Here is a 115343-nt window from a genome sequence, read left to right as displayed (position 1 = left end):
GCTCTTTTTAAAGCCTTACCTGCACTATTTCCTAATACTACTCCACTATCCATTACCATTCCCATGGCTCTTCCATCCTCACCTCCAATTATTCTACCTGCCTGTGCAAAAGTACAGCTAATACAACTAAAAGCAATAATTGTTGTTAATAACAAAACTTTAAATTTAGATTTCATAATAATTCTCTCCTTTTTTACAGTAATCAATTTTCTTTTATTTTCAATAGTATATTAACATATATTATTTATAATGTCAATACCATTTTATAAAAAAGTTTTGAAAAACTTTTATTTTAATATAGTATTTAATTTACCGTATAAATATTGGCTTTTTTTATTTTATTTGTTATAATTATATAAATAGCAGAATATTTTTAAATTATATAATAATTAGTTTGTCGCAATATATTATACAATCTATGGTATTCAAATAAGGGATTTTTATTTAAATTTTGAAAAATTACTTGTTGTTAATAAATATTTTTTCATAATTATATGTTTTCCCTTTTTGTATAAGCAAGGAAAATCAATCGCCATTTCCCTTGCAACCCTGGCTCGTCTAAGCATTTTTTTGAAATAAAAACGAAACTCGCTAACGCTCAGACAATCGTTTTCATTCCAAAAAAATCACGACATTATACATTAACTTATAAAAATTATATATTTAAGTTCTTAAATTTGGAAAATATTAAATGCAAAGATACAAAATAATAAAAAAAATATAAGGAGTGATATTTTATGAAAAACATTTTTAAAATTCTGATTTTAATTTTAGTTGGGGTAAGTGTAGCTAGTTGCGAACTTTTTAGTCCTTCACGATGGGAAGAATATAATCGGAGCAGAGAAGAAAGAGGGAGAGAATGTTACAGAGATCGTTATGGTAATTTTTACTGTGAAGATACAAAATAATAAAAAAACAATACAAAAGAGTGATATTTTACAAAAAATATTTTTAAATTCTAATTTTAATTAAGTTAAATATGGCTAATTGTGAATTATTTATACTAATCCTCATTTAAATATCGATTTTATTACAAACTATTCCAACAAATAATAAAAATCTGATATTTCTAAATAATTTAAAAAGTAATTTTTATTTTAAACAGAATCTAGTATAAATAACCCGTCGGAGCATTTTTATGTGCTGGAAAAACTGTCTGAGCATAGCGAGTTTTTTGTCAGTGCAGAAAAATGTCGTAGACTAGCCATAGGTTATTGCGTAGCAATCTTGCCGCAATTTTAATTATTAGGATAAATCTTTATTGCAAGATAAGGTTTTGCGGCAATGAGCAATCCTACGAAAAAAAAATATAAGGAGTGATATTTTATGAAAAATATTTTTAAAATTCTAATTTTAATTTTAGTTGGATTAAGTATGATTGGATGTAGCCTACTAGATGAAGTAAACAGAGAAGACCAAGAAAGAGGGAGAACTTGTTATAAAGACCAATATGGAAATGTTTTTTGTGAAGATACAAAATAACAAAAAACAATACAAAGAAGTGATATTTTACGAAAAATATTTTTAAATTCTAATTTTAATTAGGTTAAATATGGCTAATTGTGAATTATTTATACTAACACCCTTTTAAATAACGATTTTATTACAAATTTTTCTAGTTAAGGAGTAAAACTTAATATTTTCAAATTATTAAAGTATAATTTTCACTTTTTAAATAGTTGCTAGTATAAATTAATCCGTCGGAGCATTTTTCTGTGCTGTCAAAACTGTCTGAGCATAGCGAGTTTTTTGTCAGTGCAGAAAAATGTCGTAGACTAGCCATAGGTGGTAGGATTTGCGGCAATGAGCAATCCTACGAAAAAAATATAAGGAGTGATATTTTATGAAAAACATTTTTAAAATTCTAATTTTAATTTTAGTTGGATTAAGTGTGGCTAGTTGTGAACTTTTTAGTCCAAATTATTGGAATGAAGTAAATAGGAGGAGAGAAGAAAGAGGGAGAACTTGTTATGAGAAATATAATGGCAATGTTTATTGTGAAGATACAAAATAATAAAAAATAATATAAGGAGTGATATTTTATGAAAAACATTTTTAAAATTCTGATTTTAATTTTAGTTGGGTTAAGTGTGGCTAGTTGTGAACTTTTTAGTCCGAATTATTGGAATGAGGTAAATAGACGTAGAGAAGAAAGAGGGAGAACATGTTATGAGAAATATAATGGAAATGTTTATTGTGAAGATACAAAATAATAAAAAATAATACAAGGAGTGATATTTTATGAAAAATATTTTTAAAATTCTAATTTTAATTTTAGTTGGATTAAGTGTAGCTAGTTGTGAACTTTTTAGTCCTTCACGATGGGAAGAATATAATCGGAGCCGAGAAGAAAGAGGTAGAGAATGTTATAGAACTAGCAGTGGATATTTTTATTGTGAAGATACAAAATAATTGAAAAAAGAAAAACTCCAGTCTAATAAACTAGAGTTTTTTTTATTATAAACCAAGTACATCTTTCATTGTGTACAGTCCTGCTTTTTTTCCAGCAAGAAATTCTACAGCTTTAACTGCACCGTCTGAAAACATTTTTCTTGATAATGCTTCGTGCTTTATTTCGATAATTTCGTCATTTTTTGCATAAATTACAGTATGTTCTCCGACTATATTTCCGCCACGTATAGCGTGAACTCCTATTTCTTTTTCTGCACGTTTGCTGTGTCCTTCTCTTCCATAAATTGTTCTATAATCTTTTCCATCATTATCCAGATTTTCCTTGACAACTTCAAGTAAAGTATTCGCTGTACCGCTTGGTGCGTCAATTTTTCTGTTGTGATGCTTTTCAATTATTTCAATATCAAAATCCTTTAATAATTTTGTCGCAAAGGCTACAATTTCATTTACGATATTTACTCCAACTGAAGTATTTGTCGCTTTAATTATAGGTATTTGCTTTGAAGCTTCCTGAATTTTTGCAATCTGTTCTTCTGAATGTCCAGTTGTAGCAATTAGAACTGGAACTTTTTTATCAATTCCCGCTTCAAGTACATCCTCTAGCAAACTGAAATGTGAAAAATCAATAATCGCATCAAAATCCACATCTTTTTCCTTCAGATTTTCAAAATCCCCATTTCCAAGCGGATCAACCAGCCCAGCAAATTCATTTCCAGAATTTATTACTGATTCTTTTACATACTGTGCCATAACTCCAGCACCATATACTATTATCTTCATATTTTCTCCTTGCACCTGTTAAAATTTTGTATAAATAGTTTTACTATAAAAGACCGAAAATCTCGGTCTTTTCTTATGATATTTCTATTATTTTCTTTAAATATGTTTTATTGCTAACTTTTATTCTGCACGAATTACTTCCATACGGTAACCATCTGGATCCGTTACGAAATAATAATGTCCAGGTTTACCAGGCAAGCCCATAAGATCTGTTGTCTTGTATCCCATTGCCTTATGTTTCTCATTATCTCCTTCCAAGTCGTCCGAAGCAATTGCCAGATGTGAAAAACCGTCACCAATTGTATATGGACCGTGACCGTAATTATAAGTCAGCTCAATTTCAAAACTTTCTTCTGGAAGAGTCAAATAAACAATAGTAAATTTATGTTCTGGAAAATCTTTACGTCGATCTTCCTTAAATCCAAATGCCTTTTCATAAAATTCAATAGATTTTTCTAAATTTTCTACACGTAAACAAGCGTGCAGCATATTTAACATTGCCATTTTAAATCTCCTTTAATTTTAATTTTTATAAAAACATTTATAAAAATGTTCTAACTGCTTCTTGAACCACCCATATCCAGTCTAAGATTTGGAAGTTTTCCTTTTATCACTTTTCTTTCGATTAATGATTCTGAAGCTCCTACTTTTGTCAATCTTTCTATAACTTCAATTATAAATTCATTATTTTCATCTACATCATAATCTTCAGGTATTCCTAAAAGATGTCTTCCTTCTGGTGTTGAAACTGGCGTATTTGTGTATTTTATAAGCTGATTTGTATTTTTATCAAGTTTTACAGTTCCCCACGATAAATCAATATTATCAGAAACTTTGTCATTTGGGGATATTGCTTCTACTGAGTGAGCTACTTCAGAGTAGTTCCCGTACTGGTCTTCATACCCGATAGAAGCTTCATAATGTTGCTGATCTACATCAATTTCAGTAATATAATGAGATCCTATTCTTTCATGTCTTATAATTTTTCTATATTCTTTGCCATCTTTGTAAAGTTTTATAACTACATTGTCAATAATTCCATTATTTGAAGCTAATCTTTCATAAGTATCATCACGAATTTCCCAATAAACGTATAATGTTGTAGGATTTTTTGGCATTAGAACGATTTCATCTACAAAATATGATGCTGGTAATGGAGCCTTATCGAAGTAAATATCATCATGGTCGGATTTTCCATCAAATTCTACACCTTTTGCATATTTTGAACGATTAATTTCAGTCTCAGTATATCTACGTCTTATCTGATCTGGCGAAATTTTTTCATAATTAAAGTCTATATTCTTGAAAAATTTTTTGTATCTTTTTCCTAGGCTTCCTACCAATTTTTTATTTACAAAATTTCTATAAAACGTTCTGCTTCTCTTTATTAAAAAGTACTTTATTAAAACTCTTTCAATAATTTCCTTTTCAATAACTTCAAGCGAAATAAATCTTTCCAGTCTATTCAAATTTCTTGTTATATTTCCAGTTAATTTTTCATTTACGTAATTTCTATAATGTGTTCTGCTTCTATTTTTTTTTATTTGCTCCATTCCCATACCACCTTTACGTCATTTATTTAAAATTATTACTAAATTAACTATATTTTATATTTATTATACCACATTTTTTAGAATTTCAAAATTTATTTCCTGCTCAAATTACTCTTAATACGTTTTTTCGTTCCTAAAATATCCTGATCTTCCTGTATTTTTTGTCTTTTTGCTCTTTCAATTGCTACTTCCCTTGCCATTCTTTCAGCTTCTGCTTTAGTTGCCTCAACAATATTTACTCCTAGAATAACAACTTTATCTTGTCTTACTTCCAAAAATCCACCTTCCAGATAGTATGTGACATCTTCCTTATCTTTTTCACGAACAAGCATTTCTCCCGCACCAATTGCCGTAATATAATTAATATGCTTTGCAAGTATTCCGATATCTCCATTTTCTGTACGTAATTTTACAAATTCAACAGGCTTTTCAAAAACTAGTCTTTCTGGAGTTACTGCTTCCAAAATAAATTCTGCTGCCATAAAGCCTCCTTCCGTTCCAAAGTATGCTTACTTTTAACTTTAAGTATTGGAAAACAGGGAGTTCATTATCCCTGTTTCTATTAAATATTATTTTAAAAATTATTCACTCATCAGTTCTCGTGCTTTTGCAACTGCATCGTCAATAGTTCCAACATATAGAAATGCCTGTTCTGGTAAATCATCGTGAAGACCGTCTAAAATTTCTTTAAATCCACGAATTGTTTCTCTTAAAGGCACATATTTACCTTTCATTCCTGTAAATTGTTCTGCTACTGAGAAAGGCTGTGAAAAGAATCTTTGTATTTTTCTAGCACGATTTACTGTTAATTTATCATTTTCATCCAGCTCATCCATTCCTAGAATTGCGATAATATCTTGTAATTCCTTATATCTTTGTAATACTTTCTGAGTTTCCCTTGCAATTTTATAATGCTCATTCCCAACAATTTCAGGCTCAAGTATTCTTGAAGTTGAATCAAGCGGGTCTACTGCTGGATAAATTCCAAGCGATGCAATTTGTCTTGACAATACTGTTGTTGCATCCAAATGGGCGAATGTTGTTGCTGGTGCCGGATCTGTCAAGTCATCTGCTGGCACGTATACAGCTTGTACTGATGTAATTGAACCTGTGCTTGTTGATGTTATTCTTTCCTGCAAGGCTCCCATTTCAGTTGCCAAGTTTGGCTGGTATCCTACGGCTGACGGCATTCTTCCAAGTAGAGCCGATACTTCAGATCCTGCCTGAGTAAATCTGAATATGTTATCAATAAATAAAAGTACATTTTGTCCTTCCTTATCTCTAAAATATTCCGCCATTGTAAGTGCTGTAAGCCCTACTCTTAGTCTTGCACCAGGCGGCTCATTCATTTGCCCATACACTAATGCTGTCTTGTCAATAACTCCACTTTCTGTCATTTCATTGTACAAATCACGTCCCTCACGTGTACGCTCTCCAACTCCTGCAAACACAGAAAGTCCTCCATGCCCTTTGGCAATATTGTTAATTAATTCCTGAATTAATACCGTTTTTCCAACTCCTGCTCCTCCAAACAGTCCAATTTTTCCACCTTTTAAGTATGGAGCAAGCAAATCTACTACTTTTATTCCCGTTTCCAGTATTTCAGAATCTGTTCCTTGCTGTTCAAATGATGGTGCATCCTTGTGGATAGACTCCCTTAACACATCTGCATCCAATTTTTCACCATCATCAACCGTTTCCCCTAGTACATTGAAAATTCTTCCCAATGTAGCTCTTCCAACGGGAACTTGAATTGGTTTACCAGTATCGATAACTTCCAGTCCACGTCTTAATCCTTCAGTTCCAGACATTGCAACTGCTCTTACAACATTGTTTCCGTTGTGGGCGTGAACTTCAGCTACTAATTTTTCTCCGTTTTCCTTATACACTTCAAGTGCATTATAAATATCAGGCAATTTTTTTTCAAATTTTACATCTATAACTGGCCCAATAATTTGCACTAATTTACCTTTATTCATCGGTTACCTTTAACCTCCTTCTTAATTTATGCTCAGATTCTTTAAGGTTGTAAAAATAATTACTGCACTCCTAAAGAACCACTTATAATTTCTGTCAATTCCTGTGTTATTTTTCCTTGTCTTTCACGGTTATACTGCACTTCCAAATTTCTTATCATTTCAGAAGCATTATCGTTAGCCTGTTTCATCGCCGACATTCTAGCTGAATGCTCACTTGCCGAATTTTCAAGTAACGACTGATATAATTTTATATTCAAAACTTGTGGAACAAATGAGTTCAACACTTCTTCCTCTGACGGATCAAACACATATTCCTTTGTTGGCAATCCTTCCTTTTTTTCTATTGGAAGTAATTTTTCCACCTGAATATTATACTCAACTGCTGATACAAATTTTGAATAAATCATATAGACTTCATCATAAAAATCGTTTAAATAAAACTGCACTACATCTTCACTGATTTTTTTACCAGTTTCAAACATTGTTTCTGGAATTATCTGTGTATACTCACTATCCACATTGATATCCCGATTTTTACAATATTCTTTTGCTTTTCTTCCAATTGTTACAACTGAAACATCTTTTCCTTCCTTCTCAAACTGCTTTCTCATGCTCTCAAGCCTTCTAAAAGTATTTGAGTTAAAGCTTCCACATAACCCACGATCTGATGTCATCACTATAATTCCGACTCTTCTAACTTCTGGCTTTCCATCAAAAATTACAAATTTATTTCCCTTAAGACTTGCAACTAAATTATCAAAAGCCTCATTTACAGCATATGCATAGTTTCTAGATTTTAGAGTTAAAACCTGAAATTTTTTAAATTTTGTAGAAGAAACAATATTCATTGCGTTTGTTATTTGGCTTGTATTTTTTACACTGTCAATACGTTCCTTTATTTCTTTCATATTTGCTGACATATCATTTCACCTGCTTTACCACACATATTCTTTTTTAAAGTTCGTTATAAATTCATCTAGTCTGCTTTTCATTTCATCGTCTAATTCTTTCTTCTCACGAATTTCAGTTAAAATTTCTGAATTATTTTTAAGTGATTCTATCAGATCTTTTTCAAATGTTCTGACTTTTTCAGTTGGAACATCATCAAAATATCCATTTGTTACACAGTAAAACGAAATTACTTGTTCCTGAACTCTAAATGGAGTATATTGTGGCTGCTTTAATACTTCCATAATTTTAGATCCACGGTTAAGCTGATCTCTAGTTGCTTTATCCAAATCTGATCCAAACTGCGTAAATGCTAATAATTCATTGTATTGGGCAAGTTCCAGTTTTACTTTCGAAGCAACTTGTTTCATAGCCTTAATTTGTGCTGCTCCTCCAACCCTTGATACAGAAACTCCTGCATTTATCGCTGGTCTGAATCCTGAATTAAATAAATCTGTTTCCAAGAATATTTGTCCATCTGTTATTGAAATAACATTTGTAGGAATGTATGCCGAAATATCTCCAGCCTGTGTTTCTACAATTGGAAGTGCTGTAATTGAACCTCCACCCAGTTTGTCGCTTAATTTTGCTGCTCTTTCAAGAAGTCTTGAGTGAAGATAGAAAACGTCTCCTGGATACGCTTCCCTTCCTGGCGGTCTTTTCAACAGTAATGACATTTCACGATAAGCTACCGCATGTTTTGACAAATCATCATAAACTATTAGCACATCTTTTCCTTGATCCATAAAATATTCACCCATAGCAACCCCTGAATATGGTGCTAAATATTGAAGTGGTGCTGATTCTGAAGCAGTAGCTGCAACAATAATCGTATATTCCAATGCACCTGCCTCTTCAAGTTTTTTATAAATTTGTGCAACTGTAGACCTTTTTTGTCCAATTGCAACATAAACACATATAACATCATTATTTTTTTGATTTATAATTGAGTCAATCGCAATCGCTGTTTTTCCAGTCTGTCTATCTCCAATTATCAATTCCCTTTGCCCTTTTCCAATCGGAAACATCCCATCTATTGCCTTTATTCCAGTCTGCATAGGCTGTGTAACAGGTTTTCTTGCGATAATTCCTGATGCCTGTCTCTCAATCGGCATATATTTATCAGCTGTTATCGATCCTTTTCCGTCAATCGGATTACCAAGTGCATCGACTACTCTTCCAAGCAGCTCATTTCCAGCTGGAACTTCAGCTACTTTTCCCAATCCTTTTACTATGCTTCCTTCTTTTATCCCTTGTGTCTTTCCAAAAATTACTGCTCCAATGTTACTTTCTTCCAAGTTTAGTGCCATTCCGATAGTTCCATTTTCAAACTCTAAAAGCTCTCCTGCCATAGCGTCACTTAATCCGTAGATTCTGGCAATTCCATCTCCTACTTCCAAGACTGTTCCAGTATTGGAAATATCCAGTGAACTTTTGTAATTTTCGATTTCGCTTCGGATTATTTTACTTATTTCTTCTGGCTTGATTCTCAAAGAAAAGCACCTCCGTTTCTAAAAATTTTTCTTCATTTCTTCAATCTGATTTTTTATTGAACCATTAATAACTTCATTCCCAATTTTTAAAATCCCTCCACCAATTATTTCTTTATCAACTTCGAGATTTAAAACAATTTTTTTACCGTATTTTTTTTCAAGTTTTTCTATTAGCAGTTCCCTTTGTTTCTCTGATAGCTCCTTTGCAAATATAGCAGTTATTGGAAGTTTATTATTTTCCTCATAATAAAGTTTTAAAAAATATTCCTTTATATCTCCAACTAACGATAGACGCTGTTTTCTTACAATATACTTAACTATCCCTAGCGATTCTTTTGTAAAATGGTCAAACGATTTTTCTAAAAACTTTTCTTTTTCTGAAAATTTTTTGAGAGGATCTTCCAAAATTTTTCTAAATTCCTCCTCTTCTTCATAATTTTCCATAAAAATATTTAGTACTTCCCTAACTTCATTTATACTGTCAGAAGATTTTGCTATATTGTAAATTGCTGATGCGTATCTTTTTGCAATCTCATCCCTAGCCATTTTAATCTCCTATCTCATCAATAAACTTATTTATAGTTTCATCCTGCTTTTCATCAATATTTTCCTTAATAATTTTTTCTGCAAGTTCAACTGCCATTTCTCCAACTTCCTTCTGAAGTTCAAATTTAGCATTTTGCCGCATTTTCTCAATATCAGCTTCAGCTTTCATCATCATTCTTTCACGATTACTCATAGCTTGTGATATAATCTGATCTTTTCTGTCATCTGCCTGTCTTTCGGCTTTTATTAGAATATCATTGGCACGTCTTTTGGATTCCTTTTTCAATTTTTCCATTGTTTTTTTCTGTTCTTCCAATTTTTCCTTTTCGTTTTCAACAATTTCCATTTCAGACAAAGCCAGTTTTTTTCTATCTTCTAGCACTTTATCAATCTTTTTTGCAAAAGTTCGTGAAAAAAAATAGACTAATACTATAAAGTTTATTATCTGAATAGCCATCGTAAAATCAATGTTTACTAATCTTGCTCCTTCATTCATATTTACTCCTTAATTTACATTATTAATCCTATTTTTGTTTCTCTAAAATTTATTATTTTCTTACCCTTTCAAGAAAATTAACAAGAAAGCTATTACTAACGCATAAATTGCTGATGACTCTGTAATTGCAAGTCCTGTGATTAATGTTTGCATAATATCCTGTTTTGCTTCAGGTTGTCTTGATACTGCCTCTACTGCATAACCAGTTGCAATCCCTTGACCTAATCCGGCTCCAATTCCTCCTATCGCTGCAATTCCTGCTCCTAATAAAGCTGCTGCTTGAACTATTCCTTCCATTCTCTAATCCTCCTAATTTTTATTAATTTATTTTTTATTAAACATAATTTTTATATCATAATGCTCTTATTTATACAAAATCCCTAAAATTAAAGACTTTGAACATATAAAAGAATTACAAAACTATAATTTTTAATTCTATTCTTCCTCACCTAATGCTTCACTTATATAAACTGAAGAAAGTATTGTAAATACAAAAGCCTGTACTATACCGATAAATAAATCTAAATATAGCTGTATAAGCATCGGCCATCCAACTGAAAACGAAAAACTTCCTTTCAGCATATTATTTGTCATGGACTGAAGCAATCCACGTCCAACAAGGCTATATAATAGTCCTACAATTACAAGTCCTGCCAGCATATTTCCAAATAGCCGCATTGAAGTATTCAGTACTTTTGAAAAAATATCCACAATATTTAACGGAAACATAAACCACATTGGCTCAAACAATGATTTTATATATCCTTTTAGACCTTTTTGCTTTATAGAGACTGCCAAGAAAACAACAATTACCACAAGTGATAGCCCAATTGTCGTATTTGGATCTGCTGTTGGCGTTCTAAAAAATGGTTTTACTGTTCTAATTCCATTCTCCTTAACTGACATCATGATAAATGGAAATAAGAAAGTACTTAAATTCGAAAACATTATAGATGCAAACAATGCTGCAAAAAATGGTATATAAGTTTTTTTATGTTTTCCAAAGGTAGTCAAAAAGGTATTTTCAATAAAATGATAGTATTCTTCCATAACAATTTGCATTTTACTAGGCTTTTCTACACTTATATTCTTTGTCCCTGCTCTTACGATAAATATAATTATCAGCATAACTGCCCAAGTATTAAGTACTGTCTGGCTAAGCGAAAATTTAAAGTTCCCAAAAACAAAATTAAAATAATGCGGTGCTTCAACAACTGAACTTGGTGATTCAAATTTTACTGGTAAAAATGTGGAAATAATTGATAAAATTATATTCACAACAATCATCATAAGAAATAAAAATCCCAAAAATTTTAAAATTTTATTTTTCATTATCTCCCTCCTTTCTCCCAACTTTGAGCAAAGATTCAATATTCTTTGTTACATATAATTATTATACTCCAATTGAATTTATTTTGCAAATTTTATTCTTATTCAATTTATTCCTTTATTTAAGCACTTTTCTCTGTATTTTCCCATACCAAATAGCAAATTAATTAAATCACTTTCTTTTTATTTTTCTCATTGCCTCCTTCAAACAGTACAATTAATTTATCATTTTTATTTAATTTGATTTTCTTATTCTTGTTTACATTTAAATGAACACCATAATCATTTTTCTTTTCCACTCTTTCATCCATATCTCTATATCCTAATAAAATAGTTCCTTCATTTGCTACAATTGTAGAAAGTTCTTTAAAAGTATATTCTCTGTCAAAATTTTCAATATAGTTATCTGCTGAAAACATATAAATTTCACAGCCTTCTCCACTAAATAATTCATCAAAAACATAATAAAGTCTTTTTTCTTCAGACAGCTGACTTGACTAATTACTGAACTTATTATAGTGTCACTTATTATATAATCAGATACTTCTGTTAATTCTACGATTTCTCTATTTTTTTCATCGTATATTTCGATAACAATACTTTTTTCCTTCAATGAAGATTTACTATTTTTTTCCAGCATTTTTTTTATTAATAACATTGTAAGCATTGATTTAGCATCCTTTTCTTGTGTTTCAAGATCGTCATAACCTAAAATTATAATACTTTCGTAACTTTCAAGATTGAATTTTTCTTCAATATACTCTTTTTCAGAAATTCTGTAATCTGTTATATCTTCATTTTTTACATTTTCGTACCCCAAATTATTCTTCAAATGTTTTTCCACTTCCTTATCCATCTTTGCAATTATATGAACTTCTGAATCTACACTCACATATTCGTAAAGTTCGTCAATTATTTTATATATTCTTTTATTATAGCCTAAAATTAATGTCTTGCTTTTAGGCAAAATTACATCTTCCGTACCACTTTTCCATTGAAATTTTTCTATTTTTAACTCTTCAAAATGGAATTCAGGATAACCATCGTCAGACTGAAAAAGAATAAGCTCATCTCCTTCCTCTATTACACATCCTATATTTTCACCATCTATTATATTATTATTAAATTTTTCGTAAGGATTTAAAATTATATTTTTTTGTATTCCTGATAACTTACCCTCTGCCATTTCTTTTTGATAAATTTCTTTCAAGTTATTTTTATCCAAATTTTTCTTACATATTCCTAATACAATACTTGTAACGCAATTTAACGAAATTTCCTTAAATGTTTTTCCTATTAGCTCCTTACCAACTTTAGAAAAATAAATTTCATCATTATCATAATTTAAAATTTCTGTTGCAATAACACTAAATCCTGGCTGTCTACTTGCTTGCGCTGTAATCCGTGATAACCACTTTTCACTTGGAATATAAAGTATATTCTGATTTTTTTCATTTTGGAAGCAAAAATCCATCAGTTCTTTATTATGTTCATCTTTTATTTCTGTAATTATCTTTTTAGCTTTTTTTCTTAACGCTAAAATACATTTTATAGTATTTATATCTTCTCTATCTTCTTCTGAGGAAAGTATAATTATTGATTCTGCGTTCTCAGGATGAACAATATTTAAGTCATCTATATCTATTATACTTCCTGAACGGCAATATATCTTAGTTTGATAAGTTTTATGACTTTTTCCATCTAGAGAATTATGAAAATTTTTCAAAAGTTCTTTTTGATTTATTCTTAAATTTATTTCGTCTTCCATTTTTATTTTATCATTTTTAGAAAGTATCACTATTTTTTTATTTTTATGATTTGCATTTGAAATCACCAGTTCACTTATTACCTTAAATATTGTCGGATTCCATCCCAAAATAAGCGTAAAATCTTTTTTTACAATCTCTGTTTTTCCTTTACGAATTTCAATAAATAAATTATCAAGCCCTGTTGTCAAAACTCCAACTAATGCACCAAAGATTAATACTCCAAGTAACGTAACTACAGCTGACACAATTCTATATCCCCATAATCTGTCATTTTGCAAACCACCTGGATCTATTACACGCAAGAAATTTTGCCAAATCGCTTCAATTAAACTTAAACTTCCAGTTTCATTATCAGGCCTCAAATTCATCAAAACTAATACAAATGAAAATACAACAACTGTAAGAATCATTGTTACAGCAAGCCATGCTATTATTGATACAGTTCCTTTGGATAGTGTGTCTTCTAACATTCCCTGTATTTTGTTTTTCAGTTTAATTCTGTTAAAAGAATCAGATTCTTTTTTCATAGTACTTTCCTCCTGTTTTTAATCAATTTCAAATATTTTAAGCTATATATAAATTTATTTAATAACAAACTATAAGATAAAATAAATATTTTTTCAAACAAGATTTTGATATTTTTTGAGTTTATAATTAAATTTTTCTATTCAATTTGAAAAACTGGCTTACAAAAAACACAAACTTATTTTTATATTTAGACTCTATATTATATCCAATTTTTTATATTTTTCAAATTTTATTCAAATTTTTTATAAATTATAAAAAAATCAGCACTACTGAAGTCATAACAACTTCAATATTACTGATTTCTCCTTTTCTTTAATCTTTTTTTCTGTAATTAGAATCCTTGATTTTCTCTATTAGCATAAGGCCCTTGTGCTAAACTGCTTGTTGCATTTTTAGGATTAGTTAATAATGATTTATAGCTAAAGAATATGCTTCCTTTTACTTCTGGATAATTTCTGTTGAAATTTACCTGATTTATTAATTCTTTTGCATTTTGCCAATCATTAACTTTGTATGCAGCTTGTCCTATATATAGATTTGTTTTTGTTTGACCTGCATATTTACTCCACCATTTTACAAGTGTATTGTACTCAGCAGCTTTATGCCCCTGATTCCAGTAAATTTGCGGTGCTACATAATCTATCCACCCTTTATTCATCCACAATAAAATATCTGCATATAAATCATCGTAGTTTTGAACTCCAGCTTTTGTTTCAGAACCTCTAGATGGATCAGTAGATGCATTTCTCCATACTCCAAAAGGACTTATTCCAAATTCTACATTTTCATTTTCTTTTTTTATAGAAGAATGCAATTTCTCAACTAATTTATTTACATTGTTTCTTCTCCAGTCACCAACTGATGAAAATTTGTGTCCATATTTCTGATACTGTGCAGAATCAGGATATTCTTGATTTTTAACTTTATATGGATAAAAATAGTCATCCATATGAACACCATCAACATCATAATTTTTTACAACTTCAACGATACTGTTCACAACATAATCATTAACTTCAGGAATACCTGGATTTAAGTACAATTGTCCTCCATAAGCTACTGTCCATTCTGGTTTTTTTCGTCCAATGTTATCTTTTGATAATTTATCTCTTGAACTGGATACTGAAAGTCTGTATGGATTAAACCACGCATGAAATTCAATTCCTCTCTTATGTGCTTCTTCTACCATGAATTTTAGTGGGTCGTATCCTGGATTTATTCCTTGAGTCCCTGTTAAGTACTCAGACCAAGGTCCATATTTAGATGGATAAAAAGCATCCCCTGATGGCTTAATTTGCACAAATACTGCATTCATATTCCATTTTTTCACATTATCAAGAATTGTCAAAAATTCTCTTTTTTGCTGCTCAACACTAAGTCCTTTTTTTGACGGCCAATCAATATTACTTACACTGGCTACCCACACTCCTCTTAATTCTTTGCTCTTTGTTACTTTTTGATTATCAATTTTTGATGCATTATGATTATTTCCCATAATAATATTAGAGGCATTTAATGTAGTTGCCATTAAAACCGTAATTGCTAATACTGATATTTTTTTTATAATTGATTTCACCAATATCTCCTTTCTGAATGTCAAATCTTCAATATCATTTTAGTACATTTTTTCCAAATTTTCAACATATTATTCTTATTTTTTTATATTTTTTTAGTTTGTCGTAATATATTATACAATCTATGTTATAAAAATATTTCTTATTTTATGCTTTAAATTTTTTTGATAAATTCAAATAATATAACAATTTCTCAATTATAAAATCTATGAATCTAAAAAGATTGAAAATTTATAATGTATCTGTTTAATTTTTATTTTTTATTTTAAAATACTCACTTAACACATTTTTTTCAATTTCCTTCAATTTTTGAATATTTTCATCAATTCTTTTATTCCCTATAATATATTGAATCAGTTTTTCATTCTCATCAAAATAGTATCTTTTTTCAGTAATTTTTGATTTTTTACTATTGAAAACCTCTCCAACTTTCAGATTGTTTTCTTTATACCAATTCGCATTTATATAATACGGAACATTATATTTTTGAGTTCTATCATAAATAAAATAAACTTTTCCATTTTTTATATAGTATTCTATTAAACTATTCCAGCTTTCACTATAATATTCCGTTATAATTTTTTTAATAGTTCCATTTTGAAAATAATATTTTATAGTACCACCGTCTGTACTCTTTTCACTATCCTCAATCTCCTTTACTACATAATTTTTTACAGCATTCGTACTTGTATAGTCTTTTCTAATCTGAGCAATTTTATTTTCAATATTTGATTCACCGAAAATTATACAGCTAATTAAAATAGCTGATATTACAATTTTTCTAAAAATTTTCATAAATCCCCCTCTTTAACTATGATTTTTTTATTCTTTCTATATAATTCTGTCTAACTAACTTATAATTTGTAATAATCATCTGTGGATGTACGTTCTTTTATATCTTCTACATTTTTTACAAAAAGTAAAAGACCAATAATCAATGCATAATTTCAAAATCAACTAATATTGGCAAATGATCTGAAAGCTGAGTTTGTATAACTTCATAACTTTTTACTTTTATTTCCTTTGAACAAAGTATAAAATCAAGTTCACGTTTGGGATTCCAGCTTGGAAAAGTCGGATCTTTTCTTGTATTTATATTTTTTAAATTAGAAGCCTGTAAAAACATCTCAATTTCCTCTTCTCCCCAGAACACATTAAAATCTCCAGCAACTATAACTGGCTTTTTGCAGTTTTTCACAAAATTGTAAAGCTGCACAATCTGTTTCTGTCTTGTTTTTCCACCAAGTGCCAAATGAACTAGAAACACTACTACATCTTTTGTTTCCACCTCAATAATCAATTTTTTCATTCCAATATCCAGATAATGAAATTCTTCCCGTAAAACAGGTTTTTTAGAAAGTAACGCATTTCCTTGCTTTCTTACCATTGGAAATTTCATATAGTTGGAATCTTCCTCATATTTGTACTGATAAACATTATTATTTCTAGTAATTCTTCCAAGAAGTGTAGCCTGATTTCTACTATACATTCTAAATGAACCAAGATCAACTTCTACAAGTCCCACAATATCAGGCTTATACTTATTTATAAATTTCCCAATCCGATAAATGTGTTTTACTGAATGCCCCAAATATCCCCGTATATGCTTAAATGGCTGATTCAGATACTTTCCTGTTCCATATCGAATATTATACAAAAGAAATTTCATTTCCTCTCACTTCTCTTTCCCCATATTTATAAAATTCTTTATAACAATTCCAGCTTAAAATAAAAGCGGTAAGTTATATGCAGCTATAAATACTCCACTACTTTTTACACATTTTTATTTTAATTTATAAAATAATAAACATTTATTTTTTTACTATCCCAACTCCATCTCCAAACGGAAGCAGTACAAAATTATACTCTTCATTCAATTTTTCTATAAACTCTTTAAGCCTTTTTACAATTGTCTTATATCTTTTTGGAATTTCTTCCTTATCTGTTGCAACCAGTCCACGAAACATTAGATTATCAATAAAAATAATTCCATTTTCATTGAGAAGTTCATAACTCATTTCAAAAAACTTCAAATACTGCCCTTTTGAAGCATCAATAAAAATAAAATCATATTTCACATTCTTATTAAGTTTTGGAATTTCTTCCAAAGCATCTCCCAAAATCATCTTATTCTTTTCGAATAATCCAAGTTTCTTGAAATTTTCCACAGCTTTTCCATAACGAATTTCATCAATTTCCATTGTTGTCAAAAACCCGCCATTTTCATTAGCAATTTGTGCCAAAAATAGCCCCGAGTATCCTGTTGCAGTTCCAATTTCCAAAATATTTTCAGCTTTAATATTTCTAGCTGTAAAAATCATATACTTTAGTACTTCATCCGTAATAATCGGCACATTTTTATCTAAACTTTCGTTTTTTATCTCCTGTATAATTTTATTCTTTATTTTAAATAAATTCTGTGCGTATTTCGATGATTCTATAAAATTTTCTATCATAAATTTTCCTTTTTTCTTTTATTGTATACTAACATTCCTTTAAAATTGAATCTATAAAGTTTGAACAGTATACTCATAACTTTTAATTTCAACTTTAAACTTTGCTTTAATCCAAATTATTTTAGATAAATCAGCAATTTATTCCATTTTATAAAACATATATTATATTTCTTTTATAAAGAATTTTACCTTCTCCTTATATTAAGAATGGTTAATAACAAATCCTACATTTACATTATTTGTGTTAAATCCAAAATTTTCATTTCTAACTTTAATTTTTTATATTTTTAATTTAATATTTAGAGCATTTCCCCCATTTTAAAAATAGGCAGCATAACTGAAAATACAATAATTCCGATAATTACTCCAATAAAAATTATAGAAAGTGGCTCAAACATTTTCAAGAACCATTTTATCTTTTCACTCACTTTTTCATAATAAATTTCATTTAAATTAAAAAAGAAATTTTCATTTCTCCAGTCTTTTCCCCAATAGTGAGAAAACTAATATATTCATTATCAAAAAAAGTTGTATTTTTAAAAGATTTTTGGATACTTTCTCCTTTTTCTATTTTCAAAATAATCTTTTTTACTTCTTCATTCAATATATGACTTTTGGAATTTGTACACATTTTTAAAGATTGAATCAATGGAACATTGGCATCTGTCAAAGAATACATATTTCTAGTAAAATTCAATATGCAAATATTTTTATACATTTGTCCAATCATTTTTGTTTTTAAAAAAAATTTTTCAAAATTCTTTTCATTTTTTTCTTTCCAATTCTTTAATCCAAAAATTAAAAAAATTATGGCAATTAAAATAAAGATACCATATTTATCAGTTATTTTACTAACATTTATCACAATTTGCGTAACTTTTGGCAATTCCTGCCCAATGTCAGAATAAATTAGGACAAATTTAGGTACAACAAACTTTAACAATATAAACACAATTACTAATGCTGTAACTATAACTGTTACTGGATAAATGCTCAAATTTTTCACATCTTTTTTTATTTTCTGATTAAACTCGTACTTTTCATACAGATTCTTAAAAACTATTTCCAAATTTCCAGTTTCTTCCCCAATTTTAATCATTTCCATAAATTCCTTATTTGCAGTAATCTTTGAAAAAGCCCTATGAAGAGAAACTCCCTTTTCAATCTGCTGTTTTGTACCAATTATCTTACTTTTCAAATCTCCACTATAATTCTGTGCAACAATTCCAAGTGTATCAATTAGTGAAATTTTACCATTTAATAAATAATACACACTTTTGGTAAATGATAACAATTCCTTTTCATTAATTCCACTTTTATTATTCTTTACAATATTTATCATTTTAATTAATCCCCCCTTGATTAATTACAAATCAATCATTATTTTTTACTGTTTTCCAACGCAATTTTTCCCAATGCAATCGATCCGATAAATCCAGCTTCATCCCCAAGCCCTGGATAAACGACATAATCTTCAATTTTTTCTAAAATTTCCTCTTTTTGAACATAACCGTTTAAAAATTCCAGTACATATTTTCTAATTAATGGGAACAATTGCTGCTGTTTCATAACTCCTCCACCCATAATTATTTTTTGTGGCGATAAAATTAAAGTATAATTCACAACAGCCTGAGCCAAGTAATATGCTTCCATGTCCCAAACTTCATCTCTATCAGCAAGTTCAAATCCCTTTTTACCCCATCTTTCTTCTATTGCAGGCCCTGCTGCCATTCCTTCCATACAGTCCTTATGGAAAGGGCATCTTCCTTCGAATTTATCATCTTTATGTCTTTTCAAGAATATGTGTCCCATTTCAGGGTGAGTCAAACCTTGAAGCATTTTCCCATCAACAACTGCTCCAGCCCCAATTCCAGTTCCAACAGTAATATACATAACATTTTTAAGATTTTCTCCAGCACCCCACCAGCTTTCCGCAAGCGCCGCTCCATTTACATCTGTATCAAATTCCATTGGAACATCATAATGTTTTTTCAACTCTCCAATTAAATTGTAATCACTCCAGTAAGGTTTTGGAGTTTTTGTAATATATCCGTAAGTTTTAGAGCCTTTTACAGGATCAATCGGTCCAAAGCTTCCAACTCCCATTACATCAAATTCCTTGTCTTTAAAGTATTCGATAACTTGTGCCATTGTTTCTTCAGGAGTTGTAGTTGGGATACTTACCCTGTCAATGATTTTTCCGTCTTCAGTTCCCAATCCACAGATAAATTTTGTTCCCCCAGCTTCAACTGCTGCAATAATTGCCATAATTTCACTTCCTTTTCTTTTTAAATTTTTATTTGTATTTTTTTATTTTAAAAAACCTTTAAAATAAAGGACATTTCATTTTTATATATTTTTTAATATACTATCATTATCCTTGTAAAATTCTATTATTTCATCTTGCGTTGCAGTAGCAGTTCCTATTTTTGCCACTACAATTCCAGATGCCATATTTGCAATTACCCCAGCCTCATACAAATCCGCTCCAGCACATATTGAAAGTAAAAATGTCGATATGAAGGTATCTCCAGCCCCTGTAACATCATAAACTTCCCTTGCCACAGTCGGTATCCTCTTATGTTTTGTTCTAAACAGCGAAACTCCCTCTTCACTTCGAGTAAGCACAACGCTGTCCAGTTTTAAATCATCCTTTAACTGAGCCATTTTTTCAGCAATTTCTTTCTCACTCGTAAATTTTTTCATTCCAAAATAATCCAAAATTTCTTTTCTGTTCGGAGTCATTGAAGTTGCTCCAACATAATTTTTAAAATTTTGCGGCTTTGGATCAACCATTACTTTTTTATTATGTTTCTTTGCTATCTCAATTACTTTTTCTGATAAATATTTTGTAAGAAGCCCTTTATTATAATCAGAAATCAGTACTGCATCAATATTTTCAATATTTTTTTCAAAGTTTTCCAAAAGTTGATTTTGAATATCTTCTGAAATATCAGTATCTTTTTCCCAATCCAATCTAAGCAGCTGTTGACCTTGTGACAAAACTCTGCTTTTAATAATTGTTGGACGGGTTTCATCCTTCACAATTCCAGCAGGATTAACGTTTTTATCTTCAAGTTCCTTTATAAATTTTTCTCCATTTGCATCATTACCAATTACTCCGTAAACAAAAACTTTTGCTTCAAGCGAAGTTAAGTTATTTGCTACATTTGAAGCTCCTCCCAATACAAATCTTTCCTCTTCAATATTCACAATCGGAACAGGTGCCTCTGGAGAAATCCTGTTAACTTTCCCAATTAGGTACTCATCCAGCATCATATCACCAATTACAGCAATCCTAACACTGTTAAATTTTTTTATTATTTCTTCAAGCCTTTGAATTGAAATCATCTTTATCCTTTCCTTAAATTCAAATTCATTAATTTACTGTTTTAAATTATAATTTTAATTTTAGTCTTTATTTAATATTATACTACATATTTTGGAAATTTTCAGTATAATTTGTAAAGTTTTTCATTTGAACTGAAAAAAGTTTAAAATGATTATTTTTTAATTAAGTTTTATCTTGAATTACTGCCTCAATTTCAATATAAATATCCCGCATTTCCCTATTAGTACGTCGATACTTAAACAATGGACCAATTATAGGAATTTTTGATAACACTGGCACTCTTCTTATTGTTTCCTTGCTCACATCCTGCTTTAATCCTCCGATGAAAGTCGAGCCACCATTATTCAACGTAATTGTTGTTTTAGTCTGATTCTTCTGTTTAGCTCCAGAAGATGCGTTATAGCTTGAAGTTAGCTTGAAGTTGCTTATTTCTGTATCAATTTTAAGCAGAATTTTTTTTATTCCGTTAATTTTTCTAATTTCAGGATTTATTCTAAAGACTATACCTGCTTCAGAAAAAATCGGCTCTACATATTCCGTATCTTTCTTTGTAGTCTTTTTTTCTCCAACAAGCACTTCCTCCGTAACCTTTAATTCTCCTTCCTCATTTTCCATAATCATAAGTGTCGGCATAGCCTCAATCCGTATATCTCCATTTTCCTTCAGCAAATTAAAATCTATTCCTAAAAATCGTCCTCCTTTTGAAAAAATTGACGCAATCGAAACTTCTCCATTTAAAAATTTTGCCACCAGATTATCTTTAGTCGCATTAGAATTATTACTATTTATGCTCCAGTCAATTCCAAGCCGCTCAAACAGATTTGAACTTGTATCAATTATAGTTCCCTTTATTATAATCTGCTCCTTTTCCTTATCCAGCGACTTTATAATCCTTTTCATCTCCTCAACTTTACTCTCATCTCCACTAAAAATTACTTTATTGTCAATTCCAATAACTTCAAATCCAAAAAATCCATTAAGTGCCTCGGTAATATCCTTTACATTTCTGTATTCCAAGTCAACTTCTCCAGTTTTCTTTTTAACTTCCTTTACAGTCTGCTGTACATTATTCTGATTCTGTCCCTGACTCTTATTTTCCTCTTTTTTAGTTACAGGATTATTATCTTTATTATCCTTTTTATTACTATTTTTCTTCTTATTATCACTATTTTCTTTTTTTTCAGCCTGTACTTTCTTCGGAACTTCATAAATAAATATTTTTTTAGCATTTTCCACATCACTCTTATTTACGTAATCAGCTGTTTTTGCTCCAAAAACATTACTCAAAGCAAGCAAAAAAGCCAAAAAGCAAACAATTAACAATCTGTAACTTCTCTTTTTTTTCAAAATTCTAATCCCCACTTTCAAATATGTGATTTATGCAATTTTTCCTTTATTTTCAACATTAATCTTCTTTTTATCCGTAACTTTCTCGATAAAGCCAAGCGAAATTTTAAATCCATCGCTCGTAAGTTCCATAAACATTTTGGAAGTATCAATATATTTTCTGCTTTTATTCACAAAATAAATAAACTTCCCAAAATCATTAAGACTTCCATACATCGTAAAATGAATATATTTGAGCCTATATCCATTGCGTTCCCACACATTTTCCGATTTTGAGATTTCCTTCATTTTAAGCCCGCTGTCATGTGAAAACACATAAATCATCTTTTTAAATTCAGATTCATTTTTTATTGACAAAAATGACAATCTTTGAGTCAATGCCAATATTTGATTGTATTCTCCCATAATTCTTTCACGTTCTGACTTTTTCTCCTCCACTACATCTACAATCTTACTTTCCAGATTCCTTTTATTCTCAATCAAAATCTTTCTATTATTCAAAACCTCTTTATATTTCCCATACTTTTTGTTAATACTTATCAGCATAAAAACAACTCCAGCCACAAGTATCAATATCTTCAAATTTAATTTTATCATCTTATTTCTTCCTATATATCTTTATTCTATTAAAAAGTTTAATTACGCACTAAAACTTAAAAATTTCTGACTATTTGGCTTAAACTATTTAATATTTATCAATTTAAAATGGTTCAAGTACATACTCAAAAACCGTTGCAGTATCATTATCCTTCAAATACCCCAATTCAGAGCTTGGATATTTTCTCAAAATATTATTCTCAAATTTTTCAAAATTACTAAAATTCTCCATCTCCCCCTGTACAGTCCACTTTGTATTCTCATAATTAATTTTCGTATAACCAATACCATTTTTACTATTTTCAACCAAAAATTTTATAACCGAATAATATTCTCTCCTTTTTATCGCTCCATCAATTTCACGAAGTGTAGCAAGCTCCTTTGAATAATCTGGAATTTCCTCAGCCTTTTTCTTCAAATAATCCTTTTCTAGCGATTTTATCTCCTTCTGAATAATCTCATTTTCAACAGTTTTTTTCTCAAGTGGAATTGAATTATAAATCCAAAAATATGCAATGATACAAATTCCACCAATAACAATATCAGAAAATTTTATATTTTTTACACTCTCTTTATCAAAAATTGCCGTTTTATTCACAAAATCAGGACTATCCGAAAGTTCAGCCCCTGTAAATATAACTTTTACATCATTTTCTCCACTTCCAACAACTATCATATCTCCAAAATCAAAGTTTTCAACATCATCCACATCCTCAGTTTTCAACTCAATTTTTTCCACTTCAACAATTTTCTCATCCACAATTAAAATTCTAAGGCTATTTTCTTCCCCAATCTGCAAAATCTCTATTCTATCACTTTTATTCCCTGACTTTACATCATTGACAAAAATTCCTCGATTATCGCTACTCTCTTCATTTATATCAATTTCCTCTATTTCACCAAAATTCCTATCGATATCTAATTTTTCAATAACTCCTGTTTCATGGACACTTTCAAAATTTCCTATTACATTATGAAAATTTTCTTCATTTCCAAAAAAATTATTTTCATTTTCAAAATTTTCATTCTGATTTATTTTAAAATTTCCGTCCCTATAGTAATTATAAACAGCCTCAAAATCTATTTTCAGCTCCGAAATCACCACAGAAGATTTTTTCAGGCAATTTTTTACTTTATTAATCTCCCTTTTATCCAAATAAATATCTAAAAATTGATTTTCAAAATGATTTATAACCAATTTTCTACTCACAAAACTAATCTTTTTCTTAAAAATTTCTGAAATATCTTCTAAATTTACAGACTTTTTCTCTAACTTTTCAACATTATTTTCTTTTTTATGAGATTTTTCCACATTTTCTCCAAAATTACTAAATAAGAAATATGAAAAATGTAAAATTACAGTCGCTTTCGTATTTTTTTCAATCTGATTTTCCTCAAAAAACGATTCTAAAGCCATTTCAAGCTCCTGATTTTCAAAAAAATATATTTCTTCGTTAAAATATATATAAATTTTATTTTTACTTCTTATATATATTTTTATTTTTTCTTCCATCATTCCCCCTTTAATATTTTATCTTATTTCTAAGTATTCCATTTTGAACAGTTCTATAAAAAACCTGATTCCAAAACCCTCATCTCCACTTCCAGCGAACTTAATCTCCTAAACTCTACTTTTTCCTGAAACAATATCTCTTCATTCAAAATTTTCCTTGCAAAAACAACTTTCAATTCACTATAAACCTTATTTTCTTCAAGTGGTAATGAATATTCATTATCATTGCTGTCCCTTATTGACTTAACCTTGTAATTCCCAACACTTTCAGTATCTTTTGCTAAAAAAATCAAATTTTTTATCTCAACAGCTTGCCCATCTTTTTTTAAAGCACTATCAAAATATCGCTCTCTCCTATCTAACAGAACTGTATTCCCATCAAATAAAATCCCTTTATTCAAAATTCGTTCTACATTCTGATTTTCCTTATGTATCAAATATTTCTTCTCGACATTATTTTCCTTTTGGCTTTTCAAAAACACCATTTCCTTTTTCTGTCGCACATAGTAAGCAAAATTAATTGAAAATGCTGAAATTATTGACAAAATTACCAAAACATAAACAAGGCTAGCCCCCTCATTTCTTTTTTTTATATTCTTATTTTTTCCCCCAAGATTTATATTTTTCAATAACCTAAAATATCTATTTCTCATTATCCAAAACCTCAATTTAAATTCTCACAGTTCTAATACTCTCATTTTTATTGCCTTTTAACTTAATAATGAGTAATTCTCCCACTTTCTCAAACTTTGCCTCACGAAATTTTCCAATTTCTGCTCTACTTCCAAACTTTTTTAAATTTTCTGCATCAGAAATATACAATTTTCCTTTATCAAATTCAATTTTGTAAAATAGCTCATTCAATTTAAAAACTATTTGATTTTCTTTGACAAAAATATTATTATTCTCTCCCTCATAAGAAAATCCCTGAATATCTCTATTCTTTATATCTAAAACAATTTTATCCATCGAAAAATACATTTTCTCATACATTTTCTGATTATCCTTCTTTGCCTTTTCTACAATAACTACACGTTTTAAGAACACAGAAATTACGAATACAAGAACAGAAAATATAAATATACTTATTAATATTTCGACTAATAAATATCCTTCTCTTTTTTCATTTATTTTCCTCCTACAAACTAATTTTTTAACTGCTTTCATCAATATTTGGAAAATAATAATCCTTTATTTTATCGATATTTATTTCAAAAATATATTCTTTCTGTCCAAACTCATTCATAAAATACCCTTCCGTCCTCTTTATTTCCACATTTATTTTATCTTCCTGAGACTTTCCTTTTTTATCTCGTTTTTGTTCCAATTTTTTCAAAAATTGATATTTTCTCAATTGCAAATCTATTATAAAAATCCTCTACTTTTGAAATCTCATATTTTCCAATAAAATTTACAATTTCATTATATTTTTTTGCCTTTAATATTTCAGCCATATTTTCAATATTTACATTTTTTCATTTAAATTATCGACTTTGATATCCGTTTTAAATGTCTGTAAAAATAAATTTGCAAATGGTACAATGATAACTGTTACAAAAAACATCGAAATTAAACTCTCAATTAACGTTTCTCCGCTATTCTTTCTCATATTTTCCCTATCTTTTATTTTCCAAAATCATAAAAATAACATAACTTATGATTATAAACGGTGCAAATGGAATATATTCATACTTTTTCCACTTTTTTAGAAATAAAAATAAAAAAGCAACTATTCCAGAAAAAATATACAAAATCATATAAAAATTTACAATCTTCTCCATTCCAAAATATCCCAAAATACCGCCAATCCCCATCATAAGTTTCACATCCCCAAAGCCTATCAGCGTTTTTCCAAAATAATCTTCTAAAATATAAAGCACTATCATCGGCATTGAATAAGCACAAATTCCCAAATAATAACCTTCTAAATTGGTATTTTGAATTGCTGATATAAATCCTAATGCAAGCAAAATAACAAAACTTTCTTCAGGAATAATCCTTTTTTTCAAATCAATCCAGATAATTCTAAAAAAAATACAATATTTCACAATTTCAAGCACAATATTCATTATTTCCTAATTTCTTCCCCCGCAAAAGCCTTACTTCCTGCAGATACTTTGGCAAAAACCTCTCCATTCTGATAAACTACATTTCCTTCAATATTACCAATCTTAAATTTTCCGTTGCTGTCCAGCCCAATTCCAAGTTTATTGAGATTTCCATGCTCTGTTAAAATATCTTGTAAGTTCTTAGGTGCATCTCCACCATGATCAATGCTCCAAGAAGTTGTTGTATTATTAAGCTCTGCAACTGCTCCAATTACCTTACTTCTATTAGCCTTATTTAAATATTTCCCAACTTGTGGCACTGCAATTGCCGATATTATCGTAATAATCGCTACTACCAGTATCACCTCTACGAGTGTAAACCCTTTTTCCCTATCCTTTAATTCTTTGATTTTCTCCCTTCTTTTCATTTTTTCAATTTTACTCTTTTCTTTTTTTAAAACCTTATCCATAATTACCCACCTCTTTTTATTAATTTTTATTTAATAATTTATACTATATTTTTAAATAAAAGTCAATATATAAATTAAATTATTTTAAAAATTAATTAATTTTTTATAAATTATAGTTTTTACAAAAAAAAGACTGTACCTAGAATTCATTTTCTAAGCCAGTCTTTTAACATTCATATATTACACTAATCTCTACCTATTATACTGATATCCTGAATATTCACAATGATTTCTTTCATCGCAAATTTTTCTATTCCCTACAGTATTTGGTAGCTCAACACATCCAACAATAAATAATACAAATATTAACGTCATAATTAAAAATTTAATAATATTTTTCATAAAAATTCTCCTTTTTTATTTATAATATAATTAATAAGGTTTTTCACTACATTCTACAATTTCTCCACTTGAATCTCTTATACAATGTGGTCTTTTATCATAGCATTTATAATTACCATATCTGTCATAATCACAAGTACGCCCTCTCAATTCTCTACCTCTATTGTATTTTGCCCATTCCTTTGGACTAAAAAGTTCACACGAAGCCACACTCAACATTAAAGAACCTAAGAACAACGCTCTGAGTACATTTTTCATACCAATTCCTCCTAAAGTTTATAAAATTTTTATATTTTTCTTTTATTATAGTGTAACTTATATTTTTGATATTCTGATTTTAATTTCCTTATTTTTTTTTTTTTTTTGATTAGAAGTTCATTATAAAAAAGACTGTACCTAGAAATTTACTTCCAAGTCAGTCTTTTTAACCCTTTTCTTATTTTTAAAATTTTAATTTTTTTATATTTACAAAACAAAGTTTTTCTAAAAGAAAAAGTATTTATTAATCTATTAAATCTGATAAATTTTCAACATTTTCAATATTAATAACTTCAATTTCTTTATTAATTTTCTTAATTAGTCCTGCCAATACCTTTCCAGGTCCAATTTCATAAATTTTTGTAACCCCATTTTCAGCGAGTTTATTTATTGTGTCTACCCATTTTACTGGTCCGAATGTTTGATTATATAGTTCATTTTGTATTTCATCAGCAGAATTTAAAATATTTGCTGTAGTATTTGCAATAATCGGAGTCGCTGGATTATTCCAAGTGTAATTTTCAAATTCTTTTTTCAAAATTTCTGCAACAGGTTTCATTAATGATGAATGGAAAGGTCCTGAAACTGCTAGTGGCAATGCTCTTCTTGCTCCTTTTTCCTTAAACAGTTCAAGATTTTTTTCAATTACTTCTTTCTCTCCAGCAATAACTGTCTGTTTTGGCTCGTTATAGTTTACTGCCTCCACAATTCCATCAATTTCACCACATATATTTTCTACATCTTCTGCACTAAGCCCCAATATTGCAGCCATTCCACCGTCAATATTGGCACCGCTCATTATTTCCCCTCTTTTTGAAATCAATTTTAATGTATCAATTTCATTTAAAACTCCAGCCGCATATAAGGAACTGTATTCTCCCAAACTATGTCCAGCCACAAAATCAGCGTTTATACCTTTTTCTTTCAATAATTTTGTTAAAACAACCGAAAATAGTGCGATTGCAGGCTGTGCATATTTTGTATTTTTTAACTCCTCATCTGTTCCCTCAAAAATAACTCTTTTTATATCTTCATTATTTTTAAAAATCTCATCAATTAATTTTTTATTATCATCATTCACTTCATCATACAACTTTTTTCCCATCCCAGCATACTGAGTCCCTTGTCCTGGGAATACAAAAGCAATTTTTGACATAAAGTTCTCCTCTTATTTTCATATTTTTTATAATAAAATTATTCATTTTAATTTTACTTAAATCTTAAAATTCACTAATTTATTATTTTAATTTTGAAAAAATTCAAGTGATTTTAAATAAATATTCATTGTATTTATTTTTTTACTTCTTCTGCATCTACTATTTCTTCATTTTTTGATTCTTTAATGTCTTTGCTGCTAAATTTAGTTAGTTTATTTTTATCAGTAATTTCTTTTATACCAAGTCCAAAGACAAGTAGCCCTAAAATTAATGGAACTATAAATAATGGCAAGTCTTCCCATACATATTGAGTAACATATAAATATATTCCTACAATCAAGAAAATCCAACCATGTTTTTTCTTCTTAATAAGAAAATAACCTCCCACAAGAATCATTACAACCTGATAGTTTACAATATATTTCATAATATCCTCAGGTATAAATTTAAATAAACTTAAAACAATTATTACCAATCCCCAAAATATTTTTGAATTCATAATTTTCCTCCTATAATTTTTTATTTTTATTCATTTCTAACAAAGTCCACAAAATCACATCAATTAATTTTTTAATTTTATCTTTCCGTATTATTCTAACTTTGGCTACAAAAAACTTAATTTCTAATTATTTTATAACTATTTTGAAATTTCTACCAAAATCGAACCATAAGTCAGTCCACCACCAAATCCAGTAGCAACAAACTTATCACCCTTCTTAAGTTTTCCTTCCTTTATTGCCTCATCAAGTGCTATCGGAATTGATCCAGCCGAGGTATTTCCATATTTGTCCAAATTTACAAAAAATTTATCAAGTGGCTGCTTAAATCTTTTTGCAATTGACTCAATAATTCTGATATTTGCCTGATGTGGAATAAATAAATCAACATCATCAGCAGTTATTCCAGCCTGATCCAATACATCTTCTACAGTTTCTGGGAAAACCCTTACTGCAAATTTAAATATTTCTCTTCCATTCATTTTCAGATAAATATCTTTATTATCAATTTTTTCTTTAGATACAGGCTCTTTAGTACCTCCTGCAGGCACTAATAATTCACATGCTCCAGAACCATCAGCTACAAGATGGCTCGCTAAATATCCTCCATTTTCCACTTCTCCAAGTACAACAGCTCCTGCACCATCTCCAAATAAAATACAAGTTCCCCTGTCAGTCCAGTCAATTACTCTTGACATTGCTTCTGCACCGATAACTAACACTTTCTTATAAATCCCAGCTTTAACAAAACTATGTCCAGCAGAGTAAGCGTAAACAAACCCAGTACAAGCTGCACTCAAGTCAAACGCTGCTGCATTTATTCCCAATTTATCCTGAACAAGTGCGGCAGTTGATGGAGTTCCATAATCAGATGTCATAGTTGCAACAATAATTAAGTCAATTTCATTTTTATCAATTCCTGCATCCTCAATTGCTTTTTGTGCAGCCCTAAACGCCAAATCTGATGTTCCTTCATTCTCATCTATAATTCTTCTTTCTTTGATACCAGTTCTAACTGTTATCCACTCATCATTTGTATCCACAATTTTTGCCAAATCATCGTTTGTCATTATCTTTTCAGGCACATAAGATCCTGTTCCTAAAATTCCAACTTTCATATCTCACCTCAGATTTTATTTTTTCTCTATCTTTTTTATTTCTTTATAATTTTATACCAATTCTCAGTTTAAAAATTATCTACTAAAGTCTATCATAATTCTATTAAAAATACAACTAAAAACATTCAAATTGAAAAATAATAAAATCAAAAAAAAGCAAGACATAAATCCTGCTTCAACAAACTATTCAGCATCAGCTGCTTCATTACCTGCTAACACTTGTCTACCTCTGTAGACTCCTGTTTCTAAGTTTAATCTGTGTGGTCTTCTTATTGATCCATCAGCTTCTACAACAATGTTTGGAGCTTTGATAGAATCATGTGATCTTCTCATATTTCTTTTTGCTTTAGAAGTTCTTTTCTTAGGTACTGCCATTATTTATCGACTCCTTTCTAATTTTTATATCATTAATATTTTAATTTAATATTGTAAAAATAATTATAAAAAATCATAATTTTTTCACATTTATACAAACTATTATAATAAATATAAAGCCATTTGTCAAGGCTTTAATCTATTTTTTCCATTTATTCACAAGATTTTTTATTTTTTTCTAACTTTTATTGAATTTCTGTTACTTTAATTTTTCAAAAATTTATTTTTGATTCTCTTCAGATAATGTATTAACTTTTTCTTGCTTATTTTTTTCAATAATAATTTGATATTTTTCTCAGTATCAAATTCAAGATTTTTTATTTTTTCAGAAATTTCATCTGTCATTGTTTCATTCCCAACAACTAAAACAACAAAGTTCTCATTATTATTTGCATCTATCAATTTTCCAATTTTAACTTCGCTAATATTATTTGAAAAATTTTTATATAAAATATTTTCAACAGTTTTTAAATCATTTTCCAAAATTTCTTGATTTTTATTTTCAATCGGTAATGAAACATCTTCAGCATTTTCTTTTATTTTTTCTTCGTTCAGATATTTTGATAAGTCCTGTGCTGTTAAATACTTTTCATTGGATAACTGCTGTATTTTTAATTTATAGTTTTTCAATTTATATTTTTCCAGTTTTTTTTCTAATTTCTCAATATCCTGTTTTTTAAAGGCATCTCCTACAATTTTTAAAGTAACAGTTTTATCTTTTTTATTAATAGAATTATCAAAAACATAATGATTTTTTAATTCCCCTGAAATAAATTTTTTTAATGAATTTTCTCTGGCTGTATCTTGAACTAAAGTTGTTGCTGTATATATACTTGGAATAATTATGATTAAACTTACTATATAAAATATTATTTGTTTTTTTATTGAAATTTTATTTCTTGCTTCAAAAATATTTCCAGAATAAACTATCAAACCAACTAATGTTGCTATCATTATAAAAAATACATTTATTATAAACAAATATCCTGCTCCAAGAAAAATTTTCGGATTCCCATGAGCAATCCCAAATCCTACTACACACAAAGGAGGCATTAATGCTGTTGCAATAGCTACTCCAGGAACTACATTTCCACCATCTTCTTCAGTTTTTGCAATTACTCCTGCAGTTCCACCAAAAATTGCGATTAAAACATCCCATAAAGTAGGATAAGTTCTTGCTAGTATCTGTGGTGTTGCATCATTTATAGGGCTTACTAAAAAATAAAAAGTGGAACTTACTACACTTATTAATATAAAAATTCCCAATCTAAAAAGTGATACATAAACTCTTTTTAAATTTCCATTTGATAATCCCAATCCTAGCGACTGAATTGGCGACATTAGTGGCGAAATCAACATTGCTCCAATAATTACTGCAACAGAATTTGTATTTAATCCTATTGAAGCTATAATCATTGCACAAATCAGAATAAACATTGTTTCCTTTGTAAAATCAGAATCTTCAATAATATTTCTTTTTAAAATCTTGTATTTCTCATGTTTTATTTTTTCTATCATTTTACTATATCTCCTTTATATTTTTATAAATTAGTAACTTATTTAATTTCTATTTCAAAAAATTTAATCATCTTCATAAACAGGCTCAATATGAATCAAAAGTCTTTTTATATTTTTATATTTGTGTTTAATTTTTTTTGAAATTTTATTTGTAATATCATGTGCTTCTTCAATCGTCTTATTTTTATCCATTCGTACATCCACAAACATATAAATGTCCTTTCCAGAAGTAGTCATGCGAAAATCGTGTGCATTTTCAATTTCTTCAAATTGTAATATTTCTGAACGAATTTTTTCAATCAGAGCATCATCTTGTGAATCCAGTAATATCAAAGAATTTTCCTTTATCAGTTCATAACCGCTCTTTATAATATAAAGTGATACAATAAATCCTACCACTGTATCAAATACAGGATGAATCTTTGATAGAGTAAGCCCAATCAAAACAGAAGTTGATATTACAATATCTGTCTTGTAATCTTCAAGAAGTGAATTTATCAAAGCATTATTATATTTTTTTGCTTTTTTTTGCATAAAAACCAATTGAAAAATTTTTATCAGTATTGCTAGAACGGTTATAATTATTGGAATAAATGTGGTATTTACATTATTTTCGCTGTTAAAGGAAATTAATTTTGAAAAATTATCTTTTATAAGCTCAAAAGCTGTTATCATTATAAATGTACCAATTATTACACTAAAAACAGACTCTATCTTTCCATGCCCAAATGGATGCTCCTTATCTTCAGGATTGCTTCCAACCTTTAATCCCACTATAACCAATACATTGGTAATCAAGTCAGAAAGTGAATTTAATCCATCAGAAAGCAACGACATACTGTAAAAAATTTTTCCAGCTATAATTTTTAATAAAGCCAAAACAATATTTATACAAATAGCAAACTTGGAAATAAATAACATATTTTTTTTCTGTCTTTTAGTTTCTGCCAGATTATTCAATATATATCCATCTTCTGTTTTTACAAATCGCTGTTTTTCAAGAAAATTGTTCATTTTTTTATGATTAGTCATGATTAGTGAGTCAAAATTTTTATTTGTAAGCCAATTAATTATATATTTTAAAAAAAATGTTCCATATCCGTTATTTCTCAATTTTGGCAAAATAAATATTTTTTTCAGTTCTGCAATATCATTCAAAGCTATAATTGCATAACCATACAATTCTTCATCGTTATATAAAAAAAATATATCCTCCTTTTCCTTGTCAAAAGAAAATTTCTGATCTATCTCTAATAAATCTATTAAAACTTTACTGATAGTCTCATTTTTATCCCATTCGACTACCTTCATTATGAAACCTCCATTCATAGCAAAAGAAACTATAACTTAAAAGAACTTTTATTAAAACACTCTCAACTTTTTAAAATTAAGCTAAATAAATCTAATTTTAAAATATTATTGTAATTATCTAAATAAAAAGTCATACATCAAATTCTCGAAAATATTTTACCGTCTGTTTCTTAAATCCAAAAGCTCAAAAACAGCTACCCTATAAACCTAGAGAAACTAACTTAGTGCTGCTTCGTTCCCGACCTGACACGTTTCGCTAACTCTCTACAATACAGGACTATTTTCTCAACACTTTTGAAATAAGGCGTTGACACTAAAACTTTCCTCAAATTTGACATCACCTCTACTAAAGCGGGTTGTAGATACAGGGCACCGCTAACTCCCCAGCTAGTATGACTAAATCAGTATATCATTTTTTTTAAATATTGTCAATGTTATAAAATTTCTTTTTAAGTTTGTACAAATAACTTCCCATTTTTTATAAACATATTTTTTACCTTAATTTTTTTCTTACCGTCTGGCTCATATTTATAAACTGGGTTTGTTTCTAAATAATTTGCTATTAATGACTTCATTGATCTTGCGACAGGCGTCGAAACCATATCTTTCCCATTTTTATCCAGTATTTTCTCCACTTGCATATCCACTAGATAAAGTTGGCTTGTTTTTTCATCAAACTTGATTTCGCTATTTATTTCAATAACTCCTTCTGACCTATCTGCCAAAAGTGAGGCATCGTAATCTGTCACAACATAAATTCTGTTATCCTTAAATGAAATCTTAGGATTTTTTACAGTAATTTTTCCTACCAGGAAATTTTTTGTAATTGGAAATTTTTCCTTAGCCTTTGACTCAATTATTGAATTTGGCACACGAAGCGTCTTATTTTCCAAAAAATCGCAGGAAATTACTCCAAACATCATTATCAACATTAATAATGCCGTTTTTAAAAATGAACTTTTACTTTTCATAACCAATCTTTTTCTCCTTTTCTTTGTTGCAATTTACTTGAACTTATAGTAAAACTAGTTTAAAACAGAACTCAAAAGTTACAACTATTTTACTCAAACCCTAAATTATATAATTTCTCGCAGTTCAATTTTAAATGGGATTGACTATATTTTAAAATAATTTTCAAGTATTTGCTTGACCTAATAATACAAAATATTATTTATTATTTCATATTTTTAAAATTAGTTTTATCTTTTATTACAAAATTTTACTTCAAATATTTTTTCAAAAATTTTGCTGTATGTGATTTTCGAGATTTTATTATTTCCTCTGGAGTCCCTTGTGCAATAATTTGTCCGCCTTTATGCCCTCCTTCAGGACCTATATCTATTATATAGTCAGCATATTTTATAACATCAAGGTTATGTTCAATTACAAGCACTGTATTCCCTTTTTCTACAAGTCGATTTAATACTTCCAGCAATTTTCTGATATCTTCAAAATGAAGTCCTGTTGTAGGCTCATCAAGTACATAAATTGTGTTACCACGTGAAATTTTAGAAAGTTCTGTGGCAAGTTTTATTCTTTGAGCTTCTCCTCCAGAAAGGGTAGTTGCAGGCTGTCCAAGTTGAATATAATTCATTCCTACATCAATTAATGTCTGCAATTTTCTCTCAAGAGTTGGAATATTCTTAAAAAATTCGTATGCTTCCTCAACCGTCATATCTAAAACATCCGAAATGCTTTTTCCTTTATAATGTACTTCCAATGTTTCTCTATTATAACGTTTTCCTTTACAAACTTCGCATTCCACATAAACATCAGGCAAGAAATTCATCTCAATTTTATTAATTCCAGCACCACCACAGGCTTCACATCGTCCACCTTTTACATTAAATGAAAATCTTCCTTTACTGTATCCTCTTACTTTCGCATCGTTTGTCTGAGCAAATAAATCTCTTATATCATCAAATATTTTCGTATAAGTTGCAGTATTTGAACGAGGAGTTCTTCCAATCGGCGATTGATTTATGTCAATTACCTTTTCTAAATGCTCAAGTCCTTCTATTCCACCATTTTCCAGCGGGTATAATTTTCCTTTATTAAGTCTATTATGAAGTTCTGGATAAAGTGTCTGATTTATCAATGTAGATTTTCCACTTCCAGAAACTCCTGTAACTACTGTAAATACTTCTAGCGGAATGTGTACTGTAACATTTTTCAGATTATTTCCCTTCGCATTTTTCAAAATAATTTCTTTAGTGGCTTTTCTTCTATTTTCAGGTACTTCTATTTTTATTTTTCCATTCAAATATTGTGCAGTCAATGATTTTTTATTTTTCATAACTTGCTTCGGAGTCCCTTCTGCAACGACTTCTCCACCATTAATTCCAGCTCCTGGTCCTATATCAATTAGATAATCAGCTTCTCTCATTGTATCCTCATCATGCTCAACGACAATCAGGCTATTTCCAATATCACGTAAATCCTTCAAAGTTGCAAGCAATTTATCATTATCTCTCTGGTGAAGTCCAATGCTTGGCTCATCCAGCACATAAATCACACCTGTAAGCCTGCTTCCAATCTGAGTTGCCAGTCTTATTCTCTGCGATTCCCCACCAGATAGAGTTTTTGTCATTCTGGAAAGACTCAAATAGTCAAGTCCTACATTTATCATAAATTTTAGCCGCTCTTTTATTTCTTTCAATATTTCAGCTGCAATTTGCATTTGCTTTTCAGTAAGTGTAATATTTTCATAAAATTTCAGTGCATCAACAACACTTACTTCTGTCAGATCAATAATGCTCTTATCATTTATAGTTATCGCTAGAACAACATCTTTCAATCTTTTCCCTTTACAAGTTTTACAAGTTTTCTCCGTCATATATTTTGCTTCCATTTCTTCCTTTGCCGATTCCGAAGCAGTTTCTCTATATCGACGTTCAATACTATTCACAATTCCTTCAAATTCTCTATTTCCATTATAACTAAAACTATCTCCGCTCCAAGAAAACTTAAACTTCTTATTACTTCCATAAAAAATTATATCTTTCTCTTTCCGAGTCAATTCAGACACCTTTTTATCCAAGTCGATTTTATGAGCTTTTGCCATTGCCGTGAATAAATCCCAGTTCCAACCCTTTTTCGTAGTTGCTCCTGGAAAAACAATTCCACCTTCATTAATTGATAAATTTTCATCTACAATTAATTTATTTTCATCCACTTCCAATCTTGAACCAAGCCCATTACAAACTTCACAAGCCCCATAAGGTGCATTAAACGAAAACAGTCTTGGCACAACATCTGGAAAAATCACATCAGGATGATTTGGACAAGAAAAATTTTCACTATATTTGTTATCTTCTCCATTCACATTTGCAATAATTTTTCCATTAGAAAGCTCACTCGCTGTTTCAATAGCTTCTGTAATTCTACTTAAAAATTCCTTGTCATCTTTTTTTACAACAAGTCTATCTACAACAACTTCAATATTATGTCTTTTATTCTTATCTAAGTCAATTATGTCATTTAAATCCAAAATATCTCCATTTACCCGAACTCTCTGAAATCCTTTTTTCTGCAAATTCAAGAACAAATTTTTATGAGTCCCTTTTTTATCAATAACAACAGGCGATAACACTATCAATTTATCCTTTTCATTCCGCCCATTCACAAGATTATCTACAATTTCCTGAATCGACTGTTTTTCCACCTTCTGATGACAAATTGGACAATGTGCCTCTCCAATATGTGCCCATAAAAGCCTCATATAATCATAAATTTCCGTAGTTGTCCCAACAGTTGAACGTGGATTCTTAGAAACACTTTTCTGCTCAATCGAAATCGCAGGCGAAAGCCCCTCAATACTATCCAGTTCAGGCTTCTGCATTTGACCAATAAACATTCTCGCATAAGCAGACAAACTCTCCACATACCTTCTTTGCCCTTCCGAATAAATCGTATCAAATGCAAGCGAAGATTTCCCACTCCCTGAAACTCCTGTAATTACCACAAGTTCATTCTTAGGAATCTCAATATCAATATTCTTCAAATTATGCTCTCTTGCTCCAATAATTTTTATCTTGTTGTCTTTCATTCTTTTTGATGTTCCTCTCTAATTTTTTTCCTCAATTAATTTAAATCCCTCTAAATCAGCTTTTTTAAATTCTTCAATCAATTTTTTTCCATATATCCAAACTTTTTGTTGCCATGGGTGTCCTAAATATCCAAAACGAAAATTAACATCAATAAAAAAATAATAATCCCCATTTGGACAATATGTTGGAAAATACGCAGTATACCCGCCACCCCAGTAACGTTCATCTTTAACTTCTATAAATTTAGGTTCATCTTTGACACGAGGATTATACCTAAAGCAAGAATGTTGCCAATCTAATGCATACAATTCCTCATTTTCCTTAGTACATTTCAAAAAGATTTCCGTTATTTTATCTCGAACTTCTTTTTTAAATCCCCAATTTACAAACCCTTTAATTTCTTCTAAATTTTCATAATGATAACTAATATCATAAACTATATACGGCTCTTTAAATTCAAACGCTATTTCTTTTTGATCAACACTAGGATTAAAATTAAATCTATCATAAACTATATCCCAAACTTTATCATATTCTTCATCATCTAATATTACCATTTTTTTATACTCCAGTCCATAAAAATTTTTTACACAAAAAAAGACTGCTTCATAAGTAAGTTATTTTTGAAAAACTTACAAAACAGCTTTTTCATTTTTATTCTTTTATTGCTCTTGTTGCCACAAAACTTGCAATATTAAGTTCATGCAGCCTTCCAAATCCATTTGTATCATCATAAATATCTGTTAGTCTAAATCCAGCTTTCAATTGTCCACCTATCTGTTCTGATATTGTGTGGGAAAATTGAATTCCACAGTCCTGTTCTTCCAACTGTTTTCTTTGCTCTTCGTTGACTAATGGATTGAATGGAAGACTATTAATGATTTTTTCTTCCTTTTCATCTACAGTATAATTTGTTCCAATATCAAGACCACACAATAAAATTCCACCTTTTTTCAGGATTCGGTAACATTCTTTAAAAACTGGTTCAACTTTTTCGATGTAGCAGTTGCTTACTGGATGAAAAATTATGTCAAAACTGTTATCTGCAAATGGCAATTTTTTTGTCATATCGGCTTTGATAACTTCTATTTCATATTTTTCACGTTCTGCAACCATTTTTTCAGCTTCCAGCTGTTTATCTGAGTAATCCAAAACAGTGCAGTTTCCTCCCAAAGCGTTAAATATAGGCATTTGCTGTCCACCACCAGAAGCCAGTCCTAATATTTTTTTATCTTTTAAGTTTCCAAACCATTCATGAGGTACAGGATTTGTTGGTGTTAAGAGGACATTCCAATTACCATTTTTAGCGTTTAAATAAGTTTCATGGCTAATTGGCTGTCCCCATTCCCAGCCTTCTTCAATCCAACGGTCAATTGTTTCTGCATTTATTTCCTGATAAGATTTTGACATTTTTATTCCTTTTTTAATTATCAAATTTTATTTTTCATACGGCAATCCTGATGCTTTCGGTGCTTTCGATTTCCCTACAAATCCAACTAATGCCAATAAAGTCAAAACGTATGGTATCATTGTCAAAAATTGCTGAGATATTGGTAACCCGATTGTTTTTGAGACATCTGCAAATGCTTGTCCAAAAGCAAATAATAAACTTGCCAAAATTGCTCCTAATGGATTCCATTTTCCAAAAATCATTGCAGCCATGGCAATATATCCACGTCCTGCTGACATATTGTTTGAAAAAGATGGAAGCAATACTGCTGTAAGATAAGCCCCTCCAAGCCCTCCTAATGCACCTGATATAAGCACAGCGATGTATCTTGTCTTATAAACACTTATTCCAACTGTATCGGCCGCTAACGGATGTTCTCCCACTGAACGAATTCTCAATCCTAAAACTGTTTTATATAAGAAAAAATACATTGCTATAGCGATTGCATAGATTATAATTATCATTAATGGACGATTTGCCAATGACTTTGCCAATGGAGTACTTCCAGCAGTTTTATAGATGGCTTTTATAGAATACGAAGTGATTGCAGCTGCAAATAAATTTATTGCAACTCCACTTATAATTTGATTTCCTTTAAGATTAATGCTTATTACTGCGTGAATTAGTGAGATTAAGACCCCCACTATCACTCCAAAAATTATTCCTAAATATGGATTTCCTGTAGCAATATTGACAACTGCTGTTGCAAATGCTGAACTTAGCATAATTCCTTCAAGTCCAATATTAACAACTCCACTTTTTTCAGAAATACACGCTCCTACAGCTGTTATTAAAATTGGAGGTGCTATTATTATTGTTTGTTGCAATAAATTAAATATTTGTTTTAATACAATCATTTTATTTTTCCTTTCTGACTCAATATTTTTTATTTGATAATTAAATTTATACCATTTTCTTTTTATTAAGCATAAATTTAAATAAATTTTCTGACGCTACGAAAATAATTATTAATGCTTGTATAATAAATACAATATCTTTATCAATCTGGTATCTTTGCTGCAACATTTGTCCCCCAACTTCAAGTGCCGCATAAAATATCGCTGCAACTAATATTCCAAATGGGTTATTTTTTCCAAGAAGTGCTACTGCAAGTCCTGTAAATCCATAATCTCCCATTATTAACTCAGTGTATGTGTACTGTGATGCTCCACCTAAAACACGTTCAGCTCCTCCAAGTCCAGCACATGCTCCAGCGATTCCCATTGCCAAAAACATAATATGTCTTGGATTGATTCCTGCATTTTCAGCAACTGTATCACTTTGTCCGACTGCTTTTATTTCATATCCTTTTTTAAAATATTTGAAAAAGAAAAATATTCCTATTGTCAGAAGAATTGCGATTATAAAACCAAAATTTAAGTTTTGTTTTGTAATTTTTGCAAAAAGTAGCGGTAATCTTGCTCCTTCAAAGATACGTGGAGATTGTGTATTTTGGGAAGCAGGATCTTTTAAAGGCCCATTTAACAAGAAATTTTGCACTTCAATCATAATATAGTTTAACATAATCGTACTGATTACTTCACTTACTCCAAATTTTGCACGCAACAGTCCAGCTATTCCAGCCCAAAGAAATCCAACAATTATAGCCACGATTATTACAACAATCACATTTCCAAAAACATAATTTCTAAATGTGATTGCCCAGAAAGTAGCCGCAAGTCCTCCTGCAATCATTTGTCCTTGCATTCCTATATTAAATAATCCCGCTTTAAAGGCTACCATTGTGGCAAGTGCTGAAAATATTAATGGTGTTGCAATAAATAATGTCTTTGCAAGTCCACTAAATAATGGAGATCTTGGCGAAGTTTGATAAAAAGCTGCTCGCATCATATCGGTATAGGCTGTAAATGGATTTACACCTTTTGTTATCATTATCATTCCACCAATAATTAATGCGATTAATACTGCAATTATAGATGGTAGAAAATCCTTTATCTTATTTTTAATCATCTATTTTCCCTCCTGCCATTAATATTCCTATTTTTTCTGTTGTTGCATCTTTTCTATCCAAAACCCCTACAATTCTTCCCGAATACATTACTGCAATTCTGTCACTTAATGCCATTATTTCTGATAACTCTGCCGAAACAAGCATTATGGCCTTTTTCTGAGTTTTTTCATTCAAAATCGTATTATGAATCATCTCAATTGCACCAATATCGACTCCTCTTGTAGGCTGTGCCGCAATAATAAATTTATTTTCACGTTCCAGCTCTCTTGCTACAACGACTTTTTGCTGATTTCCTCCAGACAGTCCGCCAAATTTTATTTTTCCATCTGTAGGTCTAATATCATACTTTTCTATGTATTCGTTAGTTTTTTTCTCAATTTCACTATAATCTAGCAATATTCCTTTAGAATATTGATCCTGAAGTCCTAAAGCCATATTCTCCTCTATAGTAAAATCATCAATAGTTGCTCTTTTATGTCTGTCTTCAGGTATATGGGAAAGTCCTTTTTCCTTAATAAGTTTTGGTGATTTATTTTCCAACTCATCGTTATCTATAAAATATGTTCCGCTATCAACTTTTATAAGTCCTGCAAGAGCTTCTATCAGTTCAGTTTGTCCATTACCTTCTACACCAGCAATTCCAAGAATTTCTCCTTCTCTTATTTCAAATGAAACACCTTTTAATTTTTCAATATTTCCACTTTTCACAGTTAAATTATCAACTTTTACAACTACATCTCCCAGTTTGACATCTGGACGTTTCACTTCAAACAGTACAACACGTCCGACCATAAGATTTGCAATTTTTTCTTTCGTTGCTTCCTCGGTCTTGAGTTCTCCAACATCGCTTCCACGTCTAATAACTGTTATATTATCTGATAAATCAAGTACTTCCTGTAATTTATGAGAAATAAAAATTATTGTTTTCCCTTCTTTTACAAGATTTCTCATAATTTCATAAAGTTCTTTTACTTCCTGAGGTGTAAGCACTGCACTCGGCTCATCAAACACCAATAGCTCCGCTCCTTTAAATAGCACCTTCAAAATCTCAATTCTCTGATGAATTCCAACTGATAAATCTGACACTTTTGCATCTGGATCAATATTCAGTCCATATCTTTCAGAAACTTCCCTAACCTTCTTTCTTGCAGTATTCAAATCAAAAAATACTCCACCCTTTTTAGGTTCAAATCCTAAAACCATATTTTCAGCAACTGTCAATGTATCAACTAGCATAAAATGCTGATAAACCATTCCAATTCCCAAGTTTGCCGCAGTCGTAGGACTTTCAATATCAATTTTTTCCCCTTTATAAAAAATCTCACCAGAAGTCGGAGAATACAATCCATTCAAAATCTTCATAAGCGTAGACTTACCTGCTCCATTTTCCCCAACAATTGCATGAATCTCCCCTTTTTTTACTTTTAGCGTAATATCATCATTTGCGACAATTTTTCCGCCCAAAAATTCTTTACGTATATTTTTCATTTCCAAAATATATCCGCTCATTTTTCCTCCTACTTCTCTAAGATTTATCCTTATTCAATATTTTTTCATCCATAAATCATTCATCCAAAAACTTTTTTAATTATTCTTAAATTAACAGAAATTTTTAAACAAACGATTTAAGATTTTATATTAAACAAATTTATTATTTCTATAAAAAATATAATTTTAAAAAAAGTCTGATATATAGTAGTTTGAACTTGTTTTTAACAAACTAAGTACTCCTATTGGCTTTTTCACGACATTTATCTTATAATCTTTGTAATAATAAAAAAGAGTGGTAGATGCGAAACAACTGTATTGTTTTCATTATAAGTATAGCCATGATATTCACTATTTTCAAGTAGTAATGGTGTTCTTTTTAATTTTAGCTGATTTTTTGCAAGTTCTTCTATGATTTCGTTAGGAAAACCTGTTAGATAAACATTTCTTTGAAGTTCCGGCAATACTGCCTGATCTTCTAGCTTATCAGAAATTAGAATATCTTTGTCAAATTTGTACACAGAATCATCTTTAAACTTGTTTAATCCTGAATTTTCATAAGTTTCTTTTATAAAAAATTCAACATTTGATTTTTCAAAATTTTCTACAACTTCTTTCCGATTGTTTCTCAACTCTTCAATCAAGAACTCCTTATCCAGTTCTGAATAAACGTTTTTGGGATTAAAATCAGTTTTATTTAAAAGTTCATAAAGTACATAAATCTGTCTATTCAAATATTCCTGATCTGTCCCAAGGTATTCTGTCAAATTAGCACCACTTGACATTGCAACCATCTGCTGTCTATAATATTCATCCAAAGAAGAAGCTGGTAATTCCAATATTTTTTCCTCTTCTGAAAGCTGATCAACTTTTATATCCTGCATTTCCTGATAAAATCTATTTTCCAGAAGCAAAGAATATTTCTTTCCTTTTTTTATATTTTTCAGAAAAGTATTAAATTCATTGTAAAATCTGTTCTTTCCAAACAAATCTGTCGGATAAGTAATTTCGAACAACTTTATCTCATAACGCCCCGGTATAACCTTTCGCATTTTCTCTTCTCCATTAATAGTCACTTTTACCTGATTAAATCGTGGCTGTTCTTCTTCCTTCCATTTTATCTCCTTTTTTATTTTATCAAAAAGAGCAAAACTCGTCATGCTGCATCCAAGCAACATCAAAACTATTAATTTTTTCAAGTTTTTCCTCCTAATATTTTATAAATTTTCTTTTATAGAAATCGCAATATTTTCTGGCACGACTTCCATCAATTCTTCCAATGTCGCATTTCGTATATTTTTTATCAATCCAAATTTTTTTATTAATTCTTTTTTACGTTTTGGACCAATTCCGGCAATATCATCTAATGCACTTTTTACATTTCGTTTACTTCTTAATTTTCTATGATGTGTAATTCCAAATCTGTGTGCTTCATCACGCAATCTTTGCAAAATTTTCAATGTTTCATCTGTTTTTTCAAATAAATATGGCTCACTTTCATAACTTTTAAAAATTTCCTCTTCCCTTTTTGCAATTCCAATCACATCGGTATACTCTATTTTTCCAAGTTTTTCCAGCACATCTACAGCTACACCTAGCTGTCCTTTTCCACCATCTATTAAAATTAAATTGGGCATTTGGTCATTTTCTATTTTGGAATATCTTCGTGTCAATGCTTCTCTCATCATTAAGAAGTCATCAGGTGTGTCTTTTACGGTAATCTTAAAATGTCTGTATTCCTTTGGCGTAGTTTCCCCATCCAGTGCTACCGTCATTGCTGCAACTGCATCTTTTCCCTGAATATTTGAAATATCAAAACATTCAATTCGATAAGGCAAACTTTTTAATCGTAGCTCTTTTTTCAAATTACGCAGTCCTTCCTGAACCATACGACGTTTTCTGTAGTATTTATCGACTTCTTCACGCAGATTTAAATATCCCATTTCTAACAGTTGCAATCTTCGGCTATTTATTTTTGGAAAATGAAATTTTATTTCCCTATGTTTTTCAATTTTTGCCCATTCTTTTATTAAAAGTTCGCTTGACATAAATCTCTCATCACAAATAATATGCTTTGGAATATTCCTTTTTTCATAGTACGAAGTAATTAACCGCTCGAACAGGTTTTCTTCCTGACTTCTCTCCATCGAAATTATTGTATGGTTTTTATTAATAACCTTCCCTTCCCGAATATTCAGCACACACAAAAACACATTTTCTCTTTTTTCCTCGAACACAAACACATCTTCGTCAATTTCCTTGCTGTATTCAATAATCTGTGTTTCAAGCATTTTTTTCAATACGCTCAACTTTTCACGTTCACTAATTGCACGCTCAAATTCCATTTCATCACTAAACTTTTTCATTCGGCTTTCAAGCATTTCAATAACTTTGTCAGAATGTCCCTTCAAAAAATTCTTGAAATTTTTGACATTTGTACTGTACTCATCTTCGATATCTTTGTATTTACAAGGTGCAGGACAAGTTTTCATATAATATTTTAAACAAGGTTTTGTTATTTTATCCATACTTCGATTGCAGTCCCTTACTGGAAATATTTTAATAAGCGACTTCATTGCAAAAAATATTCCCATTGGATATGGTCCAAAATATTCTGCATTTTCATTTAATTTTTTTGTACTTCTTACAATTTCCACTTTAGGAAATTTTTCTTTTGTAAACTTTATATATGGGTAAGTTTTTTCATCTTTTAATAAAATATTGTATTTTGGCTTATTCTTCTTTATCAAGTTATTTTCTAGAATAAGTGCTTCAACTTCTGATTTACAGATAAAAAACTCAATATCCCTAATATTTTTGACTAATTCCAGCGTTTTCTGATTATGCGAATTTACATTCATAAAGTAAGATTTCACCCTATTTTGCAAATTTTTCGCTTTCCCAACGTAAATAATCTTTCCTCGAGCATTTTTCATTAGATAAACTCCTGGATGTGTCGGAATATCTTTATATTTAATTGGTGATTTTATTTCTTCTTCAATTTTCAAATTTTTTAATTTTTCCATATTTCTTCTTTTTCTATATTATTTTATAATTTGCATTCACATTTTTGAATAAATTAAATTTCTTTTTTCTCTCCCACTTCCCTGTGAAATTTTCCAATATGATAGTCCATCTTTTGCGAAAGGTCATCATAAAGTTTATTCACGAAAGTAGCTGAACGGTGTTGTCCTCCTGAACATCCAATTCCTATACGCAAATGTGATTTCCCTTCTTTTTCATATTTTGGAATCAGATACAAAAGCATATCTAACAGCTTTTTGTAAAATTCTTGGCTTTCTGGCAGTCCCATTACATAATCCTGAACTTGCTTATGATTTCCAGTTTTATTTTTTAAGTTATCAATGTAGTAAGGATTTGGTAAAAATCGTAAATCGAACATTAAATGCAAATCTAGTGGAATTCCATATTTAAAGCCAAAAGATGTTAAATTAATATTTATTTTTTTTCTTTGACCTGAAAATTCCTTTTCTAAAATTTCTTGAAGTTCCTTTACCGATAATGTACTTGTATCAATCACTAAATCGGCTTTTACCATAAAATCTTTTATAATTTTACGCTCCGCCTTTATATTTGCAAGTAATGTATCATATAGATTTAGAGGATGTTTTCTTCTGGAAAGTTCATATCTGCTCAAAAGAACATCTGTTCTTGCATCCAAATAAATCATAGTATGCAAAATTTCCTCTTTATCCAGTATTTCGAGCTGTTTTGTCAATTGTTCTATAAACTCCTGATTTCTAACATCTATCGCTATTGCCACCCGATTTCTCTTCTCGCTGCTAATAAATATCTCATTCAAATACTGAAATAAATTAATAGGAAAATTGTCAATGCAAAAGTATTCCCTGTCCTCAAAAAAATTCATTGCCTCAGATTTTCCAGCCCCACTCATTCCAGTTATTATAACCAGCTCTTTTTTTGCTTTATCCATAAAACAGCCCTCTTTACAAAATAAATTTATTTTTCATTTCACTTAAAATTATTATAGCATATCTCTTAATAAATATAAATAATTTTTCTTTTAGTAAATAAAACAATTATCACAAATATTTTATTCCAAAAAAGACTACTTAGAATTTTAAGTAATCTTACACTCTATTTATTTTTTATCTTTATTCACTATCTATTTTTTAATTATACCTTATGAATTAATAAAAATCAATTTTTCTTTTTATTTGGATATACAAAAATTATTGATAAAGCTAATAATTAATGAAATTGTTAAATTGAAATTTTATGAATATAAATTAAGATAATATGAAATGAAATACTAATTGTAATAAAATACTTCTACTATAAACATAAATATTTTTTCAATACTCAATATGCAAGTTAAGATAAATATTTCTATAACTAATAAAAATATTACCCACTTATTTTATCTTTTTTAAATGGATAATATTTTTAATTTTTATAATTCTTCATTTAATTTTTTTAAACTATGAAAAGTTGTATCCATACTTTTTAGGATTTCCTGATATACTTCATATTTTTTTATATATTTTTTATGTTCTTCTTCAACAGGCTCGTATCTGTCTTTTATTCTAACCATCTTTTTTATAGTGTCTTCTAACGAAGTTTTTTCTATTGCCTGCTGACTTGCAATCGCTCCGCCAAGTCCACCTAACTCACTTCCTTCTAAAGTTTCAACAGGAATATTTAAAATATCAGAAAAAATTTGACACCATTGTTTTGAATTAGTTCCACCTCCTGAAATACGAATTACATCTGGCCTTTTACCTAAATTTTTTTCCAGTTTATCCAAGTGCTGTTTATGAGAAAATACAATTCCTTCATAAACAGAACGAACCATTTCTAATTTTGTAGTTGTCGCTGTAAGTCCCAAGAAACATGATGGTGCCTCAGTACGGGTGTTACTTCCATACAAGAATGGCAAAAATATAACTTTGCTATAAGAAGCCGTGGTATCTTTTAAAAATGCTTCAAGTCCAATATAAATACTTTCTGTTTCTTTTAGGCTGGACATTTCTTCAGACATCAGCATATTTAAAATAATATCTAGATTTCCAGCAGAAGTTGGACTCGATTCTTCTACTAAAAAATCTCGATTTGGAAAATACGAGTTCATTTGACCGCTTTCATATGATGCAGGTGTTTTCGATGGATAAGTATTTATATTCCAAGTTCCTGCAATAACACTAAATGTAGAGCTGTCTAAAACCCCAGAACCTATTGCACAAGCATCAATATCAAACAATCCACCTACAACAGGAGTTCCTTCTAAAAGCCCTGTAATTTCAGCAACCTCTTTTGTAACTCCTCCGACAATTTCATTATAATCAACTAATGGCGGCAGTGCTTCTTTCATTTCAGGAATTTCAAAAAATTCTAAAATTTCATCATCATAGGATCCTTTTTCAAAATTAATCCAATGATTTCCCGAAGCATCTCCATATTCCTGATTTACTTTTCCAGTTAGTTTAAAACGAACATAATCCTTTGCAGATAAAATTGCTCCTATATTATTATAAGCTTTAAGTTCGTTTTCTTTTAACCAACGTAACAATACCGGATTTTGAACGCCAAAAACATGCTGTCTTGTCTTATTCCATATTTTTTTTATTTTATTTTCAAATTTATTAGCTAATTCTCCCGCTCTTCCATCTGTTGATAAAATTCCGTTTATAAATTCCTTGTGATTTTTATCTAGTACGTAAAGTCCTTTTCCGTGACCAACACAAGCGACTGCACTGATGTCTCTTCCAGTTAGATTTGATTTTTTTAGAACTTTTTTTACCGAATCATAAATAGCTTCTGAAGTTTCTTTTAAGTCAACTTCCCTGTAATCTGGTTTTACTTCTTTTCTCATCGTATGAAAAGAAGATACACCAATTTCATTTCCATTCTCATCAAAAATAATAGCTTTTGTGTTTGTTCCCCCATAATCTATACTCAAAAAATATTTCATAAACTATTCTCCTTTTACAAAAAGTCAATATTAAGAAATACAAGAAACAAAAGCTCCTTGTATTTCAAATTAAATATTTTAAAATTCTTAAATATCTATATCTATTCCTTCTGTTGCAGGATCAACAGATTCTTTTATAGCTTTTACTGCTTCAGGTTTAAAATACACTCTCTGAGCATTATTATAGAAAACATCCTCTAATTCTTCTTTTGTAAAAATATCTACATTTTCAAGCCAAGTTGCTAATTCATTATAAGTGTTAAATGTTGCAGACCAAGGAGAATCTGTTCCCCAAATAAGTCGTTTTGCTCCCAAAATTTCTTTTGCAATAGTTACATTTTTGTACGAATTTGGAAATGGATAATCTTCAGGGCTATCTATATCTTGAATAGCTGATAAATCAGTATAAATATTAGGATATTCCTTCCACATATTAAGATCCGCTCTCACTCTTTCAGGAGTTGCTGCATGCGGAAATGATAAATGACAAACTACAAAATCAATATTAGGATAAAGTTTTGCCAGATTTGCAATCGCTTGTGGCTGATGGCTTATTTGATCCCAATTACCATAATCTACTGTAACAACAAATCCAGGATAATCTGCCAAATAGTTAAATAATCTTGTTACAAACGGATCTGTATCTAGTCTAAATGGATTTGTATTTCTATATCCATGAATCCCTCCATCTTCACTTATTTCAAATTTTATTGCCCTAAATCCTAAAACTTCTACATATCTTTTAGTAATTTCAAGCGCTTCCTTAGCATAAGGATCTACTGAAAAGGCTCCTATAAATCTTTCTGGATATTTTTTTATTGTGAGATAAGTGTAATAATTTTGATATCCATGTAAATGTCCTTGTAAAAGTACAGATTTTTCAATACCATTTTCATCCAGCAACTTTAAAAATGATTCTGCTGTAAATTCTGTATCTCCATAACCTTCAGGAAATAACCGAGTTACATCTCCATCATCCCATATTACTTTTCCATTTCCAAGCGGAGTCATTCTCCCTTTTTTATTGAATCCAGCAACTGCTTTTACAATATGTGCATGTGCATCTATTTTTTTCATATTTTTTCTCCTTTAATTACATAATTATAATTCAATTTTTCTAATTTAATCTTGTCCCATAAATATTTTTTCTTTACTTCCTTCAAATCCACTATTTTTATCAGCCATTTTTTTCAAATAAGCATAGATGCTTTCTCGTTTTGTTCTTAAGAAGAATAATCCTACTAGATATACAACTATTGTAATTCCTATTAATATAGGATTTCCTGAAATCCAAGCGAAGAAAATCAGTGCATTCAGCGGTCTAGCTGTCAAATTAAAACTTGCTATTAATGCTGCCCCTGCAGGTAAAGCTTTTGTTGCAATTGCCGCACTTGTATAATATGGTGCTATAAAACTGCTTGCATAAAGTCCTAAACTTAGCCAAATTATTCCGTTTAATATTGTTTTTAAAATATTTCCTTTAGTAACAGCTATCATTGCTTCAATTATAAAAGGAATTGCAATTAAATCAACCATTGGTAATGTTTTGTTTCCTGGCAAAACAAATGACAGTATTGCCATAACAGGAATTAATAGTACTCCTGCGATAATTGTTGCAGGCTCTCCAAATCCCACTCCATCATCAACAGCAATAAACCATCTTTTTTTATCAGTTTCACGTTCATTTGAAGCATCTTGCTTTTTATTTTTTTCAACTGCTTCTGCAAGCGGTCCAAATGCTCTTGCAAATACTCCTGTAATTAATGGAAATATTGTCATAACAGCAGATAGCGAAACGGCAAATCCTAAAATTTGTCCCCAGGCAGTCAAAGTTCCTAATGATTTAATATTCCCAAAAATTCCCATAATAAGTCCTAAAATTGCTCCAAGCATTGTCGGTTCTCCAAAAACTCCCAATTTTGTCTTTAATGTTTCTGGATTTAATTTTGATTTGTGAAGTCCTAGTAAATTCCAAAGAGGATCAAGAATAATCGCTGGAACTAATGATTCTACATTATGAATCGAATTGATTGTTGCATTTTTAACTCCATAATATTCAGACCATCTATCAGCAACTGTTTCTGATAAAAGTAGTGAATAGAGTAACATAAAAATCATAAATGCAAATGATAATGCAAAATTCTGAGTAAATTGATAAGCCATTGCTCCCCAAATCATATATCCAAAATTATTCCATAAATTTGATGGAACAAATACACGAGTTACTCCAATTACAAATAATAAAATTTCAATCAGCAACCCAAATACAAAAAATGAAAGTCCGATAGTTGTTGAAAATGACATTTTAGAACCCATTTGCCATCCCATATCCACTACCGCCAACTTCAATCCTGTAGCTTTTACCATTTGATCAACTAACTGAGTTACTGCTGGCGCAAAACTTCCTATTACCCATCCAAATCCTGTAAGACCAATTCCTGCATAAAGTCCGCTCATAATTGATTTTTTAACTTGCACTCCAAGTGCTACGCTTACTACAAAAATCATTATCGGTACAACTACTGCTGGTCCCAGTGTATTAAATATATCACTAAACACTTTTAACATAATTTTCTCCTTAAAATTTTTATTTTAATTTTTTATGGATTTACCACATTTCTTAAATTTCCTGCAAAAAACTCAATGATATTTTCAGCAGCTTCTTTTGCCAAAGTTATTCTTCCCTCAACAGTTCCCGTTCCAGCATGAGGTGCCATAATCACACTATCTAAAGCTCTTAATTTCTCTGAAACTTTAGGTTCAAACTCAAATACATCAAGTCCTGCTCCAGCAATTTCTCCTGTTTTCAATGCTTCAACCAAATCAGCTTCCACTATAATTGGACCACGAGCTGCATTTATAAGGTAACTTCTATTTTTCATTTTTTTGAAGGCTTCTTTATTAAATTTACCTTTTGTTGTAGGTAATCCCGGTGCATGAATTGTTATTACATCTGAATTTTTCAACAATTCATCAAATTCAACATATTTTACATTTAATTCCTTTTCTTTTTCTTCACTAAGTCTAAATGTATCATGATACAAAACTTTCATTCCAAAACTTTGAGCTAATTTTGCAACCGTTTGACCAATTCTACCAAATCCATAAACTCCTAAAGTTGCTCCTTCCAATGTTAATCCCTGATATTTTCTTTCACTTGGATCAATCCAATTTCCCGCTCTAACAATTTTGTCATAAAATGCTAATCTTTTTGTTGCAGCCAATAATAACGCAAAAGTCATTTCCGCTGTAGGAACTCTTACTGCTTGTGGTGAGTTTTCAACTACGATTCCTTTACTCTTTGCAAATTCAATGTCAACATGGTCAAATCCTACTGCATTCAGTGAAATCAGTTTTAAATTTTTTCCTGCTTCTATAAGCTCTTTATCCGCTTTTTGCCCCATCAGTAAAAGTGCATCATACTTATGCAGATTTTCTAGCACATATTCTCTAGTAAAAGGTTCTTCTGAATAAGTCACATCAAATTTTTCCATTAATTCTGTAAGTCCTTCTTTTGGTACAATCCCTGTTACTAATACTTTTTCTTTTGCCATTTGATACCTCCTGTATTTTTATTTATGACTAAAATTTTAAATTTCTGAAATCTCATAAAGCGTCACTTTATGATTTCCATTATTTGCCGAAAATACATACGCTTTTCCATTTTTTTCAAAGGCTATTGCATTACTTGATGCACATTTTTCTTCAATTATATTTTGAACAAATTTTCCATTTTCATAACTAAATAGCGACAAATCAGCTTTTCCACTTCTAAAACCATACAAAAATACATTTTTCCCGAATAATTTTCCGCCCCAGATACCATGTCCAAATTCTGTTGGCTCTGGATATTTATATAATTCCTTTGAAAAATCTTCATTAAAAACTCTAAGCGTATCTCCATGAAATCCTTGAATTATAACATTTTCCTTTTGAGAGTCGCCATCCAAATCAACTTGAACAATATCACTCGTTTCTTCGCCAAAAATTACATCAAGTCTCCAGTCTTCTGTGTCAGAATACTCAGGATAAGTTAATTTCACAATTCCTTCCACAGCTGTAATAAGTGAGTATCCTTCTTTTTGAACTTCATAATATCCATGATTTTTTAACAATCTTAGCGGTAATTCTTTCAAATTTTTTAATTTTGCGTTATCTAAATCAAATTCGCCAACAAAAATTTTTCCTTTATCAGACCAATCTTCAACAAATTTTTTAGAATTTGCAATCGTACAACCAACAAATAATATTTTTCCATCTTTTTGTTTTATCAGGTCAAACCTATGCAAATACGGAAAATCCATGATTTTTTTTACTTTCCAGTTTTCATCTTTATATTTTCCATAAACAATTTGACATTCTTTTGAATTGAAACCTGGATAAAATTTTTGAGTTGCCAAGAAATCCAACGTACCTGGAACTTGAATAATACTCATTGTTCCACCTACAGTATCCCAGACAACTTTTTTTGAAAAATTATCATTTACATCATAAGCAAAACAAGAATTTTCAACTTCCGAAGCTACCATCAAATAATCTTTATCATCTTTTTGAATACGATTAACTGCATAACACGATGGTAACTCATCTGAAAAAATTTTTTTTACATTCACTTTTTTCCCTCCTTTCCAAAAAATAATTACTTTAAAACAAAAGTTTTTTTAATTTGATAATAAGTTAGATATATCTAAATAGAATTTGAAAATAATAATAGACTTGTTCGGTAACATTGTATTTTTATCTCTAACTAAGATATCTCACTCTTTTCAGAGCGATATCTATCTAATTGTAATTTCAAATTTAATATAATTATCGAACAGGTCTAATAAAGACTGAACTTCATTTGTTTTAATTAAAAATAAAAATTAAAGTTCATTTAACGGTACTTTAAAAACAAGTTTTTTTATTTTCTTTGATTCCTTCACTTTTAATCCTGGCATATGTACATCATTCGGATACAACACTAATACATCTTCATCTTTTAACAAAATGTTAAATAAAACATCGCCCGAATAAATAACTAAATCTTTTTCTTTATCTGTTTTCTCAATTTTCATATTATCCGAAGTATTAAATGCCACATATTCCTCTCCACAAAGCATTATTTGTACATCTAGATTTTTTAGATGAGTTTCCATAATTTTATCTTCCGCTGTACCTGTTTCGTAGGTATTTACATGCATTTTTATGTCTAATTCAATATCATACGCTCCACCATCAAGTTTTTTTAGTTCCTCTAAATTTTTATTTGTATATTCAATACATTCCTGAACTTTTTTAGCAATATTTTTATTTTGCAAAGTATCTTTTAAATTCGTATATATCATTTTGACCTCCAAGATATTTCTCTTTTATCTACTATTCTCTATTACACTACTAAAAGTATAGCTTGTTTTCTATTTTTGTCAAGATTCAAAAAATAAAATTATAACAAAAATTTTATTCAATTTTTTTATCTTTTTTACTAATAATTTTTTCGACGAACATAATTTTATTATTTAAAATTTTAATTTTAACAAAATTATAACTAGACAAGTATTTATTACTGTCTTCGATCAAACACTAAAATCTGATTTACAATAATTTAAGCACTTAATATACTTAGTTCTCTCTTTACCACTATCTTTAATTATTCAGAATTTCCCAATAATTAAACTTTTATTTTTCTATCTACTTTTAATAGTTTATTTTCATTATATTCCATTACTTATTTTTCTTTTTATTTGGATATACAAAAAGATATTGACAAAATCACTAACTAGTGATAAAATAAATTAATTACTAATTAGTGAAATTGTTAAGGAGATATGGTTTATGGATACAAGCTGGGAAAAAAATTCGGATATTCATTTGCAGATTATATTGCAAAAGGCTGTTAAGAGTATTAATAATAAAATTGGAAAAGATTTTAGGGAGAAAGGGATTACTGTTTCACAATTTAGTGTTCTAGATGTGCTTTATACAAAAGGTGAAATGCGTGTTTGTGAACTTATTGAAAAAGCACTGTCAACTTCGGGAAATATTACGGTTGTTATAAAAAATATGGAACAGAAAGGCTGGTTATACAAAAAGACTTGCCCAACAGATAAGCGTGCGTTTCTAGTAGGTTTGACAGATGAGGGAAAAAAACTATTTGAAACTCTTTTACCTGAACACCGTAATGAAATAAAAAATACCTATAGTATCCTTTCATCCGAAGAAAAACAGGAATTAATAAGAATTTTAAGAAAATTTAAAAACATATAAAATCTATTTTAGAATTATACTTAATAAACTCATTTTTCCTGACTTTCAAAAATTTTTACTTAACATACTAAATTTAGTTATTAAAATATAATTTTAGAACAATAAAAAATGGAGGAAACAAAATGTCAAAAAAAACAGTATTATTAATCGTAGGATCTTTTAGAAAAAATTCATTTAACCAAACAGTTGCAGATTATATTGCAGAAGAATTAAAAAAAGAAGTAAATGTGGAATTTTTAAATTACAGAGATGTTCCTTTATTAGAACAAGATACAGAATTTCCAGCACCACAGGCAGTCAAAAATATTCGTAGCCAAGCTGAAAAAGCAGATGCATTATGGGTTGTCTCACCAGAATACAACGGCTCTTACCCTGCCATACTTAAAAATGTACTAGACTGGTTATCTCGTCCATTAGTAGCTTTCGATAGAGAGACACCAACAGTTATCGCAGGAAAACCAGTAACTGTAAGCAGTATTGCAGGTTCTACAGAAGGAAAATTTGTAAGACAGAATCTTTCAACATTATTTGCTTATATCCGTATGAATCCAATGGAGGAAATTGGAACAGGTTTAGTTGTACCAGCAGAAGCATGGCAAACAGGAGTTTTAACTCTTACTGATGAACATAAAGAGGCCTTAAAAAAACAAGTAAAAGAATTTTTGGAATTTATTAAATAAAAAAATATACTAAATCCCGTTTAAAAATAAAAACTATAAACTATATTTTAATTATTTTAAAATATTAGATTTTATCTTTTGTTATAAGATATTGTCATAAGTTTGCTGTTTAAATAGAAGTTAATATAATATAAGAATTATTTCTAAATTTTTATAGTATTAGAAATAATTCTTTTTTATGTATTATTTTTGAAATAAAAAATTATTAAAAAAATATTTGACTTTTTAATTTTATAGGGTATATATTATTATGTGAACATATTCACATATATTAATATGAATTTTTAAAACAGAAAGGAAATAGTATAATGAAAGCAGTAGTAGTTAATCAAGAAGGAACTGGAATAGAAGTTGTAGAAAAAGAATTAAGAGGGCTAAAAGCAGGAGAAGCATTAGTTGACGTGGAATATTGCGGTGTTTGCCATACTGATTTACATGTGGCTCATGGAGATTTTGGAAAAGTTCCTGGAAGAGTTTTGGGACATGAAGGAATTGGAATTGTAAGAGAAGTTGCTGATGGTGTAACATCACTAAAACCTGGAGATAGAGTAAGTATTGCATGGTTTTTTGAAGGATGCGGAAGATGCGAATACTGTATCAATGGGCAAGAAACTTTGTGTAGAGATGTAATAAACGCAGGATATTCTGCTGACGGAGGAATGGCTGAACAATGTATAGTTACAGCTGATTATGCAGTAAAAGTTCCAGAAGGGCTGGATCCAGCTCAAGCAAGCAGTATTACTTGTGCAGGAGTTACAACTTATAAAGCAATAAAAGTTGGAACACCTCAACCAGGACAATGGGTAGTAATTTATGGTGCTGGAGGATTAGGAAACTTAGCAGTTCAATATGCTAAAAAAGTATTTAATACTCACGTAATCGCTGTTGACATAAACGATGACAAATTGGCACTTGCAAAAGAAGTTGGAGCTGACTATATTATAAATGGTAAAAAAGAAGATCCTGTTGCAAAAATTAAAGAATTAAGTGGAATTGGAGCTCATATTGCTGTAGTTACTGCTGTATCAAAAGTTGCATTTAATCAAGCTATTGATTCAGTAAGAGCTGCTGGTAAAGTTGTTGCAGTTGGACTTCCATCAGAAACTATGGACTTGCCAATCGTAAAAACAGTATTAGATGGTATCGAAGTAATCGGATCACTTGTTGGAACAAGGGAAGACTTAAGAGAAGCATTCCAATTTGGAGCAGAAGGATTGGTTGTTCCAGTAGTTCAAACAAGAACTATTGATGAAGCTCCTGAAATCTTTAAAGAAATGGAAGAAGGAAAAATTCAGGGACGTATGGTTATTGATATGCACTCACATTCTTGCGGTTGCGGACATAAGCATTAATTCGTTTAAATTTACTTAAATTAAAAATGTAATTAACTTTACTGTTAGTTACATTTTTTTATTACGTATATTTCTAAATTGTTTGACTTTTTTAGTCTCAAATGATATAAATATACAGTACAAATACAATTTTAAGGAGGAAAATGATGATTTACACATTGACATTGAATCCAGCATTGGACTATGACATGTATCTGAAAGATGATTTACAGGCTGAACATTTAAACCTTGCTCACGAAGTAAATTATAGGGCTGGAGGAAAAGGTATTAATGTTTCAAAAGTATTGAAAAATCTGGATGTAGAATCTACAGCAATTGGCTTTGTGGCTGGATTTGTCGGAGATTTTATTGTCAGAGATTTAAAAAAAGACAACATAAAATCTGAATTTGTGGAACTTGAAGGAAATACCAGAATCAATGTAAAAGTTAATGGTAATGACAAAGAAACAGAACTTACCGGTGTCTCACCAGAAATTACATCTGAAAAATTACAGGAGCTGACTAACAAGATTTCCCATTTAAAAGACGGAGATATCCTTGTACTATCTGGAAGTATCCCATCTTCAATCAGCAGCAAAATTTATAAGGAATTATCTGAAAACATAAAAGCAAATGTAGAAATCGTACTTGATACAAGAGGAAATTTACTGCAAGACAACATTCACAACAATCTTTTTGTAAAACCAAATATTCACGAACTAAGGGAAATGTTTAATGAAAAATTGGAAACAAAAGCTGAAATTGTCGAAAAATGTAAATTCTTTTTGGACAAAGGCGTAAAAAATGTTATTCTTTCCAGAGGTGGCGAAGGAGCATTGCTTGTAAACAAAGATTTCGTATTAGAGGCATCCGTTCCAAAAGGGCAATTAATCAACTCGATTGGTGCTGGAGATTCTATGGTTGCAGGATTTATTGCTGGATTTGTGAAAGGGCTTTCTCCAGAAGATTCATTTAAACTGGCAGTCGCTTCAGGAAGTGCAACAGCTTATTCTTACGGACTTGCAGAAAAAGATTTAGTAAATAAATTATACAGCGAAATTGAAATTACAAAAGAAACTTTTTAAAATACACTGCTTAAACTAAAATATCCAGTTTTAAAGTGGTTTTACTATGATAGAATAAAAAATATGTCAAATAAAAATAAACTCATAAGGACGGTATAAGTGTATAGATGTCAAACATTTGTTACAAAAATATATTAAAAAAATATTTCTTTCCTAATGTATCTTTAACCTACTGATTTTCCTTGTACTCTTTTAATACTTCATTTGGACTCTTAAAGCCCAGTACTTTTCTTGATATGTTGTTGTATCTTGTATTGTATTTCCTTATTGCCCTTAACAGTTCTTCCTTGCTTTTAAATTTCTTGTCTGCATAGTACTTGCTGTCAAGCCTGTGGCTTCTTTCCACTTTTCCATTCTCCCATGGCGAATATGGACGGGTTGTCACGTACTCTATCCCCTTCTCCTCCAGTTTCAGCTCAAACAGTGTTTTCTTATCACTTTCAGAATTTGTGAACTCTTTCCCATTATCTGTCTGAACTTTCTTTATGTCAAATCCCAGCTCCCTTTCCAAGTTCTCTAGAAACTTTGCAGTCTGATAGGTGCTTTTTTCATCTGCTATCCTTAACACTCTTTTTCTTGTATATTCATCTAATGCTGTTATTTGATAATACTTCTGGTCACGTGTTCCAAACTGTATGCATTCTTCTGGAACATATTTTATGTCTATCTGCACTCTTTCCCAGGGTACTTCGCCTGTTCAACTTTCTTTTTCTTTTATGCTGCTTTTTAGGCTTTTCTTTGGCATTGCCCTTCATTTTCCTTATTATCTTGCACATTGAATCGTATGTACGGCTGTAGCCTTCCTTTCTTGCTTTAACATAGACTTCTGCCAGCCCTTCATAGCCAAATTTCCTGTACTTTTTCATAACCAGCTCTATTTCTTCTTGCGTGTGCTGGTTTGGGTGGCTTTTAGGTCTTCTGCTTTTTGGCAGAAGAGACTGGACTGTTCCGTCGTATCTGTCTCTCCAACGTTTTATCTGCTGACGTGATGTCTTATACTTCACTGCTGCCTTTGAATTATTATTATGTTTTATTGCATACTCAATTGCCCGTTGACGAACACGGTATATTTCTGATATACTACTCATATGAAAGGTTTCTCCTTAATGTGGTTTGGTAGATTTACATTATATCAGAAACCTTTCTTTTTTTGTATATTCTTGTCACATATGTATTATCTCACAACAAAATAAACTCATAAGGACGGTATAAGAATGAAAATATCAGATTTACTGATTAAAGATAGAATAAAACTAGATGTACAATCTACAAATAAAGTAGATGTTATTAAAGAACTTGCAAAACTGCATGAAAAAACAGGTGTCTTAAATGACTATGACGGCTATGTCAAAGCGTTGATGGCAAGAGAAGAGCAAAGTTCAACTGGAATTGGGGAAGGAATTGCAATTCCACATGCAAAAACAGAGTTTGTAAAAGAACCTGCACTTGCTATGGGAAGAAAACCTGAAGGAATCGACTATGATTCATTGGATGGAGAACCTGCCACATTATTCTTTATGATTGCAGCTCCAGATGGTGCGAACAATACTCATATCGAAACACTTGCAAGATTATCACAGTTATTGCTGGATGATGATTTTAAAGCGGCACTAGAAAATGCAAAAACTGCTGATGAAGTATTGGATACTATTAATAAGGCTGAAGCAGAGAAATTTGCAGAGGAAGAAAAGAAGGAAGAAGTACCTGTACAGACTTCATCTGATGAAAATGCTCCTTATATAATCGCAGCAACAGCCTGCCCAACTGGAATTGCTCACACTTACATGGCTGCAGAAGCATTAAAAAAAGCTGCTGATGAAATGGGAGTAACCATAAAAGTTGAAACAAATGGTGCTGACGGTAGAAAAAATGTCTTAACTGATGAAGATATAAAAAAAGCAACTGGTGTAATTTTAGCAATTAACAGAAATATTGAAGTTAACAGATTTGATGGTAAACCATTAATTCAAGTGGAGGCAAAGGAAGGTATTAACAACGCAAAAGCATTAATTCAGCAAGTCTTAGATGGAAAAGCGCCTATTTTCCATGCAAGTGGTTCTTCTACAGCTTCTTCTGAATCATCTTCATCTGAAAAAAAAGGACTTTACAAACACTTATTAAGCGGAGTTTCTTATATGCTTCCATTAGTAATAAGTGGAGGAATATTGATTGCGTTGGCATTTTTGGTTGATACCTTGGCAGGAAAAGGAAATGCAGAAAGTCTTGCTAAATCTGTAAATACTGATGACCCTAGACAGATTTACGGTTCAATTACAACATTAGCATATATACTGAAAGTTCAAATTGGAGGCGTTGCATTTGATTTATTTATACCTGTTCTAGGAGGATATATAGCATACAGCATAAGTGAAAGAGCAGGGCTTACAGCAGGATTAGTTGCAGGAGCAATGGCAAAAGCTGGAGGTTCAGGTTTCTTAGGAGCGTTAGCTGGAGGTTTCTTAGCTGGTTATGTAGTTAAATTTTTAGTAAAAGCATTAGCAAACTTGCCAAAATCATTAAATGGATTAAAAATGATCTTGTTTTATCCTGTTTTATCTGTTTTAATGACAGGTCTAGGTATGGTTTTAGTATTAAATCCGATAGTTTCAATAATAAATACAGGATTAAATAACTGGCTTACTTCAATGAGTGGAGCAAGCGCGGCATTGCTAGGATTGATTTTAGGCGGAATGATGGCAATAGATATGGGAGGTCCTGTAAATAAAGCAGCTTATGTATTTGGTGTAGGTTCTCTGGCAGCAACATTGTCTTCTGGTGGAAGTATTCCAATGGCGGCAGTTATGGCTGGAGGAATGGTGCCACCTATCGCAATTGCATTAGCATCTACATTATTTAAAAATAAATTTACTGAACAGGAAAGAGAAGCTGGACTGTCAAATTATGTAATGGGATTATCATTTATTACAGAAGGTGCAATTCCTTATGCGGCGGCAGATCCGAAAACAATTATTCCAGCAAGTGTTGTAGGTTCAGCAATTGCAGGAGGATTAACAGGTTTATTCAACATAAAAATACCTGCCCCACATGGTGGAATTTTAGTAATGGTATTAAGCAATAACTTCTTATTGTACTTAGTAGCAGTTATTATTGGAAGTATCATTTCAGCTCTTATATTAGGAGCATTAAAGCCTGTTATAAAAAAAGACTAAAATTTAAATATATAGTAAAACTGCTTTAAAACTAAACTCAAAAGTTATGACTATTTTACTCAAACACTAAATTTATATAATTTTTAGTAGTTTAATTTTAAATAGGTTTGAGTATATTTTATAATAAATAACAAAAAACCGTCTTATTTGATTAATTCATTTAAAACGGTTTTTTCTATTTTAAGTAATAATAATTTTAAAAATAATCTTAATACCAAATGCTCCGACGGATTAGTTTATGGTAGACTCTGTTTAAAAAGTGAAAATTATATTTTAATTATTTGAAAATATTAGATTTTCTTTTTTTCTCATTTTCAAACAGTATTTTTATGGTATTTGCATTCTACTCTTCGTAATTTATTTCTAGAACTTCCCTAATTTCATTTCCAAAATAAATCATTTTTGCCTTATTCATTATTGCCTTTGTCAGTTCAAAAATATTATTCTGTGTCAAAATCTTCTCTGCCATCTCAAAACTTTCCAGACTGTTCAAATGAGAATCAAGTGCCACTTCAATCATTGCTAGTCCATATCCTAAATCTGCAGAGCTTTTTAGATATTTAAAATAGTTATCCTGTAAATTTGTTTCTGTTTCAGAAAATTTTGGATTTTGTAATTTTGAAAGTTTATAGAAAGATTTATAATTCTCATTTTTTGCAGATATTTCGTACCAGTTTATCGCATCGTAAAGATTGTTTTGATGTTCACTGTACTTTCCAAGCTGATAAGATACTTCTGAACGTATTTCTCTTAAAAAATTATTTTTAAAAATTTCTTTTAACTTTTTATATTTATCAGATTCTGCGAATTTTCCATAAAATTTAGCTATTTCTACATTTCCATATTCGTTGTATTCAACGGATTTTTTATAAAATTTCTCCGCTTTCTCAACTTCACCCAATTTTTCAAGATTTTTAGCATTTTCCACAAACTTTATGTATTCCCTGCTCTTTTCATCTCCGAGCATACATTCGACATTATATAAAATTTCTTTTGTTAAATACAAAATCTGGCTTTCATTCAGCAGTTTATTCTGAATTTCCTTTATTTTTTCAGCATCATTTCTCCAAAAATAATATTTGGCAAATTCATACAGATTTTTAGCACTCTCGCCGTATTGCAACAAATAATAAAAATATCCATCTATTGCCCAGAAATTTTGTTCTCTTATCGCAAAATAAAACAGCTTCATAACAGACTTCTCAGAAAAATTAAAACTGGTAACATACCAGTTTCTAGCCAAGTTTATATTTCCGCTCTTTTCCTCTAACAGACCTAAACAATATCCAGCCTTTATAATCCCATTTTCAAATGCAATATACAAATTGCTCTCTGCCTTGCTCAAATCCCTCTCACAAAAATAATAATACTTCCCAAGCTCATAGTACCCCATCCGATGAAGCCCCTTCATCTCTTCCAAAACACTTCTCGCCCTTTTAAATTCTCCCTTTTTTATAAAATCATTAACTTTTTTAACATTCTGATTGTACTCAAATACATTCTCCTCTTCATTTACCACACTTTTTGTCTTTTTTTCCAATTCCTCCAAAGTCCGAACATTTATAAAAATATTTCCAAGTCTTTGATTTATACCTTTTAAATAATTTTTCATCTCTTTATTTTCCCCAATTTTTGTTTACTAATTTTTTTTGTTATTATATCATATTTTAAAAAAAATTTATTCTTAAGTATTATTTTTATTTGAAATATATCAAGTAATCATTACTAATAAATATTTTTTATAATTTTTAAATTTTTTCTTTATTTAGTTTTCTCAGGAATGCTTATTGCCACAAATCCTGCGCCTACGACTAGACTACAACTTTTATTTGAATTTATAATGACTTTATGAAATGAAAAATATAATAAAAATAGCATCAAACAAGTTAAGGATGCAAAGGAAAGACATTTGTTTCACTTGTCTTAAAATTTTGTTTTTATTTTAAAAATAAAATAGTAATATTTAAAAACTTCCAGCAAAACAAATGCGCTTCTTACATAAGGATTACTAAATTTAATTATTGGAAATAGCATCATTCCGCTTGAAAAAAGTAATATTCCTATTTTGGCTTTTAAACTCATACTTTTATTTTTTTCAAAGTCTTCCAGATAGTTTTTATACAGCTTTGTTGATTTGAACCATCTGTCAAATCGCCTTGAGCCTTTTGCAAAGCAGAAGCTAGCTAATAATAAAAATGGTGTCGTCGGCAACCCTGGCAGAAAAGCTCCTACAAATCCCAACGCTACTGCCAGTAATCCTGCAATTACATAAATTATTTTCACAATTTCCCCCCCTTATTTTTATTCTTAATTTTACAATCCTCCAAATATTCTCTTAGCATTTTCAATATCCTTTTCGTCTGGATGTTTTGCCGCTTCTGCCCATCTGGCTTCTCTTTCTGGAGTTGCTGCAAAAGGCCCCGCTATACCTTGTTTTGTCATTTTACGAAATTTATTTATTAGATCAGGATCAATTGCACCTTGACATACAAATGTTTTTTCTACAATGTTTCCATTTTTTTCCAATGATTTTTTTATTTCCTGAAAGCAGTTTTTTGCTCTGTCTGTTTCTGGATTTCCACCCATTGTTACAAAAAGTCCAAGTTTTTTATTTTTTAGCTTAGTCACAAATTCTTTGGCTTTTTCATCAATTTCTCCTTTATCAATCCAGCCTCCAATAATAATTTTGTCAAATTTATTGACATTTACTTTATTTATTTCATTCACATCCACTATTTTTTTATTTGTATCCTTTAAGGCTGAAAAAATGGCATCAGCTATTTTTTTTGTGTTTCCTGTTGATGTGGAAAAGACTACTAGACTTGACATCTTTTGCACCTCCTAAACATTTTTTTAATATTGTCGCACTTATGTTGTTTCCCCAGAAAATTCCTTCTGGAGTGAGTTCTGTGTGAGTGTCATAAATTTTCAAGTATCCTTTTTTTTCAAAATTTTCAAAAATCTTATAAATCTCATCAAACATTTCATCTGAAACATATTCTTTTAATTTGTCAAAATAAACTTCTGGATATTGTAAAATTCCGCTTATCCTTTTCATTTTCTTCTCATTTTCATCTGAAGAAATTGCATAAAATGCCTTGTCCTGACTCAATCTAAAAATTTCAAAATTATCAATTTTACCGCCTGCACCCACTCCAATCGGCAGAATATCCTTTCCCTGATGTGTGTTTCTTATATACCTATACTCATCTCTTCCTTTTCTAACAATCTTTGTATGCTCCATCACTTCATAATCTCCACTTTCAAGCATACTTTTAAGAAAAGCGTCATGCAGTTCAAAGTCTTTTTCCAGTTCATAATTCAGCTCCAGCGTGTTATTTCGTATATCCTTAGACATTTGAGAGCCTTCATAAATCATAAGTGAATAAAAACTTGTGCTGTCAATTTTAAGCTCCTTAACAATTCTCGCATCTTCCAGCACCTCCTCAACCGTTTCATCGGGATAATTGTAAATTATATCAGTACAAACCATTCCACTAAAACTTTCTTTAAGATTTTTCAACCTTTTTACAGTTTCTTCCTTTAAAAAAGTCCTGTTCAGAATCTTCCTTCCTCTGTCAGAAAAAGTCTGAATTCCAACACTTAGCCGATTTACTCCACCTTTTTCCAGAATTTTTATTTTCTTTGGATTCAAGTTGTGCAATGTTGTTTCAAGTGTAAATTCACAGTCGTCTGTTAACGTAAAGTTATCATTTATAGCCTTTAAAATTCGTTCCAGCTGATGCTCCTTATAAATAGTTGGCGTTCCACCGCCAAAGAAAATTACATTTATTTTTTTACTTTTCATATAAGGCGTCTTTCCGTATTTTTCAAACTCTGAGACAAGAAAACTTGTGTAATCTTCCAAATCATTGTCAATCTGCTTTCGATTCAAGTTGCAAAATGAACAGATTTTATCGCAGTATGGAGTATGGACGTAAATTGTTCCAAGTTCATTTTCCGCAGGTTTCTCCATTCTTTCCAGCAACTCTTCTTCTGTTCCAAATTTCTTATTTTTCCGAAAATAATCTGACACAATCCCTGCCGAATCATTATGTGACTTAAATCTCTTTGCAAAAATTCCCTGCTCCTCTAGATTTGGCTCTGAAATTTTACCTTTTCGCATTTCCTTTGGCATTTCTTTTCAGCTGTTTTCCAACGTTCCCAGCGTAACTCCCACGATTCTTCTGTCCTTTGTGATGTCAAAAGCCTGTCTAGGCCCTTTCACATATCTTCCACTTGCCAATTTTGCCCTTACCAAATGAAAAACTGGCACATTTCTAGTCATTTGTATTGAAAAGTCATTTTTTTGAAATTCATCTAAAATTTCGTTATAGTAATCATTTTTTTCTAAAAATTGAATTTCTGTATTGTATGTAACTCTTTGTCGCATTGACGCCACCATTGCCTGCCCTTCATCCTGAATAAACAGCAAACTTGCTTTCCTATTTTTCTTAAAATTTTCAAAATAGACTTCTGTTTCATTAATATACATATAACTGTCCCCATGATATTTAAAAAATGGTGCATAACTTGCATTCGGCTCCCCTTCTTCCGACACAGTTCCAATTATAACCGATTTGAAATTTCCAATAAAATCACTTATTTCCATTTTCATTTTTTCTTCTTCCTGATGCCCTTTATCCTTATAATGCTCAGGTGCAGGAACATTCAAGGCTCTTCTTGCAATCTTTGCCATCTTTATCATTTCCAGATGGATTCCTTTAAAATCAATTTTTTTCGTAAATTTAATCCGAACTCTCTCATTGCCGTTCACAAGCAAAGTCATCCCCTCTTCATTCACATCAATCAGTTTTGCTTCCTTCACATCTTCTCTCTTGCAAAAATGCCTTACATACAAAGGCAAAACATCCCCATGATCGTTATTCATATGATCCAAAATTCTTTCTATGCTTATATCCATTTCTTTACTCCTTCTATTTTAATTTAATAAATTTTCCTCAGAATATTACTTTGTAACTGCTTTTGTAATTTCTTCAATCTGATCAATAGTTCTTGGTGAACCTCTTAAAATCTGTGATGAATTTACAACAATAAATTTGTTATTTTTTATTGCATTTACGTTTTTTAACTGTGGATTTGTAGCCACAATTTGAGCTGGGTTTGGTAATAACGTAATTATAATGTCTGGATTTTCCTTCATTATAAATTCAGGTGTTACAATTGGATTTCTCCCCTTCTGATTTTCTGCGATATTCTTAATATTCAACAATTTCATTATATCATTTGGTAAATTATCGTTTCCAAACACCATAAGCGGTGAAGCTGACATAACAAACAGCCCTTTTTTATTGATTGCTGCCATCTTTTTAATTTCTTCCAGCTTTGCTCTTTTTTCAGCAATTATTTTATTTGCTTCATTTTCTTTCCCCAGCATTTTTGCTACTTCCATAAAATTGGTAAATATTTCTTCTATCGAATTTGCCTGAATTCTTTTTGCTTCAATGTTATTTGATTTAAGCCCATTATTAAGGTTGTCATCTGTAAGAGCTGACATTATAACCAAATCAGGCTTTAGGGCAATTATTTTTTCAAGCGATGGCTTCATAAAAGTTCCCACACTCTCAAGTTTTGCAACCTTTTCTTCAGGCCACACCTTTGAACGCTCCAAATTAGCAACTCCCACGATTTTATCTTCTGCTCCAAGCATATAAATCATTTCAACAGTCGCAGGATCCAGCACAACAATCCTATTATATTCTTTATTTTCCTCCTTTTTACCATTTCCAGCATTTTTCTTTGCACAAGAAATTATAAACATTGAAATAATTAGCAATGCCAAATAAAAAGAATTTCTTATTATTTTTTTCATTTTTCCAATCCTTTCCTATTAAATTTTTTTAGGTATTACATACAAAAATCCGCTATTTTCCACAATTTCACATTCAAATCCATAAATTTCAGAAAAAATCTCCTTTTTGTAAAGCTCCTTTGGACTCCCTGAATATGCAATTTTTCCATCCTTTAAAAACATCACATTATCACAATACATCGAAGCTAGATTCAGATCGTGTAAAACCATCACAGCCGTAATCTTTTTCTCCTTCACAAAATCCGATGTAAGCTTCATAATTTCAAGAGCATAATTCATATCCAATGCAGAAGTCGGCTCATCCAGTAAAATAATCCTCGTTTCCTGCACCAATGCCCTTGCCAGCAGAACACGCTGAAATTCTCCACCTGAAAGTGAAAAAATCGATCTGTCCCTAAATTTTTCAAGTCGCAACTTTTCCAAAATCTCATTTACCTTCCGCTCATCTTCCTTATCAAACCCAGTCCACTTATTCTTAATATGTGGTGTACGTCCCATATAAACCATTTCGATTACATTTATCGGCATATTCAAAGCCGACTTTTGAGGAACAAAACTTATTATTTTTGCCATTTCCTTAGGACTATACAAACTGATATTTTTGTCAGAAATTTCAATATTCCCAGTTTCTATAGGAAAATATTTCATAATCATTTTCAAAAGCGTCGATTTTCCACTCCCATTTGCACCAAGAAGCCCAACAAATTCGCCTTTCTTTATATTTATATTTAAGCCATCTATTATCTTTTTTTGGGAATTATCATAGCTAAAACTTACATTTTCTATCGAAATTTCTGAATTATTATTTCCACTACTCATTCTATCCACCTTTTTTCCTTCTTATCGCCAAATATAGAAAAAATGGTGCTCCAAAAAATGAAGTTACCACTCCTATCGGAATTTCCGTCGGCGCCAAAATTGTGCGTCCAATCGTATCACAAATCAGCAAAAACAGCCCTCCACCCAATGTTGCTAAAGGCAGTAACCTAGTATTACTTCCACTTTTTAGCACGAGCCTTACCGTATGCGGTGCAATAAGCCCAACAAATCCTATCATTCCAGTAAATGCCACAGAAAAACCAACAATCAGTGCCGAAACAATCAATAAATTCCTTTTCAGCCTATCCACATCTACTCCAAGCGAATGTGCCTCTTCATCCCCACTCATCAACAAATCCATTTCATATCTTTTCAAATAAAAATAAACAATAGAAACTACAAGCGGTATCATAAGAACTCCGATTTTCAGCCAAGAGGCACTTCCCATATATCCCATCATCCACGTTACTATTCTAAAGGAATCCTGCCCAATCAAATACATACTGAACGACGTAAATGCCCCTAAAAAAGACGAAATCGCAATTCCAACAATCAGAAGCACCGCCACATCTGTCCTAGTCCTGCTTCTCGAAATCCTAAAAATTATCAATGCCACGATAACCGATACAATAAATCCACAAATTCCATACATGACATCAGGAAAATTAAAGATATACGCAATAACCGCTCCAAGCGTAGCACTAGCCGAAATACCAATTATATAAGGATCTGCCAACGGATTCTGAAAAACCGACTGCACAACTGCCCCTGAACTAGCCAGCAACATTCCTATCAGCACTGCCATAATAATTCTCGGCAACCTCACATCAATTATTATTGATTTCATCGATTCATCTCTCATTTTCCCGCCTAAAAAACTTCTAAATATATCTTTTATCGAAATATTCACAGTTCCTATTTTCAAAGACAAAAATGCCACTATAATTATAAAAATTGTTATTCCAGAATACATTTTCCACATATTACTATCACGCTTTTTATATTTTACTTTTCTACTTTCAATTTCCATCTTTTATTCCTTATCTACATTTATTAATATTTTTTCTTAATTTACATTAATCTTTTTTTATTTAAGACTATTAATTCCATTTTTTTACAATCTTGCTTAAGGATTTTTTATTAAAATAACTGTTGTAATTAAACTAAAATCGTCGTGATTTTTTTAAAATGAAAACGACTAAACACATTTATGTGTTTCTTTCGCCAGAACCTTCATAGTAAATATATTTTATAGAGTTGTTCTAATCTTTATTTACGAAAGTGAGCATCAGCGAGTTTAGTTTTCATAGTAATTCAGGTTTATCCAAATAATAAATGTTTAGACTACTTTCCCAAATAAAATTTGGGAATATTTCAAAAAATACTTATTAACAACTGTACCTTATAAAAATTAATAATTTTGTTTGTTTATAAAATACAGCCAAACAACTTTATAACAATTGTTTGACTGCCACTTTCCATATTTAAAATTATTTTTAGAAGTTATAACTTACACCAACATAGTATGTTCTTTCAGCTTCTGGGATATATGAATCTCCGTTTTTATATCTGTAATATTTTTTACCAAATACGTTTTTAACTCCTGCTTGCACCCCTAAACCTGTTTTATGAGCATAACTTACTCCTAAATCTGTTGTAGAATAACCTTTTATTTTTTCATAGTTTCCATCTACAGAATTTGAGAAGTAATTGAGGTCAGCTGTTAGGTTTAGTCCTGTCAATACTTCATAATTAGCTCCTAAAGTTGCTTTTGTTTTTGATACATAAGGTATTTTTTTGTTTTTATCTGCACCTTTGCTAATTTTTGCATCCACATAAGAAACTGATTCATTTACTCTAAATGTTCCAAAATATTGCTCTGCAAATAGTTCTACACCTTTTCTTTCTGTTTTCTGCAAGTTTTTATATGTCCAGTTTAATCCATGTCCGCTTGGCATATCAATTAAAATTTCATCATTTTTATTAGTATAGAATCCTGTCAAGCTTACAAATGAAGGTCCAATCATGTCTTTTATACCAATTTCATAAGTATCATATTTTTCAGATTTCAGATTGTTTAGTACATATCCTCTTGTAATTGATTTATCAACCATTTCTGTTGGACTTGGAGATCTGTATCCTCTTTCATATTTTGCATAAACATTCCCTGTGTCGGAATATTTAAAGTTTAATCCCGTTTCATAAGCATTATTGCTCTTTTTAGTATTTTTATTTATAACATTTGTTCCATCTGTTCTGTGAATATCATAATCAGCATGTTCATATCTATAACCTAAAGTTCCCTCAAACTTGTCTGTAAGAGAGTGTCTTCCTTGAATAAATGCTGAATGAGTATTTTTTTGCAAATCAATGTCTACAGTAGATGTTGGGAATAATCTTCTGTTTCTCATATACATTGCGCCATAAGAACTTCTGTTTGAACTATTTTTTATATATTCATATCCAAAGATTACATTTCCTGAACCATAATTATATTTACCTTTTAAGTCAACTCCAGTTTTTCTATCTTTAAACTGTCCATCAGTCTTATGAGTCATTCTTCCAGCTGGAGCTTCCTGATCATAATCTCTAATTGTTTTCTGATTATATCCTAACAATGAGAAAGTTAGGTTATCGGTTGGCTTGATTTCATAATTCAAGCTGTATTCTGTTCTATCCAAATCAGATTCTGTCAAAGTTGTTCCTGCCTGTTTTCTATCATTATTTAACTGAGTTTTAGTTATACCGTCAGATTCTTTTGATTCTTCCTTGTATCTTGTGGCTTTAAATCTTAATGTCTGATTATCAGCGATGTTATATGTAAATCCACCTCTTAAATTCTCACCATCTCTTTTGTCCCCACGTCTATACCCATTTCCATTAACATTTTCGTATGCTAAATCTAACAAGAAATTATCTGCAAATTTTATGCTTGTTCCAAACCCTAATTTATTTGTATCAAATGAGCTGTTTTGGTAGTAAACCTTATTTTTTACAGGCTCTTCCTGAGTTTTCTTTGTAATTACGTTAATTACTCCACCAGCAGTCCCTCCACCATAAAGTACAGTCCCTCCACCGTTAATAATTTCTATTTTTTCAATATCTTCAACTGAAATTGAATTTAGAGGTAAAATTGCATGCGACATATCAAGTATGTTTAAAGGTGAACCATCTACGAGAACTTTTACATTTTTAGCTGCCCCCTGAACTCCTTGCCCTCTTACATCCACAATATATCCAAATCCATTATTCACAAAATTTACACCTGGTGTACGTTTCAATATCTCTTCTATAGTGTTATATCCTTTATTGTGTATATCCTGAGCTGTTACAATTGTAGTATTCTTAATTTGATTGCTCTGAACATCATCAAATCCCGTGGCTGTTACTACTGATTCTTCCAATTTTACATTAAATGTGTCATTATCATCTCCAAATGCCATCATTCCAACTACAATAAAACTTAAAATTGCTAATTTTTTTAACATGTTTTCCTCCTCATTCTAAAATATTAAATTCTTTAATTTCAGTTAATTTTTTCTCCAAAAATACTTTGATTATAAAAATATTTTACTATAAAATATTATTTGTGTCAATATTTACTTTTTAAAAAAATATGTTATAATAAAAATACCTTAAAAATCTATAAAAAAATTACGGAGGTGTTAGAAATGGGATTTCACGAAATAAAAATTCAGGATTTTGATTTAAATCCTTTTACAAGTACAGGTAAAGACTGGAGTCTTGTCACGGCGGGAGATGAGAACGGGATAAATACAATGACTGTCACGTGGGGAATGATGGGATACCTTTGGCGTGGTCCTGTTATTTCAGTTTATATAAGACCTACAAGATATACTAAAAAATTTGTAGACGAGCAAAATTGTTTTTCTTTAAGTTTTTTTAATGGTTATAAAAAGGAACTTCATGTACTTGGATTAAAATCAGGAAGAGATGTAGACAAAATCGCAGAAGTTGGATTTAATCCAATATTCTTAGATGGTGTTCCTGCATTTGAAGAAGCAAAATTAGTTATCGTAGCTGAAAAATTATATATAGATGATATAAAACCTGAAAACTTCATAGATAAGAGCATACCTGAAAAACTATACACAAAGGAAGAGCCTCATATAGTTTATACAGGAAGGGTAAAAAAAATATACGTAAAAGACTGATTTTTATTATCTGCATAAATAATTACAATTAAAGGGAAACTCTTAAATTGAGTCCCTTTTTTTATTAAAAGAAATTTCTTAGAAATTTATTGACAATCATTGGTTTGTCTGATAAAATTTTATGGGCATAAAGTTCATTTTTTTAGAAATTTATGCTGATTTTATATTTTACGGAGGTGAATGTTTTGAACGAAGAAGTCCCGGAAGAGAAACTGAATAATCTAAAATTTACTAACCTATGCAAATAAACGGAATCTCTTCGTGTTGTTATTCTCCTTGTTTTAATTTGCATAAGAAGTAAAAAATTTAATAAATTGCAAAAAAGAAAGGAGATAACGATGGAAAACAACACTATTCAAACACTTATAAATGAAAAAAAATATTTTGAAATCAGAAAATATTTGAATGAATTAAATACTGTTGAAGTTTCAGAACTGTTAAATCAGTTTGAATCTTCTGAATTAATAATGATTTTTCGGCTACTTTCTAAAAATAGGGCAGCAGATGTGTTTTCATATTTGGATACAGAGCATCAAGAAATGATTATTAACACTATGACCGATGTTGAAACAAAAAATATATTTGATGAACTTTATTTTGATGATATTGTCGATATTATTGAAGAAATGCCGTCAAATGTAGTAAAAAAGATTTTGAAAAATACTGATGCGAAAGATAGACATTTGATAAACCAATTGTTAAAATATCCTGATAATTCAGCGGGAAGTATTATGACAACCGAATACATGGATTTAAAAAAGGATATGACTGTATCTCAAGCAATTTCAAAAATCAGAAATACTGTTGAAGATATGGAAAATGTTTATACTTGTTATGTAATTGATGAAGTTAGAAAACTGGAAGGAGTAATTTCCTTAAAGGAACTTATTACGAGCGAAGATGACGTTCCTATCCAAAGTATTATGAATAAAAATGTAATATCTGTACACGCAAACGACGATCAGGAAAAAGTCGCTGAAATAATAAAAAAATATAATCTTATTGTTCTTCCAGTTACAGATGATGAAAACAGGCTTCTTGGGATAATTACAATTGATGACATAATGGACGTTGTGGAACAGGAAGCAACAGAAGATTTTCATAAAATGGTCGGAATTTCACCAGTTGAGGAGTCTTACCTTAAGACAAGCGCCTTTACTATGGCAAGACAGAGAATCAGCTGGCTTATTGTGCTTATGATTTCTGCCACATTTACAGGAAGAATTATAAAAAGTTACGAGGATGTACTGCAGTCTGTAGTTATACTTTCCTCATTTATTCCAATGCTTATGGATACTGGAGGAAATGCAGGAGCACAATCTTCAACCATTGTAGTCCGTGCTTTAGCATTAGGAGAAGTCAATATAAAAGATACTTTTAAAATACTAAGAAAAGAGTTTCTTATTTCATTTATAGTCGCCATTGTTCTGGCAGCAATTAATTTTCTAAGGATTATATCTTTGACAAAAACCCCTTTGAATGTTGCCATAACAGTTTCGGTAACTCTTGTCTTTGTAGTTATAATTTCAAAAATAATAGGTGCTTTCTTGCCTATCATTGCCAAAACCTTTAAAATGGATCCAGCAATAATGGCAGGTCCATTAATAACTACAATACTTGATGCCTTAACTCTTACTATCTATTTTAGATTTGCAACTATATTTTTGAGCAACATCATAAAATAAATATTAAGTATCTATAAATAAAAAATAGGAAAGTAAGGAGGAAAAATGAAAGAAATAATTGAAGCTCTTTTAAAAGAAAAAAAATACTTCGAAATAAAAAAACAATTAAACGAATTAAATACAGTTGAAATTTCTGATATATTAAATCAGTTCAAATCGCCTGAACTTGTGATAATGATTTTTAGACTGTTGAAAAAAGATAAAGCAGCAGATGTATTTCCATATTTGGATTCAGAACGTCAAGAAATGATTATTCATGCATCGACTGATATTGAAACACGTGAAATCTTTGACGAACTGTACTTTGATGATATTGTTGACATTATTGAAGAAATGCCGTCTAATGTTGTAAAGAAAATATTGAAAAATACTGATAAAAAAGACAGACATTTGATAAATCAACTATTAAAGTATCCTGAAAATTCAGCAGGAAGCATTATGACAACTGAATATGTCGATTTTCAAAAAAATATGACTGTTTCAGAAGCAATTGAATTATTAAGAAAAACAGGAAAAGATAAAGAAAATATATATACATGCTATGTCACAAGTGAAAATGGAAAACTCGAGGGAGTACTTTCACTAAAAGAATTAATTGCAAAAAAAGACAATACAGTAATTGAAGATATTATGAACAAAAAATTTGTAAGTGTTCACACAGATGACGATCAGGAAGTTGTTGCAGATTTGTTCAAAAAATATGATTTTATCGTTATGCCCGTTGTAGATTATGAAGGCAGAATTTTAGGAATTATCACAGTAGATGATGTAATGGATGTTGTCGATCAGGAAGTTACTGAAGATTTTCATAAAATGGCGGGGATTACTTCTTCTACTGATGATTCTTACTTAAAGACAAACGTGTTTACAATGGCAAGACAAAGAATTGGATGGCTTGCAGTCCTTATGATTTCTGACACAATTTCAGGAAATATAATACAAGGGTATGAAAAAGTACTTGCAAAATCAATTATTTTGACAGCATTTATTCCAATGTTAATGTCAAGCGGAGGAAATGTTGGGTCACAATCTTCAACTGTTGTAATCCGTTCACTAGCACTAGGGGAAATTTCTCCAAAAGATGCATTCAAAGTACTTAGAAAAGAATTTTCAATAGGTATTATGGTTTCAATAGTCCTATCAGTTTTAAATTTTGTAAGACTGATTACTTTGGAAAAAATAAATCCTACAATCGCCTTTATTGTTTCAATAACTCTTGTATTTACAATAATAATCTCAAAAATAGTAGGAGCATTGCTTCCACTTGGAGCAAAAATTTTAAAAGCAGATCCAGCTGTTATGGCAACTCCTTTAATAACTACTATTTCAGATGCTGTAACACTTATTATCTATTTTAAATTTGCAACAATGCTTCTGAAAAACCTTCAATAATATAAATCTAATGAAATACTGTCTATAAAATTATATAAACATAGTACAATGTAGAAAAAATTGAAGGAGAAATTTGTGAAGGCAAAAATTTTAATTTTACTAGGCATGCTTTTATTTGTAGTAAGTTGTAGCAGGACTTATCCTATACAAAAAGATTTTGATAAAAAAATGAAAGAAATTCAAACTGGAAATATACATACTTTTGATTCTATCGGACTTTGGGGTACTTTTACAAAGGATATTAGTAAAGATTCTACTTTTTCTAAAGGTATGAAAAAAATAACTTATAGAATAAATAATATTAAAGTAAAAGAAAATATTGCAATTATAAACGTTTTTATTAAGGCTCCCGATTTTAGTTCTGAAATGCATGAATCACAAGAATTTGTTGCTAAAAAAATATCAGAACATAACTCATTAAGCCCTGAAGAAAATCAAAAAATAACAATCGAAGCTCTTAGACGATTTAAAAATATAATTTTAAAAAGCTTGAATATAATCATTTTAACTATATTGAAAGAACTATAACTGTTAAATATGTAAATGATAGAAAGAATTGGAAAATGGATAATGATAAAAATAAAGATTTTTTTAATATTATTACTTTAAATATGTTTATTAATTAACTATATTAGTAACTTTATACTTACTTCTTTTTAAATAAAAATAGGGCAGTTCCTTGACTCCCTATTTTTTTATAATTAATATTTTGTAATCAAATACTCAAATGCTCCTAATGCAGCTTTTGCACCTTCTCCCATTGCAATAATAATTTGTTTTTGTCTGATGTTTGTAACATCTCCCGCAGCAAAGATTCCAGCCACAGAAGTTGAATTATTTTCAGGATTAATTACAATTTCTCCAATTTTATTTGTTTCAACCAAGTCTTTTACAACTTCGCTTCTTGGTGACAACCCAATTTCCACAAACATACCTTCTACATTCAATGTTTTTTCTTCATCAGTTTCTCTGCTTTTATAAACAATGCTTTCAACAAATTCATTTCCATTTACTTTAACTGTTGCAGAATTTAAAATAGTTTTTACATTTGGCTGCTCAGCTAATTTTTCCTGTAGAACTTTATCTGCCTTTAATTCTGGCATAAATTCAATTAGTGTAACTGATTTTGCAATTCCAGATAAGTCAAGCGCTGCTTCCACACCTGAATTTCCCCCACCAATTACAGCCACATCTAGCCCTTTATAAAAAGGTCCGTCACAAGTTGAGCAGTAATGCACTCCCTTACCAACATATTCGGCTTCTCCAGGAATATTTAGACTTCTAGGTTTTGCTCCAGTTGCTACAATAACTGTTTTTGTTTTATAACTTTTCCCATCATCAGTTACCAAAATCTTATCTTTTCCATCTTCTTTTATCTCTTTTACTAAATGTCCTTCTTTAAATGCAATTTCATGCTCTTTTAAATGTTTTTCCAATGTTTCAGCAAATTTAGCTCCAGTTGTAGAAACAGTCCCAATAATATTCTCAATTTCATTTGTATCAAGAACCTGTCCCCCAATCTTCACTCCAATCATTGCCACATCAAGTCCTTTTCTAGCCGCATAAATTGCTGCAGAGACAGCCGCAGGACCAGAACCAACTACAGTTACATCATAAAGTTTATTTTCATCAATTTTTACTAATTTCCCTTCATCTAAAGCACCAAGATTCAAGCTAAAATCCATTTTCTATACCTCCAAATTTAATTTTTATTTATTTTATAATAATTTATTTAATTTTGTAATCATTACAATTTATTTTAATATAATTTTCCAAAATTGTCAACAATAAAATTTTAACTTTAATAAATGTTATATTTAATTTATCAACAATTTCCAATATTTTCTTACCTATTAAAAAATTAAAAATTAAACCCACTAGTTATAAATAACCAGTGGGCAAAGGTAGGAGAAAATCAATTCAAGCTGACTATCTTTGATGGCTAAAAATTAAGAAAAGAATGATTATAGCAAAAAACAGTCCAGTATTGATTATCTTGACCACCCCAATTCTATATGCTTTGTTGTCGTTTAAGTTTGCGGAGCTTAATCGACAGAGTATTGTATCATAAAAAATACCCCCATTCAATTAAGAATGAGGGATTTTCCGCATTTTTTCTATGACTATAAGCATATAGATTGTTTTTTATTCAAAAACATTATATCATTTTTCAAAAAAAAATCAATACTAAAATTTTATATTTTTTTATACATGAATCATTTAGTCAATTTCTCAAATGTTTTTTTATACTTCTTCAAAACTTTAGAAGAAATTATTTCCAATTCCTTATCTTCTGCAATTTTTACTGATTTATTCTCAACTTTCTTTGTTAAATTTCTTAATTTTGTTTCCATATTACTCACCTCTTACAGAAGATAATATCATAGATATGTAATAAAATTCAACCTATTTTTCAAAATTCTATTTAACTTTAAAAAATTTCAATCTCAAAGCATTACCCAAAACTGATACCGAACTAAACGACATTGCAAAAGCCGCTATCATCGGATCCAATTTTGGTCCATTGAAAAATGCATAAAATATTCCAGCGGCAAATGGAATTCCCAATACGTTATAAAAGAATGCCCAGAATAGATTTTCCTTTATATTTGTGATTGTCGCTTTACTTAATGCTATTGCACCCGCAACATCTCTCAAATCGTTTCTAATTAAGACAATATCAGCCGATTCTATAGCAACATCTGTTCCATTTCCTATCGCAATTCCAACGTTTGCCTGAGCCAGTGCTGGTGAATCGTTAATTCCGTCTCCAACCATTGCAACAAATTCATCTTTTTCCTGAAGTTCCTTTACTTTTTGAGATTTCTGATAAGGCAGCACTTCTGAAATTACATCATCTATTCCCACTTGTTTTGCGATAAATTTGGCAGTTTTTTCGTTATCTCCAGTTAGCATTATTGTCTTGATTCCCATTTTTTTCAGTTTTTCTATAGCTTCCTTGCTTGTTTCCTTTATAACGTCTGCAACTGCAACAAGTCCCGCCAATTCGTTATCAATCGAAATGTACATTGGCGTTTTTCCTTCATTCGACAAAATATCATAATCTTTTTGAGAAATTTCCACATTGATTTTTCGATTTTCCATCAATTTTCTATTTCCAATTTGCACTTCTTTGCCTTCAAATGTTGCACGAATACCGTAACCTGGCATTGCCCTAAATTTTTCATACGGCTTAATTTCAATATTTTTCTCTTTTGCTTTGTTTACAATTGCTTCTGCCAATGGGTGTTCTGAATCATTTTCCACACTTGCAGCAATTTTTAACAATTCATTCTCGTTATAATTTCCATAAGCAATCAAATCAGTCAGTACAGGCTTTCCTTTCGTAATCGTACCAGTCTTGTCAAATACAACTGTTTTAATTTTATATGCTGTTTCAAGAGCTTCTCCACTTTTGATAAGAATACCGTTTTCAGCCCCTTTTCCAGTCCCAACCATTATTGATGTAGGTGTTGCAAGTCCCAATGCACACGGACACGCAATTACAAGTACAGCGATGAAAAACGACAACGCAGTAACCAATCCACTTCCACTCAGAAACCAAGCAATTCCTGTAATTATTGCAATCCCAATAACAATTGGCACAAAATACGCCGCCACAATATCTGCCATTCGAGAAATCGGAGCCTTTGACCCCTGTGCCTCCTCAACCAGCTTTATAATTTGTGATAAAACTGTATTTTTACCAATTTCAGTCGCTTCAAATCTGATACTTCCATTTTTATTTATGCTTCCTCCAACAACTTTATCTCCAATTTTTTTGCTTACTGGCAAACTTTCTCCTGTCAACATTGATTCATCAACAGAAGTCGCCCCTTCCACAATCCTTCCATCTACCGCAATTTTTTCTCCCGGCTTTACAATTACAATATCTCCAACTTTCAAGTTTTCAATCAGGACTTCCTTTTCCACTCCATTTTCAATAATTTTAGCCTTTTTAGGCTGAAGTCCGATAAGTTTTTTTATTGCCGATGAAGTTTGACCTTTTGTTTTCGCTTCCAGCAATTTTCCAAACAAGATTAACGTAATAATTGTACCAGCTGACTCATAATACAAATCCATATGTGCTTCAGGATCTACAGTTACAATTCTAAAAGTGGCGTAAATTCCATAGAGTACTGCCGCTGTTGCCCCAATAGCAATTAATGAATCCATTGTTGGAGATTTTCTTACTAAATTTTTAAATCCATGTGAAAAAAAGTCTCTCCCTGCATAAATAATAGGCAAAGTCAGCACAAACTGTGCCAATGCAAAATTAAGCGGATTTACCTTAGGATTCAAAAATTCAGGAAGTGTTACCCCAAGCATATGCCCCATCGAAATATACAAAAGTGGAACAACAAAAATAACTGCCAAAATTAATCGATTTTTCAAACTTGTTATTTTTTCCTGATAAAGTTCCATCTTTTTGTCTTCCGTCATATCCTCAACCAGTCCATACCCAGCCGACTCGACTATTTTCCTAATTTTATCAAAATCATACTTCTTCTCATCATATTCAATATTCAATTTTTCAGTTGCAATATTAACCGAAGCACTAATATCCGTATTTTTATTAAGCGCCTTTTCCACAGCATTAGCACAAGCTGCACAACTCATCCCAGTTACTGTATAGTTTTCTGTTTTCATATTATGCTCCTTTCATTTCTTCAAAAATTCATTAACAATTAAAATCTAATTCTTCTAACTTTGTTTCATTTATAAATTTAATAAATTCTTCATAACAGTACTTACTTATCTTATCATTCATTTCTTCCACAATATCATCAAGATTTTCACCATCGTCAGTATATTCTTTTTCACCTTCGTTAAGCATTTGAAATTTTTCAACTAATTCAGATGATAATTTTTCTAGAATTTCTTCACAATCTTCTTCCTTAAAAATCTTTTCATATATAGCATTATTTTTAATATCAAAATTTATAACTCCATATATTATTCCCATTGATAACGAATAACTGCAAAAAATATAGTATAAATTGTCTATACCTTTAATTTTAGCTACTCTTTGTAGTTCATTTCTTTCTTCACTTAGAGAATAAGTTCTTGCATAAGAGTAATTTGCACGACTTTGTAATGTTAAAAGTTTTTCATCTTTATATACAATCACATCATATTCAAGTTCTAACATAGCACTGTAAATATCTAAATCATCTAATATATCATCATCTTTTATAACATTATCTTTTTTATATTTTATTCTTGTGTATACATCTATTATTTCTGACATAATTTTAATTCCTCTCATTAATCAATTGAACCAAATGTTGAATAATTTTTTGTCCATTCTCTCCATTCTTTTGGAGTTATTGTTTTTAAATCAAATTTTTTCATAAAATCGTATGGATCTTCATAACTTTCTAATGGAGTATTATCAATTATTTCTTTAGGGGCAACTTCATTGTCTATACCTAAATCAAATCCATGAAGCAATGCTATTTTTGCATATATTATAACATAAATATGTAAATAAAAACTATAGTTAGTAATACGATCTTTAACCAATGCCTTTGCTATTTTAGGCATCATCATCATATCTATCGTTTCTTTCATTTTTTCAATATCCTTTAATGCTAAAGCCTTCAAAAATTGCATTCCATAAACACGGTATCTATAATAACTATCTCTAAAATTTTTAGATTTTTTCAAATATACTGAACATCGCTTTTTCACTTCTTCAAAATCACCAATCATTGCTAATAAAGTTGTCCTTATTATAAAAAAATCTCCATATGTATTAGTTAAATTTTTATAAATATCTTTTTCTGAATCATAATCATTAGGTTGTATTTCCTCTATATTATTTTTTAAAAACACTATAAAATCAGGATTATTTGACATCAGCATATAAAATAAATCTGAATTATCCAAAAATACTTTCTCATCTAATGGTTTTGATAAAAATTCCAATTTAGCAATTATATAGCAATAATATCTACAAGTTTTTATGTCCTTTTCTACAAATAATTTTTTTGAAGAGAGTTGTAAATACTCAAATCCAAGAGATTTCATACAGTATAGCTGATCACCTTTTTTATTTTCAATATAATCAATATCTTGCTCTATTTCTTCACAATTTAATGAATCATTTGTTTCATTTAAAATCCTATTCACACCGAATTCGTATTTAGTTTTTCCCGCCACAATGTTCATTTTGTACCTCCAGTTATCAAATTTTATACTTACTAAACATGTTTTTTTTATTTTGAGAAGGAGTTAAAACCCCTTACCTCATAATACTTACTTTATTAACACTTACAGTTTCCCTAACAAGTCTATTATTAAAATAACAAATTACTCTTATAATTTCATTAATCATCCTTCTCTGCAATTACACTGCCCTTCAACACAATCACACAAAACTTCCTTTACAGCCGTTTTTCTCTTTTTCTCCACAGCCTTTAAAATCAAGTCCAAGTCGTCAAAACTCAGTTCACTGTTCTCGATAACTTTCCCTATCATTTCTCCAACTTTTGTTTTACAAATTTTATCAAAAGTTCCTAATATATAACTATTAGCCACTTCTTTTTCCGTAAAATCCGTCGAATAAATATACTTGTTCCCAATTTCCCTCTTTTTCAAAATATTCTTTTCCAGCAGACGATTTAATAATGTCTTTATTGTAGCCTGCTTCCAGTTCATTTTCTTACAAAGCACCTCTGTCACAAACTTGCTCGTAACTTCGCTATTTGCCCACACAACTCGCATTATTTCCCATTCTGCATCCGTTATATGCTGTTTTTTATCAATTTTGCAGTTTTCTTTCACATTCTTACCTCCTTTAATGTTTACGTTTGTAATCTTTTTACATTATATAGTTTACAACAGTAATCGTTTTTTGTCAAGTATTTTTTTGAACATTTAAATTAGTAAATTGTAAAGGTAAATGTAGATGACTTTTTCAAAATATCCATTATTTTATTTAACTAGCATATTTCATTTAATCTTTTTGATAAAAATATTAATTATTTTACTAAACTTAAATTTTGTAATTTTAGTATCTACTTCTTTTATTTTCCTGTTTTAAATTACTCTAATTGATAAATTTGTTAAAATATGCTGGAAATTTTTAAAAAATATGGTAAAATAATAATACGATTCAAAAATTATTTATTTTAGGAGGAAAACAGATGAAAAAAATTATGAGAGGTGTACTATTATTTGGTATGTTAGGAGGAATGCTTTTGTCTTGCGGAAATAAAAAAAGTAATGATTCTCAAGAGCAAAAAAAGGATTCCAAAGTTAGTGAAAAGGTTTATAAGATTGGATTATCACAGATTGTAGATCATCCAGCGTTAAATGCTGCAAAACAAGGATTTAAAGATGCATTGGAAAAAGCTGGTGTAAAAGCTGATTATGATGACAAGATTGCAAACAATGATATGAGTAGTCAGACATTAATTATGAAACAGTTCGCAGCAGATAAGAAGGATTTGGTATTTGCGATTACAACGCCAACGGCACAAGCGGCTAAAAATCAAATTGGAAGTGAAACACCAGTTATATTTGGTTCAGTTACAGATCCAAAAAGTGCAGGACTTGTAGGAATTCCTAACGTTACAGGAACAAGTGGCGCAGCCCCAATTACAGAAAATTTAAAATTAATGAGAGAATTATTACCAGAAGCGAAAAAAATAGGAATCATTTATAATTCGTCTGAACAAAATTCAGTTTCTGAAGTAAATAATTTAAAAAAACTGGCAGGAGAGTATGGATTCACAGTAGTAGAAAAAGCTGTTACAAATGGTACAGAAATGGTTGCTGCGGCAAATCTTATTTCAAAGAACATTGATATCTACTATGCCATTCAGGACAACACAGTAGCATCATATTTTAAAGCAATACTTGATGTTTTTAATAGCGCAAAAGTCCCAATTCTAGCTACAAATGACGTTTACTCGAATGCAGGAGGGCTAATTTCACAAGGAACTACCGACTACAATATCGGTTACCGTTCTGGAGAAATAGCAGCGGAAATTTTATTAAAAGGCAAGAAGCCAAATGAGATCCCAATAGAAACAGTTAAAAATCTTCAAATAGAAATTAATAAGCAAAATATGCAGTTATTAGGAATAAAAATACCAGACAGCATTTTAAAACAGGCTAAAATGATAGAAACTAAAAAAAATTAACAGCTTTGCTTAATAACTATATAAATTTAGAAATATAACAAAATAAATATTACATGTAAAAAGATAAGGAATATTAAATTTCTGAACAAGTCTAATAAATTTTATAAATTTAAAACAATAAAAAAACTGGAACTATTGAAATTTTTTAGCTCCAGTTTTTATTTGTTATTTTTCAAAACTATCAAGCCATTCGATAAGTTCCAAAAAATCTTCTACTTTTCTTATTTGCTGTAAATATCTTAAATCTATTATTTTTTTGATTTTCTATGATAAAAAAATTCTACATCCCACAATTGCGTCTTTATAAAACCTTCTTTTGGAGTATATTTATAAAAATCATACTTTTCAATATTTGCTCTAAAATATTTCAATTTTGCAAAACAAAGCTGATATTTTCTAAAAACTATTTCTAAAATATTATTTTGTGAAATAAACTTATGTGAAAAATATAAGCGTTCTGGTGTATTATTTCTTCTAGTTATCCATTGCCTTCTGGAATTTATTTCCAAACTATATTTTTCAATAAATTTTATTTTTTCATCTGACAACTCGGCTTTTAATTTTTCTTGAAGTTTTATATTATCCATAAAAATCACATCGCTACTAATTTATATTAATATTTAATTTTTAGAGTTTTCATATTTTTTTCTATCGTTAGCATTCAAATATTTTTTTCTAAGTCTGATAAAGTTAGGTGTAATTTCCACTAACTCATCATTTTCGATATATTCAAGTGCCAATTCCAGTGTAAATTCCTTTGGAGGTGCCAATTTCACAGCATCATCACTTCCAGCGGCCCTCATATTTGTAAGTTTTTTTCCTTTACATACATTTACAACCAAATCGTTTTCTCTTGAATGCTCTCCGACTATCATTCCCTCGTAAACTTCCACTCCTGGCCCTATAAACAGGATTCCTCTTGGTTGTAAGTTATTTAACGAGTACCCTAAACTTGTTCCAGGTTCCATTGCGATTAAAACTCCTCTTCTTCGTCCTGTAACTTCTCCCTTGAAAGGTCCGTATTCAAAGAATGAGTGGTTTATAATTCCTGTTCCTCTTGTTTCTGTCAAGAATTCATTTCTAAATCCAATTAATCCACGTGATGGTACTTTAAACTCAAGTCTTGTATATCCATCGCTTCCTTGATTCATGTTTACCATCTCACCTTTTCTAAGCCCTAATTTTTCAATTACGACTCCTACAAACTCATCGGCAACATCGATAATTGCAAGTTCGATTGGCTCCATTTTCTGTCCATTTTCTTCTTTAAAAATAACTTCAGGTTTTGAAACTGCTACTTCGTAGCCTTCTCTTCTCATATTTTCAAGCAAAATAGATAATTGAAGCTCTCCTCTTCCTTTTACAATAAATGCATCTGGCGAATCTGTCATTTCAAGTCTCATACTCACGTTATGATTTACTTCCTTTTGCAATCTTTCCAAAATATTTCTCGAAGTTACAAATTTTCCATCCTGTCCTGCAAATGGTGAATCATTTACCATAAATGTCATAGCAAGTGTAGGCTCATCAATGTCAATTAATGGTAATGGCTTAGGATTTTCTCTGCTTGCTACAGTTTCTCCTATGTCAATTTTATCAATTCCCGCAATTGTTACAATATCTCCAGCAAACGCTACTTCCATTTCAACTTTTTTCAGACCATCATATCCATAAATTCTAGTAACTTTACCATTTACCAAGTCACCATTTCTCTTAATCAATGTAATTTCCTGATTTTTTTCAATTTTTCCGTTGTAAATTCTTCCAGTTCCTAATTTTCCTACATATTCGTCATATTCAGTATTTGTAACAAGCATTTGAAGCGGCTCATTCACATCTCCTTCAGGATCTTCTACATGCTCCATAATTTTATCATAAAGCGGTTTCATATCCTTATCTTCATCTTCCAGTTCCAGTTTAGCAAATCCATTTTTTGCAGACGCATAAACTACTGGAAAATCAAGCTGAATATCATTTGCCCCTAAATCTACAAATAAGTCAAAAACAGAATCCACAACTGCATCAGGATCTGAATTTGGTCTATCAATCTTATTAACTACTACAATTGGACGAAGTCCATGCTCTAATGCCTGTTTTAATACATATTTAGTCTGTGGCATAACACCTTCAAATGCATCTACCAGAAGCAAAACAGAATCTACCATTTTCAAGATTCTTTGTACTTCCCCACCAAAATCCGCATGGCCAGGAGTATCCACAATATTTATCTTATATCCATCATAATGAAATGAAGCATTTTTAGAAAAAATCGTAATCCCTCTTTCCTTCTCCAAATCATTACTATCCATAATTCTTTCATCTACTTTTTCATGTTCCCCAAATGTTCCTGCCTGTTTCAATAAAGCATCGACAAGAGTCGTTTTTCCGTGATCTACGTGTGCAATAATTGCAATGTTTTTAATTTTGTTCATCCTTTATTTTAACAAATTTCTTGTTAATATTTCCTCCTTAAATTTTTAAAATTTCAATAGATTATTCAATATTTTTATTTTACAAATACATCCTAACTAATATTTAAATCAATATTTATTTTTCTATAATTTTTTATATTTTTAGTTTCACAATGCTATATTAAACAAAAAATAATAAGCAAAATTTTATTTGATCTTTCATTAAAATAAATTTATAAAATATATTTATTAAATAATTTTAATATATGAATTATAGTTAAATTCACCTAAATATTATAACAAAAAAGACTGGAAAAATCCAGTCTAATTTATAGCACATTTTTTTTTAAATATTATACAAAGTTTCCCTTAGGGATTTTTACACGCCTATTATAGCATATTTTCTAAAAATGTCAATCCTAAAAAATTTTTTAACTTATAATTTCTTCTTTTTAATATAATTTGCAATATTCTTTCCGAATAATTTTTCATATTTTTTCCAAAAATTTGTTAAAAATTTTTTTTCATTTTTATCTAATTTTTCTAAAATTATTATTTTCCCTTTCCCACTTTTAATCTTATATTTCTCAGAATCTATAAACTCTGCCACTTCCTCATTCCAAAGTTCCAAAAATACTTTGCTTGAAACCTCATCGAATTCTATAAATTCATCTTCATAAACATAAATTTCCTCTTGACTTTTTACTTCTATACATCCTAAAAAATGTGTAAAAAATGCACCGCAGTCTATCCCCTTTATTCTATCAGTCTTTTTAGAAATTCTTCCATTTATATTAGGCGTATGACCAAAATATATATTTTTATCCCTATATTCCTCAAGCTCTACATTTTCCATAATCCAAAATTCATCTCTAGTCCAAAGTACTGTTTCCTTTTCTTGTTTTGTCAAAGCTATATTCAAATCAAGCCCTGCATGAACAAAAATATTTTTATTCCCATAAATTATTAAAGGACAGTTTTTGAGCCATTTTACAAGCCATCTAATTTCATCAAAAAGATTTTCTTGGTGCCATTCTGTCATCGTTTTATTTTCAAAATATTTAGAATGTCTATAAATTGAATATTCTGTTTCATATCTTAATGGATAATCATTTTCCAAATCCTCAAGAAGCATATCCTCATGATTTCCCAAAATAAACTTTAGGTTATACCCAAGTTTTATCATTTTGATACATTTCATATAAATTTCGTAAGACTTTTTCCCTCTGTCACAAATATCCCCTATAATCACAAGTAAATCTTCTCTTTTTAAGTCAATTCTATCCAGCATTTTCAAAAATAAATCGTACTGTCCATGAATATCTGACATTACAAAAATTCGGTTATAGTCATTCTCATTTATCTTTTCTATCTTAATCTTATTTGCCTTAATTACACTTTCCATAAAAATCACTCTTTTTCTTTAATATAATCAAAATTTTTATATATATTTATTTCTTAATTACTTAAATAAATCATTTTAATTATTAGGATAAACCTTCACTTCAAAATAAGGATTTAAGGCAATGATCAATCCTACATTTATCTTTAAAATGCCCCAAATCCATTCATTTCCATAAACCTGAATAACAAATCATTCATTAATTTCTCATTTTTTTCTGTGTCATAAGGTAATGTAAATTCTCCATCTCTATTTGTCCATAATCTGTCATAATAATCCAAAATATCTTTGGAAATTTTCTGGTCATAAGCTGACATAATTTTTAGTTCATTTTCCAAATTAAAATTACGCATATTACGTCTTGTGAAGTTTGTTGAACCTCCATAAGTTATCAAATAGTCTTTTTTCAAGATGGAAAGCATTTTTACGTGGTACATTTCCTCTCCTTTATTATAAAACTTGACATTTATGTCATAATTATGTTTTCTTGCATATTTCATTAGTTCTCCAGCAGCAGCTTTGTTTGGGAGTCCTGCATTTGAATTATTCAAAATTATCTCAAATTTTACTCCACGCCGTGCAGCTTTTCTTATATCGTTAATTATCCCTCTGTCTGCAAGGAAAAACTGGGCAATAATGACTTTTTCCCCAAACTGAGTATTTTTTAATTCTTGGGAAATATCTTTAGCTGTTGCACCATTTGTAAAATATTGTAATTTCAGTTTGTCATTTTTAGAAAATGGAATTTTACTAAAATCCTTATCTGGTAATTTTTGCTTTAAACTTCCGTCTTTTTTAGTAATTTTTGCAGCTGGCTTTTCTCCTTCGTAAATTTCCTTAATAATTGGCGATGAAAACTTAAATGCCACATTTGAGTGCTTTGAACCTTCTGCATGTGGATTTGCCGATGTCAGCATTGCCGTAGTTTCATTCATAATCAGTTTTCTGTGATTAGCTTTGGCATTTAATGCTCTTAAAATACTACGAATTGTAACTTTGTCAGTACCTTCGTAAATTGGATTTTTAGTTTTTCCACGATTTTTCGGATTTCCAAAAGGCTGGACAAAAAGGCGCCATGGAGCCGAATAAACAAGCATTGGATCTCTTAATTTTGTCAAATCCACATATCCAATTTTTACGCCAGCCTCCTCCAGCTTCTTATGAGTTTTGTTATCAAACGCTCCATAAAAAGTGTTACTTTCATCAAGTATCAAATATATTTCAACATTTGGATCTTTTTTTCTTTTTTCAAGTATCTTCTGTGCAAACTCTTCTGCAATAGGCAATGGTTGTAATTTCTCCTTAACACCTTTTCCAAGAAAATCATTAAATACAAAAATATCCATTAGGAAAAAGTCTTCCGCCTTATCCAAAATATCGTAAGCCTGCTCCCAAATCTGCCTTTCATAATGGGTTTCTCCGTCTTTTTTATACGTTAAATCGTAGTAAAATTCAACATTATCCGCATTATAAACCTCACTTTTCATCGTAAGCCCTTCTGAAAGTGAAGTACACGAAAAAGTTGTTAATACTAACAATATAATTAAAAAAATAATTTTTTTATTCATACAGAATCTCCTTTTTATAAACTATCTAATTTTAAAATTATTTATTTTTTTCTTTCAACAATATATATTTTAAATACATTTTAATTATACCAATTTTTTTTGATTTTTTCTAGTTCGTACTAAACGTTTAAAAACGAGAATAAATTTTTAATAAAGAATAAAAAGAAGAGCCACCACACTGGCAGCCCTTCCTAAGTTTAAGCTATTTGTTTCTTTTCAAGCATTTTAATCATGATTTCTTGTCTTAATTTTATTAATACAATACTTTCATTCCTAATCCTGCTTTGAAGTTATGTCCTTTTGTTTCATATCCTGTGTTTACTGTGAATCCGAATCTTCCGTTTTCTACTCCTAAGTTAAGATCTGACTTGAAGTTTCCTCTCTTGTCTTCCTTATCTCCTTTGATTCCGAAGTAATCAGTCCATGCTCCTACGATTCTAGCTTCATTATTAACATCATTTACTTTTCCAATTTCATTTTCATAAGCAAATGCTAAGACTGCTGTAAAGTTAGAATTTTTGAATACTGGCTGATTGTATTTGAAGTCGATTCCTACACTTGGTTTAACTGAGATATAATCATCACTCTTAACATTCAATGCCATATCTCCAGTTTCGTGGATTCCCGAGAATCTTCCATATTCAGCTCTAATTCCAAGGTTTGGAACTATGCTAAATCCATCATTTACTACAAATTCTTTTTGAAGACTTGCGCTAAGTCCTGCTCCATAAGTAAAGTAGTTAGCTTTTGCTCTAAATTCTTGATCTATTACCCAGAATCTACGTTTAGTATCTGTTCTACCAAAGAATCCATCTCCACCTACATTAAGTGTAAGTGTTCCGTTAGCATCAAGAGGTATTTCTCTGAACGCTCCAACTTTTGCCATTGCTTGGTTTTCAAATGATTTAGACAAATCTTTGAATGTGAAGTAGTTATTTACAACACCAGCATACCATCCTGAACCTTCACCAAGTCTAACAGTTTCGTCTTCATGAACGAACACGAATCCTCCAGCATTACTGTACCAATCAGGCATTCCTGCTGTATCAGTCTTGAATTCATTTCTTTGTCCAAATGCTTTAAATTTATTTGAATCTTTAGAACCGTTAAATTCTGTCTTCAAGTTAGTAATTTCTCCATTAAGAACATCTGATGTAGCTTTAATTCTTTGTTGAACTCCACCATAAATGTGTCCTCTCATTTGGTCAAATGCTTGAGCCAAGATGTGTCCTTCTCCATTACCTAAGCTGTTAAGTTTATTGAAGATAACTTTTTCAGGACTTCCCGGTCTTGCAATTTCATAAATATTATCCAAGTTATTTGTAAAGTTAATAAGTGATTTATCATCATCGAATGCAAATGAGTGATAAGGTACTTTACTCATGTACACTTCTGTTAACTGATTGTCATCAGATATTTTTGCTAATACTTGCCAAGTTAAGCTTGCTGACAATGGATTAATTCTTGCCCCACCTGGTAATTTATTCAACGCATCGTTAAATGGTTTCAAGATATTACTTTTAGCAACAACGTTTCCATTTTCATCAATTTTATCTCCAATTCTAATTGCTTTAGAGTTGGTATACATTGTAGCTTCTGGTCCAAAGTATAAGTCAACTTTTCCTAAATTACGTAAATATTGTATACCGTCAATTGGATTAGTATATCTAACTCCTGAAGTATCTACATACATTCCGATGCTTGTAATTTCTGAAAGTTGTGGTTTATCACGGTGTGGCCAAGCTGGGTTACCCCATTCATCGTGAGTATAAAGATCTATTATTCTTGTTCCTCCAGTTTGAATACTGCTAGAAACTGTTATGTTTTTAGCCAAATCTCCAGGATTTGTTGCATCAGATTCAACATTAAATACAGGTGTGTCAATACCATCAACACTTACTTTTGTTATTGGTACAATATCTGGAGCTGTTATAGTTGTTCCAACTCCTGTTGTCTTAGGATTTCCTGCTGTACCTTCTTCAATTGAAGATTCAGTACCTCCATATAAGTCTGTTCCACCTTGTCCGTTAGTTTGTCCTGCAGTCTTAGCTGCTGCTGTTAAGTATCTTGAATCTGTTGATGGAAGAACTTCAGTCGGATTTCCGTTAGCATCTACAATAAATCTTGAACCATCTGTTACGATTCCATAAGAACCTGTTCCCAGTACACTAATTGTTCCATAGTTCTTAATGTATCCTCCATTAATTGCAACTACCCCTTTCAAATTTTGGGCATTACCAGTAATTGTTCCATGGTTTTCTCCAATTGCTCCTCTATCAAGGTACATACCGATTGCACTTTCACCTTCTAGATTAATTGTTCCATAGTTTACAGCTTTAGATCCAGTACCAGTTGCGAACATTCCGATACCTTCTTTTTCTTTAACATTAATTGTACCTCTATTTACAATGTATCCTTCTTCCTGTGTTCTATCAAACTTACCATCTGTTTTATAAACATTACGTCCTGCGGCCATTGCTGCTGAGTATCTCATATTAACTGTATCTGACATACCAGTTGTAATTGTTCCATAGTTAGTTGAAGCTACGTTAGTATTGCTTGAGAAGATACCGACGTTTCCAAATCCTAAGCTATCATTATTTTGATTTTGAATATCATATTGTGATCTCAAATCAATTGTTCCATAGTTGTCTATAGCTCCTTTTGTATAATAAGCTGTATTGTAATCTCCATCCATTGTTACATTAGCATAAGATTTTCCTGTTGATGCAGTATCTAATGAATAGTAGTATACAGAGTTACCTTGTTCATAAACTTCTTCTGGAACTTTAGGATTTGTAGGTTTTGTTGATTTAACATGTCCTCCTGCATTGTTATTTGTAGAGTATGCCAATCTGATTGTTGGCTGATCTGTTGCAGAACCAATTGTTACATTTGTTGCTGCTCCTCCATCTTTTTCAGCCATTACAATACCATATGAGAATCTATCGATATCCATATCAGCACTTACATTAATATTTCTTGCTCTGTTTGTTGCACTCTTATCAATATAAACTCCAATTACTGAATCTCTTTCTCTTGGTGTATCTAATGCTGATAACAAGTTATTTGGATTAGCATATTGAGTTTGTCTGTTGATTGGATATGCTCCTGGTGCAGTTGAAACTCCAGATGTTGTTTGAACATGTCCCATTACAGTATCATTTCCTGCTAAAATCTTAGTTTGTTGGATATTTACATCTCCATCTCCTGAGTAAATTCCATAATTATTTTTATTAACTGTAATTTGTGATTTAGTTCCATCAGATTTTGCTCCTGTATTTACATTATATCCGTAAATAGCCCAGCTTCCAATATTCTTATCATTTGTAGAATCTCCGATTGTAATGTCTCCATGGTTTTCAATAGTTGTATAAGTTCCACCAGCATTACCATTAGCAGAATTTGCAAAAATACCAATATTAGCTTTCTTCATATCTTCAGAAGTAATAGTATTTGCAGTTGCATTCAATGAATCGTTAAGTTTAATATTACCATAGTTTACAAATGTACCTTTATTAACTACAGCACCATAAGCTCTTACATTAGTAACAGATGATGAATCTTCTTCTATGTGTCCTCTATTAATTACAGTGTCTCCAGCATCATTAGTGTTTACTAAGATACCGGCAATACCTTTGTAAGTTCCACGTCCTGCTGTTGGTGTAGCAGCCTTAGATTCTGTTAATTCATAAGCTAAATCTACAGCAGTATCAGCATTGTTTGAAAATTTAATATCTAAATCATTTGAAGCTGTTGTTAAAGATGTTCTCTTACCACCAAATGCCATAGCAAATCCATTTTTATTACTTGCTCCATTATAATTGTATTGGAATGTCTTCAAGTGATTAGCACCTGTTGCAATATGTGAATTATCTGTAAACCACATTCCGACTCCATTATCTTTAGTTACTACAGTAAAGTTTTTAGAAGTTACATTAACTTTTACATTTTCTCCATAAACACCAATACCATTTTCTTGAGTAAAGATATCGTTAGTTGCTTTAGTAAATTGCCCAAGAGTTCCACCAAAACTATTTAGTGTTATTTCTCCACCATTGTTGTCAGGATTACTGTTAACTAATGCGATACCTACTCCTCTGCTATTTGCTGGTGTAGCAGATGCTGTACTTTGAACTATTATTCCTGCTGAACCTAAATCTGATGTATCATAATCAATAGTTACATCTGATTGATTAGCATTATTATTGTTTTGTCCATATATACCTACAGCCAAATCACCATCTACAGTAATTTCACCTTTATTACTAATAGCAAGTTTATTTGCATAAGGATTATTTTGTTTATCAAGAAGTCCTGTATTTGATATACCTACAATACCGTAATTTTCTCCGCTTGGATTAATTTCTGCCGTTCTTCCAAGGTTTGTTCCTGCTGTTTTAGCAGTTGATGGGGCAGCATATTTACCTGTAACAGTAATTGTTCCACCTTTTAAGTTTGTAAGAATACTATCATTAGTTCCTACCATTCCATTTCCGTGGTCAACTTTAACTACACCTGTTTTATCATTTTCAACAGTACCATTTACAACATTTAATGCAGTTATAGTGTTGTGAGATAATACATATGTGACAAGAATATACAAAAAAAGAAAGGTTTCTGATATAATGTAAATCTACCAAACCACATTAAGGAGAAACCTTTCATATGAGTAGTATATCAGAAATATACCGTGTTCGTCAACGGGCAATTGAGTATGCAATAAAACATAATAATAATTCAAAGGCAGCAGTGAAGTATAAGACATCACGTCAGCAGATAAAACGTTGGAGAGACAGATACGACGGAACAGTCCAGTCTCTTCTGCCAAAAAGCAGAAGACCTAAAAGCCACCCAAACCAGCACACGCAAGAAGAAATAGAGCTGGTTATGAAAAAGTACAGGAAATTTGGCTATGAAGGGCTGGCAGAAGTCTATGTTAAAGCAAGAAAGGAAGGCTACAGCCGTACATACGATTCAATGTGCAAGATAATAAGGAAAATGAAGGGCAATGCCAAAGAAAAGCCTAAAAAGCAGCATAAAAGAAAAAGAAAGTTGAACAGGCGAAGTACCCTGGGGAAAGAGTGCAGATAGACATAAAATATGTTCCAGAAGAATGCATACAGTTTGGAACACGTGACCAGAAGTATTATCAAATAACAGCATTAGATGAATATACAAGAAAAAGAGTGTTAAGGATAGCAGATGAAAAAAGCACCTATCAGACTGCAAAGTTTCTAGAGAACTTGGAAAGGGAGCTGGGATTTGACATAAAGAAAGTTCAGACAGATAATGGGAAAGAGTTCACAAATTCTGAAAGTGATAAGAAAACACTGTTTGAGCTGAAACTGGAGGAGAAGGGGATAGAGTACGTGACAACCCGTCCATATTCGCCATGGGAGAATGGAAAAGTGGAAAGAAGCCACAGGCTTGACAGCAAGTACTATGCAGACAAGAAATTTAAAAGCAAGGAAGAACTGTTAAGGGCAATAAGGAAATACAATACAAGATACAACAACATATCAAGAAAAGTACTGGGCTTTAAGAGTCCAAATGAAGTATTAAAAGAGTACAAGGAAAATCAGTAGGTTAAAGATACATTAGGAAAGAAATATTTTTTTAATATATTTTTGTAACAAATGTTTGACATCTATACAATTTACAACATTTAATGCAGTTATAGAAACATTAGCACGTCCTCCTGTTACATCAACAGTTCCTTTATTCCAAATTCCTGATTCAGTGTTCTTAGTTTTTCTCCATACTGGATTTGCAACATCAGTTGAATCCCATCTGTAAAGAGAGTTATTCATACTAAGCCCAGCATTATTAACTTGATAGTTAGTGCTGTTGTCATAAGCTTTTAAATCTCTATTAGCAATATCACCTGTAACATTTTTACCGCTATTTATAGTAATCTTTTCACTTTCCATTTTTATATCATTGAAAGTATCATTCGAACCAAGAACTTTTGATTCAGTAACTTCTACATCTTCTAAATTAACATCTTCATCAATTTTTAAACTACCATTGATTAAAGTAGTGTCTATTCTTTTAGCGTCAGTTGCACCAGTACCATTTTTAAGTATCATATTTCCTGCGTACACACCAAGTCCACTCAAGAAGTTAGTTGAAGCAGTTGTAGTACCAGTTCCCCCTGCTTTTGAAGAATTCCATACTATTTCATCTTTAGCTTGGTTAATAAGTCCTATTACAACATTATCTGATTTAATTTCTGCTGTAACTAGTGACATACCTTTGTATTTAGCTGCATGCCATTTATCTCCTTCGATTCCTGAGCCAGGATCATCTTTATCTTTATGATAATCTGCCAGTGCATATCCTCTATTATTTTGATATGCTTGTCCATAAGCATTTCCATTTAATAAAATACCATCATACATATTAATAGTTGTATCTTTATTAAATGTAATTGATGCTGTATCATCTGAAACAGAATTTATAGTATTTCCATTTGATGTTCTTGCTACATAGAATGGAGATTTATTTTTATGGTCATTTGTTGTTCCAACATAAGCGGCAGTTCCTCTACCTTTTCTTATATTTGTACCGTCAGCTACATTTTCTCCAACGTTATTTTGATGTGTAATTATACCATTAAATTTAATTGCTCCATGCTCAGTAGCAAATAATGCTCCATTTTCTCCACTTACTACATGTACAGAACCAGCTGCTGCAGGAGTTGTACCATCGGCCGCTTTATCCGTCCCATTAGCAAATTCCACTAACGAACCTGTACCCTTAGCATAAGCTCCCATACCATAAATCAATGATTGTGCAGCACTTGTTGTATCTTCAACTGAACTTGTTGCAGCAGTAGCATCTTGTAAAAGTACATATCCTCCATTAGTTGCTGCTCCACCTATATTATTATAAGCAGCCTTTCTGTCAGCTTCTGATACTCCTGTAAAGCTTGGATTTAATACAAGATTATCAGCTGCTGTTATATTTCCTTTCATTTTAACTGTTGACGCATTAGGGTAAGCTGGACTTGCTGTATTTGTGATTTTTCCATCAGCAAAAGCAATTATTGAATTATATGCACCCGCTCTTGTTGTTTTAGCTGTGTCAGCTTCTATTTTACCAGTAGTTGTATTTGTTTTATAACCTTGTCCTATTTCTCCACCATCAGATGCCCAAAATACTACACCATTTTTAGAAACCATATCTATATTAGCTTGAGAAGCAAGGCTTGAAGGGTTCTTAGCATCTACTGATACTACTGTTCCATATAAATATGGATTAAATGCTCCACTAGCATAAGCCATTACAGTATTAGTTGATACATCTCCAAGTTTAACAGCGTTATATCCTCTTTGTAAACTTGTTCCAAGAACAATACCATCAGTAACTGTTCCACTATTAGCTGTTTGTTCAAGATTTACTCTTGTACCGTTAGTTATATGAATTAATGTACTGTTTGTCGCTTTACTTCCAAGACCTACATTCAAGTCTTTAATTGTTACAGCAGGGGCTGTTGTTGTTGTTGTTCCGTTAAAGAATGATTGTCTAACTCCCGAACCTTGTCCAGAAGCAGCCAAGATAACTACGTTATTATTATTAGAACCTCCAGGCGCTATGTTTCCACCACCTACTGCTCCTTGAACTCTTATTTCTCCACCAAATATTCCTGTTGCACCAGCACTTTGACCAGGATTTTGAAGAGCAACCATAATATTGTTATCTCCTCCCATTTGAGCGTCACCTAATGTCAAATTTCCACCTGCTACATAAGCTAAGTTATCAAATATAATGTTATTATGTCCTGTAACTAATATTCTTCCTTTATTAGATACAGCACCATTATATTCAAGTACATTATCAGTTCCTGTAGCACTTGCAGTTGAACCATCTCCATTAGCTATAGTTAATGATCCCAAATGACCAGTATTAACTTTATACACAGAGTTATTATTTCCACTGAATACAACATCGGAAGGACCAGTTATGCTTACAGTTCCTCCACCATTTCCTTGAAGGTTAAATCCTATATTATTAGCATTACTATTTCCATATCCTCTAACAATGTTACTTCCTGTAAATGTTATAGTTCCGTTACCATTTACTACATATCCTGCATTTCCTGCAGTAGCTCCATTATATAGTTCTACATTAACATTACTAACATTATAAGTTCCACTGTTCAAATATGCAAACGATCCTCCTGGACTGCTTTGACCAACATATATATTAAGACCTGAAAGAGTTGCAGTACTTCCTCCATTATAAACTAAAGTAGATCTATGCCCTGCTGAACCATATCCATAAGAATTTCGTGCAAAAGGACCATCAAAATAGTTAATCCAAGTTGAATAGTTAGAAGCCACTTGGTTATTAATTATTTGGCTAACTACACTTTGTGTTGCTGCCGCTCTATTAGTATTTGTTGCAGTATAACCTCCACCAGATGCAGTCCATAATCCAGTTAGAGTGTTATAAGAAGCACCTGTATATATACCATTATACGTTTGCCCTGTTCCTAATATATCTTGATTTGATCCTGTTCCTGTATAATAGTTATATGAATTAGTTGTAAAATCTGTAGAATTAGAAAAACTCCAACGAGTAGTTCCACTTGGATCATAAACAGTATAACCAAATCCTCGGTTAGAAATATAGTCATATCCTGTTGATGGATTATGTCCTGCAGCGTATCCTCCTGGAGTATAATAAGGATTACTAGGTCCAGGAGTTCCTATAGAATATTGTACACTAGATGTCCAACTTGAATATGGATTCCACCAAGAAGAATAAGTGTTTGTCAAATGAGTTCCACTATAATATGTTCCATTATTTTCAGTATATCCATTTCTCATCCAACCACCAGAGATTGTAGTACCTGTAGTTCCTGGATATGTAGCATTAGCTGTACTCCCAGTCCATCCATCATAAGTTCTATAATTACCACTTATAATAAAAGTAGAATCTGTTCCCCAAGATGTATTTCCAGCACCTTGTGCACTTACTGTTGTTAAAGCTGGTGTTCTCATAGTGTAGCTTTGAGTTGGAGTTGCCGTACTCACATTTTCTCTTGATCTTACCACTGGGTTAAATTCTGGTGCATTAGGAACATTTATATTTTCCATTTTTTCAGGTATATAATTCTTATAAGGTTCATGCACATTAGCTGGATTAATAGTCAATGAATTTGGTTCCTGATTACGAGGAATATTTAAATTAGTTGCCCCGTACATGTGTTTATTTGCATCAAACACATATTTAGTCAAATCGTTATCTCTTCTATAATATTCCAGGAATTTTCCGCCACGTCCTCTAAAAGTAGTTCCCCAGTCATTATTAATATAACCTGTCCCAAATTGATAAGAAGCCCATGGACTCTTTATAACTTGATCTCCTTGTCTTAAAAGTTGTACAAGTTCACTCTCAGCACCTTTTATAGATTTTTCATTTTCTTTTCTTGCACGTGCGAACGATTGTCTTAAATCAGTAATCGTATCATAAGTTTGCGTTGTAATTTCTTGCTGCTCAACTTCCACATCTACTTCATCAGCTCTTAAACTAGGAACAAAACTAAGAAAACCTGTTATTAGAAAGGCAATTAGCAAGCTGTCAGAATAATGTACATCTTTACATCTTTTTACAAATGATCGCAAATCTTTGGCAATCTGTCGTAAACTATTACTCATATCTTCCTCCTCAAAATTATGCAAATAGTTTTTGATAACTATTTGACAGTATTAATGTTTCTTCTTTGAAACATAATAGTCCTAAGTACAAAAGAAAAACAAGGCTATAAGGTATTGAAAATTTAATAAGAAATGTTAAAAACGATATGTATAGTTAAAAATATTCAAGAATTTCTATAAGTGATTTATTTAGTGATAATTTTTATTTTTTGTTAAGGTGATTGATAGTGATAAAAGTGATTTCAACAAATATAAAATTTAACAATTTTTATAAAATATCTTGGCAGAAAATCTGCTAAGACTAATTACGAATCTGACCAAAAAGCATCATTTGATTCGTTTTTAATTCTTAAATATCTAAAATATATCATTTTTGATAATTTTTCTAATTCATTTCAAATAATAAAACCACATATTCATTAATAAAAACATAAAATTATCCGTATAATTTTATTATATCCAATATAACAAAAACTCATAATTACATTTTCAAGGTAAATAAAATCTTATTTTTTTATATTATATTAAATTAATCTAAAACTTTTTGTTGGAGATTTATAATAAAAAATATAAAATTTTGGTTTTTTTATTTAAAATTATGAATTTCCTTATCAAAAAATTTATCTTCCTAGTTTTTAACCATATTCTTATTTTTCTCAAACCTCCTTATAAAATCAATGTTTTTTAACATAACGGATACAATAGCTCAACTTTATAAAACTTATTCTTACTCATTTTTTATTTATAAAATATTAAATCCGTATCATTTCACAAAGACTATTTAAACAATCTTAGTATACCCTATTAAAATAGATATGTCAAGTATATTCGGTATAAAACACCATTTTTTGTTATTTTTTAATCTAATATTAAGTTTAAAGAAATTGTTTTCTTGTTTTTTTAAATATCATATGATTAAAATTTTTTAAAATTCTTAGAGACTTTTTTGAATTTAAAATTAAAAATATTGTCAAATTAAAGTAGAACTTTTAAGTTTTTTTATTACAATTGGTGTTTAAGATAAATTTTTAATAATAAAAAAACTTATAGAATATCAAATCCTATAAGTTTTAAAAATTTTATTGATTTTTTATTAAATTATATTTAACTATTTAACAACTTGCCATTTATTGTCGTTACCTTTTGTAAATTTTACTGTTGATGTTGCTAAATTTATTTTCTTAGTTTTTTTCAAATAATCATATTGTAATTTTATGTATTTTTCAATATCAACTTCGACTTCATCCTTACTGTTATCAACCTTTGTTACATATTTTTTAGCATTATCTCCTAAATACTTATCCAAAGCTTTTTCATCGTATCCTTTTACTAAAAATACAACTTCCCCATTATTCCCCTTTTCATTTACTTGATATACAGAAACTTCAAATTGCTCAATAAGCATTGTATTTGATTCTTCCCATTGTTTTTTTAATGTTGAATCATTTGCTTTTTCCACATACTTATCCACATCTGGATTTATTGATTTAAGCATTTTTCTTGAACCATAATTTGATATTTCCTGCAAAACTTTTGCATAGTCTTCAGCTGCGGCATTTAAAGTATCATATTTTTTTATTTCTACAGACTCTTTTCCAGCTGGTGCTGCAACCGCTAAATTTGGTATAGTCATCAATCCCCCAAAAACCATTAACCCCATCAAAATTTTTTTTATCTTCATAATCTTTATCATTCTCCTTCTTCCTGTAATTTTGTAAAATCAATTTTTTCCTATATGTATGTCTAAATTATCTTCATCACCTACAAAAAATTAATTGTTAGCCAATTATACTAAAAATTTTCTATAAATGAAAAAATGTAATAAATTTTTTTACACTTTCTTCTTTTACATAAAAAAATTCTTTTATAGATTTTTCTTCAAAAGCAGTATAATCTTTTTCCAGCTCTTTTACCGCTAGCCTTAAAATTTCTCCTTTTCTGATTCTTTGAGAAATTCCATAAAATGCACGTTGCAAAAAATCTATATTCTTGTAATTAGACATTACTTTTTCACTTTCAATCCATTTAAATGTTCTTGCAAATCTTTTTGGAAAAAAACTCTTATTTTCAGATATATTATACAGTATCTTCTTTTCAATATTATTAATATTTTCATTGAATAGCCTATCAAAATTTTTGGCTAAAAAATGGTCAATAAACATATCCGATACAATTCCTTTAAAAATACCAAATTTTTCCACAAGTAATTCATTCAAAAAATTCTCATTCCTGTCAGAAATTCCATCAATTATCCGATGCAGGACAATTCCCTCTTTCAATTCTTCAGGAAGCTCTATTTTATCAACTAGCCCCTTATAAAAATCACCTGCAAAATTTCCATATAATGTCTTTTTATTTTCCTGCTCATCAATTTCGAGCGAAATTAGTGAATGTGCTAAAAAATTCATAATATTTTCTCTTTCCCTCTTTACTTTTAAAACTAAACCAGATTAAATGATAAAAATTAAATAAATTTAGAATTTCTCCTACTTTTTCATTTAATTTCAAAAATAATTCGATCTAGTAATTTTATACTAAAGCCCTTTAAATAATAAAGTTATTATAAACTTTTCCAACTAAATGATATAAATCTAATATTTTCAAATAATTAAAATATGATTTTCATTTTTTAAAATAAACTAATCCGTCAGCTTTAAAAAATTCCATTAATTATTTCTCATCTAGTTCATCAGCAAATCTGAATCCTTGACTTTCCAAGTCCTGTTTTGATGTATTATAGAAATTTTCATAGATTCTTACAATCATTTCCTTGTATGACGGTAATTGCGGTGTTCCATTTTCTTCACGCCAAGCCACTGTATCTTTTTCGTGAAATTCCACTCCTTCTTCTACTTTTTTCGCATCATAAGTATCCTCAAATACAAATGTATCTAATGGAACTCTTGGTTTTACTCTGGTTAATTTTCTTTCCACAGGCACTCCAAGTGTGCTTCCTACTATTGGGAATACATATTCTGGTAATCCAAGCATTTTTATAAATTCTTTTGTTTCCTTTCTAATTGCACCAATCACAGTACTTCCATATCCAAGAGCAAGAGCTGCCGTCTGCAAGGCATTTACAACAATTCCGGCATCTACTGCACCAACTAAAATCCCATCCGCAGATTTTGGAGCGATATTTCTCTTGCCAAGAGAATCTGATGCATAAACTCCACGGTGAAAATCAACCAATACAAATACAAAAGCGTCAGCCTGTGCAATATGCTTCTGTCCTCCACAAAGTTCTGCAATTTTTGCCAATTTTTCCTTATCTCTTACAACAATCAATGAAGTTTGCTGTCCATTAACTGAATTCGCAGCTCTTTGAGCTGTTGCAAGTATTGTCTTCAAATCTTCTTCTTTTATCTTTTCCCCTGTAAATTCCCTTACAGAACGTCTATTTTGCAATTGTTTTATCAATTCATTCATTCAAATCACTTCCCTTTTTTTTAGTTTATTTAATTAATGTTATCACATTATATTTGTATTGTCAAACTATTTGAAATCATTAAATTTCTCCAAGATTATAACGATATAAACCAGGAAAAATAATTATTTTGACATAATGACTATAATTTAAAAATTTAATTTCAAAGTAGTTTTACTATGGCGTTTTTTATGGTATAATTGGTTATTATAAGCATTTTTAATGCCTTACCTTTTATAAAAATTAAAGAGAAAAAAATGTCAAAAAATAAAATAATAACTAACCAAACTTGCGGAAAACTTTATATTGCTGGAGAATATTCTATTCTAACAGCTGGACAAAGTGCAATCATAAAAAACATAAACCTTTTTATGACTTCAAAAATAAATTTTGATGATAAATATACAATTTTTTCAGATATGTTTGATTATGTCGTAACTCTTGAAAAAACGGCTTTCGATAAAAAAGCTTTACAAAATTTTGACAAAAATTATTCACTCATCTGTGAAACAATATCCGTTATGACTGAATATTTAAAATTTCAAAATTTGGAAATCGAGCCTTTTAATCTGGAAATTAATAGAGAAAATGGAAATAGATAACAAAAAACTAGGAATCGGCTCAAGTGGCAGTGTTGTTGTTTTAACAATAAAATCCATTTTAAGCCTATACAATCTAAAAGTTTCAAAGGAAATACTTTTCAAGTTGTCTTCCTATGTGCTGCTAAAACGTGGAGATAACGGATCTATGGGCGATATAGCCTGTATTTCCTACGAAAGCTTAATTTTTATAAATCCTTTGATAGAAAAAAATTAGTGAATTGATCAAAAACGAAACTCTGGAAAATATTCTAAAAACTAACTGGAATTACGAAATTTCTGAACTTCAGTTTAACAAAAACAATTTAAATTGTAATTTTTTAGTCGGCTGGACAAAAGAACCTGCTATTTCTAGCAATTTAATAAATATTGTAAAAAGTTCCATTGATGAAAACTTTTTAAAAAATGTAGAAAATATTGTACAAGATTTGAGAACTGCCATGAAAAATGGAGATAAGCCAATGATAAAAAAATGCATTAATAAAAATGGGAAATTACTTCAAAACTTAAACGAAAATATCTATAGCCAAAAATTATTAAAATTAGTAAATTCAGCCCAAAAACTGGATATCTGTGCCAAAAGCAGCGGTGCTGGCGGTGGAGATTGCGGAATTGCCCTTTCCTTTAATAAAAATGATACAAAAACTATTATTGATAGATGGGAAAAATTTGGGATTGAATTGCTGTATGTTGAAAAATTATAAAAAATAGGAGAAATATGAAAAATAGAAAAGATGATCATATCAAGTATGCATTGGAACATGAAAGTGAATATAACAGCTTTGACGATGTTGAACTTATTCATAGTTCCATTCCAAAATATAATCTGGATGAAATTGATTTATCAACTCATTTTGCAAGCCATGATTTTGAATTTCCATTTTTTATTAACGCAATTACAGGCGGAAGCAAAAATGCGAAAAAGATTAATCAAAAACTGGCAAAAGTTGCAAATGAATGCAATTTGCTGTTCGTAACAGGTTCGTATAGCGCCGCTCTAAAAAATTCTGATGATGATTCATTTAATATTGTAAAAAAGGAAAATCCAGATTTACAGCTTGCCACAAATATTGGAATTGATAAAAATTACACAGCTGGAATTACCGCTATAAAGGCTCTAAATCCATTATTTTTACAAGTTCACGTAAATCTAATGCAGGAATTAATTATGCCAGAAGGAAGCCGAAACTTTAACGAATGGGAAAACAATTTAAAAGAATTTGTCCAAAATATAGAAATTCCAATTATTTTAAAAGAAGTTGGATTTGGAATGATTGAAGATACCATAAAACAAGGAATTGGGCTGGGAATAAAGACTTTTGACATAAGCGGTCGTGGTGGCACAAGTTTCGCCTTTATTGAAAATATGCGACGTGAAAATAGCCTTGATTACCTAAATAACTGGGGACAAACTACTGTTTCCTGCCTTTTAAATTTAAAAGATTATACTGACAAAGTGGAAATTATCGCAAGTGGCGGTGTAAGAAATCCCCTGGATATGATAAAATGCCTAGTTTTGGGAGCAAAGGCTGTTGGTCTTTCCAGAACGATTTTAGAGTTAGTTGTAAAATATGATGTTGAAAACATAATCAAAATTGTGGAAAACTGGAAAACTGAATGCAAAATGATAATGTGCGCCTTAAATGCAAAAAATATTAAAGAATTACAAAATACAAAATATGTTTTGTACGGAAAAACATTGGAATTTTCTATGCAAAAATTTTAATAAATCTGCTGAAACTTAACTGTATATCAAAAATTGATTTTAAATGAATATAATTAAAGAAAGAGAGTTAATTAATGAAAAAAAAATTATAGTTTATGATTTTGACAAGACAATCTATAATGGAGAAACTGGTGTTAATTTTTCCACATTTTATTTAAAAATATCCACTAAAATCTATTTTATTTTTGATAAAATATTCAAAGGATTTACTTTTTTATCTAATAAAAATAATAAATCTGACTACTTTGAAAGAAAGATATTTTGAATTTTTAGAAAGCCATTCAAGAGAAGAAATTGAAAAATTAGTTGCAGATTTCTGGAAAACAAAAAAACATAAAATTTATCCGTGGATAAAAGATGAGCTGGAAAAAAACAAAAAAGAATGCGAAATGGTTATTGTGTCTTCAGCAAGCCCATTATTTCTAATAGAAAAATTTTTATTATCACTTGGCTATGACAAAGTCTTTGGTACAAATTTTGTAAACGATAACAAGGAAACTTTTATTGCCAAAATTGATGGAGAAAATAATAAAGGCGATGAAAAAGTAAAGAAATTAAACGAATGGGCAAAACAAAATAATTTTGAGTATGAAATCATAAAATTTTACTCTGACAGTCTAGCAGACAAGCCACTTTATGATATTTCCAAAAAAACATACTGGATTAAGAATGGTACTAAACTTGATGGAATGCCACCTCGAAAAACATTATTTGATAAATTATTTTGGAAATAATATTTTTGTATTAAACCCTATTAAAAAATAACAATAAAATTTTAGAATAATTGATTTGATTCTTGTTAAAAAAATTTATATCTAATTTTTAAGTATCCACATAAGGGATTTTTATTTGGGATTTGAAAAACTACTTGTTATTAATAAATATTTTTTCATAATTTCATGTTTTTTCTTTTTATATAAGCAAGGGAAATCAATCGCCATTTCCCTTGCAACCCTGGCTTGTCTAAGCATTTTTTTGAAATAAAAACGAAACTCGCTGACGCTCAAACAGTCGTTTTCATTCCAAAAAAATCACGACATTCTATATTAAATTATAAAAATTATTATATTTAAATTTTAGGCTTTTACATTTAGAAATATTAAATAAGCAAAATTTCGTTAAAGAAAAAATAACTGTCTGAGCGTAGTTTTTACGGAGCGAGTTTTATTTTTTCTTTATAAGAAAGTTTTGCGTAAAGCGGGGTTGTAAGGGCATGGCGTCTGATGCCCTTACGTTAAAAAAATATATAAATAAAGTTAAGAAAAAATATTTATTAATCATAATATTTATAAATAAAATTACAAAAGTCTTTAAGATGGATACTTAATGATTAAATTCAACTAAAGGATATTTTATAGTTACATTGGTTATAAACAGTACAATAAAAATGTAAAAAGGGAACTATTCTAATTCTACCAGAACTAGAGTAATTCCCTATTTTTATTTCATTCCTAAATTTTATCCAAAAAATTAAACTGTTAACAATTCTTTTTCCTTTTTACTCAAAGCATCGTCAACTTGTGCGATAAATTTATCAGTTGATTTTTGTACTTTTTCTTCGCTTGATTTTAGTTCATCTTCTGTAATTTCGCTGTCTTTTTCAAGTTTTCTAAGTTTATTATTTACGTCTTTTCTTACGTTTCTGATTGCAACTTTTCCTTCTTCAGCTTCTTTTTTTACCATTTTTACATATTCTTTTCTACGATCTTCTGTAAGTTCTGGCACGACAAGCCTAATAACTTTACCATCATTTGATGGATTAAATCCTAGATTTGCCTGTAAAATAGTTTTTTCAATTACTGGGATTAATGTTTTATCCCAAGGATCTATTACTAATAATCTAGCTTCTGGAGCTGAAACTGTTCCAACTTGATTAAGAGGAGTTTGAGCACCATAAGCTTCTACTGTTACCCCATCAAGCATAGAAACACTCGCACGTCCTGCTCTTACGTGAGAAAATTTATCTTTTGTGTTTTCTAAAGATTTTTGCATTTTTTCTTCAGCTTCTTTTAAAATTGCATCTAACATTCTTACCACCTTTTTATTTTTTATTAAAATATTTTGTTTTTTTATTTTATATCAATTATTTTTTTACAGTTGTTCCTATATTATCACCTTGAGCCATTTTTAAGATGTTCCCCTCTTCCAAGGCGTTAAATACCACAATTGGCATTTGATTTTCCCTACATAATGAAAGTGCTGCTGTATCCATTACTCCAAGATTTTTTGAAATAGCTTCATCAAAAGTTACTGTATCATATCTTACAGCATCATCAAACTTCATCGGATCTTTGTCATAAATTCCATCAACTTTTGTCCCTTTGGCAAGTACATCTGCCTGAATTTCCACAGCTCTCAATGCTCCCGAAGAATCTGTCGTAAAATAAGGATTGCTTGTTCCACCTGCAAAAATAACAACTCTTCCTTTTTCCAGATGTCTTATTGCTTTACGTCTAATATAAAGCTCGGCTACTTGCGGCATTTGAAGCGCTGTCATAACTCTTGTCGGTACTCCTATGCTTTCAATTGCATTTTGCAGTGCAAGTCCATTCATGATTGTTGCAAGCATTCCCATTGTATCTCCAGTCACTCTGTCAAATCCTTTTTCCATCCCGCTTATTCCACGAAAAATATTTCCACCACCAATAACGATAGCAATTTGCACACCTTTTTCATGCACATCCTTTATCTGTTTTGCAAAACTTTCAAGCACTTCATTTGAAAAACCAAATTCTTTGTTCCCTGCAAGTGCTTCTCCACTTAGTTTTAATAATATTCTTTTATATTTAAGCATTATAGGAGCCTCCATGAATTTTATAGGTTATACTCTAACCCCCGTTTAAAAATTTACGAAAAAATAAGGGGATAATTCCCCTTATAATTAATTTCCAGAAATTTGTGCAGCTACTTCAGCAGCGAAATCTACTTCTTCTTTTTCGATTCCTTCTCCAACTTTAAATCTGTCAAATGAATTTATTGTACTTGGGGCAATAAATTGTTCGATAGTAACACTGTCATCTCTAACATATTTTTGTTGTACTAAGCAGTTTTCTTCGTAGAATTTTCTCATTTTTCCATCCAATATTTTTTCAATGATATTAGCTGGTTTTCCTTCTGATTCTAACTGATGTCTTGCAATTTCTTTTTCTCTTTCCAAATCACCAGCTGTAACTTGTGATTTATCTAAATATTTTGGATCCATTGCTGCAATGTGCATTGCAACACCTTTTGCTTTTTCAATATTTTCAGGAGTAGCTTCTCCATTAACATTTAATAATACACCAATTTTTCCACCTAAGTGAATATAAGTTTCGATAAACCCGTCAGTTGAAACAACTTTTAATCTTCTAATATTCATATTTTCACCAATTTTAGCGATTAATTCTGTCAAATGAGTTTCAACAGTTTTTCCTTCAAGTTCAAATGCTTTTAATTCATCTTCGCTTGTCAAGTCATGGCTTAAAGTCAATCCTACCAATTTTTCTCCAAAAGATTTGAATTCATCGTTTTTAGCAACGAAATCAGTTTCAGAGTTAAATTCCAAGATAGCACCTTTTTTTCTATCTTCAGATATTGCTGCAAATACCAATCCTTCTGCTGCAACTCTTCCAGATTTTTTAGCTGCTTTCGCAATCCCTTTTTCTCTTAACCAGTCAATTGCTTTTTCAATATCTCCGTCATTTTCTTGTAAAGCTTTTTTACAGTCAAGCATTCCTGCTCCTGTTCTTTCTCTTAATTCTTTAATAAGTGCTGTTGTAATTGCCACTTTATTTCCCTCCTATATTTTTAATTTTTTATTTATTTAATTCTCCATCTAACATCATTAATAATTGTTCTATATGTTTACTAAAAGAACCTTCTTTTTTTGCACTATCCAATGCCTTTTTTGCCCAGCTTTCTGCTTCTTTAAACTTCTTAGTTTCAAAATATCCCATTGCTAAAAACCATTGTGCTTGTGTATTCCCTTTTTTCGCAAGTGGTAAAAGAAATTTCTCTGCTTCCGCATATTTTTTTTGTTCAAAATATGTTCCAGACAGCATTTCTATAATAAAGTAATCTTCTTTATCAAATTCTAAAAACTCTTTTGCATATTTTTCAACTTGTCTAGGATGTCCAGAATCATAATAAAAAGCTGCTAATCTAAATATCGCATAAGCATTACCAGTCAATGCTTCGGTTTTACTTATTCTAAGTTCCCTAAGCCCTCTTTCCGAATAGCTTCCTTGTGATAATTCTTCAAAATATTTATCAGCCTGTTTCCTTTTGACTCCTTTTTTTTCATTTGCATATAAAAGAACATAAGAATATTTACCAGTATCATCATCACCTAATTCAATAGCTTTTGAAAAATATTTGTCAGCTTCTTTTGTATTATTCTCTAAAACATATAATGATCCCATAACTTCGTATGCATAAGCATCATCTGGATATTTTTCAATGTATTTTTTCATTAGGGCAATTAAACCTTTATTATCGTTTTTTTCCTGCATAGCTCGGAAATTTTTTCTAAAATCATCTTTTTCTTTTGCATAAGTACTCCTAAATTTTTCATAATCTGGTACATGACTAACTTCATCTAGCATTAAAAACTTATCTTCCCTATCAGTGCTTAATTTACGTTCGGTATTTACATTTGCACCTAGAACACTTAAACTTGCTACTAAAAATAGTCCAACGAAAAATTTTTTCATAGTTTTCATCATTCCTTTTATTTTTTATTTTGCTTAATGATTAACTTATTATTCACCAAGATTATTTTGAAACATTTTTTAGTATATTCAAAATTTCTGGATTTTTATTATCAAATTCTAAAAAATCCTTCGCATATTTTTGTGACATTTTATAATTTCCATAATTATCATAATAAACCGCTAATCCAAATATCGCCTTAGCATTTCCAAGTAATGCCCCAGTTTTAGAAGCTCTAAGAATTTCAAGGCTGTCGTATGATTTGAATCCTTCTTTTTTCAGTTCTTCATAATATTTCTCAACAAGTTTTGATTTTTCTTTATCATTATTTAACTCTTTCTTGCTATACAAAACGACTAAAGAAAATTTCGCTGTATCATTATCTCCCAGTTCCATAGCTTTTAAATAATTTTTTTCTGCTTCCTTAAAATTATTCGTTGCCATATACATTGTACCTAGTACTTCATAGGCATAAGCATCGTTTGGATACTTCTGAATATATTTTTTTAGTAGCACAATAAAATTTTTATAATCATTATTATCTTGGTAAATATCCCACTTATCCTTAAATTCCTTTTTTTGTTTTGAAAATAGGTTTTCATATTTAGAATCTAATTCATAATGATACCACACATAATCTATATCACGTTGCATTGGGAGTTTTCCTTTATTCACACCCAAAACACTTAAACTTGCTACCAAAAATAATCCGATTAAAAATTTTTTCATAATTTCTCACCATTTCTTTTTATTTTTAGTTCAGCTAATAGAAGTATGAGTTTATTTTCTTATTTTTTTAATTGCTATTTTACAAGAACAGGGGAATGGTTTTATTCCCCTATTGTTTTATTTGATTTTTTAAATTATATTTCAAATTATGCTTCTGTAGTTTCTTCAGTAACTTCTTCTGCCACTTCTTCAACGATTTCTTCGTTTGCAGGAACTTCTACTTCTACTCCTTCAACAACATTTTCAATTCCACCGTTTCCTTCAATTGCTGCATTTGCAATAACTTGTGCAAATAATTTTACTGATCTTATAGCATCATCATTTGCTGGAATTTTGTAAGTTACTAAATCAGGATCTACGTTTGTATCGATTAATGCGATTACAGGTATTCCTAATTTTTTAGCTTCTTCTAATGCTAAGAATTCTTTTTTGATGTCAACTACGAACAATGCTGCTGGTAAAGTGTTCATATCTTTAATTCCACCAATATTTTTAGAAAGTTTTGCCATTTCTTTTCTTAATAATCCAGCTTCTTTTTTAGTGTATGCTTCGTCTAAAGTTCCATCTGCATCCATTTCTTCAAGTTCTTTTAATCTTTTTACTCTTTTTTTGATTGTTTCCAAGTTAGTTAAAAGCCCACCTAGCCATCTGTGGTTTACATAGAATCCTCCAGCTCTTTCAGCTTCTTCCTTAACTGCTTCCTGAGCTTGTTTTTTAGTTCCTACGAATAATACTTTTCCACCTTCTTCAGAGATTTGTCTTACAAATTCGTAAGCTGCTTCAGTTGCTCCTAAAGTTTGGTGTAAATCCAAAATATGGATTCCATTTCTTTCTGTAAAAATGTAAGGTTTCATTTTAGGGTTCCATCTTTTTGCCTGATGTCCAAAATGTGCTCCTACTTCTAATAATTGTTTCATTGTAATTACTGCCATTACGTTTTTCCTCCTAATTTTTTTGGTTTTTCTCCCACTTTTCTTTAAAAGACAGATTGTAATTTTTACTTTTTATCTTATAATTTGATAATAATTTATAAAAATAAATTTTAAAATTCCAACACCCTATCCTTAAATAATACAAAGTGTGATTAATCATAGTATTCTAACATTTTTTTATAACTTTTGTCAATACTCTAAAAACTTTCTATCAATTTTACCTGGTCATCAAGCAGAACTGTTCGCATTTTTTCGTTTCTTTCCTGCTTTAATTCATTATATTTTACAATGAAGTTTTCTTCTGTTAATCTTTGATCTTTCAATTTATCAACTTCACGTTTAAAGTCCCGTTCGTATTTTAAAATACGTGATTTTTGCTCATTTGTCAAATTAATACTATCAACAAAATTTTTGACTTTATCAACTTTTTCATCAAATAATGCCTTTTGAGAGTTTATATAGGAATTGTAAGCTTCAAACTGCTCATTTGTCAAAATTTTTGCAATTGCTCTGTATCTTTCCTGTTCTATTTTTCCAATTTTTATTTTTTTCTTGTCGAATTGGATTAATTCTTTTTCTACTCCTTCAGCTTTTTTTTGATATTCGTCAAATATTTTTGATAACTTTATTTGCTGATTTTTATTAGCATGTATAGCTTTAAACAAATCACTTTTAGAAATTTTTACATTATAGATTTTTTCATAATAATCCTCATAGGAATAGGATAAAACGCTTATTCCCATTACCAATGTAAATAAAAGTGCTATTTTTTTTACTTTATTCATTCTCATCCTTTCATTAATTCATAATTCAATTTTTAAATTTTTTAGACATTTTCTAGTTATTTGAATTATTGTAGTTTGGCGCTTCCTTTGTAATTATAACATCATGAGGATGGCTTTCCTTCAGTCCTGCTCCTGTTATTTTTACAAATTTTCCATTTTCTTTTAATTCCTTAATCGTACCAGTTCCACAGTATCCCATTCCAGAACGAAGTCCACCGCAAATTTGGTAAACTGTATCCTTTAATGCACCTTTATATGGAACCATTGATTCAATTCCTTCTGGAACTAATTTTTCTGTTGCTGCTTCAAGCTGAAAGTATCTGTCGCTGCTTCCTCTCTTCATTGCTGCAAGTGATCCCATTCCTGCATAAGTCTTAAATTTTCTTCCGTTGTACAAAATTTCTTCTCCTGGTGCTTCATCAGTTCCCGCAAGCATTCCTCCCAGCATAACGCAATCCGCTCCAGCTGCAATAGCTTTTACAACATCTCCAGATAATTTTATTCCACCATCGGCAATAAGTCCGATTCCTTTATCTTTACAAACTTGTGCAATATTCATTACAGCTGAAATTTGTGGCACTCCGACTCCTGATACAACTCTAGTTGTACAGATTGAACCTGGTCCAACTCCGACTTTTACTGCATTTACTCCTGCTTCTATTAAGTCAAGCGCTGCTTCTGGAGTTACGATATTTCCTCCGATAATGTCTAAATCAGGAAAAGCCGCTCTAATTTCCTTTATTTTATTAATAACTCCTTTTGAATGTCCATGTGCCGAATCAACAGCAATAATGTCAACTCCAGCTTCTACTAGAGCTGTAACTCTTCTTACTGTATCAGTTCCAACTCCAACTCCTGCTCCCACTCTAAGTCTACCATGTTCATCTTTTGCAGCATTAGGATAATTTATAACATTGTCAATATCTTTAATTGTAATCAAACCTTTTAATTTAGTACCTTCAACTATTGGCAATTTTTCTATTCTATTTTCCAGAAGAATAGATTTTGCACCTTCAAGAGTTGTTCCAACAGGGGCAGTTACCAAATTATCTTTCGTCATAATATCTACAACTTTTAATGATAAATCTTCTCTATATTTCAAGTCACGATTAGTAATAATTCCTTTTAAATTACCGTTATTATCAACTACAGGAAGTCCCGAAACTTTATAATTTTTCATCAAGTCATTTGCATCTTTTAAAATAGCGTCTTCCTTTAATGTAATCGGATTTGTAATCATACCGCTTTCGTATCTTTTTACTTTTGATACCTCTTCAGCCTGTCTTTCAATTGTCATATTTTTATGAATAAATCCAATTCCACCTTCTCTTGCAAGTGCAATTGCAAGTTTTGATTCTGTAACCGTATCCATTGCAGCACTTAGTATTGGTATATTTAGTGTCAATTTTTTAGTTAAATTTGTTTTCAGTGACACTTCGTGCGGTACCACATCTGATGCCTGTGGAATTAATAGTACATCATCAAAAGTCAATCCTTCAGAAATTACAATTTTATCTTTTTGACTCATTTTAAACATCCTCCTCATTTTATTTTTAAAATTTTAATTATTTATCCTGCAAGTTTAGTAAACCAAGTGAAATTTTACAAAAACTCTTTTTTAAATTATACCATTTTAGCACGAAATAAGTCATAATTTCAATACTTTTTTCAAAAGATTTTCTATTTTATGTTAATTTAGATGCTAAATAAAAGTCAGAGTTTCTAAAAGAACCTGTCCACCATCTACTACTATTGTTTGTCCTGTAATAAATCCAGCTTCCCGGCTTGCTAAAAAAACTGCTGTATATCCTATATCTTCAGGTTTTCCCAACGTGTATACTGGTATTATTTCTTTTATTTGATTCATATAGCTTTTAGAATTTTCCATGCTTAAAAGTCCATCGCTTATAATATTTCCTGGTTGAATTGCATTCACTGTAATTCCATATTTTGCATATTCTATAGCTGCACTTCGCATAAATCCAAGTTGAGCGGATTTGCTAGCTCCATAGTGTGCCCATCCCGATAGTCCTGTAATAGGCCCTGTAATCGAAGAGGTCAGTATTACTCGTCCATAACTTTGCTTTTTCATATATTTTAGTGCTGCTTTTGTTACAAAAAAAGTCCCTTTCATATTTATATTTTGTACTTCATCCCAGTCTTTCTCTGTCATTTTTTCAATACTTGTTCTAGGAAAAATACCTGCATTTGAACAAAGTATGCTTATTTTCCCGTATTCTTCGTAAATACTTTGGATTGTATAATCTACCAAATCTTTATTTGTAACATCAAAATGACGAAATTCAACTCCCATCTCATTTGCAACTTCTTTTCCTCTATTTTTGTCAATGTCTCCTATAATCACTTTTGCCCTTGCCTGCTTCAATGCCTTTGCAATTCCCTTTCCAATACCTTTTGCCCCACCTGTAACAAGAGCAACTTCCCCAGCCAAATCAAACATTTAAATCACACCTTTCATTCCATATTTTAAATTAAAATTTTTTAATTTAATTAATTTTCAAAGGATTCGAGTTTATTGTTTATCTCCACTCTTCCTTTCTTGCAAATCTTTATTTGCCTTTACTAGTTGCTCTGCAAATTGTAAACTGTTTAAAACAGCACTGTATTCCTTATATTTTATTTTATTTGTTTTTTTAATCTCTTGTGCAATATCAACAAGCGTATCATACATAGTGTATCTCAATTCATTATCCTTCTGTGCCATAAATATATAAGCCTCTTTAGAATTTTCAAATGCTTCGTCATATTTTTCCATTCCAATATAATTTAAAAATAAAAGATAATAAGCATCTGCTTCATATTTGTTTTTTAATGATTCTGTTATGTAAGAGTAATCAAGCTTATTCATTTTTTTATACTTTTCTATTGCTAATTTTACATATTTTATCGAATCTAAATAATTTTTATTCCGAAAATGTATTGCAGCTAACGAAAAATATCCTTCCGGAAAATCAGGGAATAATTTTATCATTTTTTTAACAAGAGCCAACTGTTCTTTCTCCATATTCACTTGTCCATATCTTACTGCAAGATTATTATATGCCATTGGATTTTTAGGATTAGCCTCTATAGCTTTCTCAAAATACTCCATTGAACGTTTAACATTATTTTCTTGCTGATAAACTAATATTCCCAAATAATAATACGGTAAATAATTTTTTTTGTCTTCCTCTATTGCCTGTAAAAACAATTTTTTTGCCTCTTCATAGTCATCCTGTATCTCAATAGCCTTAAATGTTGTTTCAATAGACTTTTTATTAATGCCAAGTTCATTTAACTCTTTTCTAGTCAAATCTTCTACTTCCTTCTGTTCCTTTTTTTCCAGGTCTATCTCTTTAAATTTTTTCTTATCACTTTCGCTAAGTTTCTCAATTGTTTCTTTTATAGTCATTTCACCAATATTTTTAGTTTTATTTTCAGTTACCGAAGTATTATTTTTTGATGTATTTGCCTTTGCCGAAAATCCATAAAAACTGCATAAAATAAAACTAACCAATAAAAATTTTTTCATTCTCATCACTCCCTTTTTATTATTTTTAACTCTTAAGTCCCCCTTAAGCATTCAAAATCAAATTTTTTTACTTTTTTAAACTTTTTTGATTAATAAGTTTTTCTTCAGGTTTAATTTTATTGTATTTCCAGTAAATTAACCAATTCTATAATTTGTTTATTCAATTCATAAAGATTATCATCAAAATCAGATTTATTGTTTGTTTTAACAGAATTATAATTTAAAATATATGGCAAAGATAGTTCTGGTAATTTAATTACAATATAAGTTGAAAAAACCTTTGGTAATTCATCAAGTTCTATCCACTCATCTTCTGCCAGCAAAATTTCATTCTTTTTAATTTCATTAAGCTTATCAAAGTCTAAAAGTTTTTTTCGTAGGTTTAGAATTTTTTGTCTTATATTCTTATTTTTTAATATCATTTGCTTCTCATTATCAAAATATGGATAATTATTATCAAATAAAACATTACTAAATAATGTTGTTTTAAAATTTAATAAATCAATATTTATCTTTTTTATAGCATTTATATCTAATCCTCCGCCTATTTTATACTTTGGAACATACAAAAAATTAGAACATTTATTTTCAAAAATTACACAGTATCCTTTTATTATTTGAATTTCCA

At 30.3% G+C, this 115343-nt stretch carries 109 protein-coding genes, 1 other RNA gene and 2 pseudogenes (2 of these 112 running past the window's edge); 20 read left to right on the top strand and 92 right to left on the bottom strand.

From position 1 onward, the window contains the following. Positions 1-176, bottom strand: the 5' portion of a protein-coding gene (locus tag FVE75_RS03035; RefSeq protein ID WP_147005162.1) for a hypothetical protein. It extends 109 nt beyond the left edge of the window; 176 of the gene's 285 nt are visible here — the first part of the coding sequence; it begins with the start codon at positions 174-176; its stop codon lies beyond the left edge, outside the window. A 561-nt stretch (positions 177-737) separates the two neighbouring features. Between FVE75_RS03035 and FVE75_RS10890 the strand changes: the two genes are divergently transcribed. From FVE75_RS10890 to FVE75_RS10875, 4 genes are all read left to right on the top strand, one after another. After that, on the top strand, positions 738-908 hold the full coding sequence (locus FVE75_RS10890) for a hypothetical protein (RefSeq protein WP_172618765.1): 171 nt from the start codon (positions 738-740) through the stop codon (positions 906-908). Positions 909-1326: 418 nt separating this feature from the next. Next, the gene (locus FVE75_RS10885; protein ID WP_172618764.1) at positions 1327-1482 is read left to right on the top strand and encodes a hypothetical protein; all 156 of its coding nucleotides are present in this window, start codon (positions 1327-1329) and stop codon (positions 1480-1482) included. A 361-nt stretch (positions 1483-1843) separates the two neighbouring features. Then, positions 1844-2014: a hypothetical protein gene (locus FVE75_RS10880; protein WP_172618763.1), complete on the top strand. Its 171-nt coding sequence runs from the start codon at positions 1844-1846 to the stop codon at positions 2012-2014. 28 nt (positions 2015-2042) lie between these two features. After that, positions 2043-2213 carry a hypothetical protein gene (locus FVE75_RS10875; protein WP_172618763.1) on the top strand — a complete coding sequence of 57 codons (171 nt, stop codon included), beginning with the start codon at positions 2043-2045 and terminating at the stop codon, positions 2211-2213. Positions 2214-2457: 244 nt separating this feature from the next. Here the strand turns inward: FVE75_RS10875 and dapB are convergent, their stop codons facing one another. From dapB to FVE75_RS02775, 55 genes are all read right to left on the bottom strand, one after another. After that, positions 2458-3192, bottom strand: coding sequence for a 4-hydroxy-tetrahydrodipicolinate reductase (dapB, locus tag FVE75_RS03030; RefSeq protein ID WP_071125178.1), 735 nt, complete (start codon positions 3190-3192; stop codon positions 2458-2460). Between the two features lie 120 nt (positions 3193-3312). Further along, positions 3313-3696, bottom strand: a complete 384-nt coding sequence (gene gloA, locus FVE75_RS03025) for a lactoylglutathione lyase (protein WP_147005161.1) — start codon at positions 3694-3696, stop codon at positions 3313-3315. Positions 3697-3746: 50 nt separating this feature from the next. Continuing rightward, complete coding sequence (locus tag FVE75_RS03020) at positions 3747-4745, bottom strand: DUF4912 domain-containing protein (protein ID WP_147005160.1); 999 nt, start codon at positions 4743-4745, stop codon at positions 3747-3749. 92 nt (positions 4746-4837) lie between these two features. Then, positions 4838-5227 (bottom strand): ATP synthase F1 subunit epsilon, encoded by a 390-nt coding sequence (atpC, locus tag FVE75_RS03015; RefSeq protein ID WP_147005159.1) that lies wholly within the window; start codon positions 5225-5227, stop codon positions 4838-4840. A 99-nt stretch (positions 5228-5326) separates the two neighbouring features. Continuing rightward, positions 5327-6724, bottom strand: a complete 1398-nt coding sequence (atpD, locus tag FVE75_RS03010; protein ID WP_147005158.1) for a F0F1 ATP synthase subunit beta — start codon at positions 6722-6724, stop codon at positions 5327-5329. Positions 6725-6783: 59 nt separating this feature from the next. Continuing rightward, a complete protein-coding gene (gene atpG, locus FVE75_RS03005; RefSeq protein ID WP_147005157.1) occupies positions 6784-7644 on the bottom strand; it encodes an ATP synthase F1 subunit gamma in 861 nt (286 codons plus the stop codon). Between the two features lie 15 nt (positions 7645-7659). After that, positions 7660-9165 carry a F0F1 ATP synthase subunit alpha gene (gene atpA, locus FVE75_RS03000; protein ID WP_147005156.1) on the bottom strand — a complete coding sequence of 502 codons (1506 nt, stop codon included), beginning with the start codon at positions 9163-9165 and terminating at the stop codon, positions 7660-7662. Between the two features lie 18 nt (positions 9166-9183). Further along, the gene (atpH, locus tag FVE75_RS02995) at positions 9184-9711 is read right to left on the bottom strand and encodes an ATP synthase F1 subunit delta (RefSeq protein ID WP_147005155.1); all 528 of its coding nucleotides are present in this window, start codon (positions 9709-9711) and stop codon (positions 9184-9186) included. 1 nt (position 9712) lies between these two features. After that, entirely contained in the window at positions 9713-10207 is a 495-nt protein-coding gene (gene atpF / locus FVE75_RS02990; protein ID WP_021745098.1) for a F0F1 ATP synthase subunit B, read from the bottom strand. 60 nt (positions 10208-10267) lie between these two features. Continuing rightward, entirely contained in the window at positions 10268-10504 is a 237-nt protein-coding gene (gene atpE, locus FVE75_RS02985) for an ATP synthase F0 subunit C (protein WP_021745099.1), read from the bottom strand. A gap of 138 nt (positions 10505-10642) precedes the next feature. After that, positions 10643-11539, bottom strand: a complete 897-nt coding sequence (atpB, locus tag FVE75_RS02980; RefSeq protein ID WP_147005154.1) for a F0F1 ATP synthase subunit A — start codon at positions 11537-11539, stop codon at positions 10643-10645. 164 nt (positions 11540-11703) lie between these two features. After that, on the bottom strand, positions 11704-11955 hold the full coding sequence (locus FVE75_RS02975) for a hypothetical protein (RefSeq protein ID WP_147005153.1): 252 nt from the start codon (positions 11953-11955) through the stop codon (positions 11704-11706). Then, positions 11883-13832 carry a CASTOR/POLLUX-related putative ion channel gene (locus tag FVE75_RS02970; protein ID WP_147005152.1) on the bottom strand — a complete coding sequence of 650 codons (1950 nt, stop codon included), beginning with the start codon at positions 13830-13832 and terminating at the stop codon, positions 11883-11885. Before FVE75_RS02970 ends, FVE75_RS02975 begins: the two co-directional genes overlap by 73 nt. Positions 13833-14164: 332 nt before the next feature. Then, complete coding sequence (locus FVE75_RS02965) at positions 14165-15409, bottom strand: glycoside hydrolase family 10 protein (protein WP_147005151.1); 1245 nt, start codon at positions 15407-15409, stop codon at positions 14165-14167. A 244-nt stretch (positions 15410-15653) separates the two neighbouring features. Further along, positions 15654-16202: a hypothetical protein gene (locus FVE75_RS02960; protein ID WP_147005150.1), complete on the bottom strand. Its 549-nt coding sequence runs from the start codon at positions 16200-16202 to the stop codon at positions 15654-15656. A gap of 139 nt (positions 16203-16341) precedes the next feature. Continuing rightward, the gene (locus FVE75_RS02955; protein ID WP_147005149.1) at positions 16342-17076 is read right to left on the bottom strand and encodes an endonuclease/exonuclease/phosphatase family protein; all 735 of its coding nucleotides are present in this window, start codon (positions 17074-17076) and stop codon (positions 16342-16344) included. Between the two features lie 142 nt (positions 17077-17218). After that, positions 17219-17863, bottom strand: coding sequence for an O-methyltransferase (locus tag FVE75_RS02950; RefSeq protein WP_147005148.1), 645 nt, complete (start codon positions 17861-17863; stop codon positions 17219-17221). 299 nt (positions 17864-18162) lie between these two features. Continuing rightward, positions 18163-18291 carry a hypothetical protein gene (locus FVE75_RS11655; RefSeq protein ID WP_269472162.1) on the bottom strand — a complete coding sequence of 43 codons (129 nt, stop codon included), beginning with the start codon at positions 18289-18291 and terminating at the stop codon, positions 18163-18165. Positions 18292-18311: 20 nt separating this feature from the next. Continuing rightward, complete coding sequence (locus FVE75_RS02945; protein WP_269472161.1) at positions 18312-19205, bottom strand: type II secretion system F family protein; 894 nt, start codon at positions 19203-19205, stop codon at positions 18312-18314. Positions 19206-19243: 38 nt separating this feature from the next. Further along, entirely contained in the window at positions 19244-20131 is an 888-nt protein-coding gene (locus tag FVE75_RS02940; protein ID WP_147005147.1) for an ROK family protein, read from the bottom strand. Between the two features lie 81 nt (positions 20132-20212). Next, the gene (gene rfaE1, locus FVE75_RS02935) at positions 20213-21214 is read right to left on the bottom strand and encodes a D-glycero-beta-D-manno-heptose-7-phosphate kinase (protein WP_147005146.1); all 1002 of its coding nucleotides are present in this window, start codon (positions 21212-21214) and stop codon (positions 20213-20215) included. Between the two features lie 163 nt (positions 21215-21377). Beyond that, positions 21378-22562 carry a type II secretion system protein GspD gene (locus FVE75_RS02930; RefSeq protein WP_147005145.1) on the bottom strand — a complete coding sequence of 395 codons (1185 nt, stop codon included), beginning with the start codon at positions 22560-22562 and terminating at the stop codon, positions 21378-21380. Between the two features lie 30 nt (positions 22563-22592). After that, on the bottom strand, positions 22593-23159 hold the full coding sequence (locus FVE75_RS02925) for a hypothetical protein (protein ID WP_147005144.1): 567 nt from the start codon (positions 23157-23159) through the stop codon (positions 22593-22595). A gap of 103 nt (positions 23160-23262) precedes the next feature. Continuing rightward, on the bottom strand, positions 23263-24672 hold the full coding sequence (locus FVE75_RS02920; RefSeq protein ID WP_172618762.1) for a hypothetical protein: 1410 nt from the start codon (positions 24670-24672) through the stop codon (positions 23263-23265). 53 nt (positions 24673-24725) lie between these two features. Then, complete coding sequence (locus tag FVE75_RS02915) at positions 24726-25325, bottom strand: hypothetical protein (RefSeq protein WP_147005143.1); 600 nt, start codon at positions 25323-25325, stop codon at positions 24726-24728. 16 nt (positions 25326-25341) lie between these two features. Then, on the bottom strand, positions 25342-25839 hold the full coding sequence (locus FVE75_RS02910; RefSeq protein ID WP_147005142.1) for a hypothetical protein: 498 nt from the start codon (positions 25837-25839) through the stop codon (positions 25342-25344). Then, positions 25826-26008, bottom strand: a complete 183-nt coding sequence (locus FVE75_RS11200) for a hypothetical protein (protein WP_232052601.1) — start codon at positions 26006-26008, stop codon at positions 25826-25828. The genes FVE75_RS02910 and FVE75_RS11200 overlap by 14 nt, the downstream gene beginning before the upstream one ends. Continuing rightward, positions 25980-26126: a hypothetical protein gene (locus FVE75_RS11195; RefSeq protein ID WP_232052600.1), complete on the bottom strand. Its 147-nt coding sequence runs from the start codon at positions 26124-26126 to the stop codon at positions 25980-25982. The genes FVE75_RS11200 and FVE75_RS11195 overlap by 29 nt, the downstream gene beginning before the upstream one ends. Positions 26127-26137: 11 nt before the next feature. Next, positions 26138-26281 carry a type IV pilus modification PilV family protein gene (locus FVE75_RS11190; protein ID WP_232052599.1) on the bottom strand — a complete coding sequence of 48 codons (144 nt, stop codon included), beginning with the start codon at positions 26279-26281 and terminating at the stop codon, positions 26138-26140. Between the two features lie 7 nt (positions 26282-26288). Further along, positions 26289-26741, bottom strand: coding sequence for a prepilin peptidase (locus FVE75_RS02900; protein WP_147005141.1), 453 nt, complete (start codon positions 26739-26741; stop codon positions 26289-26291). After that, the gene (locus FVE75_RS02895) at positions 26741-27190 is read right to left on the bottom strand and encodes a prepilin-type N-terminal cleavage/methylation domain-containing protein (protein ID WP_147005140.1); all 450 of its coding nucleotides are present in this window, start codon (positions 27188-27190) and stop codon (positions 26741-26743) included. Before FVE75_RS02895 ends, FVE75_RS02900 begins: the two co-directional genes overlap by 1 nt. 372 nt (positions 27191-27562) lie before the next feature. Further along, on the bottom strand, positions 27563-27790 hold the full coding sequence (locus FVE75_RS02890) for a hypothetical protein (protein ID WP_147005139.1): 228 nt from the start codon (positions 27788-27790) through the stop codon (positions 27563-27565). 244 nt (positions 27791-28034) lie between these two features. After that, entirely contained in the window at positions 28035-28946 is a 912-nt protein-coding gene (gene fabD, locus FVE75_RS02885; protein WP_147005138.1) for an ACP S-malonyltransferase, read from the bottom strand. Between the two features lie 134 nt (positions 28947-29080). Next, positions 29081-29446: a hypothetical protein gene (locus FVE75_RS02880; RefSeq protein ID WP_147005137.1), complete on the bottom strand. Its 366-nt coding sequence runs from the start codon at positions 29444-29446 to the stop codon at positions 29081-29083. Positions 29447-29584: 138 nt separating this feature from the next. After that, positions 29585-30562 (bottom strand): beta-ketoacyl-ACP synthase III, encoded by a 978-nt coding sequence (locus FVE75_RS02875; RefSeq protein ID WP_147005136.1) that lies wholly within the window; start codon positions 30560-30562, stop codon positions 29585-29587. Between the two features lie 183 nt (positions 30563-30745). Further along, on the bottom strand, positions 30746-30937 hold the full coding sequence (gene rpmF / locus FVE75_RS02870; protein ID WP_021745125.1) for a 50S ribosomal protein L32: 192 nt from the start codon (positions 30935-30937) through the stop codon (positions 30746-30748). Positions 30938-31141: 204 nt separating this feature from the next. After that, positions 31142-32455: a DUF389 domain-containing protein gene (locus FVE75_RS02865; protein ID WP_232052598.1), complete on the bottom strand. Its 1314-nt coding sequence runs from the start codon at positions 32453-32455 to the stop codon at positions 31142-31144. Between the two features lie 63 nt (positions 32456-32518). Then, positions 32519-33766: a GNAT family N-acetyltransferase gene (locus FVE75_RS02860; protein ID WP_147005135.1), complete on the bottom strand. Its 1248-nt coding sequence runs from the start codon at positions 33764-33766 to the stop codon at positions 32519-32521. A 130-nt stretch (positions 33767-33896) separates the two neighbouring features. Then, positions 33897-34162, bottom strand: an RNA gene (ffs, locus tag FVE75_RS02855) — signal recognition particle sRNA large type. 53 nt (positions 34163-34215) lie between these two features. After that, positions 34216-34737 carry a DUF1439 domain-containing protein gene (locus FVE75_RS02850; RefSeq protein WP_147005134.1) on the bottom strand — a complete coding sequence of 174 codons (522 nt, stop codon included), beginning with the start codon at positions 34735-34737 and terminating at the stop codon, positions 34216-34218. Positions 34738-34985: 248 nt separating this feature from the next. Continuing rightward, on the bottom strand, positions 34986-37814 hold the full coding sequence (uvrA, locus tag FVE75_RS02845) for an excinuclease ABC subunit UvrA (protein WP_147005133.1): 2829 nt from the start codon (positions 37812-37814) through the stop codon (positions 34986-34988). 18 nt (positions 37815-37832) lie between these two features. Continuing rightward, a complete protein-coding gene (locus FVE75_RS02840; RefSeq protein WP_147005132.1) occupies positions 37833-38372 on the bottom strand; it encodes a DUF2716 domain-containing protein in 540 nt (179 codons plus the stop codon). A 97-nt stretch (positions 38373-38469) separates the two neighbouring features. Next, positions 38470-39225, bottom strand: coding sequence for a class I SAM-dependent methyltransferase (locus FVE75_RS02835; protein WP_147006435.1), 756 nt, complete (start codon positions 39223-39225; stop codon positions 38470-38472). Between the two features lie 27 nt (positions 39226-39252). Beyond that, entirely contained in the window at positions 39253-40122 is an 870-nt protein-coding gene (locus tag FVE75_RS02830; RefSeq protein ID WP_147005131.1) for an ABC transporter permease, read from the bottom strand. Between the two features lie 46 nt (positions 40123-40168). Further along, positions 40169-41236 carry an ABC transporter permease gene (locus FVE75_RS02825; protein ID WP_147005130.1) on the bottom strand — a complete coding sequence of 356 codons (1068 nt, stop codon included), beginning with the start codon at positions 41234-41236 and terminating at the stop codon, positions 40169-40171. Further along, positions 41229-42746: an ABC transporter ATP-binding protein gene (locus tag FVE75_RS02820; protein WP_147005129.1), complete on the bottom strand. Its 1518-nt coding sequence runs from the start codon at positions 42744-42746 to the stop codon at positions 41229-41231. Before FVE75_RS02820 ends, FVE75_RS02825 begins: the two co-directional genes overlap by 8 nt. A gap of 242 nt (positions 42747-42988) precedes the next feature. Continuing rightward, complete coding sequence (locus FVE75_RS02815; protein WP_232052597.1) at positions 42989-43924, bottom strand: hypothetical protein; 936 nt, start codon at positions 43922-43924, stop codon at positions 42989-42991. 18 nt (positions 43925-43942) lie between these two features. After that, the gene (gene uvrC, locus FVE75_RS02810; RefSeq protein WP_172618761.1) at positions 43943-45751 is read right to left on the bottom strand and encodes an excinuclease ABC subunit UvrC; all 1809 of its coding nucleotides are present in this window, start codon (positions 45749-45751) and stop codon (positions 43943-43945) included. Positions 45752-45804: 53 nt separating this feature from the next. Beyond that, entirely contained in the window at positions 45805-46680 is an 876-nt protein-coding gene (rapZ, locus tag FVE75_RS02805; RefSeq protein ID WP_147005128.1) for an RNase adapter RapZ, read from the bottom strand. 480 nt (positions 46681-47160) lie between these two features. Then, a complete protein-coding gene (locus FVE75_RS02800) occupies positions 47161-48678 on the bottom strand; it encodes an FGGY-family carbohydrate kinase (protein WP_147005127.1) in 1518 nt (505 codons plus the stop codon). An 87-nt stretch (positions 48679-48765) separates the two neighbouring features. After that, positions 48766-49755, bottom strand: a complete 990-nt coding sequence (locus FVE75_RS02795) for an amidohydrolase family protein (protein ID WP_147005126.1) — start codon at positions 49753-49755, stop codon at positions 48766-48768. 45 nt (positions 49756-49800) lie between these two features. Beyond that, the gene (locus FVE75_RS02790; RefSeq protein WP_147005125.1) at positions 49801-51246 is read right to left on the bottom strand and encodes a PTS galactitol transporter subunit IIC; all 1446 of its coding nucleotides are present in this window, start codon (positions 51244-51246) and stop codon (positions 49801-49803) included. A 32-nt stretch (positions 51247-51278) separates the two neighbouring features. After that, positions 51279-52232, bottom strand: a complete 954-nt coding sequence (locus FVE75_RS02785; RefSeq protein WP_147005124.1) for an NAD(P)-dependent oxidoreductase — start codon at positions 52230-52232, stop codon at positions 51279-51281. A 36-nt stretch (positions 52233-52268) separates the two neighbouring features. After that, the gene (locus FVE75_RS02780) at positions 52269-53291 is read right to left on the bottom strand and encodes a hypothetical protein (RefSeq protein ID WP_147005123.1); all 1023 of its coding nucleotides are present in this window, start codon (positions 53289-53291) and stop codon (positions 52269-52271) included. 252 nt (positions 53292-53543) lie between these two features. Continuing rightward, the gene (locus FVE75_RS02775; protein ID WP_147005122.1) at positions 53544-54005 is read right to left on the bottom strand and encodes a YhcH/YjgK/YiaL family protein; all 462 of its coding nucleotides are present in this window, start codon (positions 54003-54005) and stop codon (positions 53544-53546) included. 487 nt (positions 54006-54492) lie between these two features. Between FVE75_RS02775 and FVE75_RS02770 the strand changes: the two genes are divergently transcribed. The 4 genes from FVE75_RS02770 (at position 54493) to pfkB (ending at position 58020) form a co-directional block, all read left to right on the top strand. Further along, complete coding sequence (locus FVE75_RS02770) at positions 54493-54924, top strand: MarR family winged helix-turn-helix transcriptional regulator (protein WP_147005121.1); 432 nt, start codon at positions 54493-54495, stop codon at positions 54922-54924. Between the two features lie 122 nt (positions 54925-55046). Next, a complete protein-coding gene (locus tag FVE75_RS02765; RefSeq protein ID WP_147005119.1) occupies positions 55047-55604 on the top strand; it encodes an NADPH-dependent FMN reductase in 558 nt (185 codons plus the stop codon). 308 nt (positions 55605-55912) lie between these two features. Next, positions 55913-56956 (top strand): alcohol dehydrogenase AdhP, encoded by a 1044-nt coding sequence (adhP, locus tag FVE75_RS02760; protein ID WP_147005117.1) that lies wholly within the window; start codon positions 55913-55915, stop codon positions 56954-56956. 146 nt (positions 56957-57102) lie between these two features. Next, positions 57103-58020 carry a 1-phosphofructokinase gene (gene pfkB, locus FVE75_RS02755; protein ID WP_147005115.1) on the top strand — a complete coding sequence of 306 codons (918 nt, stop codon included), beginning with the start codon at positions 57103-57105 and terminating at the stop codon, positions 58018-58020. Between the two features lie 169 nt (positions 58021-58189). Here pfkB and FVE75_RS11910 read toward each other — a convergent pair. Beyond that, positions 58190-59108, bottom strand: a pseudogene (locus FVE75_RS11910) (DDE-type integrase/transposase/recombinase). Between the two features lie 126 nt (positions 59109-59234). On the opposite strand from FVE75_RS11910, the gene FVE75_RS02745 reads away from it, so the two are divergent. After that, positions 59235-61190, top strand: coding sequence for a PTS fructose transporter subunit IIABC (locus FVE75_RS02745; RefSeq protein WP_147005113.1), 1956 nt, complete (start codon positions 59235-59237; stop codon positions 61188-61190). 343 nt (positions 61191-61533) lie between these two features. On the opposite strand, the gene FVE75_RS02740 is transcribed toward FVE75_RS02745, so the two are convergent. The 9 genes from FVE75_RS02740 to FVE75_RS02700 all read right to left on the bottom strand — a co-directional run bounded on the left by FVE75_RS02740 (position 61534) and on the right by FVE75_RS02700 (position 71330). Further along, a complete protein-coding gene (locus FVE75_RS02740) occupies positions 61534-62802 on the bottom strand; it encodes a tetratricopeptide repeat protein (protein WP_147005111.1) in 1269 nt (422 codons plus the stop codon). Positions 62803-63113: 311 nt separating this feature from the next. Then, complete coding sequence (locus tag FVE75_RS02735) at positions 63114-63473, bottom strand: YbaN family protein (protein WP_147005110.1); 360 nt, start codon at positions 63471-63473, stop codon at positions 63114-63116. A gap of 30 nt (positions 63474-63503) precedes the next feature. Then, the gene (locus FVE75_RS02730) at positions 63504-64019 is read right to left on the bottom strand and encodes a flavodoxin family protein (RefSeq protein ID WP_147005107.1); all 516 of its coding nucleotides are present in this window, start codon (positions 64017-64019) and stop codon (positions 63504-63506) included. Then, positions 63964-65328, bottom strand: coding sequence for a coproporphyrinogen-III oxidase family protein (locus FVE75_RS02725; RefSeq protein ID WP_147005105.1), 1365 nt, complete (start codon positions 65326-65328; stop codon positions 63964-63966). The genes FVE75_RS02730 and FVE75_RS02725 overlap by 56 nt, the downstream gene beginning before the upstream one ends. 6 nt (positions 65329-65334) lie before the next feature. Continuing rightward, the gene (locus tag FVE75_RS02720; protein WP_147005104.1) at positions 65335-66114 is read right to left on the bottom strand and encodes a DUF2470 domain-containing protein; all 780 of its coding nucleotides are present in this window, start codon (positions 66112-66114) and stop codon (positions 65335-65337) included. A 45-nt stretch (positions 66115-66159) separates the two neighbouring features. Next, on the bottom strand, positions 66160-67023 hold the full coding sequence (locus tag FVE75_RS02715; protein ID WP_147005102.1) for an ABC transporter substrate-binding protein: 864 nt from the start codon (positions 67021-67023) through the stop codon (positions 66160-66162). A gap of 18 nt (positions 67024-67041) precedes the next feature. After that, positions 67042-67842 (bottom strand): ABC transporter ATP-binding protein, encoded by an 801-nt coding sequence (locus FVE75_RS02710; protein ID WP_147005100.1) that lies wholly within the window; start codon positions 67840-67842, stop codon positions 67042-67044. Between the two features lies 1 nt (position 67843). Further along, on the bottom strand, positions 67844-68824 hold the full coding sequence (locus FVE75_RS02705) for a FecCD family ABC transporter permease (RefSeq protein WP_147006433.1): 981 nt from the start codon (positions 68822-68824) through the stop codon (positions 67844-67846). Between the two features lie 514 nt (positions 68825-69338). Next, positions 69339-71330 carry a TonB-dependent receptor gene (locus tag FVE75_RS02700; RefSeq protein WP_147005098.1) on the bottom strand — a complete coding sequence of 664 codons (1992 nt, stop codon included), beginning with the start codon at positions 71328-71330 and terminating at the stop codon, positions 69339-69341. A gap of 183 nt (positions 71331-71513) precedes the next feature. Here FVE75_RS02700 and FVE75_RS02695 point away from each other — a divergent pair, with 183 nt between their 5' ends. From FVE75_RS02695 to FVE75_RS02680, 4 genes are all read left to right on the top strand, one after another. Next, entirely contained in the window at positions 71514-72017 is a 504-nt protein-coding gene (locus tag FVE75_RS02695; RefSeq protein WP_039901276.1) for a flavin reductase, read from the top strand. 338 nt (positions 72018-72355) lie between these two features. After that, complete coding sequence (gene mgtE / locus FVE75_RS02690) at positions 72356-73702, top strand: magnesium transporter (RefSeq protein ID WP_147005097.1); 1347 nt, start codon at positions 72356-72358, stop codon at positions 73700-73702. A 45-nt stretch (positions 73703-73747) separates the two neighbouring features. Beyond that, entirely contained in the window at positions 73748-75094 is a 1347-nt protein-coding gene (gene mgtE, locus FVE75_RS02685; RefSeq protein WP_147005095.1) for a magnesium transporter, read from the top strand. Between the two features lie 75 nt (positions 75095-75169). After that, a complete protein-coding gene (locus tag FVE75_RS02680) occupies positions 75170-75622 on the top strand; it encodes a DUF5105 domain-containing protein (protein WP_147005093.1) in 453 nt (150 codons plus the stop codon). 173 nt (positions 75623-75795) lie between these two features. Here FVE75_RS02680 and FVE75_RS02675 read toward each other — a convergent pair whose 3' ends face one another. The 6 genes from FVE75_RS02675 to FVE75_RS02650 all read right to left on the bottom strand — a co-directional run bounded on the left by FVE75_RS02675 (position 75796) and on the right by FVE75_RS02650 (position 81883). Then, positions 75796-76779 (bottom strand): FAD-dependent oxidoreductase, encoded by a 984-nt coding sequence (locus tag FVE75_RS02675; RefSeq protein WP_147005091.1) that lies wholly within the window; start codon positions 76777-76779, stop codon positions 75796-75798. Between the two features lie 531 nt (positions 76780-77310). Further along, positions 77311-77448, bottom strand: a complete 138-nt coding sequence (locus FVE75_RS02670; protein WP_178936259.1) for a hypothetical protein — start codon at positions 77446-77448, stop codon at positions 77311-77313. Positions 77449-77515: 67 nt separating this feature from the next. After that, positions 77516-79744: a heavy metal translocating P-type ATPase gene (locus FVE75_RS02665; protein WP_147005090.1), complete on the bottom strand. Its 2229-nt coding sequence runs from the start codon at positions 79742-79744 to the stop codon at positions 77516-77518. 31 nt (positions 79745-79775) lie between these two features. Continuing rightward, positions 79776-80345, bottom strand: a complete 570-nt coding sequence (locus FVE75_RS02660; protein WP_147005089.1) for a hypothetical protein — start codon at positions 80343-80345, stop codon at positions 79776-79778. A 17-nt stretch (positions 80346-80362) separates the two neighbouring features. Then, on the bottom strand, positions 80363-81268 hold the full coding sequence (locus FVE75_RS02655; RefSeq protein WP_147005087.1) for an Imm49 family immunity protein: 906 nt from the start codon (positions 81266-81268) through the stop codon (positions 80363-80365). 162 nt (positions 81269-81430) lie between these two features. Further along, positions 81431-81883 (bottom strand): CopY/TcrY family copper transport repressor, encoded by a 453-nt coding sequence (locus FVE75_RS02650; RefSeq protein WP_147005085.1) that lies wholly within the window; start codon positions 81881-81883, stop codon positions 81431-81433. A gap of 362 nt (positions 81884-82245) precedes the next feature. Here FVE75_RS02650 and FVE75_RS02645 point away from each other — a divergent pair, with 362 nt between their 5' ends. Next, complete coding sequence (locus FVE75_RS02645) at positions 82246-83247, top strand: ABC transporter substrate-binding protein (RefSeq protein WP_147005084.1); 1002 nt, start codon at positions 82246-82248, stop codon at positions 83245-83247. Between the two features lie 248 nt (positions 83248-83495). Here FVE75_RS02645 and FVE75_RS02640 read toward each other — a convergent pair whose 3' ends face one another. The 5 genes from FVE75_RS02640 to FVE75_RS02620 form a co-directional block, all read right to left on the bottom strand. Beyond that, a complete protein-coding gene (locus FVE75_RS02640) occupies positions 83496-83834 on the bottom strand; it encodes a hypothetical protein (RefSeq protein ID WP_232052596.1) in 339 nt (112 codons plus the stop codon). Between the two features lie 33 nt (positions 83835-83867). After that, positions 83868-85679 (bottom strand): translational GTPase TypA, encoded by a 1812-nt coding sequence (gene typA, locus FVE75_RS02635; protein ID WP_147005082.1) that lies wholly within the window; start codon positions 85677-85679, stop codon positions 83868-83870. A gap of 415 nt (positions 85680-86094) precedes the next feature. Continuing rightward, entirely contained in the window at positions 86095-87063 is a 969-nt protein-coding gene (locus FVE75_RS02630; RefSeq protein ID WP_147005080.1) for a metallophosphoesterase family protein, read from the bottom strand. A 143-nt stretch (positions 87064-87206) separates the two neighbouring features. Continuing rightward, positions 87207-88628, bottom strand: a complete 1422-nt coding sequence (locus FVE75_RS02625; protein WP_147005078.1) for a phospholipase D-like domain-containing protein — start codon at positions 88626-88628, stop codon at positions 87207-87209. A 253-nt stretch (positions 88629-88881) separates the two neighbouring features. Beyond that, positions 88882-93234: an autotransporter domain-containing protein gene (locus FVE75_RS02620; RefSeq protein WP_147005077.1), complete on the bottom strand. Its 4353-nt coding sequence runs from the start codon at positions 93232-93234 to the stop codon at positions 88882-88884. Between the two features lie 62 nt (positions 93235-93296). Here FVE75_RS02620 and FVE75_RS11905 point away from each other — a divergent pair. Then, a pseudogene (locus FVE75_RS11905) lies at positions 93297-94216 on the top strand (DDE-type integrase/transposase/recombinase). Between the two features lie 12 nt (positions 94217-94228). Here the strand turns inward: FVE75_RS11905 and FVE75_RS02610 are convergent. The 4 genes from FVE75_RS02610 to FVE75_RS02595 form a co-directional block, all read right to left on the bottom strand. After that, complete coding sequence (locus FVE75_RS02610) at positions 94229-98296, bottom strand: autotransporter-associated N-terminal domain-containing protein (RefSeq protein WP_147005075.1); 4068 nt, start codon at positions 98294-98296, stop codon at positions 94229-94231. A gap of 1108 nt (positions 98297-99404) precedes the next feature. Continuing rightward, positions 99405-99989 (bottom strand): hypothetical protein, encoded by a 585-nt coding sequence (locus FVE75_RS02605; RefSeq protein WP_147005074.1) that lies wholly within the window; start codon positions 99987-99989, stop codon positions 99405-99407. 109 nt (positions 99990-100098) lie between these two features. Next, positions 100099-100704 (bottom strand): acyl carrier protein phosphodiesterase, encoded by a 606-nt coding sequence (locus FVE75_RS02600; protein ID WP_147005073.1) that lies wholly within the window; start codon positions 100702-100704, stop codon positions 100099-100101. A gap of 262 nt (positions 100705-100966) precedes the next feature. Beyond that, entirely contained in the window at positions 100967-101725 is a 759-nt protein-coding gene (locus FVE75_RS02595) for a nitroreductase family protein (RefSeq protein WP_021743732.1), read from the bottom strand. A 255-nt stretch (positions 101726-101980) separates the two neighbouring features. Here FVE75_RS02595 and FVE75_RS11185 point away from each other — a divergent pair, with 255 nt between their 5' ends. From FVE75_RS11185 to FVE75_RS02580, 5 genes are all read left to right on the top strand, one after another. Next, on the top strand, positions 101981-102325 hold the full coding sequence (locus FVE75_RS11185; RefSeq protein ID WP_232052595.1) for a hypothetical protein: 345 nt from the start codon (positions 101981-101983) through the stop codon (positions 102323-102325). After that, a complete protein-coding gene (locus FVE75_RS11180; protein ID WP_232052594.1) occupies positions 102312-102539 on the top strand; it encodes a GHMP family kinase ATP-binding protein in 228 nt (75 codons plus the stop codon). Before FVE75_RS11185 ends, FVE75_RS11180 begins: the two co-directional genes overlap by 14 nt. A gap of 4 nt (positions 102540-102543) precedes the next feature. Then, entirely contained in the window at positions 102544-103026 is a 483-nt protein-coding gene (locus tag FVE75_RS11175; protein WP_232052593.1) for a mevalonate kinase family protein, read from the top strand. Positions 103027-103040: 14 nt separating this feature from the next. Beyond that, on the top strand, positions 103041-104048 hold the full coding sequence (fni, locus tag FVE75_RS02585) for a type 2 isopentenyl-diphosphate Delta-isomerase (protein ID WP_147005071.1): 1008 nt from the start codon (positions 103041-103043) through the stop codon (positions 104046-104048). Between the two features lie 245 nt (positions 104049-104293). Beyond that, complete coding sequence (locus tag FVE75_RS02580) at positions 104294-104782, top strand: HAD family hydrolase (RefSeq protein ID WP_232052592.1); 489 nt, start codon at positions 104294-104296, stop codon at positions 104780-104782. Positions 104783-105518: 736 nt separating this feature from the next. Here FVE75_RS02580 and frr read toward each other — a convergent pair. The 11 genes from frr to FVE75_RS02525 form a co-directional block, all read right to left on the bottom strand. Next, positions 105519-106076, bottom strand: a complete 558-nt coding sequence (frr, locus tag FVE75_RS02575; RefSeq protein WP_147005070.1) for a ribosome recycling factor — start codon at positions 106074-106076, stop codon at positions 105519-105521. A gap of 55 nt (positions 106077-106131) precedes the next feature. After that, positions 106132-106842 (bottom strand): UMP kinase, encoded by a 711-nt coding sequence (gene pyrH / locus FVE75_RS02570; protein WP_147005068.1) that lies wholly within the window; start codon positions 106840-106842, stop codon positions 106132-106134. A gap of 87 nt (positions 106843-106929) precedes the next feature. After that, positions 106930-107814 (bottom strand): translation elongation factor Ts, encoded by an 885-nt coding sequence (gene tsf / locus FVE75_RS02565; protein WP_147005067.1) that lies wholly within the window; start codon positions 107812-107814, stop codon positions 106930-106932. A gap of 28 nt (positions 107815-107842) precedes the next feature. After that, positions 107843-108739, bottom strand: coding sequence for a tetratricopeptide repeat protein (locus FVE75_RS02560; RefSeq protein ID WP_232052591.1), 897 nt, complete (start codon positions 108737-108739; stop codon positions 107843-107845). Positions 108740-108800: 61 nt separating this feature from the next. Continuing rightward, positions 108801-109466: a hypothetical protein gene (locus tag FVE75_RS02555; RefSeq protein ID WP_147005065.1), complete on the bottom strand. Its 666-nt coding sequence runs from the start codon at positions 109464-109466 to the stop codon at positions 108801-108803. 146 nt (positions 109467-109612) lie between these two features. Continuing rightward, positions 109613-110398 (bottom strand): 30S ribosomal protein S2, encoded by a 786-nt coding sequence (rpsB, locus tag FVE75_RS02550; RefSeq protein WP_147005063.1) that lies wholly within the window; start codon positions 110396-110398, stop codon positions 109613-109615. A 197-nt stretch (positions 110399-110595) separates the two neighbouring features. After that, positions 110596-111183, bottom strand: a complete 588-nt coding sequence (locus tag FVE75_RS02545; protein ID WP_147005061.1) for a viral A-type inclusion protein — start codon at positions 111181-111183, stop codon at positions 110596-110598. 52 nt (positions 111184-111235) lie between these two features. After that, positions 111236-112711: an IMP dehydrogenase gene (guaB, locus tag FVE75_RS02540; protein WP_147005059.1), complete on the bottom strand. Its 1476-nt coding sequence runs from the start codon at positions 112709-112711 to the stop codon at positions 111236-111238. 174 nt (positions 112712-112885) lie between these two features. Then, positions 112886-113644: an SDR family NAD(P)-dependent oxidoreductase gene (locus FVE75_RS02535; RefSeq protein WP_147005057.1), complete on the bottom strand. Its 759-nt coding sequence runs from the start codon at positions 113642-113644 to the stop codon at positions 112886-112888. A 72-nt stretch (positions 113645-113716) separates the two neighbouring features. Next, complete coding sequence (locus tag FVE75_RS02530) at positions 113717-114715, bottom strand: tetratricopeptide repeat protein (protein WP_172618760.1); 999 nt, start codon at positions 114713-114715, stop codon at positions 113717-113719. Positions 114716-114831: 116 nt separating this feature from the next. Next, on the bottom strand, positions 114832-115343 hold the 3' portion of the coding sequence (locus FVE75_RS02525; RefSeq protein WP_147005054.1) for a hypothetical protein. Its footprint extends 121 nt past the window's final position; the window shows 512 of its 633 coding nt (coding positions 122-633); its start codon lies beyond the right edge, outside the window; it ends in the stop codon at positions 114832-114834.

This window comes from Leptotrichia hongkongensis (assembly GCF_007990635.1).
Lineage (GTDB): Bacteria > Fusobacteriota > Fusobacteriia > Fusobacteriales > Leptotrichiaceae > Leptotrichia > Leptotrichia hongkongensis.
Note: the sequence above shows the minus strand (reverse complement) of the source record. Positions and strands in the feature narration are given on the sequence as shown.

Coding starts and splice junctions, on each gene's coding strand:
- guaB (WP_147005059.1), bottom strand. CDS start 112,711: ATGAGTCAAAAAGATAAAATTGTAATTTCTGAAGGATTGACTTTTGAT.
- FVE75_RS02660 (WP_147005089.1), bottom strand. CDS start 80,345: ATGTCAGAAATAATAGATGTATACACAAGAATAAAATATAAAAAAGAT.
- FVE75_RS02920 (WP_172618762.1), bottom strand. CDS start 24,672: ATGGAAGAAAAAATAAAAATATATATAAGAAGTAAAAATAAAATTTAT.
- FVE75_RS02915 (WP_147005143.1), bottom strand. CDS start 25,325: ATGAGAAATAGATATTTTAGGTTATTGAAAAATATAAATCTTGGGGGA.
- FVE75_RS02675 (WP_147005091.1), bottom strand. CDS start 76,779: ATGGATTTTAGCTTGAATCTTGGTGCTTTAGATGAAGGGAAATTAGTA.
- FVE75_RS03020 (WP_147005160.1), bottom strand. CDS start 4,745: ATGGAGCAAATAAAAAAAAATAGAAGCAGAACACATTATAGAAATTAC.
- FVE75_RS02830 (WP_147005131.1), bottom strand. CDS start 40,122: ATGATTGTATTAAAACAAATATTTAATTTATTGCAACAAACAATAATA.
- FVE75_RS02555 (WP_147005065.1), bottom strand. CDS start 109,466: ATGAAAAAATTTTTAATCGGATTATTTTTGGTAGCAAGTTTAAGTGTT.
- fni (WP_147005071.1), top strand. CDS start 103,041: ATGAAAAATAGAAAAGATGATCATATCAAGTATGCATTGGAACATGAA.
- FVE75_RS10880 (WP_172618763.1), top strand. CDS start 1,844: ATGAAAAACATTTTTAAAATTCTAATTTTAATTTTAGTTGGATTAAGT.
- FVE75_RS02730 (WP_147005107.1), bottom strand. CDS start 64,019: ATGTCAAGTCTAGTAGTCTTTTCCACATCAACAGGAAACACAAAAAAA.
- FVE75_RS10885 (WP_172618764.1), top strand. CDS start 1,327: ATGAAAAATATTTTTAAAATTCTAATTTTAATTTTAGTTGGATTAAGT.
- FVE75_RS02785 (WP_147005124.1), bottom strand. CDS start 52,232: ATGGCAAAAGAAAAAGTATTAGTAACAGGGATTGTACCAAAAGAAGGA.
- atpC (WP_147005159.1), bottom strand. CDS start 5,227: ATGGCAGCAGAATTTATTTTGGAAGCAGTAACTCCAGAAAGACTAGTT.
- FVE75_RS02865 (WP_232052598.1), bottom strand. CDS start 32,455: ATGATAGAAAAAATAAAACATGAGAAATACAAGATTTTAAAAAGAAAT.
- FVE75_RS02875 (WP_147005136.1), bottom strand. CDS start 30,562: ATGAAAGTTGGAATTTTAGGAACAGGATCTTATGTGCCTGAAAAGATA.
- atpF (WP_021745098.1), bottom strand. CDS start 10,207: ATGAATGAAGGAGCAAGATTAGTAAACATTGATTTTACGATGGCTATT.
- FVE75_RS10890 (WP_172618765.1), top strand. CDS start 738: ATGAAAAACATTTTTAAAATTCTGATTTTAATTTTAGTTGGGGTAAGT.
- FVE75_RS02720 (WP_147005104.1), bottom strand. CDS start 66,114: ATGGATATAAGCATAGAAAGAATTTTGGATCATATGAATAACGATCAT.
- FVE75_RS10875 (WP_172618763.1), top strand. CDS start 2,043: ATGAAAAACATTTTTAAAATTCTGATTTTAATTTTAGTTGGGTTAAGT.
- rpsB (WP_147005063.1), bottom strand. CDS start 110,398: ATGGCAGTAATTACAATGAAACAATTATTAGAAGTAGGAGCACATTTT.
- pfkB (WP_147005115.1), top strand. CDS start 57,103: ATGATTTACACATTGACATTGAATCCAGCATTGGACTATGACATGTAT.
- mgtE (WP_147005097.1), top strand. CDS start 72,356: ATGGAAAACAACACTATTCAAACACTTATAAATGAAAAAAAATATTTT.
- FVE75_RS11180 (WP_232052594.1), top strand. CDS start 102,312: ATGGAAATAGATAACAAAAAACTAGGAATCGGCTCAAGTGGCAGTGTT.
- gloA (WP_147005161.1), bottom strand. CDS start 3,696: ATGGCAATGTTAAATATGCTGCACGCTTGTTTACGTGTAGAAAATTTA.
- FVE75_RS02970 (WP_147005152.1), bottom strand. CDS start 13,832: ATGAAAAAAGAATCTGATTCTTTTAACAGAATTAAACTGAAAAACAAA.
- atpE (WP_021745099.1), bottom strand. CDS start 10,504: ATGGAAGGAATAGTTCAAGCAGCAGCTTTATTAGGAGCAGGAATTGCA.
- FVE75_RS02640 (WP_232052596.1), bottom strand. CDS start 83,834: ATGGATAATATAAAACTTCAAGAAAAATTAAAAGCCGAGTTGTCAGAT.
- FVE75_RS02910 (WP_147005142.1), bottom strand. CDS start 25,839: ATGAAAGCAGTTAAAAAATTAGTTTGTAGGAGGAAAATAAATGAAAAA.
- FVE75_RS02595 (WP_021743732.1), bottom strand. CDS start 101,725: ATGAATGAATTGATAAAACAATTGCAAAATAGACGTTCTGTAAGGGAA.
- atpB (WP_147005154.1), bottom strand. CDS start 11,539: ATGAAAAATAAAATTTTAAAATTTTTGGGATTTTTATTTCTTATGATG.
- FVE75_RS02960 (WP_147005150.1), bottom strand. CDS start 16,202: ATGAAAATTTTTAGAAAAATTGTAATATCAGCTATTTTAATTAGCTGT.
- FVE75_RS02670 (WP_178936259.1), bottom strand. CDS start 77,448: ATGGAAACAAAATTAAGAAATTTAACAAAGAAAGTTGAGAATAAATCA.
- FVE75_RS02955 (WP_147005149.1), bottom strand. CDS start 17,076: ATGAAATTTCTTTTGTATAATATTCGATATGGAACAGGAAAGTATCTG.
- FVE75_RS11195 (WP_232052600.1), bottom strand. CDS start 26,126: ATGGCTGAAATATTAAAGGCAAAAAAATATAATGAAATTGTAAATTTT.
- FVE75_RS02890 (WP_147005139.1), bottom strand. CDS start 27,790: ATGAAAAATGTACTCAGAGCGTTGTTCTTAGGTTCTTTAATGTTGAGT.
- rapZ (WP_147005128.1), bottom strand. CDS start 46,680: ATGGATAAAGCAAAAAAAGAGCTGGTTATAATAACTGGAATGAGTGGG.
- FVE75_RS02705 (WP_147006433.1), bottom strand. CDS start 68,824: ATGTGGAAAATGTATTCTGGAATAACAATTTTTATAATTATAGTGGCA.
- FVE75_RS02950 (WP_147005148.1), bottom strand. CDS start 17,863: ATGATAGAAAATTTTATAGAATCATCGAAATACGCACAGAATTTATTT.
- FVE75_RS02630 (WP_147005080.1), bottom strand. CDS start 87,063: ATGGAAAGTGTAATTAAGGCAAATAAGATTAAGATAGAAAAGATAAAT.
- frr (WP_147005070.1), bottom strand. CDS start 106,076: ATGTTAGATGCAATTTTAAAAGAAGCTGAAGAAAAAATGCAAAAATCT.
- FVE75_RS02940 (WP_147005147.1), bottom strand. CDS start 20,131: ATGGCAATTATTGCAGCAGTTGAAGCTGGGGGAACAAAATTTATCTGT.
- uvrC (WP_172618761.1), bottom strand. CDS start 45,751: ATGGAAAAATTAAAAAATTTGAAAATTGAAGAAGAAATAAAATCACCA.
- FVE75_RS02560 (WP_232052591.1), bottom strand. CDS start 108,739: ATGAAAAAATTTTTCGTTGGACTATTTTTAGTAGCAAGTTTAAGTGTT.
- FVE75_RS02695 (WP_039901276.1), top strand. CDS start 71,514: ATGGGATTTCACGAAATAAAAATTCAGGATTTTGATTTAAATCCTTTT.
- typA (WP_147005082.1), bottom strand. CDS start 85,679: ATGAACAAAATTAAAAACATTGCAATTATTGCACACGTAGATCACGGA.
- FVE75_RS02770 (WP_147005121.1), top strand. CDS start 54,493: ATGGATACAAGCTGGGAAAAAAATTCGGATATTCATTTGCAGATTATA.
- FVE75_RS02610 (WP_147005075.1), bottom strand. CDS start 98,296: ATGAGTAATAGTTTACGACAGATTGCCAAAGATTTGCGATCATTTGTA.
- rfaE1 (WP_147005146.1), bottom strand. CDS start 21,214: ATGATTTCAATTCAAAGGCTTGAAGAAATAATAAAAAAATTTAACAGT.
- FVE75_RS02605 (WP_147005074.1), bottom strand. CDS start 99,989: ATGATAAAGATTATGAAGATAAAAAAAATTTTGATGGGGTTAATGGTT.
- FVE75_RS02710 (WP_147005100.1), bottom strand. CDS start 67,842: ATGAGTAGTGGAAATAATAATTCAGAAATTTCGATAGAAAATGTAAGT.
- uvrA (WP_147005133.1), bottom strand. CDS start 37,814: ATGAAAGACAACAAGATAAAAATTATTGGAGCAAGAGAGCATAATTTG.
- FVE75_RS02625 (WP_147005078.1), bottom strand. CDS start 88,628: ATGAATAAAAAAATTATTTTTTTAATTATATTGTTAGTATTAACAACT.
- FVE75_RS02945 (WP_269472161.1), bottom strand. CDS start 19,205: ATGATAAATATTGTAAAGAATAATAAAAGTGGAATTAATGAAAAGGAA.
- FVE75_RS02725 (WP_147005105.1), bottom strand. CDS start 65,328: ATGCCAAAGGAAATGCGAAAAGGTAAAATTTCAGAGCCAAATCTAGAG.
- rpmF (WP_021745125.1), bottom strand. CDS start 30,937: ATGGCAGTACCTAAGAAAAGAACTTCTAAAGCAAAAAGAAATATGAGA.
- FVE75_RS02745 (WP_147005113.1), top strand. CDS start 59,235: ATGAAAATATCAGATTTACTGATTAAAGATAGAATAAAACTAGATGTA.
- atpG (WP_147005157.1), bottom strand. CDS start 7,644: ATGTCAGCAAATATGAAAGAAATAAAGGAACGTATTGACAGTGTAAAA.
- FVE75_RS02820 (WP_147005129.1), bottom strand. CDS start 42,746: ATGAGCGGATATATTTTGGAAATGAAAAATATACGTAAAGAATTTTTG.
- FVE75_RS02775 (WP_147005122.1), bottom strand. CDS start 54,005: ATGATATATACGAATTTAAAAGATACTTTGCAAAATAAAAATATTGCT.
- FVE75_RS02840 (WP_147005132.1), bottom strand. CDS start 38,372: ATGGTAATATTAGATGATGAAGAATATGATAAAGTTTGGGATATAGTT.
- adhP (WP_147005117.1), top strand. CDS start 55,913: ATGAAAGCAGTAGTAGTTAATCAAGAAGGAACTGGAATAGAAGTTGTA.
- atpD (WP_147005158.1), bottom strand. CDS start 6,724: ATGAATAAAGGTAAATTAGTGCAAATTATTGGGCCAGTTATAGATGTA.
- FVE75_RS02545 (WP_147005061.1), bottom strand. CDS start 111,183: ATGAATAAAGTAAAAAAAATAGCACTTTTATTTACATTGGTAATGGGA.
- FVE75_RS02835 (WP_147006435.1), bottom strand. CDS start 39,225: ATGTCAAAATCTTATCAGGAAATAAATGCAGAAACAATTGACCGTTGG.
- FVE75_RS02800 (WP_147005127.1), bottom strand. CDS start 48,678: ATGAAATATTTTTTGAGTATAGATTATGGGGGAACAAACACAAAAGCT.
- FVE75_RS02860 (WP_147005135.1), bottom strand. CDS start 33,766: ATGAAGGTAGTCGAATGGGATAAAAATGAGACTATCAGTAAAGTTTTA.
- FVE75_RS02535 (WP_147005057.1), bottom strand. CDS start 113,644: ATGTTTGATTTGGCTGGGGAAGTTGCTCTTGTTACAGGTGGGGCAAAA.
- FVE75_RS02765 (WP_147005119.1), top strand. CDS start 55,047: ATGTCAAAAAAAACAGTATTATTAATCGTAGGATCTTTTAGAAAAAAT.
- FVE75_RS02715 (WP_147005102.1), bottom strand. CDS start 67,023: ATGAAAAAAATAATAAGAAATTCTTTTTATTTGGCATTGCTAATTATT.
- fabD (WP_147005138.1), bottom strand. CDS start 28,946: ATGTCAAAAATTGCTTTTGTATTCCCAGGACAAGGGACTCAGTATGCT.
- FVE75_RS02925 (WP_147005144.1), bottom strand. CDS start 23,159: ATGATAAAATTAAATTTGAAGATATTGATACTTGTGGCTGGAGTTGTT.
- pyrH (WP_147005068.1), bottom strand. CDS start 106,842: ATGCTTAAATATAAAAGAATATTATTAAAACTAAGTGGAGAAGCACTT.
- FVE75_RS02900 (WP_147005141.1), bottom strand. CDS start 26,741: ATGAATATTGTGCTTGAAATTGTGAAATATTGTATTTTTTTTAGAATT.
- dapB (WP_071125178.1), bottom strand. CDS start 3,192: ATGAAGATAATAGTATATGGTGCTGGAGTTATGGCACAGTATGTAAAA.
- FVE75_RS02700 (WP_147005098.1), bottom strand. CDS start 71,330: ATGTTAAAAAAATTAGCAATTTTAAGTTTTATTGTAGTTGGAATGATG.
- FVE75_RS02665 (WP_147005090.1), bottom strand. CDS start 79,744: ATGAAAACAGAAAACTATACAGTAACTGGGATGAGTTGTGCAGCTTGT.
- FVE75_RS02530 (WP_172618760.1), bottom strand. CDS start 114,715: ATGAAAAAATTTTTATTGGTTAGTTTTATTTTATGCAGTTTTTATGGA.
- FVE75_RS02795 (WP_147005126.1), bottom strand. CDS start 49,755: ATGAAAAAAATAGATGCACATGCACATATTGTAAAAGCAGTTGCTGGA.
- FVE75_RS02895 (WP_147005140.1), bottom strand. CDS start 27,190: ATGGATAAGGTTTTAAAAAAAGAAAAGAGTAAAATTGAAAAAATGAAA.
- FVE75_RS02880 (WP_147005137.1), bottom strand. CDS start 29,446: ATGAATTCAAAAATATTTTGGGGATTGGTAATAATTGTTTTAAGTTTA.
- FVE75_RS02655 (WP_147005087.1), bottom strand. CDS start 81,268: ATGAACATTGTGGCGGGAAAAACTAAATACGAATTCGGTGTGAATAGG.
- FVE75_RS11185 (WP_232052595.1), top strand. CDS start 101,981: ATGTCAAAAAATAAAATAATAACTAACCAAACTTGCGGAAAACTTTAT.
- FVE75_RS11190 (WP_232052599.1), bottom strand. CDS start 26,281: ATGAGAAAGAATAGCGGAGAAACGTTAATTGAGAGTTTAATTTCGATG.
- FVE75_RS02790 (WP_147005125.1), bottom strand. CDS start 51,246: ATGTTAAAAGTGTTTAGTGATATATTTAATACACTGGGACCAGCAGTA.
- FVE75_RS02825 (WP_147005130.1), bottom strand. CDS start 41,236: ATGATTAAAAATAAGATAAAGGATTTTCTACCATCTATAATTGCAGTA.
- FVE75_RS02975 (WP_147005153.1), bottom strand. CDS start 11,955: ATGTTTTCAGCAGATAACTATATTGAAAATTTTGACAGAGAATATACT.
- FVE75_RS02645 (WP_147005084.1), top strand. CDS start 82,246: ATGAAAAAAATTATGAGAGGTGTACTATTATTTGGTATGTTAGGAGGA.
- FVE75_RS02740 (WP_147005111.1), bottom strand. CDS start 62,802: ATGAAAAATTATTTAAAAGGTATAAATCAAAGACTTGGAAATATTTTT.
- FVE75_RS02600 (WP_147005073.1), bottom strand. CDS start 100,704: ATGAATTTTTTAGCACATTCACTAATTTCGCTCGAAATTGATGAGCAG.
- FVE75_RS02850 (WP_147005134.1), bottom strand. CDS start 34,737: ATGAAAAGTAAAAGTTCATTTTTAAAAACGGCATTATTAATGTTGATA.
- atpH (WP_147005155.1), bottom strand. CDS start 9,711: ATGGCTAGGGATGAGATTGCAAAAAGATACGCATCAGCAATTTACAAT.
- mgtE (WP_147005095.1), top strand. CDS start 73,748: ATGAAAGAAATAATTGAAGCTCTTTTAAAAGAAAAAAAATACTTCGAA.